The sequence below is a fragment of the Klebsiella sp. GB_Kp047 genome (assembly GCF_040065235.1).
GTDB lineage: Bacteria > Pseudomonadota > Gammaproteobacteria > Enterobacterales > Enterobacteriaceae > Klebsiella > Klebsiella quasipneumoniae.
Genome location: NZ_JBEAJG010000003.1, coordinates 1 through 112,079, shown reverse-complemented (window position 1 = coordinate 112,079; position 112,079 = coordinate 1). Strand labels below are relative to the sequence as shown.

Below are 112,079 nucleotides of genomic sequence, written 5' to 3'. Positions count from 1 at the left end.
GATCGCCTGGTTGGCGTTGTACTGCTGGATGGCCACGTCAAGCTCGGCCTGCGCGCTGGCGACGGTGTCGCGGGCGTGCTGCAGCTCTTCGCGGCCGATGAGGTTCGCCGCGCCCAGCGGGATGCGGCGGTTCAGGTCAGCCTGCGCCTGGGCGAGGGCGGTCTTTTTGACGTCAATATTCGCCTGCAGCTGCTTGCTGTTGATCATCTGCTGACGGGTTTGACGCACGCTGGCGGCCAGCTGCGTCTTGGCTTTCTCAAACGCCTGTTGGGCATCGGTCTGATCGAGGGTGACCAGCGGATCGCCTTTCTGCACGTAGTCCGTGTTGTCAGCCCAGACTTTGGTCACGCTGCCCGAGACCTGGGCCATAATTTGTACCTGGTTCCCTGCCACGTAGGCATCGTCGGTCTCTTCGTAGTGACGCAGTACCAGAAACCAGTAAATCCCATATGCCACGGCAATAATAATGAAGAGCAATGTCAGCAACAGAAGGGCGCCTTTACGCTTCCCTTTTTTGCTGCCTGGTTGCTGCGGGGTTTGGCTCTCCGCATTTGCGCTCATGTTATTCTCCACGATCTTATTATTTCACATCGGCTGAGCCGACCTGTTTATCAGAAAGGCCAGCAGAGATCTGCTGGCCTGGCTGTTTTCCTTGCAACGTAAAAATGGGCTGAGCGACGCCGCCCTTAGCGTAGAGAGTCCGCCAGCACGCCTTCTTCTTCCATCTGGTCAAGGCGGCTCAGGAGTTTGCGGGTAATATGTTCGAGCTGATCTTTTTCGCTGGTGCTGAGTGAAGACCACAGCTGATGCAGGCAGTTATGCTGCGGCGGCAGGACTTCACGCAAAAACTGATGGCCCTTTTCGGTCAGCTGCAGATGCAGACAGCGACGATCGTTATCGCTCTCGCGGCGTTCAATCCAGCCGCGTTTTTCCAGTTCATCAGCGATACGGGTGGCGTTGGTACGCGACGAGCCCAGCGCACAGCTCAGCTCGGACGGCTGAATGCTGTGGTTTTCCTGCGACTCCAGCGTAATCAGCGCCATAAATAATGTCTCGTTAATTCCCTGCGCTTTGAGCATTTTATTGCGATTTTCCAGCAGCTTACCTTGCATATGCATGCAAAGACGAGTTAACAGAATCTCCTGGAACGGGAAATCTTCATGGCGGCTGGCGCGGAACTTGAGCATTTGCTCAATGGGAGTAAACGAACTATCCATTTGGGTATGACCTCATTAATTACAGCCGATATAATAACTATTGTGACAAATAAATCAAATGAATTATTGACCAAAATTGATACGTAAAGCTTAGAGCCCGCTGGCGATTTTCCAGGCCAGACCGTAGGCCAACGCCGACAGGAGGGTCGGGATAATAATGCTGCGGGTTTTCCAGAAGGCGCCCCCCAGCACCAGGAAGCCGATCAGCGTCGGCGCCAGACGATGGGCATCGGCGAGGATCTCCGGCACGCTGGAGACCACCAGCAGCGCGCAAATCGAGGCGATGCCGATGGTATCCAGCAGCACGCTGACCGGGCCACGGCGGGCAGGCCGGGCATGGCCCGCGCGCAGACGCAGGGGAAGATAGCGAAACAGATAGTTCACGCCGCCGACAATCACCCCGAGCAGAAGGACCTCACTGTTCATCCGGCATCCCCTTCAGCATGGCCTGGACCAGCGCCGTCAGACACCCGCAAACAATCCCGGCAAGGATCGCCGCCGGAATGGAAAATAACAGAATGCCGCCCAGGGCGCCCGCCAGCGCCGCGGTGACGCACAGGGATTGCTGGCGCTGGAAAGAGGCCAGCAGGAAGCTCATAAACAGCGCCGGCAGCATAAAGCCGAGCGCGGCTTCCACCGCCGGATAATCCACCAGCAGGCCGTTCCCGGACCAGGCGCCGGCCAGCGTGCCGCACACCCACGATGCCCACGAGGTGAACGCGAGACCGAGCATCCAGTTTTCGCTCCAGCGGCGGTGGTCGCGAACCAGCCTGGCGGTGGCGGCGGCGAAAACCTCATCGGTCAGGCCGAAGGCCCAGAGGGCGGTTTTCTTTTTGTTCAGCGCGGTATGAATGCGGCTGCGCAGCGAGGGGCCATACAGCACGTGGCGTACGTCCATCGCCATCACCGTCAGGGCGGCGACCCACAGCGAACTGCCGGCGGCCAGCATGGCGGTGATCACAAACTGGCTGGCGCCGGCGTAAATGATGCAGGAGAAAAACAGGCTTTCCAGCGGGGTGAAACCCAACCGGGTGGCATTGAGTCCGAAGGCGAATGCCACCGGAAGGTAGCTGATGACGATGGGGAGACTGTCTTTAATGCCTTCGCCGACGGTGGCGACGCGTTCAGATAAGGCACAGGTTAAGGGCGCGGGGTTTTCCATATGAATAACTTATCGCTGGATCCATGTGAAGGTGGCAAATTGACCGATGTCCCCACCTTAACAGAGCGCGACGCGCCTTAACACTATGAAAATGCCCGCAATCCGCTTTTCCCTGACCCAGACGGGATGAAAGGCGGGGAAGGGGGCCCGGATAAGGCGTCGGGCCTTATCCGGGAGCGGGTTACTGCTGCGCGGCGAGGGCGGCTTTCACCCAGCTGTCGAACAGCGGCTGGTGGGCCTTGATCCAGCCATCAACATGACCGTTAATGTCGGCTTCAGAAGCATGGCCTTCGTGCATCATCGCATTCTCGGCATTGATGTCGGCGATCGGCAGCTTCATGACGCTAAACAGAGTGGCGGCGGCCGGGTTTTTCTCCGCCCAGGCTTTGTTGGCGACAATGTGCATGGTGTTGACCGGGAATCCATAGTTGGCGCCATTGGCCAGTTTGGTATCGATGTTTTTCTGCTCGCCCGGCAGGGAGGAGAACGGCACCTGCAGCCAGACGACATCTTTACCAGGCTTCAGCACGTCGCTAACCCAGTACGGCGTCCAGGTGTAGTAGAGCACCGGTTTACCCTCTTTATAACGGGCGATGGTGTCGGCCATCATCGCCGCGTAGTTGCCCTGGTTATGGGTGACGGTTTTGCTCAGGCCATAGGCGTCAATCTGGTGGTTAATCACCGCTTCGCAGCCCCAGCCAGGGGTGCAGCCGGTGAGGTCCGCTTTACCGTCGTTGTTGGTATCAAACAGTTTGGCGATCTGCGGATCTTTGAGCTGATCGATGGAGGTGATGTGGTACTGCTCGGCGGTTTTTTTGTCGATCAGATAGCCCTGGGCGGCGCCTGAGACGTATACCCCCTTGCGGTAAAATTTGTTATCACCGCCCGCCGCGGCGTACATGTCATCGTGCAGCGGCTGCCAGTTGGTGGCGATGAAGGTGGTATCCCCAGCGGCAATCGAGGTATAGGCAACGTTATAGTCCACTTCGCTCGGTTTCTCGACGGTGTAGCCAAGCTTCTCCAGCGCGCGGCTGACCAGCAGGGTCTGGAAGCTCTCTTCGGAGATGGTGCTCTGGGCCGGCTTGACGGTAATGCCTTTGCCCGGCAGGTCGGCGGCGAAGGCGCTGGTGGCGATCAGGGTGGCAAAGGCGGCGGTGGCCATCATCGTGCTATGTCGCATGGTGGTTCCTCTTATTGTTTAACGGGAAGGGCGGCCCCCCGGCATCGGCTGGTGCCGGGGAGCGGCGCTGTTATCGACTTATCGACAGAAAGGGCGAGTGAGAAGCCCCAGCGGGCCGGTGGTGTACCAGCGGCGGTTGCCGCGACTGCGGGCGTCGCGGCCGACGGCCTGGGTAAGGCGGTCAAGAATAATCGCCAGGATCACGATCCCCACGCCGCCGACGGTGGCCAGGCCCATATCCAGGCGACCAATGCCGCGCAGCACCATCTGGCCAAGACCGCCGACGGCGATCATCGAGGCGATCACCACCATCGACAGGGCCAGCATCAGCGTCTGGTTAACCCCGGCCATAATGGTGGGCATCGCCAGAGGCAGCTGAACTTTAAACAGCAGCTGTCGCGGGCTGGCGCCAAATGAGCGCGACGCTTCGATCAGATCCGCAGGCACCTGGTTTATCCCGAGGATGGTCAGACGGACGATGGGCGGCAGGGCGAAGATAATCGTCACCACCACGCCGGGCACGTTGCCGATGCCGAACAGCATTACGATCGGCACCAGGTAGACGAAGGCCGGCGTGGTCTGCATGGCATCCAGCAGTGGGCGGATAATTTTCGCCGCCCGCGGACTGCGCGCCAGCCAGATCCCCAGCGGCAGGCCGATGATCATGCAGAACAGCAGGGCGGTGAGGACCAGCGCCAGGGTGACCATCGCCTGCGACCACGCGCCGATGGCGCCAATGGCAATCAGCGATACCAGGGTGGCGACCCCCATGCCGAGGCTGGAGATCTGCCAGGCGATCAGCGCGAAGACGATAATCGCCACTGGCGCCGGCATTCCCAACAGCAGCTGCTGAAAGGCGCTGAGAATGTAGTCGATCGGCACGCGGATCCCCTGGAACAGCGGGCGGAAGTGCAGCACGATCCAGTCGATGGCGTGGGTCACCCAACTGTCGAGCGGGATCAGGGTCTTATGGAACGGATCCATGATATTGAACTGTTCCGGCTGCGGCGCCGGGGCGCTGTGCAGCCAGTCGGCGCCGCCGCCATTGGTCGGCGCGGCAGTAGAAGCGCCACCCCAGGCGTCTGCAGCCTGGGCGGCGTTGTCGGTTGCCGGGGCGCTGTCCCACGGATTGGTTTGATCAGCCATGATTCACCCCCTCGCGATCTAAAGCCTGGAGCAACATTCGTTTGGAAATGATGCCAATATATTGTTGTTCTTCATCCACCACCGGGACGGCGCACGGGGCGTGGCCGACGTGGGAGAGCAGATCGCTGAGCGGCGTTTGCGCCTCCACCGCCAGCGGGGCGTCAATCAGCGCCGCCTCGATCCCCTGGCCGGCGCTGAGCGCGGTTTTCAAAGAATCGATCGACACAATCCCGACAAAGCGATTACCACGCTCGATGACATAGCCATATTCCCGGTCTTCATCCTGTAATAATTTCAGCGCTGAGCGGGGGCCAAAACCTGGCGTTTTACGAATCAGGCCGACCGGACTACGACGGGCAATATCTTTGGCGCTGAAGACCTGGCTAATATCGACGCCGCGGAAGAAGGTGCGGACATAATCATTGGCCGGATTATTCAATATTTCATCCGGAGTACCGACCTGGACCACTTCGCCATTTTGCATAATGGCGATACGATCGCCAATTCGCATGGCTTCATCAAGGTCATGGGAAATAAAGACAATGGTACGCTGATGCTTAGCCTGTAATTTGATCAGCTCATCCTGCATTTCGGTGCGAATGAGCGGATCGAGCGCGGAGAAGGCTTCATCCATTAACAGAATATCGGGATTAATCGCCAGGGCGCGGGCTAAACCGACGCGCTGACGCATCCCGCCAGAGAGTTCATCCGGCCAGGCGTGGGCATAATTCTCCAGCCCCACCTGCCGCAGCGCTTCCCGCGCTTTTTGCTCTCGCTCAGCGGCCGGGACGCCGGCAAGCGCCATGCCAAACGCCGTGTTGTCGAGCACGCTCATGTGCGGCATCAGTGCAAAGGATTGAAAAACCATCGCAATTTTTTTACGACGCACCTCGCGCAGCTCGGCGTCCGACATTTTCGCGATATCGACCCCGTCAATCAGCACCTGGCCGCGGGTGGGTTCAATCAGGCGATTGAGAAGGCGAACCATGGTGGATTTCCCCGAACCGGAGAGCCCCATGATGACGAATATCTCGCCTTCTTCAATGGCCAGACTGGCGTCTTTGACGCCAAGCGACAGCCCCGTTTTTTCCAGTATTTGCGCTTTGTTGAGTCCTTTCTCAATATATTTGAAAGCACGGTGAGGGTGCTCGCCAAATATCTTATAAAGATTTTTAATTTCTAATTTAATTGCCATGCAATAGAGAAGTTCCTGTTATTTGTTTATTGCGATACGGTACCCAATGGTGATTATGATCTTTTTACACCCTAACATACTCAGATTCTGTGACAACCCTTAATGACAAACTCTCGGCAAAATGGAGTGAGGGACATGGCGGCGCAGCCCCCGTGATATAAGGGCTGAGCGGTAATTTGTTGTGGGTAATATTTTTTGATTATCTCTGGATAATTCGACTGAAATAGACCAGTTTTCTGCTAAATATGACGGGATGATGACGGTTAGGCCATGGAGAGAATATTTGACAGATGAACCCACTTTTCTGCGAAATAGATCACCAGGAATTCGGTCGCGATATTCCTGGTGAAAGTACGGTTAAAAGTCCCAGTCGTCGTCGGCGGTCTCTTCCATTTTTCCTATCACGTAGGAGGAGCCAGAACCGGAGAAAAAGTCGTGGTTTTCATCGGCGTTGGGCGACAGCGCCGCGAGGATCGCTGGATTAACCGCCGCCATCTCCGCCGGGAACAGCGCCTCGTAGCCGAGGTTCATCAGCGCTTTGTTGGCGTTGTAGCACAGGAAAGCGCTAACGTCGTCGAACCAGCCGCTCTCGCCGTACAGTTCCCGGCTGTAGGCCAGCTCGTTGTCGTAAAGATCCATCAGCAGATCGAGGGCGAAATTTTTCAGTTCTTCGCGCTTGCCGGGGCTGACGATCTCCAGTCCTTTCTGATATTTGTAGCCGATGTAATAGCCATGCACCGCTTCATCGCGAATGATCAGGCGGATCAGATCCGCGGTGTTGGTCAGTTTTCCCCGGCTGGAGAAGTACATCGGCAGCCAGAAGCCGGAGTAGAAGAGAAAGGATTCGAGGAACACGCTGGCGATTTTTTTCTTCAGCGGCTCGTCGGCCTGATAGTAGCCCAGCATCAGCTGCGCCTTGCGCTGCAGGGGCTCACAGCTTTCGCTCCAGGCGAAGGCGGCATCCACCTCCTTGCTGTGGCACAGCGTGGAAAAGATGGAGCTGTAAGAGCGAGCATGAACCGCTTCCATAAAGCTGATGTTCGACAGCACCGCCTCCTCATGCGGGGTCAGGGCGTCCGCCATCAGCGCCGGCGCGCCGATGGTGTTCTGAATGGTGTCGAGCAGGGTCAGCCCGGTAAAAACGCGAATGGTCAACTGCTGCTCCGCCGCGCTGAGGGTTTGCCAGGCGGGAATGTCGTTCGACAGCGGCACTTTCTCCGGCAGCCAGAAGTTGCTGGTGAGACGGTTCCACACCTCCAGATCTTTATCGTCATCGATGCGGTTCCAGTTGATCGCGCTGACGCGCGTTAAATGGGTCATCCTGATCTCCTTACAGCGCGCAGGACACGCAGCCTTCAATTTCAGTGCCTTCCAGCGCCAGCTGGCGCAGTCGGATGTAGTAGAGCGTCTTAATGCCTTTCTTCCAGGCGTAGATCTGCGCCTTGTTGATATCGCGGGTGGTGGCGGTATCGGGGAAGAACAGGGTCAGCGACAGCCCCTGATCGACGTGGCGCGTCGCCTCGGCGTAGGTGTCGATGATTTTCTGGGGCCCTATCTCGTAGGCATCCTGATAGAGGGCCAGATTGTCGTTATTCATAAACGGCGCGGGGTAGTACACCCGTCCGGTTTTCCCCTCTTTGCGGATCTCAATCTTCGAGACGATCGGGTGAATGCTGGAGGTGGCATGGTTGATGTACGAGATCGAGCCGGTGGGCGGCACCGCCTGCAGATAGCGGTTGTAAATGCCATAGCGCATGACGTCGTCGCGCAGCTGGCGCCAGCTTTCCCGGTCGGGCAGGGAGATGCCGGCGCGGGCGAACAGCGCGCGGACCCGTGCGGTTTTCGGCTGCCACTCCTCATGCAGATATTTGTCGAAGTACTCCCCGCTGGCGTAGCGCGACTGCTCGAAGCCGGCGAAGCGCTGACCGCGCTCGCGAGCCAACAGCATCGAGGTGTGCAGCGCGTGCCAGGTCACGGTGTAAAAGTAGATATTGGTGAAGTCCAGCCCCTCCGGGCTGCCGTAGGCAATGCCTTCCCGCGCCAGGTAACCGTGCAGATTCATCTGCCCCAGGCCGATGGCGTGGGAGGCCGCGTTGCCGGCCGCCACAGAAGGGACCGACTGAATGTGGCTCATGTCGGACACGGCGGTCAGGGCGCGCACCGCGGTGGCGATTGTGCGGCCGAAATCCGGCGAGTCCATGGTATGGGCGATGTTCAGCGAGCCGAGGTTGCAGGAGATATCTTCCCCGATATGGGCATAGCTGAGGTCTTCATTATAGGCGGACGGCGTACTGACCTGCAGGATCTCGGAACACAGATTGCTCATGGTGACCCGCCCGGCCACTGGACTGGCGCGGTTCACGGTGTCTTCAAACATGATGTACGGGTAGCCGGATTCAAACTGGATCTCCGCCAGGCGCTGGAACAGGTCGCGGGCGCGGATCCAGCGTTTGCCCACCCGCTCGTCGGCCACCAGCTGCGGATAGAGGTCGCCGATGGCGCAGTCGGCGAAGGGTTTGCCGTACAGCCGTTCGACATCATACGGCGAGAACAGCGCCATCTGCGCGTCTTCTTTCGCCAGCTGGAAAGTGATATCAGGGATCACCACCCCCAGCGACAAGGTTTTGATGCGGATTTTCTCATCGGCATTTTCACGCCGGGTATCAAGGAAGCGCAAAATATCCGGATGGTGCGCGTGCAGCCAGACCGCCCCCGCCCCCTGGCGGGCACCGAGCTGGTTGGCATAGGAGAAGGCATCCTCCAGCATCTTCATCACCGGCACCACGCCGGAGGACTGGTTTTCGATGCGCTTGATCGGCGCCCCGGCCTCGCGCAGGTTAGAGAGTAAAAAGGCCACGCCGCCGCCGCGCTTCGACAGCTGCAGCGCCGAGTTCACCGCCCGGCCGATGGACTCCATATTATCCTCAATGCGCAGCAGGAAGCAGGAGATCAGCTCTCCGCGCTGCTGTTTGCCGGCGTTGAGGAAGGTGGGGGTAGCCGGCTGGAAGCGGCCGCTGAGTATCTCCTCCGTCAGCTGCCGCGCCTGCTGTTCATCGCCCCGGGCCAGCGTCAGGGCCACCATTACGCTGCGTTCGGCGAAATCCTCGAGGTAATGTTTGCCATCAAAGCTCTTCAGCGCGTAGCTGGTGTAGAACTTCCAGGCCCCGAGGAAGGTCTGGAAGCGAAACGCGGCGCGCCGGGCATGGTCGAACAACGCCAACACAAACCCGCGGTCATAGCCGGCCAGCACCTGCGGATCGTAATAGCCCTCGCGGACGAGCCAGCTGAGTTTATCCTCCTGGCTGGCAAAGGCGAGGGTGTTGGGCTGAACCTGGGTCGCCATAAAGGCCTCAACCGCCTGGCGATCTTTCTCAAACGGGATGCGGCCCTCGCTGTCGTATAAGTTCAGCATCGCATTGAGGGCGTGAAAATCCACGGCGGCGGTTATACGTTCTGCGGTTGTCGTTGCCAAAATTCGCTGACTCCTTTGCGTACGTTATCGATATCGTCGGGGGTTCCCATCAGCTCGAAGCGGTAGAGATAGGGCACGGCGCACTTCTGCGCGATGACATCCCCGGCGCGCCCCCAGGCGTCGCCAAAGTTGCGATTGCCGGCGGCAATCACCCCGCGGATCAGTCGACGGTTATGTACGTCGTTTAAAAAGCGGATCGCCTGACGCGGCACGGCGCCGGCGGTGCCGCCGCCGCCATAGCTGGGAACGATGAGAATGTAGGGCTCGTCTACCTGCAGATGTTCACGCTCGTTCAGCGGGATGCGCACCGCCGGCAGCCCCAGGCGCTGCACAAAGCGATGGGTGTTCTCCGAACGGCTGGAGAAGTAGACGATGAGGCTCATGCGCTGGCCGCCGCGACGGAGGGACGCAGGCGATTGATCATATCCGGGCGGAAGCCGCTCCAGCGCAGGTCGCCGGCGATCACCACCGGCAGCTGGCGAAATCCCTGCTCGCGCAGGATGTCGGCGGCATCCGGCTGTTGGTCGACGTTGACCATTTCAAAGGCCAGTCCCCGGCTCTCCATGGCTCGCCGGGTGGCATGGCACTGCACGCAGTCATTTCGAGTGTAAATAATAATGCGCATGATTCGTATTTCCATTTAAGATAACAGCACGGCGCTAAACGTAGCGTCGAACGTTGTGGGCCATTCAATAAGGAAATACTAGATGTAGTTATTTAAAACTTCAACCACTCAATATATAGCGTTTTTAGCAAAGGATTCCCCCTCCGGGATGGCCAGGCGGAGGAGGGGGAAGGTTGCGCGAAACTACAGACGCATGGCGACGGCGAGGCGGTTAAAGGCGTTCATCAGGCTGATAGCGAAGGTGAGATCGCTTATCTGACGCGGGGTAAAATGTTCGCGCAGCGGCAGGTAAACCTCATCTTCCGCATGGCTGGCGGCGATGTCGGTGACCGACTCGGCCCACGCCAGTGCCGCGCGTTCGGCAGGGGTAAAATGGTCGCTCACCCGCCAGCCGGCCAGGGCATCCAGTTTGCTCTGCGCCATGCCGCCCTTGCGCAGCGCCTGGCTGTGCTTCTCAAGGCAGAAGGCGCAGCCGTTGATCTGCGACACGCGTAAATAGACCAGCTCCACCAGGGCGCTGCCCAGTTCGCTTTTCTCCAGCGCGAGGCTGGCCTGCACCAGCCCTTTATAGACTTCCGGGCTTAGTTCACTGAATGGCTGACGTAATTGGCTCATGGTGTTCTCCTCTCTAAGACGGCAGCCAAAATAGCACTATAATGGACTGCAAAAGATAGCCATATTGTGATGAAAAAAGCAGACCATAATGGAAGCCAGCCACCTCCCTCTCTATCAGCGTATTGCCCGCCAGCTGAAATCCGCCATTGAACGGGGCGAACTGGCTCCTGGCAGCCGTCTGCCCGCCAGCCGGGTGTTTGCCCAGGAGCAGGGCGTCTCCCGGGCAACCATCGAAAACGCCTGGGGCGAACTGGTCGCTCAGGGCTGGCTCGAGCGACGCGGGCAGGCGGGAACCTTTGTCAGCGAACGGCTCAGTACGCGCCAGCTGGCGCCGGTAATGCCAGCGCAACCTGCCGCGCCGGCGGAGCCGTTGCCGTTTCAGATGGGGCTCCCGGCGCTGGATCTCTTTCCGCGCGGGCTGTGGGCGCGGGTGATGGGGCGCCGGCTGCGCACGCAGTCGCGGTTCGATCTGGCGCCCGGCGATCCCGGCGGCGACCCGCTTCTGCGTCAGGCGATCGTCGACTATCTGCGCCTGTCGCGCAGTATCGACTGTCAGCCGGAGCAGGTGCTGATCGCCGGCAACTATGCCACCGCTATGAACCTGATCCTGCGTACTCTGGCACAGCCGGGGCAGCATATGTGGATGGAAGATCCGGGATATCCCTTTATCCGCCCGGTGGTCGAGGCCGGGCAACTGGTGGTGGATGCGATCCCGGTGGACGACGAGGGGATGGATATCGCCTGGGGCCAGCGCCATCATCCGCAGGCGCGGTTTGCCCTGCTCACCCCGGCGCATCAGAGTCCGCTGGGCGTGGCGCTGTCGCTGCCCCGGCGTCGCCAGCTGTTGGCATGGGCCGCGGAGCGTGACGCATGGATCATTGAGGACGATTACGATAGCGAGTTTCGCTATCGCGGCAAACCGCTGCCGCCGCTGAAAAGCCTTGATGCGCCACAGCGGGTCATCTACGCGGGCACCTTCAGCAAGTCGATGTTTCCGGCGTTGCGCACCGCCTGGCTGGTGGTGCCGAGCGCGCTGGCGGCGCGCTTTCAGCAGACCGTGGAGCGCCAGCCCTGTACGGTTCCCACCCTGTGGCAGCAGACGCTGGCGGATTTTATCCAGCAGGGCCATTTCTGGCGTCATCTGAAAAAAATGCGCGCCAGCTACAGCCAGCGCAGGCAGTGGCTGGAGTCTGCTCTGCAGGCGCAGGGCTTTCAGGTTACGCCGCAGCAAGGGGGGATTCAGCTGGTCATGCCGGTTAGCGGCGACGATCGCCTGTTGGCCCAACGGGCGGTGGCGGCCGGGCTGGCGGTACAGGCGTTGAGCGACTGGCGGATGCGCCATACCGGCGAGGGGGGATTACTGATGAGTTTTACCAATATTCGCTCGCCGGCAATGGCTGGCGCGCTGGCCCGGCGGCTGGGGGAGGCGATCGGCGTCGGCGGCGTCCCCCCCGATGGCGCATAAAAAACCCCTGCGGCCAGAGGCGCGCAGGGGCTGACGCGTATTTGTTATCTTCATTGCTTTCCGTGAAGCTGGCGGGCTTCCGCACGCTGATCGCGCGGCGGCAGCAAACGCTATAGCTATTATCGACGTAAATTGAGCAATACGCCAATAAATACCCCGACGGCGGCGGCGGCGCCCACGCTGTGCCACGGTTTATTGCGCACGTAGGTATCGGCGCAGCCCAGCGCATCACATGCTGCCTGGCGCGCATCCAGCGCCGCCTGCTGCACCCGGTTGTGACCATTAATGCGGGCGCGGGTCTCTTTTAACAGCGACTGCGCTTTGGCACGCGCCGCTTCCGCTTCCTCTTTCGCGTCACTGCCCCACGATTTCAGCACCTCTTCCAGCGTGTCCGCTAATTGGCTGACATCGTTATGAATATCTTCGGCGTTATCGTCAAAATTGTTGCGGTTCACATGGTTAGCCATCGTTATCTCCCTTAATTCCATCGAGTGAGTAAGTGTAGGACAAGATTTTGAATTATGCTTACTGCTGTGGTTTCTGGAATATTCCGAAAGCACTGCCCTTAATGAATAAGGTAAGGTCAATGTGCGGTAAAAGATAACGAGGAATCAGTATGTATTTAAGACCCGATGAGGTGGCGCGTGTTCTTGAAAAAGCCGGCTTCACCATGGATGTTGTGACGCAAAAAGCGTACGGCTATCGCCGCGGCGATAATTATGTTTATGTGAACCGCGAAGCGCGCATGGGGCGAACAGCGTTAGTTATTCATCCGGCGTTAAAAGAGCGCAGCAATATGCTGGCTGAACCGGCTTCAGATATCAAAACCTGCGACCATTATGAACAGTTTCCGCTGTATTTAGCCGGGGATGCGCAGCAGCATTATGGAATTCCGCACGGATTTAGCTCACGCATGGCGCTTGAGCGTTTTCTGAATGGGCTATTTGGCGAAGCTAAGCCGGCCATGTCGACGAATTAATTCGCTGGATAAAGGCCCGGGCGAAATCGGCTGGCGGGAGGAAGCGACTGGCAGAGCCAGTCGCTGTTAACGTGTCGGTCAGGCTTTTGCCTGCTGGTAGGGAGCCACGCGGAACAGGCGGCGGCAATAGTCGAGGAAGTAGCCGTAAGCGGCGCCCATCATCATCGATACCGCCAGGTTCGAGCTCACCGCAGCGACAATCTGGTGCCAGTCCGCACCCACGCTCCACAGAATGGCGACATATACCGGCGACTGAAAGGTCACGTAGGCCAGCACGTCGGCCATATTTTTCATCCAGCCGGCCGGAGTGATGCGCCGGGCCTGACGCATCGCGAAATCGCGATAAATCCCGTAAGGAACAGCAATAATAATGTTGACCGGGATCGCCACTAGGCGCGACGATAACGACTGCTCAAACGTCATACCAGAGAGAAAAATTTCGATCATCATGTTGACGACGGTGCAGTAAACCACCATCGCAAAGGTGTCTGCAACCGCGTGCCGCAAGCGGGAGTGCGCAGAGAACATCGGAGTGCTCCTCGAAAATGAAGTCAAGAACGCCGAAAAATGCGCGTTGGTATAGCGTTTTTGGGCTGTCTGTTTTGATGTGCGTAGAGTATATCTCTGCATTAAAAGTGGCAACTAGCTATAAATTTTTATTTATTGCCTTTTTGTCGATAAAATACTCTGCGACGGTTGGTTTTCTGCCCGTTACGCTACTTTTATTGCTTATTTTGTTAAATGTGTTTTATTTCATATGGTTATGTTGTTTTTTGCCGTGATGTTTGACCCACGATTCGGCGTCTGAGCACTCGCCGTGGCGCAAAATCGCGTTAGCCTGTGATGAGTGTCTCGTTTAGATGTTTTTATGCCATTATGCCGGTTTTGTGGTGGAAAATTCTAAAATGCCGAGTGGCGTTTTATTCTGAATGGCCGAGTAACTATTCATTAGGTTGGGCTGAGAGGGCCTGCGCATCCGCCGACGATAAGAGGATAAGCCGCTGACCATAAAGGTAATATCGCCTGCTGAATATATTTTCCTATCTCATCATACGCCGCTTTTATTTATTCATGGTCTCGTTGGCCCGCGCTGGCGAAAAAGAACCGGGGATTTTCCGATATAGGGCAGGCGGAAGAGATTTACTCTCTGCATAATATATTTATCTGGACAACCGCAGGCTGGAAATAAATAAACGTTTCTATTACACTTGCCGCGTTGTGTCTTTTAATTTGCTATTTGGAATTTTTTAATTTTATGTCTTCAATGTTACACAAACTGAATAATATCCGTTCACTGCGCGCGCTGTCCCGTGAATTCTCCATTGACGTGCTTGAAGAGATGCTGGAAAAGCTCAGGATCGTCACTGAAGAAATACGTACGCAACAGCAGCTGGCGGCACAGCAGCAAGCGGAATATCAGGAAAAAGTGAATACCTGGCTTGAGCTGATGCGCGCCGACGGTATTTCTCCTGACGAGCTGGTGGCCGATATTCAGCCGCCGATGGCGGGCGGTAAAAAGCGGAAACCGCGCCCGGCGAAATATCGTTATACCGATCATACCGGCGCCGAGAAAACCTGGACCGGCCAGGGAAGAATGCCGAAGCCGATTGCCCAGGCGGTCGCCGAGGGGAAATCGCTGGACAGCTTTTTAATTTAAAACCGATTCGGCCAGCGCCACGACGGCGGGGAAGACCACCGCCCGGCCTGGCCTTATGACCTGCAGCGAGGGAGCTTCAGCAGACGCCGAAGTCTCCCTCTTCCTGATATCGCGTCACCTCGTCTGACTTCAGCGTATAGCGTTCTCCCTGCTCCTGAGCGGCCTGAACCACCACCAGATCCTCGCCCTGCACTTCGATCACTTTCAGTTTTGGCCCGCCCGCACGCGGTTGCACCAGATCGCCGACAGAAAACATCATTCACTCCTCACTGTTAATACTACGTATGAACCTAAACCATAGCTCAACGCCCGTTCACTGAACACCGGGTGTGCTGTTTTTTGTTAAAACAATTTGGAGGTATATGTATTAGAGTTGTTAATGTTTTGCTGGCGCCATACCGCTGCTGAGAAGGGGGGACGGCGAGGGTAGGGTTACCACCAATCAGGTCAGGAAAGACACCATGAAGTATATCATTCTGTTGATCATTGTTATTGCTGTACTGTATGTCCATTACCGCGGACGGGTGCGCTATCGTTTCTGGCGACAGCTCTCCGACCATTCCACATTTACCGCGCCGCTGAATGGATTTATGTATTTATTTTCCCGCGTACCGAATACGCCTTATCTGCGCCCGGAGATGTTTCCCGAGCTGGCGATATTGCAGCAGAACTGGCTGGTTATTCGCGAAGAAGGGATCCGCCTCCAGCAACTGGAGCAGATTAAAGCGGCCGATAAATATAACGACGCCGGATTTAACTCATTTTTTAAAACCGGCTGGAAACGCTTTTATCTGAAATGGTATGAGGATGCCCATCCTTCCGCCAGCCAGCTTTGTCCGCAAACTACCGCGCTGCTGCGGGATATCCCGTCGGTAAAAGCGGCTATGTTTGCCACCCTGCCGGACGGCAGCCGTCTGCCGCGCCATCGCGACCCCTACGCCGGTTCCCTGCGCTTTCATCTTGGCCTGGCGACGCCGAACGATGACCGCTGCTTTATCGAGGTGGATGGTCAGCGCTACAGCTGGCGCGACGGGGAAGGCGTGCTGTTTGACGAGACCTATATCCACTATGCAGAAAATACCAGCGGTGAGAATCGACTGATTCTGTTCTGCGATATTGAACGGCCGATGCGCTACCGCTGGGCGCAGAAGGTCAACCACTGGCTGGGGCGCTATCTGATGAGCGCCGCCTCGGCGCCCAACGACGCCAGCGATCGCACCGGCGGAATTAACCGGGCATTTCGCTATATCTACCAGATCCGTATTGTCGGCAAGCGGCTGAAAAAATGGAATAAGACGGTCTATTACATCGTCAAATGGCTGCTTTTCGGCGGCATTGCCTGGCTTATCTGGAGTGCGTTTTAACTCCCCTGGCGCCGGTTCCACGGCATGATCGCCAGCAGGCGCGCCATGCCGCAAAAGCCGGTCACCCCGGCGAAAGTGAGCCCGGCGCCGACCGCGCCGCTGAGCAGGAAAAAGCCGCCGTTCACGGTATAGCCCAGCAGCACCCCCAGTAAAATCAGAACGCCAGCGGCAATTTGCACCTGGCGCATCAGCGGCAGCGGTTGCGATTTATCTTCCTCAACCGGGAGCCCCGCGGCTTTCCACGCCTGAATCCCACCCGCCAGCAGGCTGACCTGCGCCGGCGCGGCGGCGGCGGCCAGACGAATGGCGTTATTCTGCGTCCGGGAGCCGGCCTGGCAGTGAAAAATCACGCGCTCGCCGGCCCGGGCGTTTAGGGTCGCGCCGCCGTTCAGGGCGGCGAGCGGCACCAGCTCGGCATCGGGAATATGTTCGCGCGCGTATTCATCCGCATCGCGGATATCTATCAGTCTCGCGCCCTGGGCAATCTGCGCCCGGGCTTCGGCAGGGGTTAAGGTGGCGATGGTCATAGGCTCCTCACGGGCAATAGAGCGTTTTCAGCGTGTTGATCACCTGCTGTACTGCAGGATGGGTGATGAAATAGTGAATACGCTGAGCGTCGCGTTCGCTGTCGATCAGCCCCTCGTCACGCATCCGCGCGAGATGCTGCGAGGTGGCGGAAGGGCTCAGGCCGGTGGCGCGGGCGAGTTCACCGGCGCTGGCCCGCGGCGCGTCGCACAGCATGCACAGGATCAGCAATCGGTGAGGATTGCTCATCGCTTTCATTAGCGTGGCGGCTTCTCCGGCGCGGGCCTGCAGATCTTCAGGTGTGGTCATGTATTTTAGCTTTTTCTAAATTTAGATAACTCTAAAATAAAAAGACCGCCAGCGCCAGCACATTTTCCCGTGACTCAGGCCGGAACGGCGAGATCGGCTATCTGCGCACGGGCGCTGGCGATCCCGGCGTCGCGACCGTGCGGGCGGTTATCCAGCCCTTCGGCATAGATAAACTCCACCTCATGGATCCCCATCAGCCCCAGCACCGCGCGCAGATAGGGGGTGACGGCGTCGGTGCTTTCGCCCTGGTGAATACCGCCGCGGCTGCTGACGACCACCGCCCGGACGCCCTCGACCAGCCCCTGCGGCCAGCTGTCGGTGTAGCGAAAGGTTTCCCGCGCCCGCGCCACGAGGTCGAACCATTTCTTCAGATCGGTCGGGACGTTGAGGTTATACATCGGGGCGCCGATCACCAGCAGGTCGCTGGCTTTTAACTCGGCGATAAGCTGGTCGGAGAGCGCAACCGCCGCGCGGATGGCCGGCTGCGGATCCGCCGCCCCGCGCAGGGCGGCGAACAGCGCGCCATCCAGCGTCGGCAGCGCCATGGCGCTGAGATCGTGTTCGCGGATCCGATCGGGGTGACCCGCCGCCTGGCGCGCCGCGAGAAATTCGTTAATCAGCTGATTGGTCAGGGACGTTTCGCCATTAATGCTGGATTTTAATACCAGAACGTTAGCCATGATAAGTGCCTCAGGTAAAGGGTAGAGGCAGAGACTAACACTGTCTTTTTTCTCTCTGGAGTGACATTATTTTCCGCTATTGTATCCCATAAGGAACCAATCTGTGCGCGACGATCTGAACGCGATCCCGGTGTTTGTCACTGTGGTCGAGAGCGGTAACTTTGCCAGCGCGGCGACGATCCTCCACGTCACGCGATCGGCGGTGGGGAAAACCATTGCCCGGCTGGAGGCGCGTCTCGGCGTGGCGCTATTCCAGCGCACCACCCGCAGGCAACTGCTGACGGAAGAGGGAGAGCAATTTTATCACCAGTGTCGGGAGGCGCTGGGTCGCATTCGCGAGGCCGAAGAAGCGCTGCAGCGCGGCAAAGGCGAGGTGCAGGGACGGCTGCGGATTTCGCTGCCGGTGCTGTTTGGCCAGCGCTGCGTGGCGCCGCTGCTGTTCCGCCTGAGTCAGCGCTATCCACTGCTGAAGCTCGAGCTCCACTACAGCGACCGGCAGGTCAATTTGCTGGAAGAGGGGTTTGATCTCGCGGTGCGTATCGGGAGCCTGGCCGATACCGGGTCGCTACGGGCGCGGGCGCTGGGGGAGCATGGCATGGTGCTGTGCGCGGCGGCGGAGTACCTGCGCCGCCAGCCGGCGCCGCAGACCATCGCCGGGCTGAGCGAGCACCGCACCCTCGGCTATCTGCATAACGGTCAGCTGCAAAAATGGCAACTTTACGACCCGCAGCAGGGCGAAGTGCGCTTCACCCCGGAGGCGTGGCTGGTGCAGGATGACTTTGCCGCCATCGCCGCCGCGGCGCAGCAGGGGATGGGCATCGCCTGGCTGCCGGACTGGCTGGTGGCGCAGGCGCTCGCCGACGGGACGCTGCAGCAGGTTCTGGCGCCCAGCGGCCGTGTGCGTTTCGCTATCCACGCGGTGTGGCCGGAAGGGCCGTGGCTGCCGCAAAAAACGCGGGTGGCGATCGATGCCCTGCGGGAAGGACTGCGCCTTGCTAAAAGCACACCGCCCAGCGGTTAAGGGTATCTTAAGGCATCCGGGCGATAATGACAGAAAGATGACGACTGAGAGCTATCGCCATGAACGCCCTGGAAACCCTGAATCAATCTGTTTTTTTCGCGCTTAACGCGCAGCCTGGCGCCGCGGATGGCCTGCTGTCGCTGGCCAGTTTTTGCGCCAATGGCATTGTGTTTATGATGCCGACGATCGCGCTCGGCCTGTGGTTTCTCGGTGGCCGTGAGGGACATCGTCAGGCGCTGTTTATGACCCTGGCCGTGATCATTTCCCTCGGGCTGGGGATGGTGTGCGGGACGCTCTGGTTCCATCCGCGGCCGTTTATGATCCCCCTCGGCCATACCTGGATAAGCCATCCGGCGGATAACAGCTTTCCCAGCGATCACGGTACGGTAATGTTCAGTGCTGCGTTTGCGCTGCTGTCGCTGCGCCTGCGGGCGCTTGGCCTGCTGATGCTGCTGGCCGCGCTGCCGGTGGCCTGGTCGCGGATCTATCTTGGGGTGCATTTTCCGCTGGATATGGTGGGCGCGGCCCTGGTCGCCGTCGGTGGGGTCATCGTGGCGAAGCGAGTCTGGCAGGCGGTCGGCCCACGACTGGTGCTGCTGTGCGAGGCCGTCAGCCGGCGGATGTTCTCCTGGCTGCCGGCGCGCTTTACGCCATAGTCTCAGCGGCGTGGCCGTCCGGCACGGGCGGCGCGACGGTATAACGTGCTGCGGGCGATGCCCAACATCTGCGCCGCCCGGCTGACGTTGCCGTTGACTCTGGCGAGGGTATCGACAATCAACTGCTCGTCATGGGCCTGCAATCCCCCGCGCGGCAGCGGCGCAGGCGCGGTGCGATATGTCTCCGGCAGCGCATCGGGCGTTAATGTGTCGCCCTCATCGGCGAGGGCCAGCATCACCTTCAGGACGCTCTGCAGCTGGCGTACGTTTCCCGGCCACGGCAGCTGGCTGAGGTGGATCAGCAGCGCGGTGGACAGCGTCACCCGGCGCGAAGCGCCGCCCAGGTCGCGCCACAGGGTGGCGATAAAGGTTTCCAGCGCTGGCCACTCGCGCAGCGGAGGCAGCGCCAGGGCATACTCCCGCAGGCGCCACAGTAGATCTTCGCGGAATTCGCCGGCACTGACCCGCTGGGTCAGGTTGCGGTGCGTGGCGCAGATCAAGGCGAAGTTCACCGGCACGCTGCGGCTGGCGCCCAGCGGCGCCACCTCTTTCTCCTGCAGTACCCGCAGAAGGCGGGTCTGCAGCGCCAGCGGCATATCGCCGATCTCATCAAGAAACAGCACCCCGCCCTCGGCTTCGCGGATTTTGCCGATATAGCCATTTTTACTGGCGCCGGTAAACGCCCCCGGCTGGTAGCCGAAAAGCTCGGACTCGATCAGCGATTCCGGGATGGCGGCGCAGTTAATGGCGACGAATTTACCGCTGCGCCAGCGGCTGTGCTGGTGCAGCGTGCGGCTGACATACTCTTTGCCGCTGCCGGTTTCCCCCTCAATACAGAGCGCGATGCCGGCGTTAAGCAGCCGGAGCAGCTTTTCGCCTTCCCGCGGGCTGGTGAAGGGGAGCTGCATGGCCGGCGGGGCGCTCACCGCCACCCGGCGGCGGGTGGGCTCGCGCAGGCGATAGTGATAGCGACCCTGCGGGGTGGTCAGCGGCAGGGGAACGCTGACCGCCGTTTGCGTCAGCGTCGGAAAAAGCGACGCAAAGGTGAGCTGGCCAAACTGCGCCGCGCTCAGGCCGAACTCGCGCATCGCCAGCCGGTTGCCGGCGGTGAGGACGTTATCGGAAAAGACCAGCAGCAGCTCCTCGACGCTGTCGAGCTTGTCCACCTGCCGGTGCAGGCTCATCAGCCACTGCTCAGGATGCAGGCTCTGCTTCACCCACAGATACTCAATCTGCTTTGCCGCTGCTTTCACCCAGCCAAAGGTATGCTGGTGGGGAAAATCCGCCGGGCCGGAGATATCCAGCACGCCGGCGATACTTCCGTCCGGCCGCTGGAGCGGCATCGCCGCGCAGTACAGATTCTGGTTGCGGGTGAGAAAGTGCTGACGGCCATCGATTTCGCAGCCGTCGTCAATCGCCAGCGCGGTGCCGATGGCGTTGGTCCCACGCCCGCTTTCGCTCCACAGATTGCCGGGCGCCAGCGCCACGCGCTGCGCCTTTTGCATCGCCTGGGTATCGCCGACGGTGTGCAGCACCAGACCGCCGGGGTCGGAGAGGATCACCACCGACTGCAGGTCCGCCACCTGGCGCGACAGGGCTTCCACCACCGGCTGCGCCAACTGCTGCAGGCTGCGGTGGCTGGCGAGTCGATCCGCCAGCTCGCCGGCGTCGAGGCGGGGAAAATCCTCGGTAGCGGGATCCAGACCGTAGCGCTGGCAGCGAGACCATGAATCGCTCAGCAGGGGATTGGCGTTAACCTCTGGTGCGAGAAGAAAGGGATTGCCTGGCACAGGGCACCTCTGGGTCGATGTTGCTGTGTTGCAATATTGTAGCTATTTGGTTTATTTGGTGTTGCGATTTGCAACACATAAGTGGAAACCCGGGCAACAGTGGCTGACCATTCGCCCAGTTAGTGAAGGCAACCTATTAATAAATAAAAAGATTTAAAGTAAATAAAAAACTGGCATAACCCCTGCAAAGTGAGAAGCGTTCGGCGGCAAGTTTAAAAAATCAATATGCCGCTGCGTCTCAACCCTACAGAAGGAGAATTGCGATGCGTTATGCACACCCTGGCCAGCCCGGCGCCCTGGTTTCACTTAAATCCGCTTACGGCAACTTTATTGACGGTAAATTTGTCGAGCCGCTGAGCGGTGAATTCTTTATGAATACCTCCCCGGTAGACGGCAGCAACATTGCGCAGTTTCCCCGGTCGGATGCCAGAGACATTGACTTCGCCCTCGACGCCGCCCACCGTGCGGCGCCGGCGTGGGGCAAAACCTCAGTGCAGCAGCGCTCCAGGCTGCTGCTGCAGGTCGCCGATCGTATTGAACAGCATCTGGAATATCTGGCGGTGGCGGAGAGCTGGGACAACGGGAAACCGATCCGCGAAACGCTGAACGCCGACCTGCCGCTGGCGGTGGATCATTTTCGCTACTTCGCCGGCTGCCTGCGCGCCCAGGAGGGGAGTACCGCCGAGATTGATGAAACCACGGTAGCTTACCATTTCCATGAACCGCTGGGGGTTGTCGGTCAGATTATCCCGTGGAACTTCCCGCTGCTGATGGCCGCGTGGAAGCTGGCCCCGGCCCTGGCGGCGGGTAACTGCGTGGTGCTCAAGCCGGCGGAACAGACGCCGCTGAGTATTACTCTGCTGCTGGAGCTGATCGGCGATCTGTTCCCGGCCGGGGTGCTGAACGTGGTGCAGGGTTTCGGCAAAGAGGCGGGCGAGGCGCTGGCCACCAGCAAACGCATCGCCAAGCTGGCATTTACTGGCTCCACGCCGGTCGGGCGGCATATTCTCGCCTGCGCGGCGGAGAATATTATCCCCTGCACCGTCGAGCTGGGGGGCAAATCGCCCAATATCTACTTCGCCGATGTGATGGAGGGAGAAGAGGAGTTTATTGAGAAGGCGGTGGAGGGGCTGGTGCTTGGCTTCTTCAACCAGGGTGAGGTCTGTACCTGCCCGTCGCGGGCGCTGATCCATGAATCCATCTATGAGCCCTTTATGGCGCGGGTCATGGAGAAGGTGGCGCAGATCCGCCGCGGCGATCCGTTAGATACCGACACCATGATCGGCGCCCAGGCTTCCCGCCAGCAGTTCGACAAGATCCTCTCATATATTCAGATTGCCCGGGAAGAGGGCGGCCAAATCCTGACCGGCGGCGAGCGGGCGGCTATCGCGCCGGCGCTGGATAATGGTTTTTATATTCAGCCCACGCTAATTAAAGGCCGCAACGATATGCGCTCCTTCCAGGAGGAGATCTTTGGGCCGGTGATCGGGGTGACCACCTTTAAGGACGAAGCGGAAGCGCTGGCTATCGCCAATGAGACCCAGTTTGGCCTCGGCGCTGGGGTGTGGACGCGCGATACCAACCTCGCCTATCGCATGGGCCGCGGCATAAAAGCGGGTCGCGTATGGACCAACTGCTATCATGTCTATCCGGCGCATGCGGCGTTCGGCGGCTATAAACAGTCCGGCGTCGGCCGGGAAACGCACAAGATGGCGCTGGATGCCTATCAGCAAACCAAAAACCTGCTGGTGAGCTACGGCACCGCGCCGCTGGGCCTGTTCTGAAGTCCATCTCATTTCTGATTGATCCCCAGTCCGCAATCCATTCGGGTTGCGGATTTTTTTTACTTCAAAATAACCCCATGCAAACGATGGGTTTGTATCGGCGGCAACGGCAATATATTCACATCACTGATATAACCACTTTCACTTGAAAATAAAAACACTTCCAGAACAAGAAATTATCGGATGGGGGCTGACTGTCTTTTCGTCGTTTGTGTAGAAATGATGAATATTAATACCAGGAAAATTCCTAATTTTTTGGTGCTGCCCGGCAAGCGCACAATAAAACAAGACGACTTTTTGAACACTTATCTTTAAATTTGTTAATGGAATTGATCTGTTGTTGTTTAAAGGTATTTTAATTTCTTTTGTATAGATATGTAAATTAACATTGAAAAGCCATTTCAAAAATTAACTTTATGGCGAATACAGTTGTTAACCTACAATTAACATTTACTCGGGTTGCCTTTTGATACTTCGGGTAATATATTTATTTCGCACATCAAAATAACTCTTTTTTCTTCTGCTTGTCATTCATGGCCATCTGTTGGCGAAATAAAGCAGAGTGGAGAGAACGTGTGCCTACTATCCTGCGGAAGGAACGCAATGAACATTTACAGGGAGGAGCTGACGAGCCGTTTCGCGATAGCTATGGAGCTATTGGCGATGATGGAAAATATATTCGTTAACGATGAGATAAATAATGAAAAAACAACCTCGCTTTATCACCATCCTCATAGGGGCGCTGCTTTCTGGCGTCGCCTTCCAGGCTACTGCGGCCAATACCATTAATCCAAACTCGGGCACCAGTGCGCAAGGCGCCGGCGGGCAGATCACCTTCAATGGGTCGATCACCGACAGCTCTTGCAACGTCGATAGTAATTCTTCCGGCCAGCCTGTGGATCTGGGCAAATGGGCCAGCAACTATTTTACCGGCACCGGCGCCGAAACCACGAAAACTCCTTTCCATATCAAAGTGAAAGATTGCCCGGCCAGCGTGACTACCGTCGCCGTGCTGTTTGACGGCGCGCGTGAACAGACGGATACCTCCCTGCTGGCCATCAACGGCGGCGGCGCCAAAGGCGTAGCCATTAAGCTGTATGAGCACGATCAGACGACGGCGGTCAGCCTCGGTAAAACGACCGCAAAACAAACGGTCACTCCGGGTTCCAGCGGCGGTACCGGCACTGCCGACCTCGAGTTTTACGCCGACTATGTCTCCACCGCGGCGACCGTGACGGCAGGTAAAGCCGACGGTACGGCTAATTTCAATATGATTTATAACTAATCATATTGCACGTTATTCAGAGTCAGTTCATTGCGTCCTGATTAATTGCAGATAGCTAAAGAGATAATTGTCATGAAGTCATGAAATATATTCGTGACGGTATAGTTGTTTTTGCTAATTATCCCGACGGGTACTGGCTCTGTTATTTGCTGCTTTATTTTATTGTCTGTTCAACCTTTGCCTGATGGTAAGTCATGATGAAGAAAATAATTGCCGTTGCGGCCTTTCTGCTATGCTCCACGGCAGCGCAGGCCGGTATTGTCATGGGTGGAACCCGTGTGATTTATCAGGAAGGGAAGCGTGAAGCTGCTATTTCAGTCACTAATGCCGATACCCATACGCCCTATCTGGTGCAGTCATGGGTGGAAAATTACGCGGAAAACGATAAGGCCAGGGTGCCCTTCATTGTCACACCGCCCTTGTTCCGTCTCGATCCGGAGCAAAATAACGTCCTGCGCATTAACTTTATTGGCGCCTCGTTGCCCAGCGACCGTGAATCGGTCTACTGGCTGAACGTCAAAAGTATCGCCCCGACGCCCCAGGGCGAGGTGAACAAGCTGCAGGTCAATATTAAGTCGAAATTCAAAATCTTCTATCGCCCCAACGGCCTGGCGGGCGACCCGGCGAAAGCCTGGCAGCAGCTGAAGTTTAGCCAGTCCGGCGGTCATCTGACGGTGGCAAACCCCACTCCCTATTTTGTCTCTTTTTATTCCGTCGCGGTGGGCGGACAGGCAATTGACGACCCTGGCATGGTGGCCCCCTTCGGTCAGAAAACGTGGTCGGTGAGCGGGCACGGCACCGTCAAATGGCGGGCGATTAACGACTACGGCGGCGTCAGCGATTTCGCCCAGCAGTAATTCCCCTTTGTAATGAGCTTACCGGACGGCGCCAGCATGAAAAGAATAACAACAGCCAGGGTGCGGGAGTATGCCGCGTTGCCCGTCACCGCCGGACGGGCGCTGGCGCTGGCGACGCTGCCGACGATGATCTGTTGTCTCAGCCCGCTGAGCCGGGCGCTGGCTGACGACTATTTTGACCCGGCGGCGCTGGAGTTTGCCGACCCGCAGCAGCAAACCTCCGATCTGCACTACTTTGCCAAACCCGGCGGACAGCAGCCGGGGACTTACCCTGTCACCGTGGTGGTTAACGACCAGGAGCTGGGCCAGGCCGATATTACGTTTGTTGACGATGGCGGGAAGCTGCAGCCGGTGCTGACGCCCGGGCAGCTGGCGGAGTATGGGGTTAACGTTAGCGCGTTTCCGGCTTTTCAAACGCTGCATGAGGGTGAGACCTTCACCCGGATCGAGAAGTTTATTCCCGACGCCAGCAGCCGCTTCACCTTCGCTAACCAGCGCCTGACGCTGAGTATTCCCCAGGCGGCGATGAACGTGCAAAGCCGCGGCTATGTCGAACCCTCGCGTTGGGACGATGGCGTGCCGGCCGCGTTTGTCGATTACTATTTTTCCGGCGCGCAAATCAAGAACGCCGATGACGGGGAGAGCAGCCGCTCAAACTATCTCAATTTACGCAGCGGCGTGAACCTGGGCGCCTGGCGGCTGCGCAACGTCTCCTCAATGCAGTACGACCAGCAGCGCCGACACTGGGATTCACAGAGCACCTGGCTGCAGCGCGACGTCCGCTCGCTGAAGAGTCTGCTGCGGATCGGCGATACTTACACCACCGGCGACGTGTTTGACAGCATTCCGTTTCGCGGCGTACAGCTGATGTCTGACGATGAGATGCTCCCGGACAGCCAGCGTGGCTTTGCCCCCACCATTCGCGGCGTGGCGCACAGCAATGCCAAAGTGACCGTCTCCCAGCACGGATATGTGATTTACGAAACCTTTGTGTCGCCGGGGGCGTTCGCCATCAGCGATCTTTATCCCACCTCGCAGAGCGGCGATCTGGAGGTGAAGGTGACCGAGAGCAATGGTTCGGTGCGCACCTTTACCCAACCCTATTCCGCCGTGCCGTATATGCTGCGCGAAGGGCGAGGCAAATTCAGCCTCAGCGCCGGCCGCTACCACTCCGGGGCGGATTCGGTGCGCTCGCCGGAATTCCTGCAGGGCACCCTGTTCTATGGTTTGTCGGCAGGATTTACCCTCTACGGCGGCACGCAGCTGGCCCAGGACTATCAGTCATGGGCGCTGGGCCTGGGCCGCGGCTTCGGCGAATTCGGATCGCTGGGTGGCGACGTCACCCAGGCCGTCACCCGTACCCCGTCGGGTAAGCGCTATGCGGGCCATTCGCTGCGCGCTCAGTATCAGAAAAATTTTGTCAGCTCGGGCACCGCATTCAGCCTCGCCAGCTATCGCTACTCCTCCAGCGGCTATTACGATTTTGCCGAAGCCAGCGCCCTGGAAAGCGCGCAGGGGCAGGTGGACAACCGGCGCCGACGGGAAGAGATCTCGGTGTCACAAAGCCTTGGCGATCTGGGGAGTCTGGCGGTTTCCGCCTGGTCGCAGGAATACTGGCACCGGCAGAGCCGGGATGAGACGGTACATCTCGGGTTCTACAGCGCCTGGAAAGGGATCTCCTGGGGTGTGGGCTATTACTACACCCGCGCCAGCGGTCAGCAAAAAAATGATCGCTCCTGGTCTTTCAATATCAATATTCCGCTGGGTGGTCCGCTGTCCGACAGCGCGGTGAGCTACAACACCACCTCGGACAGCAATGGCTATACCTCGCAGCAGGTGTCGCTGTATGGCGCGGTGCCGTCGCGGCCGAACCTGTTCTACTCGGTTCAGCAGGGCTATGGCAATCAGGGACGAGGCAGCAATAGCAGCGCTGCTCTCGACTACCACGGCGGCTTCGGCAACGCCCAGCTTGGCTATCGCCATGACGCCGCCAGCAACCAGCTGACCTGGGGAGGCGCCGGCTCGGTGGTCGCGCATCCGCACGGGGTCACTTTCGGCCAGACGGTGGGCGAGAGCTTCGCCATCGTCCGCGCGCCGGGGGCCGCCGGGGTGGCGGTACAAAACGGCAACAATGTGCACACCGACTGGCGCGGCTATGCCGTGGTGCCGTCCCTCACCGCCTATCGGAAAAATGTCATTACCCTCGACACGGAGTCGATGGCGGATGATACCGACGTCGACCAGCAGGGGCAGACGGTGATCCCCAGCGGCGGCGCGGTGGTGATGGCCAACTACCGGACCCACATTGGCAACCGGGTGCTGTTTACCCTCCGCAATGCCCAGGGGCCGTTACCGTTTGGCGCCAGCGCGCAATTGGTCACGGCGGAGGAGAGCGGCAATGCGCCGGGCGGCATGGTGGCTGACGGCGGCCAGGTGTACCTCAGCGGTGTACCGCAGGAGGGGACCCTGGCGGTGAGCTGGGTCGTGAACAACCAGTCGCAGAGCTGCAGGCTGCATTTTCATCTTCCGGATAACCCACAGCAGAGTCTGAACACGGTGAAAACCGTCTCCGGACTGTGCCAGACACGCTGAGGCGGCTATGAAATCTGTTTTTCGTCTACTTCCTTTCCTCTTTCTGCTGACGCTGAGCGGTTATCTTCCCGGCGTGCGGGCGGAAACCTGCCGCGCGAATATCGGTCAGACCACGGTCAATATTCCCAATATCAAGTATTTACCCACGCTGCCGGTCAATACCCAGATGACCAGCGCGATGGCGGATAACGGCAGCGGGATCCCCTTTTCCTGCGACCTGCAGCTGCCGACGGCGAGCGCCAAACGCATCGTCTATAAGCAGCTGAAAACCGGCGGCGCGCCGGTGGTGATTAATGGACAGCACGTCTACCCCAGCGCCATCGACGGCATCGGGTATTCGCTCAGCTTTCAGTGCGCCGGCGGCCCGATGCGCGCTATCGACGGCAGCCATTCCGCGGGCGGCGAGTCGGTGGTGGTGTGCGACAGCGCGATGCTCCCGGCGCTGATGACGCAGCAGCAAACCACGGTCAGGATCGCGGTGACCTTCTATAAAACCGGGACGGTGCAGCTGGCGGACGGGACGCATACCAACTCGCCGTCGCTGCCGCAGGTGGGGGAGATGACCATTGAGCAGCAGGCCAGCGGCAGCGCCAGCTATGTCGCCAGCGCGCCGGTCAGTATCGATATGGCTGCCCTGAACGTGGACATCGGCAGCAGCGGTAGCTGTCAGGTGACGACGTCGTCGATCCAGGTCACTCTGGGCACGGTAAATCGGGCGGAGTTTCACGGTAAAGGGAGCACCGGCGGCCAGGCGAAGCGCTTTTCGATCCCGGTGTTCTGTCCGACGCCGACCGACGTGCGCATCGGCTTTTTCGGCGTCAGCGTGGAGAGCGATACCCTGGCGCTGAGCCAGGTCAGCAACAGCGCCAGCGGCGTCGGCGTGAAGCTGACCTACGGCAATAACCCCGGCGCGGCGGAGCCCGACGGCACCAGCGTTAAGATCAATGAGGCCAGCAATCTGCCGATCCTGAAAAGAGTAACCGGCGCCAGCGCCGGGACCGCCGAGGCTATCAATTTTAACGCGCAGTATGTGCAAACCGACGCCACCGTGGCGGCGGGCACGGCCAATAGCATGGTGACCTTTGCCCTGGAGTATAACTAGCCTGGCCCCGGGGGCAGACTGCCCTGCAGCGGGATCGGCACCACCGCGCCGTAGTCGTCGATATAGTTCAACTGGTACAGGCGAGCGCTGTCGGTGGTCATTACGGTATGGCTGCTGTAGGGCCGGAGCATCACGTTTCTCATCGGCGAGAGGTGGCCTTTATTATCGATCAGCGCTCCGTTGACCAGGGTGATATGCAGTGGGCCTGAGTTCGTCAAGCGCAGGTTATTGCCGCTCTGCTGCCACTGCAGCTTTTGCACCTCTTTGACGAGGGTGGTGGCGATGGCGGGTGGACGATAAAACAGCTTCAGACGGGTGCGGACGACAAATTGCAGCGTATGATTGCCGCCGGCGGTCGGCGGCGTCTCCTGGATATTGACCCAGAACAGGCTTTCCCGATCGTCGGGCAGCCCGCTGCCGAGATAGATAAAGCGCAGTTGGGCGGATTGCTGCGGCGATAAATAGACCAGCGGCGGCGTCGCCACCATCGGCAGGCGGACGCGCGAGGCATTGAGCCCGGCGTCCAGCCAGATCTGCACTTTATAGGGGGTGCTGCTGCGGTTATTGATATTCAGGCTGGCGACTTTGTCTTTTCCTGAATAGATCACCCGTGAGGCATTAATGGTTATCCCGGCGCAGGCCTGAAAGGCCAATGCGCTGAGCAAAACAGCCACCTGAGTTTTCATGATCGCTTCCTTTACGTCGACGTTTCATCCCTGACCGGAAAGCTATTCCTGCATAATGGTAAACCGGGCCGTCGCGTTGCCGTCGCCAGGATCCATGTGGGCTTTATCCCAAGTGTAGTAGAAAGCTTTGAGCCTGAAGGTGCCGGAGCCGCCGTCCACCGGGATCTCAATGCGGGGATCGTGTTGCGGATCGATGCGTTCATCGAGGCTGAGCGGAGTGCCTGTACGGTCGGTGAGCAGAATTCCTACGTTGCCGGCCGGCTTGCCGCGGCCGTCGAGGGCCAGTACGCGATGTTCAGGCATGCCGGTGGGGGTGGGGCCATCCACCACAATATAGTAGGTGCCTTTCTCGCAATCTTTGACGCGAATATCGACACCTACCGCCGGCCCGGTGCCAGACTGACTGTTTTTCAGCCGCGACAGCGGTATGTCGCCCATGCTGACGTTGATGACCCCGTTGTCGCCCGCTCCCTCAAGCTTGCATGCCCCGTTCACAACCTTACCGATAAAGTTCAGCGTGCCGTCTGCCGCGCCAACCGGGCCGGCAACCAGTCCGGCAACCAATGTCGCCAGACACAGCGAGATTAATTTCATTTTCTTTCCTTCTGTATTGCCGATAAAACAGATCGCCAGAGCATGAATTCTGCCGCGTCAGGGGGGGGAATTATTTGCACTGGATATGTTTTTAATTAGTTTATTTAACTTACCAATTTATTTACGTCTGGAAATAATCTGCGCGTGTTATTTATTATCGCTTTACCGGGATATTAGCGTGGGGAAATAGCGGAGTAAATAAGACGGACAATGACCAGAGTGGAAGGGGGAATATCGCGAGATAAAATGTTTTTTTATTTTAATACAATGAGTTAGATTTTTACTGCTGCTGTTTTTGAACCTAATTTCGACATCACGTCAGGCTGGAAAATACGATCGCTGGCGTAAGGCTACGCCCGGCGGATGAGAAATCATTCACCGGGCGTAGCCCTGTTTCGTTGTCAGATTTGCGATCGGCAACCGCCACGCCGGGTTGTATGTCCCGGAATTTAAAAATAGGATGAATTCCCTGTTACGCGCGGCGGAGGGTGCTGACTGAGAAGCGGCCCGCCACCCCGGCGCGCAAACCCGATAACAATAAGGATGGCGAGATGAAACTGACGGTGGGGCTGGCGCTGACGCTGGCGATAATGACCTGCGGCGCCCAGGCGCGCGATATGCAAACCATCGAGCGCAGCGGTGAACTGAAGGTCGGCGTGCCGGGCGACTACGCCCCGCTGGCGTTTCGCAATGCCGCCGGCGAGCTGCAGGGCTATGACGTCGACATGGCCCGCGATCTCGGGCGCACGCTGCGGCTGAAGGTGAGCTTCGTCTACACCAGCTGGCCCGCGCTCGCCGCCGATCTGCAGGCGGACAAATTCGATATTGCGATGGGCGGCGTGACGCAGACGCCGGCGCGGGCGAAGGACTTCGCCCTCAGCCACCCGGTGGTGGCGAACGGTAAAATCGCCTTAGCCAACTGTCAGGCTGCGCCACGGCTTGGATCGCTGGAGAAGATTGACCGTCCGGAGGTGAAGGTGGTCGTCAACCCTGGCGGCACAAACCAGAGCTTTGTCGATGAGCATATTAAGCAGGCGCAGATTATTCGCGTACAGAACAACGTCGATAATCTGGAGGCGCTGCGGCAGAAAACGGCCGATATGATGGTGACCGATCTGATCGAAGGCGACTATTACCAGAGCAAAGAACCCGGTGTGTTCTGCGTCGCCAACGAGACGCCGTTCGCCGGCACCGCCAGCGATAAGGTGTATATGATGAGTAAAGATAATCCGGCGCTGCTGGAGAAAGTGAACCAGTGGCTGGATAGCCAGGACAAAGAGGTTCTCAAACGGAAGTGGAAAATTCGCGGTTAACGCGGCGGCGCGTCACCGCCGGCGGGCGCGTCCGGCGGTGGTTATCGGCCGCAGTCAGCCCTGCGGCGACAGCGCCTGTCGCGCCAGACCGCGGAAGTAGCAGGCGTAGCCGAGGGTGGCGGTCAGGCACAGCATATAGCCAAACGACTCGCTGCCTTCCTCCACCGTATTTTTCACCACCCGGGCGAAGTTCTCATTCAGTACGGCGTACCACAGGCCGTGCATGCCGAACAGCCGCGAGAAGACCAGAATCGCCAGCAGGCCGCTGATCATCATGCCGTAATAGGGCGTGCGGGTATAAGCCGCCAGCTGCGACAGGGTCTGACGCAGATGGCGCAGCGGCGCCAGCAGCGACCCCGCGGTGGCCAGCAGGGCAAACCACACCCAGCTGCCATGGGAAAGTAAATCAAACAGGCCATCCAGCTCACGGATCAGCATGGCGAGGAAGAAGCCGCCGATGAGGATATTGCTGTAGCGTAAGTGGGGGTAGTTGCGCGCCAGCAGGAAGTGAACCAGTACGATGACGGCCAGCACGCTCTCCTGCACCACTTCAGTCAGCGACACCTCCGGGATGTCGTTGCCAAATACCCGAATATCCACCCACAGGCAGAGTACCGCGATGGCGGCCGCGACCGCCGCGCCGAGAAAGAAAAGCAAGCTTCGTAACAGAGACATTAACACCACAACTTATATTTAAAACAAATATCATAAGTTTTGGGAATACATGTTCCTGTTCACTTTGTGCGACTTTGCGGCGGTTTTTTAACGTTTTGCGCTTTTTAGCGCCGGGAAAGACGACAGGGGAGGGGGACTCCCCTGAATGAGAGGACGTCAGAGAATATCATCCACCACGCCGCCGTCGACGCGCAGCGCGGCGCCGGAGGTGGCCGACGCCTGCGGCGAGCAGACGTATACCACCATATTGGCGACCTCTTCCACCGAGGCCGCCCGCTGGATCACCGAACTCGGACGGTGGGTCATGACGAACGCTTTCGCCAGTTCCTCCAGCGACTGGCCGGTTCTCGCCACTTCGTCTTTCAGCATTTCGGCAAAGCCGTCAGAAATCGTCGGCCCCGGCAGAACGCTGTTAACGGTCACTCCACTGCCGGCGACATATTTCGCCAGGCCGCGGGCCAGCGACAGTTGGGCGGTCTTGGTGACGCCATAGTGGATCATATCCGCCGGGATATTGCGCGCCGATTCCGAGGAGATAAACACCACCCGTCCCCAGCCTTTGCTGACCATCGCCGGCAGCAGCCCCCGCGACAGGCGTACGCCGGACATGACGTTGGTCTGCCAGTAGTTGTCCCATGTCGCGTCGTCGGTGGCGTAGAAATCCTGCGGGCCATAGATCCCGGCGTTATTGACCAGGATATCGACGCCGGTCACCGCCCGCAGCAGCTGGGCTGCGCCGTCGGCACCGCTGAGGTCGGCGATGGCGGGTCGCACCTTCGCGCTCGACACCTCATTTTGCAGACGAGCGATGGCGGCGTTCACGCTCTGCTCGCTGCGCCCGTTAATGATGATCTCTGCGCCGCTCTCCGCCAGGCCTTTGGCGATAGCAAAGCCAATACCCGCCGTGGAGGCGGTGACCAGCGCGACTTTCCCCGATAAATCAATCTTCATGTTCCTGCCTTTTGGTTGTGAATCACCCATTAAGCGTAGCAGCGACGGTATCGGTGGGGATCAGTAACCGGCGTGCTTATTGACCAGGTTTTTGAGCGGCAGCCCGCGACGCTGGCGCTGAATGTTCTCCAGCAGCTGGCGGGCGATCACCTCGGCAGGGGCAGCAGAGGCCATATGCGGGGTGATCACCACCTGCGGATGGCGCCACAGCGGATCGTCAGCCGGCAGTGGCTCCTGCGGGAAGACGTCGAGCACTGCGCCGGCGAGCTGGCCGCTCTCCAGCGCCGCCAGTACATCCTCATTGACCATATGCTCTCCGCGCCCGCAGTTGATTAATACCGCTCCGGCGGGAAGCCGGCTGAACAGCGGCGCGGCGAGGATACCCCGGGTCTGCGCGGTGAGCGGCAGGAGGTTAATCAGTCCGTCAAGCGACCCGAGGAAGCTGTCGAGCGCCTCCTCGCCGCGATAGCAGGTGACGCTAGCCAGCTGCTTTTCACTGCGCGACCAGCCAGAGACCCGATAGCCAAGGCGGGCCAGCTGGTCGGCGATATAGCCGCCAATTTCGCCGAGGCCCATAATGCCGATATGGAAGTCGGCGGCGGCGCGCTGGGGATAGAGCTTCCAGGTTTGGGTCCGCTGGTGGGCCAGCGCCCGGTCGAAATGGCGCTGAAACCACAGGACGCTCCACAGAGCATATTCGAACATGCCGTGGCGAAAATCTTCATCGATCACCCGGCACAGCGGGATCTCGCTGGCGAACAGCGCGGGCGGCAGATGATCGACCCCGGCGGACGCGGCCTGGATCAGCTTCAGCCCCGGCGAGCGGCTCAGCAGCTGCGGGTCCGGGAACCAGCAGCTGGCGTACTGGGCGTCGCGTGCCGCCTGGTGATGGGGCAGAAGCGCCGTGACGTCGGGAAACTGCTGCAGGGCGGCGCAAATATCGCGGGCGAAATCCGCGTCGTTACAATCCACAACGATAGTGATATCAGACATAGGCGTTAGTCTTTGTAAGAGGTATCGAGACGGTCAAGACGGCGCAGCCACGCCTGCCAGACCTGTTGACGTTCATGCTCCACGCCCATCAGCTGCTCGCAGGCGTGCTGGCTGAGGTGCGGGGCGATGGTGTGGATCGGGCTGAGGGCCGCCAGCTGGGCGGTGGCCATCTGGATCTCGCAGGCGCGGTTCAGGTAGTACATGATGTAAAACGCATCGGCCACGGTGCGGCCCACCGACAGCAGGCCGTGGCTCTGCAGGATCATGGCGATATTATTCCCCAGCGAGCGCTGGATGCGCGCCCGTTCGTCGAGGTCAAAGGCCACCCCTTCATAGGGATGGTAGCCGACGCGCTGGTAAAACTCGGTGCTGATCTGGTTAAGCTGCAGCAGGCCGTCCTCGCAGGCGGCCACCGCCATTCCCGGCAGCGTATGGGTGTGGATCACGCAGTGGGCGTCTTCCCGGGCCATATGCACCGCGCTGTGGATGGTAAAGCCCGCCGAGTTAGCTGGCGCGTCGCCCTCGACGACCTTGCCCTGCATATCCACCACGATCAGGTTGCTGGCGGTGACTTCGTCAAACATCATGCCGAAGGGGTTAATTAAAAAACGCGGCTCGCCATCGCCGGGCAGGCGCACGGAGAAGTGGGTGTAGAGGGTATCCTCCCAGCCGAACAGCGCCGCCAGCCGGTAGGCGGCGGCCAGCTGCTGGCGCAGGTGTTGCTCAGTTGCCATTTAGCGTACTCCCATAAATTCACGGATTCGTTGCAGAGAAGGGGCCTCCAGCGGGCTGCGGATCACCTGCGGGGCGATGTCGGCCTGCACCACGCCGTTCTCCATCAGCACCACGCGGTCGGAAATCGACAGGGCAAAATCCATCTCGTGGGTGACAATCAGCATGGTCATGCCTTCGCGGGCCAGCGACTGAATGACCTTCAGCACCTCGCCCACCAGCTCGGGATCCAACGCTGAGGTCGGTTCGTCAAACAGCATGATGTCCGGCTTCAGCGCCAGCGCCCGGGCGATCGCCACGCGCTGCTGCTGGCCGCCGGAGAGCTGGCCGGGGTATTTGTGGGCGTGGGCCAGCAGACCGACGCGGTCGAGCAGCGCCAGGGCCTGCTCGCGGGCGACCGGCTGATCCAGCAGCTGGTGGTAGCGCGGAGCCAGCATCACGTTGTCGAGCACCGTGCGGTGGGGGAACAGGTTGAAGCTCTGGAAGACCATGCCGATACGCCGCACCCCGGCGCGCATCTGGCGTTTATCGACGATGGCTCCGCCTTTCAGGTAGTCCTCGCCGTAGAGAATGATCTCCCCGCCATCAATACTTTCGAGGGCGTTGATGGTGCGGATCAGGGTCGTTTTGCCTGAGCCGGACGGGCCGATGATGCAGATCACCTCCCCATTCTCCACCTGTAGGTCGATGCCTTTCAGCACCTCATGCTGACCCCAGGATTTGCGGATGCCCCGCAGATCCAGCGCCGGCGGCGCGCCGTTGACGGCCGGAGTTTTGATCTCCTCCGTCAGCGCCGGCAGGCTCTGGCGCAGCGCCTGGCATTCCGCCTCGCTGAGGGTTTGCGGACGCTTGCGCTGAATATCGAGGCTATTCTCCAGCCCCCGGAACAGCCAGGTGAAGACGGTAACCACCATGACGTAGTACACCGCCACCGCCAGCAGCGTCTCCATCACGAGGAAATTTTGCGCGTACAAGCGCTGGCCGGTGAGCAGCAGCTCGGGTAAGGAGACCACCGACAGAATCGAGCTCAGCTTAATGATGGTGATGTATTCATTGATCAGCGTCGGCAGCGAGATGCGAAACGCCTGAGGAATAATAATTAGCCGCTGGATGCCGATAAAGCTGAAGCTCAGCGCATGGCCCGCCTCGCTTTGCCCTTTGGCCACCGACAACAGCCCGCCGCGGTGGATCTCCGCCATATAGGCCGCTTCGGTGACGGTCATCGACACCAGCCCGGCGATAAACGGCACCCCGAGCAGCGGCTGGGTCACCGGAAACAGCTGCGGCAGGTTGTAGACAAACACCAGCAGCACCATCAGCGGCACGCTGCGGAAAAACCAAATATAGAGTTCGACGGGGATCTTGATCCAGCGCGGCGCCGAGAGCTTCGCGCAGGCTAGCAGAAAACCGACCACCAGGCCGATCCCCCAGGACAAGGTGCTGACCACGATCACGGTCACGCACGCCTGCCAGAATGCCCCAATGCTAAACAATGAAAAAAAGTATCCCCAATCGAACGCCATACCGACTCCTGTTGCGCAGTGCTTATTGTCTTAATCGATGCTTTCTAAGTTGTATTTTTTGATCAGCGCGGCATATTTGCCGTTGGCTTTCAGCGTAGCGAGGGTGGCCTTAATCGCCTCCGCCAGCTCCGTGTTGCCTTTGGCGACGTAGATCCCCAGCGGCAGCGGGTAGACCAGGCGCGTCGAGCTTATCGCCAGGCGACCGCGGCTCTTATCGACGATAATCTGCGCCGCCGGGGCGATCTCGAGCTGGGCGTCGATATTCTTCGACAGCAGCGCCTGGGAGGCTTCCGGCGCCGTCGGGAACTCCTGAATGGTGATGGCCGGTTTACCGTTTTTCAGGCACCACTCATCGGAGTGTTTTTTCAGGCTGGTCACCCAGGTGGTGCCTGCCTGCAGACCGACCTTCACGCCGCACAGCTCATCTTCGGTTTTCGGCTGCACCGCGCCGCCCTTCAGGGCGATGATCGACGCGCCGGAGAGGGCGTAAGGGATGGCGTCGGCCTGCTTCTGGCGTTCCGGCGTCACGTACATCCCGGAGATCACCGCGTCATATTTCTTGCCGATGCCGAGGATCAGGCTGGTGAACTTGGTGTCGATCAGCTGCGGTTTGGCCTGCAGATGCTCGGCGATCAGCGTCGCGAACTCCGGGTCGAGACCGACGATGTTGTTATTGCTGTCATAGGACTCAAACGGCGGGTAGGTAACCTCCATCCCCACCTTAAAGACGCCCTCGGTCAGCAGTTCCGCCGCCTGGGTGACAGAGGAGAAACAGGCGCTGACGGCGAGGGTAAGCGCGACGCGGCGCGAGATTTTTTTCAGGGTGCTAGTCATCATGGTTCCTCACGGGGGGTTAGGGGGTTTTTTTGCTGTGCCTGTTTTTTCAAATGGCCAAAGGTATTGGTGCCGCGCGCGCGCTCCGGCAGCTGGAGCTCGCCGCGATTGACCTTCTCGCGCAGATAGCGATAGGTTTGCAGCGCCTGGCTCCACATATGCTCTCCGATGCTCAGCTCCTGATATTCGCTGGCTTCGCCGGCGGCCAGAAAGGTCGGTAGCGGGCGGATCAGCGTGTGGTAATCGCAGGCGAAAAACAGCGGGAAGGAGTACCGCTCCTGCGGCACTTTGCGCACCCGGTGGGCTGTAGCAACAAATGTGCCAGCGCTGAGCACTTCCAGCATGTCGCCGATATTGATCACGAACGCCTCTTCTCCGGCGGCGTTCGTGACAGGAGGCGCGTCGATCCACACGCTTTCTTCATTGAGGACTTCAAGCCCGGGCTGGTCGGCGAGCAGCAGGGTGAAGCACTCATAGTCGGTGTGTGCACCAATTCCGGGAACATCTTCGACGCTGGCGTCAAACGGGTAATGGATTAGCCGCAGCTTAGCCGGCGGGCAGGTCACCATCGGTTTGAAATACCCTTCCGGCAGGCCGAGCGCGAGGGCGAAAGCGTCGAACAGGCGGTGGCCGAGGGCGAAGACCGCATCGTAGTAGGCCAGCACCCGCGCGCGGAAATCCGGCAGATCGGGCCACTCGTTGGCGCCGATCAGCGGTGTACTGGCGAGCACCAGCGGATGGTCGTCCGCCGCCTGGAAGCCGATATCGAACGCCTCTTTATGGTCCGGCTTGCCGGCGCCGTAGATCTCTTCTCCTTCCGGGACGTAGCCCTTATGGCTTTTGGAGCGGCCGATGTAGTAGTTCATCTTCTCCTCCATCGGCAGGGCGAAGATCTGCTTCGCCGCCTCGCGGACGCCGGCGATCAGCGCCGGGTCGATGCCGTGGCCGGTGATGTAGAAAAAGCCCACCTCGCGCGCCGCGCGGCCGATGGCGTCGGCCACCGCCTGGCGCCTGGCGAGATCGTCGCCGGCCAGATCGCGGATATCGATGGTCGGGAGTTCAGTAAAAGCGTGCTTCACGGCGGTCATGGCTGCGGTTCCTGTTCAGTGAGCGTTAAAAACTGCTGAAAGTGGGCCTGCTGGCGCGCGGCCATCCAGGCGTTGAGCGACCAGAGATCGGCCACCGGAACGTTGGTGAACGGCAGGTGGTGCAGATAGCCGTCGGCGCCAAACTCCGGCGTCAGGGTAGTTTGCTGATAGCCGCGCCGGCGCTGTGAATGCCAGATTTGCTCCCAGAAGCGCTCGGCAAAGGCCAGCGCCGGCTGATACTCCGGCGCCGCCGGGTGCGGCACCTGCGGCCCCTGGTCGTAGCCCACCCGGGCCTGCACGTGATGCACGCGGTCGATAAAGGCGCTGAAGTCATCGCAGGGGTCATCCAGCAAGCGCTCGCTGACCACCACCCAGTGGCTGATGTCGGCGGTAAAGCGCAACTGGGGGAGTTGCTGAACAATCTCCAGGGTGAGCCACGGGCTGTACAGCGAGGTGGCGCGATGGGTTTCAAAGCTGCAGGTCAACCCAAACCCGGCGGCCAGCTCGTGCGCCCTGCCGAGAAAATCGACCTGCTGCGCCAGCGGCCAGCGATCGTTGCCCGCCAGCAGATTGACAAAGCGCGGGTTGAGACCGCTGGCCTCGGCGAAGCGGGTCTGCAGGCGCGCCAGATGCTGTTCCGGCGTTTCATGCTGGGCGGGGAGCACCCCACCGCCGCTGAAGAGGATGGCGATATACTCCAGCCCCGACGCCTGCAGGCGGTCGGCGAGCTGCCGCCGCTCCTCCGCCGTCAACGGGACGCGGGCTTCGATACCGCAGCAGCCGACGCGCTGCAGTTCATCCAGCGTTTGCGGCCAGGGGGTCGTCACTCCCCAGAGGGTGCGAAAGCATTTCAGCTCCATGGCGGCTTCCTCAGGCGTACTTCACGCCGGGCAGGACGCAGAGCATCTCGTACAGCAGGTTGGCCGCCAGCTGGGAGGTATTACCGCTCACGTCGTAGGGGGGCGAGACCTCCACCAGATCGGCGCCAATCAGGTTCAGGCTGCGGCAGCCGCGGACGATCTCCAGCGCCTGAATGGAGGTCAGACCGCCAACTTCCGGCGTCCCGGTTCCCGGAGCCCAGATGGGATCGAGGCTGTCGATATCAAAGCTGAGATACACCGGCCCGTCGCCCATCTGCTGGCGGACTTCGGCCATCAGCGGCGCCAGCGAGATATGCCAGCACTGCTCCGCCTGCACCAGGCGAAAGCCCTGGTCAACGCCCCACTGGAAGTCGCCGGCGGCGTAGCCCTGGGCGCGCTGGCCAATCTGCACCACCCGTTTGAGGTCGAGCAGTCCCTCCTCAACGGCGCGGCGGAAGGTGGTGCCGTGGGCGATTTTCTCACCGAACATCTCATCATTGGTGTCGGTATGGGCGTCGACATGGATGAGCCCCACCGGCCCATGTTTTTTGGTCAGCGCCCGCAGGATCGGCAGGGTAATGGTATGGTCCCCGCCGAGGGTGAGGGGGATCAGCGGATAACTATTCAAACCGGTGTAGTAATCTTCGATAATTTGCACCGATTTGAGCAAACTGTAGGTATTGATCGGCACATCGCCGATATCGGCCACCGACAGCGAGTCGAACGGCGCGGCGCCGGTCGCCATATTGTACGGACGGATCATCACCGATTCGGCGCGAATATAGCGTGGTCCGTAGCGCGTACCTGAGCGCTGCGAGGTGCCGATATCCAGCGGAATGCCGACAAACGCCGCATCAAGTCCCTGTAAATCTTCGATAAACGGCAGGCGCATCATCGTGGCGCGGCCGGCGAAGCGTGGCATCTCATTGCCACCCTGCGGTTGGTGAAAGAGGTTATCCATGTCTGCTCCTGAATCTGACGGATGAAACGTAACAGGAGAGATAGTGCGCAACCCGCGCTGGACTTTACATCGTCTGGCGTAAATACTCAGTTCATTTATTGGTGAACTAAATACGATGCATAATGACGCCAGCCTCAATATTCGCCAGCTGCAGGTTTTCGAGGCGGTGGCCCGCCTGGAGAGCTACAGCCGGGCCCAGCAGGAGCTGGGCATTTCGGTCTCCGCCATCAGCAATGCGATGTCGCAACTGGAGGGACAGCTCGGCTTCACCCTCTGTCAGCGCGGGCGCGGCGGCTTTTCCCTGACCGAGAAAGGTCAGCAGTTTTTACAGCAGGCGATCCGCGTGCTGAGCGAACTCAATGAGCTGGAGCGGCAGTCGGCCCTGCTTAAAGGGGAGCACAGCGGCACCCTGTGCATCTCGACGCTCGACTCCATCGAGACCGAAACGGCGCTCTCGCTGCCGGTGGTTCTGCGCAGCTTCAGCGACAAATTTCCCCATGTGCATATCAAACTGATTATTCGCACCCCGGCGGAGCAACTGAACGGGGTGCTGAACAACCATATCGACCTGGCCATCGGCAGCTACAACTCGCAGGTGCATAACATCATCAGCGAGCCGCTGTACCGCGAGCAGCACTGGCTCTACTGCAGCGATCTGCACCCGATGTTCTTCAGCCGCCAGCTCGATAAAGAGCAGATCAGCCAGTGCCCGCTGGTGACCCGCAGCTACTGGAACACCAGCGATCTCCGCCGCCGGGGCTTCAGCAAAGGCAGCGCCACCGTTGAGACCGTCGACGCCCAGCTGCTGCTGATCCTCTCGGGAAAATATATTGGCTATCTGCCGGAGCATTACGCCTGGCCGTGGATCAAAGAGAACCGCCTGCGGGTGCTGCTGCCCAACGAGTTTGGCTTTCAGTCGCCGTTCTCGGCTATCTGTAAGCGCGGGCGCAGCAATGAACCCTATCTGAAAGCGTTCCGCGATCTGCTGAAGAAGAACACGGTGGCGCGGCCGAAGTGGAATTATTAAGCGGGGCGGGCGCTTCCCTCCGCCGTGGCGGCGGTTTTCCTGTTCAAAAAACGAACGGCAGCCGGTAGCCCGCTTGTGCTGGGGCTGCCGGACAACTGCCTCCAGGTTATCCACAGGGTTAGGCGCCGCAGGTGTGGACAGCTCGCCGGGCGGCGCGGTCGTTAGCGATTCGCTTTAATGGTTTTTTCCGCAATCGTGATGGTGGAGAGTTTGTGCAGGAAGATCAGCGCCTGGTGAAAGGGGGATGCGATGGCGATCGTGCCGGCCAATGAACCGGGGAATAATCCGCCAGCGTGGCCGGCGGAGGGCGCCGGGCAGGGCTTATATCGGCTTCGCCGTCAGGGTCATCATATCGCCCATCGCCCGCTGGCGGTCAAAATGGCGATCGCGGTGGATCTCGCTCTCGCCCACCTGCAGCGAGGCGGCCCAGATCTGCTGACAGCGCGGCCGGCGGCGGGCGTCAAAATGCGCCAGCGCGGCTGCGACGCTGTCGGTCTGCTGCAGCGCTTCGCGCAGCACGATGGCATCCTCAATCGCCATGCCCGCCCCCTGACCGAGATGCGGAGTGGTAGCGTGAACCGCGTCGCCCACCAGCACGATGCGTCCCTGATACCAGGGATCGTCGACGAACAGCTCTTCCAGCGGCTTATAGACGACCTCGTCGTTGTTAACGATATGCTCGCGCAGGCTGCCCGGCAACCCCGCACCGGGCGGCAGACGGCGGCGCATCTCCGCCGCCAGCTGATCGCGGGCGTAGCGGGGGTTATCCGCTTCGTGGGAGGTGATAAACAGATACATCAGATCGTCCCCCAGCGGCACCAGCCCGCAGTTGCAGGTCTCGCCCATAAAGCACATCAGATGGTCCACCTCCGGCGGTCGCGGAAAGTTGTAGCGCCATACGCCCTGACCGGTAAAGCGGGGGCGATAGCGCTCGCCGTACAGCATGCCGCGCACCCGGGAGTAGATCCCATCGGCGCCCACCAGCAGATCGTAGCGCCCCTGACCGCCACGGCTGAAGCTCACCTCAACCGCATCGTCAACCTGACGGAAGGCGTCAATGCTCTCGCCGGTGGTCAGTCGGACCCCCAGCTCCCGGGCGGTGGAACAGAGTACGTTGTGCAGGGCCAGGCGGGAGATGCCGACGTTGGCCGGGAACTGTTCACCGGCCAGCCGCTGGCCGGGAAAGCTGGCTAGCTGCTGGCCGCTCAGGGTGTGCACCGAGACGCTGTCAAACGGCCAGGCGGCGTCCAGATAGCGTTCCAGCACCCCAAGCCGCTGCATTTCGCGCACGACATTGTTCTGCTGAATGATACCGACGCCGTAGACCCGCCACTGCGGTTGGATCTCTACGACATCGACGGCGACGCCGGCCTGGCGGAGGGCGATGGCGGTACACAGACCGCCGATACCGCCGCCAACGATTAATGCGTTATTGATGTTCATCGTAGCTGTTTTCTCGAGGGGACAGAGAACAGGACGTTAACCAACCGAGCGGCGCGCTGACTAATCGCGATAAAGAATGATCGCTATCGCAAAAAACGATATCGCCGTGGAAATTGAAAACAAAAAGTTGCAGAAAAGTTAAATTAAGCCACAGGATAAGCACGCCATTTCTCGCCGGGGGACCCATGCGTTACCAACATCTTGATCTGAACTTACTGGTGGCACTGGATGTGTTACTTGACGAACAGAACATCACCCGCGCCGCGGGCCGGTTGCATATGACCCAGTCTGCCACCAGCGGGGTGCTCAACCGGTTACGCACCTACTTTGAGGATGATTTGCTCACCCAGGTGGGCAGAAAGATGCGGCCCACGCCGCTGGCGGAAGAGCTGCGGGAGCCGGTCCGCGACGTGCTGATGAAAATTCAGACCTCTATTGCCCGACGGCCGGTGGATGAGCCGGCAACCAGCAAGCGCCATTTCCGCATTATGGCCTCGGATTACGTGATCAACGTGATGCTGAAGGATGCGCTGCAAACGGTGCACCTGCAGGCGCCGAATATGACCTTTGAGTTTTTCTCGCCGGACGCCCAGTCCACCGGCATGCTCAACCGCGGCGAGCTGGATATCATCGTGGCGCCGGAGCGTTTTATGGCCGCCGACCATCCCGCCGAAGCGCTGTTTGACGAAGAGTTTGTCTGCCTGGCCTGGGCGGACAATCCCCACACCGGCGAGGCGCTGACCCTCGATGCCTGGCAACAGCTGGGGCACGTGTCGGTGGTCTTTGGCCGCGAGCGGCAGCCGGGGCTGGAGGGCAATCTGTTTGCCGAGTCGGGGCTCAGCCGCCGTATCGAGGTGGTGACCCACAGCTACCACTGCGTTCCGCAGCTGCTGATCGGCACCTCGCGGATCGCCACGCTGCACCGGCGGCTGGCGGAGCAGTACGCGGCGATGCTGCCGCTGCGTCTTTTCCCGGTCCCGGTGACGCTGCCGGTGATGCGCGAATTTATCGGCTGGCACCGCTCGCTGGATAACGATCCTATCTTCGGCTGGCTGAAAGCGAAAATCGTCGCCAGCGCACGCTAACCCACTGGTATTGTTCCCGTCGATACCTGACATCCTGAGACATGATTGGTCGCCCGCAGGTGCTTTATGTGACAGTGCCTGCGCTACAGCGATTGCGACTGAATGTTGAAGGATGACCCTATGTTTCGCTATTTCCCTAAAAACTATGTCTGGAACCTGTCGGTGGATCTCTCCATCGAGATGGGCGCCCGCATCGGTGAGATCGAAGAGATGTGCGCGCCGCTATTGGCCGCGTCCGAGCATCCCGACGCCGAAGGCACCCGCGCGTTCCGGGAAACCTGGTCCCGCATGGCCGATAAATTATGCGCGCTGGCGGGCGAAGATGAAGCGCGGGGACGGCGGTTGTCGGCAGGCGAGAAGTATCTTCGGGCGGCCAACTATTACCTGACCTGCGAGCGTCTGCAGGCGCATGGCGCGCCGGACCGCGATGCGCTGTACCGCCGCTTTCTCGATGTCTTTGCCGCCGGGCTGCACCATACCCATGCTAACTGTCAGCGGGTGACTATCCCCTACGAGGGCAAAACCCTGTCGGCGCTTTATGTCCGCGCCGAAGGGATGACCGGCCGCGCGCCGCTGCTGGTGCAGGTCAACGGTCTCGACTCCACCAAAGAGATGAAATATCTGGTTGGGCTGCCGCAGTGGCTGGCGCGGCGCGGCGTCTCCTCGCTGGTGGTCGACCAGCCGGGAACCGGCGAAGCGCTACGTCTTCACGACATGCAGGCCCGCTATGACAGCGAGCACTGGGCCAGCCGCATCGTTGACTGGCTGGAACAGCACCCGGAGGTGGATGCCGGGCGCATCGGCATGGAAGGGGTCTCGCTGGGCGGCTATTACTGCCCGCGGGCGGTGGCGTTTGAGCCGCGCTTCGCCTGCGGCGTGGTATGGGGCGCCAATCACGACTGGCGAGAGGTGCAGCAGCGCCGCCGCGAACGCGAAGGGGATTTTCCGGTACCGCACTACTGGCAGCACGTGCGCTGGGTGTGGGGCGGCGAGGATATCGACGCTTTTATGCGCATCGCGGAGAACGTCCATCTCGACGGCATTCTTGACCGCATACGGGTGCCTTTTCTCGTCACCCATGGTGAAAAGGACTCGCAGATCCCGGTGAAATGGGCGCAGCGCACCTACGACCAACTGGTGAACAGCCCGCGCCGCGAGCTGAAAATTTTCACTGACCGCGAGGGCGGTGTGCAGCACTCCAGCTTCGACAACTCAATTAACGCCGGGCACTACATCGCTGACTGGGTGGCGGAAGCCCTCGGCGGCCGGGTGGCCTGAACACGCATAAGGAACAACCGCGATGAATATTCTTGGTCCGGATTATCTGGTATTTGGCGTCGATGACCTGGCGGGCTGTCGACAGTTTCTTATCGACTACGGTTTACGCGAGCAGGAGAACGGTTTCTTTAGCGCGCTGGATGGCACCGGGGTGTTGCTGCGGGGACGTGACGATCCGTCGCTGCCCGCGGCGCTGCCCAGCGGCAGCCAGCTGCGGGAAACCGTCTATGGCGTGGCGGATAGCGCCACGCTTGAGGCTATTGCCGAGACGCTGCGCCGCGATCGCGAGGTGAAACTTGGCGCCGACGGCGTGCTGCGCTGCGTCGATGATGCCGGCTTTGCCCTCGGGTTTCGCGTCAGCCAGCGCCAGCCGCTGCAGCGGGAAGGTGAGAAAATCAACGCTCCGGGGGATCGCGCCGGGCGGCCGGTCAATCAGACCGGGGCCAGCGCCGACATGGCGGCGGAGCCGCGTTCGCTCTCCCATGTGGTCTATTTTGTGCCGGACGCCGCGCGCGCGGAAGCTTTTTATCAACGGCTGGGCTTTGTCTGTACCGATCGCTTCACCCACGTCGGCCCCTTCCTGCGACCCGCCGGCACCCAGGATCACCATACCCTGTTTCTGATCCAGGCCCCGCCGTTTATGACCGGCATTGAACACTTTACCTTCCACCTCGGCGGGCCCACCGAGTTGATGATGGCCGGCAGCCGCTTTCAGCAGAAGGGGTATCAGACCTTCTGGGGACCGGGGCGCCATCAGCTGGGATCGAACTGGTTCTGGTACTTCAACAGCCCGCTCGGGTGTCATATCGAATACGACGCCGATATGGATCAGCACGATGACCACTGGCAGCCGCGCGAAGCGCTGCCGGGGGCCGATAACTCGCAATATTTCCTGCTGGGGTATCGCGAGAAGTGGGCTCCCGGTCCGGATAACGCCCGCTGATGGTTCGCCTGTGCCGTGCCGACAGCCTGGCTGAGGGCCAGGCGCGGGGATTTGACCCCACGGGCAGCGGGCAGGCGACGGTGATTGCCTGCCGCTATCAGGGAACGCTCTATCTGTGGCGCAACCGCTGTCCGCATCTCGATACCCCGATGAACTGGCGGCAGGACGCTTTTCTCAACGCCCGGGGCGACCGGCTGGTCTGCTTCGCCCACGGGGCGATTTTTATGCCGGACAGCGGCCTCTGCGTGCAGGGCGCCTGCGCTGGCCAACGTCTGAGTCCGCTGGCTGGCGACGTGGACGTCGACGGCTGGCTATGTCTGCTGGAGGAGGCAGGTCATGAAACTGGCAACACGAGATAACGGTGAACGCGACGGCTGCCTGGTGGTGGTCTCAGGCGATTTGACGCTGATGGCCGATGCGGCGGACATCGCTCCGACGCTTCAGCAGGCGCTGGAGCAGGCCGCGCGGGTGTGGCCTGCGCTGCAGGCGCGCTATCAGGCGCTCAATGCGCGCCGCTATCCGGCGGCGCAGCCCTATGATCCCCGGCGCCTGATGGCGCCGCTGCCCCGGGCGTGGCAGTGGCTGGACGGTTCGGCCTTCCTGAGCCATGGCGAGCGCATGCAGCGGGCCTTTCACCTGCCGCCGATTGCCGGCGCCGACCAGACGCCGCTGATGTATCAGGGCAGCGGGGACGACTTTCTTGCCCCCCACGCCGGGATAGTCTGCCGCCGGGTCGAGGATGGCCTCGACTTTGAGGGCGAGTTCGCGGTAGTCGTCGACGAGGTGCCGCAGGGCTGCTCGCCGCAACAGGCGCTGAGCTGTATCCGCCTGATCGTCTTGCTTAACGATATCAGTCTGCGGGCGCTGGCGCCGCGCGAGATGCAGACCGGGTTTGGTTTTATTCACGCCAAACCCGCCTCGGCCTTTGCACCGGTGGCCCTTACCCCGGATGAACTGGGACAGGCCTGGCAGCACGGGCGGGCGGCGCTGACGCTGCAGGTGACCCGCAATGGCAAGCCGTTTGGCTGCCAGTCGGGTAGCGAGATGCATTTCCATTTTGGCGAACTGATTGCCCATGCGGCGCAGACCCGCCGTCTGCGCGCCGGGACGGTGGTGGGTTCCGGCACGGTGTCCGGGCCGGATGCCAGCCGCGGCGCCAGCTGTATCGCCGAGGTGCGGGCCATAGAGATGCTGGCCTTCGGCGAGCCGCGCACGCCGTTTTTATCCCCGGGGGAGCGGGTGACGATGGAAGCCCACGCCCCCGATGGCCGGCCGCTGTTTGGCGTACTGGATCAACACGTTGTGATGTTAACGGAGTAAACCATGATCAATCTTTTACAGGGGCGTCGGCTGGTCGACCTCTCCGTCACCCTGGACAACAATCCCTGGACCGATCCGCCGCCGCTGCTGCCGAGCATTGAGTATCAGGATCATCAGCAGGGATGGCCGGAAATGGCGGCGATGTTCCCGGGGCTGGAAAAAGCGCAGATGCCGGGAGAGGAGGCCTGGGCCTCGGAGCGCCTGACCGTGACGCCGCACAATGGCACCCATATGGATGCCCCCTGGCACTACAGCTCGACCACCAACGGCGGCGAACCGGCGTTTGGCATCGATGAGCTGCCGCTGGAGTGGTGCCTGCGCCCCGGCGTCCGGTTGGATTTTCGCCATGTCGCCGACGGGGCGATCCTGCAGCCGGAGGATCTGCAGCGCGAGCTGGCGCGAATAGACTATTGCCTGTCGCCGCTGGATATTGTGTTGATCAATACCGCGGCCGGCGCCCGCTACGGCCAGCCGGATTACCTGCAGCGCGGCTGCGGCATTGGCCGGGCGGCGACGCTGTGGCTGCTGGAGCAGGGGGTACGGGTGGTTGGCACCGACGCCTGGAGCTGGGATGCACCCTTCCACTTTACCCGCGAACGCTTTCAGGCCAGCGGCGACGCCGGGCTGATCTGGGAGGGGCATAAAGCCGGCAGGGAGATCGCCTATGGGCAAATGGAGAAGCTGAGTAACCTGGAGCAGCTTCCCGACCACGGCTTCTGGGTGAGCTGTTTTCCCTACAAGATCCGCCGCGGCTCGGCCGGGTTTATTCGCGCGGTGGCGATTGTCGACGCCTGAAGGCGTCGATGATTATGTTAATTTAATGTGAATGCATTGTATTAATTGTGATAGCAATCGCAGTCCATGCCACCTGCATCCGGTAGGGTAGAACGGTATATGTGCTGAGTTCGTTGATGCGTTTCCAGCCATTAAGCCGGGGCGTAAAACGCCTTTTTTTACCGATAAAAAATAGAACTGTAATTCATATTCTAAATAAAGAGCAGTGATGGAGAGCGGAAGATGGTGATGCACAAAGTTTCAGCAACCCCGCGCGAGGCGGGGGCCGTACAGGCGATGTTACTGATGTTGGCGGCACTGTTGCCGATCATGGGGACCTTGACCATGCTGCCGGTGATGCCGCTCCTGTTCAGTCATTTTGCCGCGCAGCCGCACGCCCAGCTGCTGGTGCCGATGATCATCACCATACCGGCGGCGAGCATGGCGCTGCTGGCTCCGCTGGCGGGGATGGTAGGCGATCGCCTGAGCCGTCGCCGCCTGCTGATTGCTGCCACCGCTCTGTACGCAGGGTTTGGCCTGCTGCCGGTGATGCTCGACGATCTGTATGCCATTTTGCTGGCGCGGCTGGTGATGGGTATTGCCGACGCCTTTATTCTTACCACCGCCAATGCGCTGATTGGCGACTACTTTACCGGTGAGGCGCGCAGCAAATGGCTGGCGGTGCAGAGCGGCATAGGGTCGATACTGTCGACGCTGATCGTGCTGGGGGCTGGCCTGCTGGGAACCCTGGGCTGGTATGGTCCGATCTACCTGTATGCTCTGGCGATCCCGGTCTTTATCGGCCTGTGTCTGTTCACCGCAGAGCCGGCGACGCGCCGTCGCGTGGACAGTGTCGCTGGCGAAGAGGCTGTCGCTTTTCCACGGCGCAAAATGGCGGCGATCGGCCTGATTACCCTCGCCAGCGCGATCCTCTATTTTCTCGAACCGCTGCAGATAAGCCAGGTGTTCAGTCAGCTCGGGCTGACCTCCAGCAGCCAGATTGGCATCGCTACCGCCGTTGCCGGCATTGGCGTGCCGCTGGGCGCCTGGCTGTATGGCCGCAACGCCAGGCAGCGCGTCGACAGGCAGTTTTTCCTTTTTTACGCCATTTTTGGCCTCGGGCTGCTGTTTATCGCCGTGGCCCACAATCCGCTGGCCGGCGTGGCGGCAGCGTTCGTCGCGCAGGTCGGTAACGGAATGCTGATCCCTCTGATGCTGGCCTGGATGATGAAAGCCTTGCCGGCGCCGCACCGGGCGACGGGGATCGGCATTTGGCACACCTTCTTTTTCCTCGGCATGTTCATCAGCCCGGTTCTGATGACCTTGCTGAATGGCATGACCGGCAGCATGCAGGACAGCCTGCTGCTGTTTGCGCTGCTGACGCTGGCTATCGCCGGCGCGACGGGTATCGCCAGCGCCCGGATAGGGGGCCGCCGCGCGCTGGCTCGTTAATTTCACCTGACGACATCATTACCACACGCCCGCCGGTCTTCCGGCGGGAAGGGGAGGCCATTATTTAGAAAAAGTGTACACCTTATTTAGCGTTAACTTTCAGCCTAATTAATCCCTGTTAATAAACATATTGTGACCAATTTATTTTTCACGATATGGCGCATCTTACCTGCAAAAAATAAAAATGAGGGTTTATTATGAGTCTCTGCTGTACCGACGTAAGTAAGAAAATAGTTTTTCCACTTTCGGCGCTGACGCTGGCGATATTCTCCAGCACCGCGCTGGCCGATACCTGGACCTGTGAGCAACTGGATAAACTGAATACCCGCTCAGCGCAGGTCGTCAGCCCTCCGTCGACCTGCGAATCGCTCATCGGCGATATTGGTGGCTTTCGCAGCGCGCTGGCCGACCGTGGCTGGGGTGTCCAGTTAAGCTGGAACCCGATGGTGATGTACGATCTGAAAGGCCAGTCCGCCGACCCGCAACAATATGCCGGGCAGAATTTTACCTGGTCACAAAATATGTCGCTGAACGTCACCTATGATTTAAGTCGAATTGGTTTTAGCAAAGACGCGCAATTTACTTTTTCTCCCCAGTGGGCGACCTCGAATTATCATGACAGCTATCCGGAACTGCATAATATTGCGGTGCTGGCGGTGAACCAGCCCTTATTAAACGGCCAGCTGGAGCTGCAGTATGGTTTTTATCCGTTAATTCGTCAGTTTTACGGCATGGTGCTGGGGGGCAACTCCTCCTCAGCCGCGCTGGGGCCGACCAGCGTGATACCGGTGCAGGTGGGGATCAGCCTCAATGCGCCGACGCCGACCTTCACCGCCATCGTCCGCGACAGCGATAAGAAATTCTATAACAACTTTGCCGTCAGCCGCAGTATGTCGCCTGCCGGACACCTCGACGACGTGGAGCAGAACCCCTCGGGGCTGAAATGGCACGTCGATGGCGCCAACCCGATCCTGGTGAATGAGTTTGGCTTTAAGCAGGCGGCGGGCGAGTCGCAGCGATCGCTGTGGTTCCGCGCCGGGGCTATCTATAACACCTCGCACTACCAGTATTTTGACCAGCCCGGCGACAGCAGTAGTAACTATGCGTTCTACGTCGCCAACACCATGCAGCTGACCCAGCCGAAAAAAGGGCTTCCGCTGGGGCTGTATCTCGATGTGAAAGCGGACTACGCGCCGGACGATCGCAATGCTTACACCAGCGACTTCCAGGTGACCTTCTTTGACATCGGCCTGTTTCCCGGCCGCGAGCAGGATATGACCTCGCTGGGCTACACCCGCTCCTTTATCAGTAAGAAGTTCCGCGATTATGTCGGCGAGGCGGGAATGGAGGCGCCACAGAGCATCAACGCCATCTCCCTGTCGCACGCCCTGCGCGTGACGAAAGGGATTTACTGGATCAACGGTATCACCTGGCAGGATAACCCGACGCTGGTGCCGAAGCATGAGTCGGCGGTCCTCTGGCAGTCCTCGATGTACTGGAACTTCTGACACCGATCGCCTCAGGCTTTTAACCCCGCCCGCCGGTACGCTGCCGCCGGGCGGTTTTTTTTCGCGAATCGGCTGGCGCAGGAATAAAAAAAGAGGGCCGGCACGTTGCCGACCCTCTTTGCCATCGATCCGGGCTTAGCCCCGGTGGCTGATTTTCCCGTCGGGAGTCAGCACGAAATCGAAGGTTGCCCGGATATCGTCGCTGGCGAAACCCACCGCCAGCTGCCAGGGGCCGCTGGCCAGGCGCCATTCCTGGGCGGGCACCTGCCAGCGCTGCAGCGCGTGACGCGGCAGGGCAAGGGTCAGAGAGGCTTCCTCGTGCGCCGGGACGCTGACCGCCGCAAACTCCGCCAGCGCCGACCAGGCCGTCTCCGGCCCCCGCAGGTAGAGCTGGACCACTGCTTTTCCGGCGCGGGCGGCGCGGTTTTCCAGCCGGCAGCGCAGCTGCAGAGCGTCCACCTCGTCGCCTGTCAGCGCGGCGGCGCTCAGGGTGATATCGGCATACCCCAGACCGTGACCAAAGGCCCAGGCGGCGGGGCGTTCGCGGGCGTTAAACCAGCGATAGCCCACCTGCTGGCGCTCGTGGTACCAGAGGTCCCCTGCGGCGTCCGGCGTCAGGCTGCGCACCGGATAGTCGTCCAGACGCTGGGCGAAGGTCACCGGCAGGCGACCGCCAGGCTCACGATCCCCGGCCAGCACTGAGGCCAGCGCCGGGCCAAACTCCTGGCCCGGATACCAGACGACCATGACCGCCGCCGCGTCGGCGAGACACCCGGTATCCACCGGATGGGCGACGTTCAGCACCACCACCGTCCGCGGATTCGCCGCGCAGACGGCGCGGATCAGGGCGACCTGATGCGCCGGCAGCGCGGTAGCGTCCCGGTCGATGCTCTCCAGACCGGCATCGGCCGTTTCGCCTATCACCAGCACCACGCTGTCGGCCGCCCGGGCATGGTCGACCGCCTGCTGCAGCAGGTCGATGGTTTGAGGGGGCTGGCAGCCGAACCAGATGCCGTGGGCGATACTGCTGCCCAGCGCCATCTCGGCCCGGAAGGTCAGGTTTTCCCCCGCCTGCAGCGGAAATTCAAGACGGGTATGCGGGGCTTGCATCAGCTTGCCCATGATATCCCCCTCCAGCGCCTCGCCGTTGAAGGTCGCCACGCGCTCGCCGTTCAGCTGGAGGGCGATCTCCCCGGTGCCGCCGATCCAGAAGCCGTAGCGGCCGCTCACCGGCGCGGTGAACTGGCAGCTTACCGTCACGGTGGCGCGTTCGGTCAGGCGCAGCATGTCGCCGACGCCCGGCATATCGCGGAACCAGATCAGCGAGGAGGCGTCGCGCACCTCCTGATGAACCACGCCCCCGTCAGCGGTGGCGTAGGCAACGTCCAGGCCGCGCTCGCCGGCGGCGGTGCGCAGCGGCAAATGATGCAGAGGTGGGATGCGGTAATCGCTCTCCACCCCCTGGGCATAGCTTATTTCGACCCCAGCGGCGGAAAAGCGCTGGCGAATGGCCTCCAGAGGAGAGATCAGTCCCGGCATCAGCGCCACTCTGGCAAAGGTCCCGCCCTGGAAGCAGGGCGTCGTGGCGTTGGGGCCAATCACCGCCAGCCGCTGTCCCGCCTGCGCGGCGAGGGGCAGCAGCCGCTGGCGATTGTGCAGCAGGACAAAGCCCGCCGCCGCCGCCTCTTCGAGGGTGTGACGCCGCTGCGCCTGGGCGGCGGCAGAGCCATCCCAGGGCAGAGGATGGCTGACCCGTTCGGCCAGCCGCGCCAGCCGGGCGGCGGCATCGTCAAGACGCCGGGCGTCGCTGTCGGTATCCATCAGCGCGGGCAGCAGGCGCTCGCCCATATGGCGGGCCGGGCCCGGCATCTCCAGATCCAGCCCGGCGCGGAAGCTGGCCGGGCCGTTCTGGGTGCCGAACCAGTCGGACATCACCAGCCCGTCCCAGCCGAGATCGCGCTTCAGCCACTGGCTGATGGCCTGATGCTGCTCGGCGCAATAGATCCCGTTCACCCGGTTATAGGCGGTCAGCATGCCCCAGACGCCGCGGCTGGCCGCCACTTCGAACGGCCAGAAATAGACTTCGCGCAGGGTGGCTTCATCGACGACCACGTTCATGGTCCGCCGATCGGTTTCTGAATCGTTACAGACCATATGTTTGACGATGCAGCCCACCCCCTGGCGCTGGACGCCGTCGATCCACGCTGCGCCCAGCTCGGCGATATGCCGCGGGTCTTCGCCGAAAAGCTCAAACGCGCGGCCGGCAAGGGGGCTGCGCAACAGGTTCAGGTTAGGCGCCAGCAGCGCCTGCGTTCCGGTGCGCAGCGCCTCCTCGCCGATGACGCCGCCAACCCGGCTGACCAGCTGGCGGTCCCAGCTGGCGCCAAGCGCCAGTCCGCAGGGGCTGAGCAGGGCAATATCTCGCTCGTCCACCCGGCCGCCGGTGATCCCCATCGGGCCATCGGACAGGGTGACTGAACCCAGCGTGGAGCGGGGGATAGGGTGGGTGGACCACATCCCCATCCCGGCGGTGAGTCGCGCTTTTTCGGCAACGCTAAGCGACAGACTGAGCGCAGGCATCGGCTTGTCTCCGTAAGGGGGCGGCGGGGGCGAAGGCCAGCGCCTGTTCGGCTACGGTGGCCAGCGCGCGCTGGACCGCGTCGTCAGTGCAGCGGCCCTCACTGTCGAACAGCGACACGCCGGCGGTGTTGAGAGTGACCCCCAGCGGGGTCGGCCAGCCGCGCAGGGCATGAACGATCCCGCGCATGGCGCCGAGGGTGGTGTTGCAACCCTGCCAGCCGGCGGCGGTGACGATGCAGCCCACCGCCCGGCCATCAAGATAGACCCGGCTGTCGCCGCGCAAATCTTCCAGCAGGTCGATGGCGTTCTTCACCAGACCAGACACCCCGCCGTGGTAGCCCGGCGAGGCCAGCAGAATGCCGTCGGCCTGGCGCACGGCGTCGACAAACGCCGTTTCCTGCGGCGTGCGGGTGGTGACTTCCGGGTTAAACGGCGGCAGGGCCGCCAGTTCAGCGCCGCCGAACAGCTGGGTCTGCGCGCCGAGCGTGCGGGCGTGGGCCAGCGCGGCGGCGAGGGCGCGCTCGGTGCTGGAGCCCGGGCGGGTGGTGCCGCCGATGCCGATCAGCAGCGGCGGGCGTGAGAAAGCAGGTTTATTCATAGCAGGATCTCCCGGTCGGATTAGCGAAAGCGCGGCAGGATCTGGTCCGCAAACAACGAGATCGACTGCTGGCTCAGGCGCAGGCGTTCCTCGGTCAGCGGGCCGTTGGTGAAGCCGAGCAGCACGTTGCCGATGCCCAGCCGCTGATGGCGTTCCAGCTCCTCGGCGACGGTCTCTGGGCTGCCGTACAGGCACCAGGTTTTGATCCACTCTTCGCTGAAACAGTCCGGATGGCGGTGCAGCGTAACGCCGCTGAACTCTTCCGCCCGCTTGTTGTACTCATATTCCCGGTCGATGGCCTGCTGGTACCAGCCCATGATCTGCAGCATCTCTTCGCGGGCCTGCTCGTCGGTGGGGGCAATATGGACGCACTGCCAGGTGTGGGTGGTCCACGAGAGGCAGTGGTTCACCACCTCGTCGCTATGGCCGGAGTTAAGCAGGGCATCGCGGTAGCGGGTGAAATAGTGGGTCAGCTGGCCAAACGGATCGTTGCTGGCCGGGATCGGCGGAGTAAACGCGGGAATAAAGGCCGGCCAGCCGTTATCGGCGGCGCGCTGCATGCTGGTTTCACGCAGCGCCACCGGCATAATGCGGTTGAAGGGTTTTTGCCAGGGGGCAGGAACGATGCGCTGGACTACCGCGCCCTTATAGTGGCCGGTTTCGAAAATGATCGGATCGTCTTCAATATTTTTCTCCCACAGCCGCTGGACCAGATCGAGGTTCTCCTGCAGCAGGCTGGAGGCGTCCTTGTAGTTCACGCCAAAGCCGATCATCTCTTCCGGCGTGGTGCCGCTGCCGATGCCCACCAGCAGGCGGCCTTCGGTGAGTTGATCCAGCAGGTTAACGCGCTCGGCGAAGCGCACCGGGTGGTGCAGCGGGACGGTGGTCACCGACATGCCGAAGTGGATCTTTTTCAGCTGGCCGGCCAGGTAAGCGGCGAAGACAAACGGATCGCTGGACATCGGCGCATAGCCGGTGAAGTGATGGTCTGGCATAAAGACCGCATCGAAGCCGCGATCTTCGGCCTGGCGCGCATGATCGATCAGCGACTGCATGACAAAACGATCCTGCTCGGGGGCGGTGGAACGGCCGACGAGGAAAACAGAGAAACGCATAGCAACTCCTGGGTTGTGTGGTGGTTGTTATTATTAAATAGAACTAGAATTATGATTCTAGTTGTTTATCAAAGAATGAAAATGACCGCCATCACACTTTTGCCACATCGCCGACGGGGGAGTCGGGTGGGCAATTTGCAGCGTGGTCGCTAACTGCAATACACTGCGGGGGTTTTCTATGGATAAAGAGGTGAGAACTGCGATGACCGATCTTCCCGCGATGCGCCAGCCGAAACAGGACCGGAGCCGGGTGGCGCTGGAGCGGCTGATGGCCGCCAGCCGTGAAATCCTGCATGAAGGCACCTTTGAGCTGCTGACCATTGCTGAAATCAGTAAACGCTCGGGCGTTTCTGTCGGCTCGATCTATGCCCGCTTCGGCGGCAAAGAAGATCTGTTTATCGCCGTCATGATGGAGGTGATGCAGGAGCTGGACGCCGAATGGCAGCAGCTGATCCAGCAGCTGCACGCGCGCAATCTGCCGCTGCGCCAGCGGCTTCCGGCGCTGATGGATGTCCAGGCGGAGTATCTGCGTCGCCATGCCGGGATCCTGCGGCCGTTTATGGCGCGGGCGGATGATGAGCGCGTGGCGGGAATTGGTAAAGCCGCTTACCAGAAAAATGAGCAGACCTTCATCGACCAGCTGCTCGACGCCGCGGCGGAGATCCGCCACCCGGAGCCAGAGCAGGCCGCCCGCTTCTGCTTTACGGTTTCGTATGCCGCGCTGGCGCGCTTCCTCGGCCTGGGATCGGCGGCGGAAGCCGCCGGTGAGGGCGACTGGGAACAGCTCAAACGCCATCTGGGCATGATGTGTCTGAGCTATCTGGTTACCCCCGTCGAGGCCGGCTAAGCCGCGGGATTTTACTTCGCTAACTGCCAGGCGCTGGCCTGCTTGTGCTGATGCAGGCGCTGGCTATGGCGGGAGAAAGTATAAAGAAATATCGCGGCGGCCAGCACCAGCGCCGCGATGCCGAGCGTCAGGAAGGCGCTCAGCACATCGTTCCCGGCCCGCAGGCGGATCGCGCCGACGATAATCGGGCTAACGAACATGCCCGCGAAGAAGGCCCCGGACCAGGCGCCCATCGCCCGGCCGCAGTAGGCGGGCGGAATCAACGATCCTACCCAGTAAATCATCGCATTAATCGCCATGCCGGCACCCAGCTGCTGGATGGCGGAGCCGATCCCCATGGCGATCAGCGTCCGCGATTCGCCCACCACCAGCATTCCGATCCCCATCAGGCAGAGCATGATGGCGAGCACGCGCTCCGGCGTATAGCGGCGGGAGACCAGACCGAACAGCAGCGAACCGACCGGCACGGCGAGGCTGACCAGCGACATAATCAGGCCGATACGCTGCGGGCTGGCGTTTTGCAAGGTATGAAAGGCGTTGGCGCCATTGATGGTGTACACGTAATAAATGATGGCGCAGACAAAGGTCAGCACGCTGAGGGCGATCACTCGCGGCCACGGAAACGGATTATGCTGCGCCGCTTGGGCGGCGTGCTGCGGACGGGCCGCCTGAGCCGGTTCGAACATCCAGAAGTACATCGCCAGGAACAGCAGGATGGCGACGAAGTAGATCATAAAGGCGCCGTTCCAGCGCAGGGCGGTCAGATAGCCGGAGCTGGCCAGCACCAGCACCGCCAGCGCCGGGCCAATCACTCCCTGCACCGTCAGCCAGAAGCGGCGCTGTTTGTCGTCAAAGTAATCGATCAGCATGGTGTTAGCGATGGTCAACACCACCGCCTCCGCCAGCCCGACGCCGAGGCGGCTGCAAAAGATGCCGGTCAGGGAGGTGATGTACAGCGGCATAGTGCCGCAGATGCCATACAACAGCGTGGCGCTGAGCAGCAGTTTACGGCGGCCAAATTTATCCGCCAGCCAGCCGGTGCACGGCCCGGCGATGGCGATCACCAGTCCGGGCGCGGTCAGCATCAGCGGCACCAGGGTTTCGACATAAGGCACCCCGGCAAAGTGCTGGATCAGCGTCGGGACCGCCGGCGCCAGGGAAACGATCGCCAGGATGGGCAGAAAGGCGGTCAGGGCGATGATGATGCCCTGGATCGCGCCGGCTTGTGGCGCGTGGGGCGGATTCAGGCTATGGCTCACGACGTTCTCCTTTTATCGCGCGGGTCGCCTGTCGTTGGCGGCGGCGCGGTTTTTTAGTATGCAGGTCAGGGATACAGGTGGCGGCGGGAATAGCCGCGGATTTAAGAGTAGGAGCAGGAACGGCGCGGGGAAAAATTGTGATTACGTATGTGATCCATCACAAACAAAAATACCATGAGGTTTATGTGGATTTTGCGGCAATAAAAAGGCGACCGATGTCGCCTTTCGCGAGAAGCCGGGGCCGCTTTTGCCCCGGTAAGCCAGAGGCGCTACAGCAGGCGCGCCACGATATCGTCAGCGGCGAGGATCGCCAGCGCGACGCTGGTCAGCGTCGGGTTGCAGGCGGTTGAGGTGGGGATCACGCCGTTGCCGCCGACGTACAGATTGTGAAAACCCCACACCCGCGAGCGGCGGTCGGCCACGCTGGTGCCGTCGTTCGCTTCTCCCAGGCGACAAGTTCCCTGGTAATGCAGCGAGGTGCCCGCCGGCAGGATAATGGCCTCACCGCCAGGCGCGACGCGGCCCAGCGCGGCGCCGACGCGTTCGGTCACCGCCACCGCCTGCTGTAAACGCCGGCGATCGCCGTCGGTTAACTGATAGTTAAGCTGCATTTTCGGCAGCCCTACGGCGTCGGTGTCATCACTGAAGACGATTCGATCCTCCTCGCGCAGCTCCTTGGCGAGAAACAGCCCCAGGCCCACCACCGGCTTCGTCGGAGTCCCCGGCGGCTGGGTAAAGGCGATCGGCGAAGTATCCATCTGCATCAGCTGACCGTGGAACGGGAAATCAGGCTCATGGAACGGCAGCCAGGTGACGCCGGAGACATTGTCCCGTCCGTCGCGCAGCGGGGAGGTCGGCGCGGCGGCGGCCGGCGGGGCGTCCACTTCAATCAGGGCGATCACCTGCGGCTGGTCGTTGAGCCAGCGCCCCAGCGCCCGCGGGCGGATGCCCGAGGCGTACAGCAGCTGCGGGGTACGCAGCGCATCGGCGGCGACCACTACCGCTTTGGCCGTCACTACGTACTGCTTGCCAGTACGCAGATCGCGCAGCTCCGCCCCGCAGGCGACGCCGTCCTCACTGAGGATCCGGGTGCACAGGGTGGCGGTACGGATCTCCACCCCGCGCTGGCGGCGGGTCTCTTCCTCCGCCAGCTCGCCAAGCACCGCGTCGACGCCGGACCAGAGCGGCTTGCCCTCCGGCGTCGCGGCGCAGGCCAGCGGCATAGGCTGCGCCAGCCGCGCCGGCGGACGGTCGCTGGCGAAGTGCTGATTAAGGGCATCGACGATTTGCCGGCCGATGGCGGTGGCCGGAAATCCTTCGCGGGTCACCTGCAGATAATGCTCAGCCGACTCCCAGGCGTCGGCCATCTCCCGCGGATCGAGGAAGGGAATGACTTCGCTGCCGCCCGGTCGCGGACAGGCGCAGGTCCAGTGGACGCCCATGCCGCCGAGGTTAGTGGAGAGCGCGGCGGCCGGCATGCCGCTGTGGGGCGCCGCCGGGTCGAGAAGGTGGGTGCCGGGCCGTGCCTGCAGGGCGTCTGCCGGCAGGTTCTCCGGCAGGGCGGCCAGCGGAAACGCCCGGGCGCGGTCGTAGGCCGTTTCCCGCTGCGCTGGCGCCAGGTTGCGGATATTAACCCCGGTCGCGGACGTCAGCGCTTCGCCGGCTTCCACCACCAGGATCCGCACGGCGCGGCGATCGGCAATCCGTCGCGCGAAAGTGGCGCCCACCGGGCCGCTGCCAATAATCAGTACATCGATGTTTTCATCCATATCAGTCCATGCCTTTGTTGTTCTCCGGGCGCATGCCCGTTGCAGGTGTACAGAAAATAGGTACTACAGCTTTGTGCGTCCTGATAAATGGTTCCTCATGATAGCAGCCATTGCCGGACGCGATAGGTCATGGCTTACCCGCCGGGGGAAGCACCGAGACGGGCAGCAGGCGGCTGAGGGCGGCAATCGCCAGCAGGATCAGGGCGCCAAGGGTCAGCAGAGTGATAAACGCCCCGCGCCAGGCGTCCGGCGCGGAGGCGCTTTGCGCCAGATAGAAGCCGCCGAGGGTCGCCATGCCGAGGGCGGCGCCAAACTGCTGGCCGGTGCGAAATAATCCCGACGCCGCGCCGGCGTGGGCCACCGGGATCGCCGCCATGGCAAAGGCCGGCAGCGGGGCGGAGATAAGCCCCATCCCACAGCCACACAGGCCGAACCCTAGACCCAGCGCGGTCAGCGCCAGCGTCCCCGGCGCCGTGGCGATCCCGTAGCCCATCAGCAGCAGGCCGCTCATCTGCACGGCCACCCCGACCAGCGTCACGTTACGCCCAAGACGAGGCGATAGCCGGCGGCCGGCGACGGCGATGGAAAACATCGCCCCAAGGGCGAAGGGGATGTGCAGCAGGGCGGTATGGAACGGGCTGAAGCCCAGTCCGCTCTGCAGCACCAGCGCGGTGGCCAGCAGCAGCGAGGCGGTGGTCAGCTGATAGAGCAGGGTGATGACGATCCCGGCGCGAAAGAAGCGGTCGCGCAGCACCGCGGGGGGCAACAGCAGCGTGCCGCCCCGCCGTTCACGGCCCAGCAGATGACGCCAGAGGAGTGACACCGTGATGAGCGACAGCAGCGGCGGCAGCGCCATCCATAGCGGCCAGCGCAGGGCGGGGCCTTCGATCAAGGTGAGCAGCAGCGCGCCGCCGCCCACCACCGCCAGCAGGGTTCCCAGCGGATCGATACCTTTGGCCTCCGGGCTGCGCACCGCCGGCAGCGCCCGCCAGGCGAGAGCGACGGCGATAACGATCACCGGCACGTTGATCAAAAAGATCGGCCGCCAGCTGAGGCCGAACAGATTGCTTTCGATGATGATCCCGCCGAGCACCGGGCCGAGGATCCCGGCGGCGCCGCCGAGCAGGCCGAAAATACTCATCACCCGGAAACGTTCGTGCGGGCGATACAGAACCTGCATCAGGGAGAGGATTTGCGGGCCCATCATCGCCCCGCTGGCCCCCTGCGCAATACGCATCGCCACCAGCATCTCCGGGCTGGCGGCCAGCCCGCAGCCGGCCGACGCAGCGCCAAACGCCAGCAGTCCGCTGATAAACAGCCGCCGGTAGCCATACAGATCGCCGAGCCGACCGCCGGTGAGCAGCAGAATGGAGAAAAAGAACAGGTAGCCGGTGACCACCCATTCAATTTGCCGCGGGCTGGCGAGCAGATCCCGCTGTACCACCGGGATGGCGACATTAATGATCGAGACGTCGATGATCTCCAGCACCAGCGCTATCGAAACCACCAGCGTGGCCAGCGTGCGCTGCCGCTCGCTGGTATAGGGAGGCGCCTGAACCGCGGCCGCCGAAGCGTTATTGAGCATGATGTACCTTCAGATTTGGTTAAAAGCTTGTTAAATAATGTTGACAATTTATAGCAACCAGAGATTAGAATTAGAGCACTCATTCTGGTTATGCCGCGTCAGATCCTGCTGTTGACCGCGACGCCAGAAGGGAAGGCGTCACACTGCCGCTCCGAAACAGAATAAGAATTCTTATTCTAATTTTGTTTGTTTTGATCTGGCAAGTAGAGAAGGGGGTCGGATGTATTTGTCCGCATGTATTGAATGGCTGTTTCGTGAAGAGTATCCCGATTTCAGCGATCGGGTCCGGGCGGCGAAAGCGCAGGGATTCAGCCACGTTGAGTTTCATCTCTGGCGTGATAAACCGCTGACGGCGCTGGCGCAGGCGCTGGAGGAGACCGGCGTGAGGCTGTCGAGCTTCGTGGTGGAGCCCCGGCGCAGCCTGGTGGATCCGGCGGAGCATGAGCAGTTTCTGGCGGCGGTGAGCGACAGTCTGGCGGCCTCGCGCCAGCTGGGGTCGCCGCCGCTGGTGGTGGCCTCCGGCTTCAGCCGCGAAGGGGTGGCGATCGCCGAACAGCAGGCGCAGGCGATCCACATCCTGCGCCAGGCGGCGACGCTGGCGGAAGCCGCCGGGGTCACTCTGCTGCTGGAGCCGCTCAACACCCGCATCGATCATCCGGGGATGTTCTTAAACGACACCCGGCTGGCGCTGGACATTATCGAGGCGGTCGACAGCCCGCGGCTGCAGCTGCTGTTTGACGTCTATCACTCGCTGGTGATGGAAGAGGAGATGGAGGAGGTGCTCGGCGGCAGAATGCACCGGGTGGGACACGTGCAGATAGCGCAGGCGCCGGAACGTAACGAACCGGATCCGCGCAGCGGCGAGTGGCCAGAAGTGATCGCCCGGCTGCAACGCCTGGGCTACAACGGGGCCATTGGCCTGGAGTATAAACCGTCGCTGCCCGCAGCGGCCTCGGTGGCCCGCGCCCGCGAAGCGACCGGCTTATCCTGTTAACCAACTTACCTGGTACTTTTATGACTCAGAAAATAAAACGCGGCGTCAGTCTGTACAGTTTTCAGAATGAGACCTATCTCGGCAAGATGTCCCTCGATCAGGCGATCGGTCACTGCGCGGCGTTCGGCGCCCGCGGCATTGAAGTCGTCGGCGAACAGACCTTCGCCGGCTGGCCGGAGTGCGGCATGCCGGAGGCGGCGATCGCCGACTGGCACCGTCTGATGCAGCGCCATGACACGGTGCCGGTGTGCCATGACTTTATGCTCGACTATAAGCGTTATAAAGACCGGCCGATGCCGTTTGACGAGCAGGTGCGCAGCGTGCAAAACGACATCGATTTTGCCGCCCGGCTGGGCATGCGCTTTATCCGCTCTCTGGTTTCCGTGGCGCCGGAGGTGCTGGTGGCGGCGGCGCCGTATGCGGAAGACAAAGGGATCACCATTCTGCTCGAAGTGCACGCCCCGCTGCATTTCGATCATCCGTGGATTATTCGTCATGCCGAAGCCTATGAAAAAGCCAATACCCGGGCGCTGGGCTTCCTGCCGGATATGGGAATGTTTTTAGCCCGCTTCCCGCGGGTGTGGAAAGAGCGCTTTATTCGTAACGGTTGCCCACAGGCGGCAGCGGATTTTATCGAGAAAGCCTATGAGGAGCGGACGCTCAGCGAATACGTGATCCTGGATGTGATGCAAAAATGGGGACCGGGCCCGCAGCTGGCGATGGCGGAAACGCTGCGCCACAACGCGGCGTTCGAGCCGAAGCGGATGCTCGATTTTATGCCGCGGATCCACAACATTCATGCCAAATTCTATGAGATGACCGATGAGATAAGCGAGTGGTCGATTCCCTACGATGAGATCTTCCGCGTGCTGCAGAAGGGCGGCTATGAGGGGTATGTGTGCTCCGAGTATGAAGGCAACCGCTGGGTGGAAGACGCGCAGGAGGTGGACAGCCTGGAGCAGGTCCGCCGCCAGCAGCTGATGTTCTGTTGCCTGTTAGATGAAACCCCACCCCCGGCGCTGCTGGGCCAGTAAGGAGCATTATCATGTTTGATCAGCATATTATCTGCCGCGAAGGTTTCAGTAACGTCACCCGCGACGGAGAAGTTATCGGCGTGCGCTTTTTGGCCCGTCTGCCTTACTACCGCGGTCTGGGTCTGTCGATGGTGGAAGATATCGCCGTGACCCTCAACGGCGAAGCCATCCCGCGGCAGGCGATCCGCCTGGCGCTGCGCGGCCGGGAGTGGACGCTCGACGAGCTGGAGAGCGTCTACGACGACCGGTGGAACTTCGGTGAAAAGGCGATCATCACGGTGCTCAAACCCGGTGGCCTGCCGGCCGGCTGGCATCGCCTGAAGGTGGCCGAGAGGCTGCGGATCTCCTATCTGCCGTTTGTGCCGGTGACCACCTTTGAAACCGAGCTGGAATTAACGGCATAACACCCTGCAGGATCCGCTGCCGTTATGGCAGCGGATTTCTTTAACGCAGGGGGCAGCCACTGGGAAACGGTGAGGAGATTGCCGTTCAGTAAAACCGGTACGGAAGAGCGCGGTTTCTCAGCCCGTCTTTGCGGACGAAATCAGAAAATTTACTTCGCAGGCTAACCGCAGATTGCTTCAAAAAAATTCCCGTATTTGTTATATTGTTGTTCATTGATTACTCACCTCTGCGGTGCCAAAAAGAACAAGATTCACCGCAACCCAGGACAAAACCATGTTAGATTACCGCTTCCCGACAGCTTTGCAGATGGTTCTCAGCGTAGCAATGGCGGAGCAGATGGGTGAACGTTCAACGAGTGCGATTCTGGCCTACGGCCTGGAAGCCAACCCGAGCTTTATCCGCAAATTAATGGTTCCGCTCACCCGTGACGGCATCATTGTCTCCACGCTTGGCCGCAACGGCTCTATTCATCTTGGCCGCCCGGCGGACAAAATCACTCTGCGTGATATCTACCTTTCCGTTATCGAAGATAAAAAACTGTGGGCGTCGCGTCCTGAGGTCCCGGCCCGCTGCGTGGTCAGCGCCAACGCCTGCTGGTACTTCAAATCGGTCGCTGACGAAGCGGAGCAGGCTTCGCTGAACGTCCTTGCTCGCCATACCGTGGCCAGCGCGCTGGAGGCGCTCAAAAACGCCGATACCAGCGGCTGCGACCCGGTACCGGAAATGATCGCCCGCTTTAAAAAAGCGCATTAATCATTTTCTGGTGACGAAAAAAAACCGCCTTCAAATTGTGAAGGCGGTTTTTTGTTATCTGCTGCAGGCTAGGCGCGCAGATCCTCCTGGACCGGCTTACTGCGGGTCACCAGTTTCCGTAGCGTCACGTAAAACACCGGTGTCAGGAACAGACCGAACAGCGTCACCCCCAGCATCCCGGAGAACACCGTGATCCCGGTGACGCCGCGAACTTCCGCTCCTGCGCCGTGGCCGAGGATCAGCGGAATGGTCCCGGCGATAAAGGCGATGGAGGTCATCACAATCGGGCGCAGACGCAGGCGGCACGCCTCCAGCGCGGCCTCCATGATGCCTTTGCCCTGAATCTCCAGCTCGCGGGCAAACTCGACGATCAGAATGGCGTTTTTACAGGCCAGGCCCATCAGGACCACCAGCCCCACCTGCACGAAGACGTTGTTATCGCCCCCGGTCAGCCAGACGCCAAATAGCGCGGAGAGCATCGTCATCGGCACGATAAGGATCACCGCCAGCGGCAGGGTCCAGCTTTCATACAGCGCCGCCAGCACGAGGAAAGCCAGCAGCACCGCCACCGGGAAGACGATCAGCGCCGTGTTGCCCTGGGTGGCCTGCTGGAAGCTGAGATCCGTCCATTCAATATTCATCCCATTCGGCAGCACCTGTTTAGACATGGCGTCCAGCAGCGTCATCGCCTGCGAGGAGGAGAGAACGCGCGGATCGGCATCGCCAATCAGGTCCGCCGCCGGATAACCGTTGTAGCGGATCACCGGATCCGGCCCGTAGGTGGTACTGATATTCACCATACTGCCGATCGGCACCATTTCGCCCTGATTATTGCGGGTGCGCAGATTGGCGATATCTTCCACGCTCTCGCGGTATGGTCCGTCAGCCTGGGCCATCACGCGCCAGGTACGCCCGAACTGGTTAAAGTCATTGACATAAGACGAGCCGAGATAGGTCTGCAGCGTGCCGAACAGATCGGTCAGCGATACCCCCTGCGCTTTCGCCTTATCGCGATCGACCTGCACGTCCAGCTGCGGCACGTTAGCCTGGTAGGTCGAGATCGGGAAGTGCATCCCCGGCGTCTGCATAATCGTCCCGGACATCGCATTCACCGCGCTTTGCAGCGCGCCATAGCCCAGCCCACCGCGATCCTGGATGTAAAGGGAGTAGCCGGAGCCCTGACCCAGTCCTAAAATCGGCGGCGGCAGGATGGAGAAGCCAAAGCCCTGCTGGATTTGCGCGATTTTAGCGTTGATTTCCGCATTGATTTCCGCCGCCGAGTGTTTGCGCTGGTCGAACGGTTTCAGGCCAAAAAAGACCGTCCCGGTATTCGGCGTGTTGGTGAACTGCAGCGCGTTAAGACCGGGGAAGGCGACCGCATAATCGACCCCTTCGGTATTCATCCCGATCTCGCTCATTTTGCGGATCACCGCATCGGTGCGCGCCAGCGACGACCCTTCCGGCATCTTCACGCCGCCAATCAGGTACAGTTTGTCCTGGGTGGGAATAAATCCGCCGGGAACGACTTTAAACATCACCCCTGCGGCGCAGAGCAGCAGCAGGTACACCACAAACACTGCGCCACGGCGACCGAGGGTTTTACTCACCAGCCCCTGATAGCCGTTCGAGCTGCGCAGGAAAAAGCGGTTAAACGGACGGAAAATCCAGCCAAACAGACGATCGATCAGCCGGGTAGGGAGGTCTTTCTTCGCGCCGTGCGGCTTTAACAGCAGGGCCGCCAATGCCGGGGAGAGCGTCAGCGAGTTGATGGCCGAGATCACCGTGGAGATGGCGATGGTCACCGCAAACTGCTTGTAGAACTGACCGGTAACGCCTGAGAGAAACGCCATTGGCACGAACACCGCGCACAGCACCAGCGCAATAGCGATAATCGGCCCGGAGACCTCTCGCATCGCCTGATGCGCCGCGGCAAGCGGCGCAAGCCCCTCTTCGATATTGCGCTCGACGTTTTCCACCACCACGATGGCGTCATCCACCACGATACCAATCGCCAGTACCAGCCCGAACAGGCTCAGGGTATTCAGCGAGAAGCCCAGCAGATAGAGAATGCTGAAGGTACCGACCACCGATACCGGCACCGCGATCAGCGGGATAATCGATGCGCGCCAGGTCTGCAGGAACAGGATCACCACCAGTACCACCAGCACGACCGCCTCCAGCAGCGTCTGCACCACCGCGCGGATGGAGTCACGGACGAAAACCGTCGGGTCGTACGGCGCCGCCCACTTCATATCTTCCGGGAAGCGGGTGGCCAGCTCGGCCATTTTGGCACGCACGGCGTTCGACAAATCGATGGCGTTAGCCCCCGGGGACTGGAAGATACCGATCCCGACCGCATCCTTATTGTTGAGCTGGGAGCGCAGCGCATAGCTACCGGAACCCATCTCGATGCGCGCCACGTCGCGCAGGCGGACCAGCGAGCCGTCCTGCGCCGTTTTCAGAATGATATTGCCAAACTCTTCTTCGGTATGCAGACGGCCCTGGGCGTTAATCGAGATCAGGAAGTCGCTCTCCTGCGGCAGCGGCTCGGCGCCAAGCTGACCGGCGGAGACCTGGACGTTTTGCTCCTGCATCGCCGTCACCACATCCGAGGCCGTCAGACCGCGGGCGGCCACCTTGTTGGGATCCAGCCAGACGCGCATCGCGTATTCGCCGGAGCCAAATATCTGGATCTGGCCGACGCCGGGCAGGCGCGCCAGCTCATCCTTCACCTTCAGCGTGGCGTAGTTGCGCATATACAGCGAGTCGTACTTACCGTTAGGCGAAAACAGATGTACCACCAGGGTCAGCGTCGGGGACTGTTTCTGGGTGGTGATCCCCAGACGGCGCACGTCCTCCGGCAGACGCGCCTCGGCCTGCGCGACCCGGTTCTGCACCTGAACCTGCGCCTGATCCGGGTCGGTACCCGGGCGGAAGGTCACGGTGGTCACCAGCACGCCGTCGGAGCCGGCGACCGATTTCATGTACATCATGTTTTCAACGCCGTTGATCGCTTCCTCCAGCGGCGTCGCCACGGTCTCGGCGATCACTTTCGGGTTGGCGCCGGGATACTCCGCGCGCACCTGCACGCTGGGCGGCACGACGTCAGGATATTCGCTCACCGGCAGCAGCGGGATGGCGATTAACCCGGTGATAAAAATTAAAATCGACAGCACCGCGGCGAAAATGGGCCTGTCGATAAAAAAGCGGGAAAAGTCCATGTCTTGGATTCTCTGATAAGGGATCAGTTGAGGGCGGCGCTGGGGGTCATGGCAACGGTTTTGGCGTTAACAGCCATACCTGGCATAAACACTTTTTGTAAGCCGTCGACGATGACGCTATCCCCAGGCTTCAGACCCTGCTTCACGATGCGTAAACCGTCGACCAGCCGCCCCGGCGTGATATCACGTCGCTGCGCTTTGCCATCTTTATCAACGATATAGACATATTTGCGGTCCTGATCGGTGAGCACCGCTTTGTCGTCGATAAGCGTAGCCTGGAACGCCGCGCTGCCCGGCAGACGCACGCGGGCAAACAGCCCCGGCGTGAACAGCCGCTGCGAGTTATCCAGCAGGGCGCGCATGCGGATGGTGCCGGTGCTCGGCGTTAACTGATTATCGAGAAAATCCACTTTGCCCTGATGGGGATAGCCCTCTTCGCCAACCAGGCCAATCTCCACCGGGAGCGCCTGATTATCGCTGGAGGCGCTTTGCCCGCGGCGGGCGAGATTCTGATAGTGCAGGTAGGTGGACTCGTCGACGTCAAAGTAGACGTACACCGTCTTCTGCGAGACCAGGGTGGTGAGCACGCTGGCGGTGTCGCCCGCCGTGACCAGGTTGCCGCTGGTGATCAGCGCGCGGCTGGCGCGGCCGTCGATAGGGGCAGTCACTTTGGTGAAGTCGAGGTTAAGCTGCGCGGCATCCACCGCCGCCTGCGCGGCGCGAATATCGGCCTGGGCCTGAACCGCGGCTGACCGGCGCTGCTCCCACTCTTCACGGGAGACGAGGTTGGTATGAACTAATTTATCGGTGCGGTTCGCCTCGCTTTGCGCCAGACTGGCCTGCGTTTTGGCTCTCGCCAGCGTCGCCTGCGCCTGTTCCAGCGCGGCGCGATAGGTTCTGTCGTCTATCGTGAACAGCACTTGGCCCTTTTTCACCTCCTGGCCGTCGGTATAATTCACTTTATCAATATATCCCGAGACGCGGGGGCGGAGCTGAACGCTCTCCACCGCTTCAATGCGACCGTTAAAACTATCCCACTGACTGATCGACTTCACCAACACCTTAGCGGCGCTGACGGCAGGCGCGGGCGGCGCGGCGTTTTGCGCGACGCTGTCGTCGCAGCCGACGAGCAGAAAGGAGAGCATCATCGCGCCGAGCGCGGTCAGGTGAATGTTTCCCCAGGTTTTTTGCAGGCTCATTATTTTTATTCCAGTCATTGTAGCCGCCGGGCAAGACGCAGCCTGAGAGGCTGCGCCACTTCCTTTGTCCGGGCTGGCTTAAGGCCATTTGTGTCGATCATCGCCACAAAATTGTAACAATTTCGAATACACTATCGCGGCGATTGTAGGAAGGCGCTTAACTAAGTGCAAGAATAATTGTTGCACTTTATGTGCGATCCTCGCCGGAGAAAAAAGGCGCGATCCTGGCAGGGTTTTAAATGCAACAATAAAACTTGCATTTTGTGTAAAACCAGGCCACCTTTTAATGCAACTGCTAAAGATGCTTTTAACCGGCCGCGAGGGGGAAATATGATGAACACTGGCGCCATCATTCAGGATCTGATCGACTGGATCGACAACCATCTTGATAGCCGTCTGGATATTGATACCGTTGCCCGGCGAGCTGGCTATTCGAAGTGGCACCTGCAGCGGATCTTCAAAGAACATACCGGGCACCCCCTCGGGGAGTATATCCGGGCGCAAAAGCTGCAAAAATCGGTTGAACGCTTAGCCCACAGCAACGAGCCGATCCTCAACGTGGCGATCGCCCTCGGCTTTGACTCCCAGCAGTCCTTCAACCGCAGCTTCAAGCGCCAGTATGGCCAGGCGCCCGGCGTCTGGCGCCGGAGTATCAGCCGCTCTGCTGCGCAGACATCTCGTCAGCGATCCGCATGACCGGGGAGGGTCAGTCCTGACCCGGCCCATGATCGAATTTGCTGCCTTTGCCGATGGCATAGAACTGCCCGCCTGCGACATAGTGAACGGTCCGTAGCTCGTCCGGCGCATCATCAAAAATCCAGTGTCCGTTGCGGAATACCCGGTCATCGCTCCAGGCTGCGACGATATCGCCCATAAACAGATTGTGTTGCTGCTGAATGTCCGGGTAGGGCATCACTTTGCACACCAGCCAGCCCGCACAGCCTGCCACAAGAGGAAGATCAAATTCCGGCTGATAAAAGAAGGGGATGGTGTCGTTTTTATCCGGCGCGTCGGCATAGCTGCGCCCGCCAGCGTAGAGGACGGTTGCCATCTGGCTGACTACGGGGATCTGCACCACGAAATAGCCGCTCTTTTCCACCAGCTGACGAGTGAAAGCCTGGGTGCCGATATAGGCCACCACTTTTCGCTCGCCTGCCAACCCAACCCAGGCGGCTGACATGACATTTTCGACGCCATCATATTTTGCGGAAATCATGGTGGTGGACCCGACCTGCAATAAACGATAGGCCTTACGTAATTCGACAGCCTGAACGGACATGATTTTTCCTTTATACGTGTTATTTAATTTGTTGATTGTATGGATATTTGTTGAGGTCATGGTCATTTTCAACCCCTCATTCGTCATCCACCGTGCAACGATACGCCAGGCGATTAATCGCAAAAAGGTGCGTAAATTGTTTTCATTATTCATAATCAACGAATAATCATGCCGTCTGTCGGTAAGCTGCTCGCTACAGGAGAGAAAGAAGGTGGATCGTATCCAGGCTATGCAGATGTTTATGCGCGTCGCGGAGGCAGGGAGCTTCGTGCGTGCCGCGGAAACCCTTTCCCTACCAGCCTCTACTGTCACCAGTACCATTAAAAACCTTGAGAAATACCTCAAGGTGCGGCTGCTGAACCGGACCACAAGGCGGGTGAGCCTGACTCCGGAAGGGATGCAGTATCTGGCGCAGTGCCGGGAAATTCTCGCCCTCATCGAACATAGCGAATCCAGCCTGGGCGAGTCTGTCGCGCGGCCTCAGGGGCGTCTGCGGGTTGATATGCCCGCGGGCATCGCGCATTTCATCGTCATGCCCCATCTGCAAGACTTTTACCGATGCTACCCTGACATCTACCTGATGATCGGCGTCAGCGATCGGCCGGTCGATCTGATTCAGGAAGGCGTCGACTGCGTGATACGCACGGGAGAGCTGAACAACTCCAGCCTGGTGGCCCGGCCTCTGGGCCGCTTTCGCTGGGTCACCTGCGCGTCACCGGACTATCTTCGGGAATATGGCGTGCCGCCGTCACCGGAGGCGCTCTCTCAGCACCGGGCCGTGCATTATTTTCCCGGCCAGGCGAGGCGGGCCGATGAGTTCCGCTTCCTTCGCCACGGCGAGACTTTTTCTGTACCCGTCAGCGGCACTGCCGCCGTGAATGAAACGGGGCTCTATATAAAAATGTGCCTGGCGGGCTTCGGGCTGGCGCAGCTGGCGGAGAATATCGTTGCTGACCACCTGCGGGAGGGGAGACTGGTGGAAGTGCTGGCGGACTGGCAGCCGCCCCCGGTACCCGTCACTTTGCTCTATCCGCACCAGCGTTTTCTCTCTCCCGCCGTGCGGGCGTTTGCTGAGTGGATGCGGGAGGTGGTTTGAGGGGAGTATCGTTTCGGGAGCCCCTCCAGGGAGCGTAGGGTTCCTGCAGAAATATCTGGTCTGCCGATCAATCACTCGATATTCTGTAATGCTTTGTCTTTTTTGTGAACAGGAAAAAGTATGCTGAATACGCTACCCGACTTACACAGAAGTTTCGCAGAGCAACTGAAGCTTAAATTACAGTCCGATTCGCGGATCCACGCCCTTCTCGCCGGCGGCTCGTTTATCCATGGCGGGTTTGATCAATACTCCGATCTGGATTTTGTGGTGGTGGTCGACCCTCTCTATTATGACGAAATCATGGCTCAGCGTATGGCGTTCGCCGGAACCCTCGGCCATCTGCTACATGCTTTCACCGGGGAACACGTCGGTGAGCCTCGCCTGCTGATCTGCCTGTTTGGCCCGCAACTTCTGCATGTCGATCTCAAATTTATCACCCTGGACATGCTCACTCAGCGCGTTGAAGAGCCTGCCGTGCTATTTACCCGTGATAACGATGCGCTCGAGCGACAGCTGGCAAAATTTAGCGCGCACTGGCCGAACATGACGCCGGAGTGGTTTGAGTCCCGAGCCTGGATCTGGCTGCATTATGCCGTGGTTAAACTGGGCAGGGGCGAACTCTTCGAAGCGCTGGGGATGCTGTCTTTCTTCCGGGAACAAGTGCTGGGGCCGATGCTGTTCCGTCGTGCCAATCTACCGCAACGCGGCGTTCGCCGAATAGAAGCCCTCGGCATTGATCCCGATGGCCTGCTGACTTCCACCCTGGCAACGCACGATCGTCACTCTGTCGGGATTGCCATCCGAAGGGCTGCTGACGCTTATGTCAATCTGCGGGCTGATGCGCTGCCTGACAATATCGCAGACGATGCGGCGCGTCGGGCGGTCCTTGCCATGCTGGACGCGTATTCTGACAAGGGGTAAACCTATCCCTCCGGCCGCGGACGCGGCCGGAGTGTGCAAGGGTTGTGCGAGATGTCGCGAGTGGTCTTATCCTGAGAGGGGGGGCGGGTAATTGGTAACGCTAAAACGACCCCTGGCCCGGTTTGTTCCGCACAGCCAGACGATCAGAGTTTATCCAGTTCATGCACCGTACCTTTTGGGACTTAATCTATGATGAGTTATCCAGCAGCCTAATTGCAGGAACCATACTGGCAGCTATAGTGGCGATGACTACCACCATCGCTGAAACTAAGAGTACATTGCTGCCCCCAAAATATATTGCTAGCGGTCCGGCGACCGTCTCACCGAAGGAAATAGCCACAAACGAACCCACTGCATCACAGGCCTATACGCGAGCCAATTTCTTCTATGGAATATGCGTATCTAGCGAATGAGCCCAGGACACGCCGAACAGGCCAAAAGCGACATCGGCAATAAAAAAGCGGCTGTAAGCCTCAATGCCGATGCAAGCTGGCTGAACAAAAAAATCGGCACTGCGCAAAGTGATATCAGCATGACGCCTAAAAGCGATCTCGCCGTGACGCCATCGCAGGGCAAGGAACGTTCTGCAATCAGGCCAGCACTTAACGTGGCAACGATAATCCCCCGATGAGTTAGTCCAAAAAGCTATCAGCAATTACTGACCCTGGTGTCTTTTCCACACTCTGTCTGGAAAAAACGCTATGACTGGCACCTGGTCGCCGGATACCGGGTAAGCAGCCATTACCAACCAGGGCCTGACTGTCTCTAAGCCCACGGCGATTTACCAGAACGACTTCATATTCAAAACACCCCTGGATATGCCCCACCATCAATCAAAATATTTTGCCCGGTTATATAGCCAGCATTCATGCTACAAAGAAAAGCACAGCAGGCTCCAAATTCATCTGGTATACCAAAACGTCCGGCAGGAATAAGTTTTTTGCGCTCAATCTCCATGCTCTCTGATGATTTTCCCCAGCGTTGTGCATCAGTTGCCAGGGTTTGCATTAATCGCGGTGTGGAAAATGCGCCAGGGAGGAGATTATTGATAGTCACATTTTGACTGGCAAGCTCACTACTTCTGGCAAGACCGGCAATATAAGTCGTTAAACCCCCACGTGACCCATTCGATAAACTTAATGTACCCCGCGGTGCTTTAACACTCCCGGACGTAATATTAACAATACGTCCAAAGCGACGGTTTCTCATTTCGCCGAGTACAGCCTGAATTAATGCAATGGGGGTGAGCATATTCGTTTCAATCGCCTGCAACCATATTTCACGGGGCCAGTCGTGACTGCCGCCGACTGGCGGCCCCCCCGCATTGGTTACTAAAATATCCACGGTGGGTGTCGCTGTCAGTACGGCATTTTGTACCTCGGGACACGTGATATCGCCTGCAATGCCTTGTATTCGTACTGCTGAGTTGATGGTCCTCAGCAAGTGCACGGCTTCATTAAGTCTATCGCTTTGCCTTGCGTTAATCGTTACATTGACGCCTTCTGACACCAACGCAGCGGCACAGGCAAAGCCTAACCCGCTGCTTGCGGCACACACCACCGCTTGTCGTCCTGTAATGCCAAGGTCCATGTTTTGCTCCTGCTAATCTCTGTCGGGGGATGATTGCTGATGGACTGACTGTGCAGTCCAGAATTGTGCGAATGCGATCAGAACAAGGCAAATCAGAGAGAGTAAGAATAAGCCCGATAAGAGACCTGAGGCTGTGCCCGTCCGCCCGCTAGCAAAAAACCACAGCACCAATGCGGCGCCAGCCATTTTGAGAGCCCCTTGCAACGCGCTTCCTGTACCGGCCAATTCGGCATGGCCGTGTAAACTGATACCCAGCAGTAAAGGTGAGGAGAGACCACATCCCAGACCTACCGCAAAGCTGTAAATCACAATGAATCCGATGGATAGCACGTTGGTAAAGTGAACAGATAAAGAAGCCAGCAGCGTGAAAGCTACTAACAAGGGAAGCGAGACCATCAAAATTTTCTCCGGCGTTGCTCGTGACAAACATCGCTTAGTCAGCCAGGAGCCAATAACAATTCCGGCAGAATAAATCATGAATAAATAGCCATTTTGTGAAGAAGTGAGGTGAAATTGTGTCTGAAAAACAAAGGGACTAGCAGTAAAATACCCAATCGTAATGGAGAATAATACGGCTGAAACCACGCTATATATCATGAAGTTTAAATCACTGAATAAGATCCTAAATCCAGCAATACGCCCGCCAGGTAATGCTTTTCTGGGGGAGGTTTCAGGCAGTGTTATTTTGACGAATATAAACCCGGCAAGCATCATCAACGCTAAGGCAATGAAGTTATATTTCCATGGAAAATATTCCGTAATGTATCCGCCAATCACTGGAGCAAAAGCGGGAGAGACTTGTGAGGCCATAGAGAAAACAGCCAGGGATTTTGACAGCTCTGATTTATCCCGAAATGTATCACTGAGAATGGCCCGACTGATTACCGGGCAGCCTCCGGCACCAATCCCGGTAAATAACCGGAAGAGAGATAACATCTGGTAGCTATCAGCCGTTGAGGTCAAATAGTTACCTACGGCAGAAAAGAGCAGTGATAATAATATTACCGGGACCCGGCCGTATTTATCGGAAAGAGGGCCATAAACCAGTTGTGATACTGCAAAACCGCCCAGATACCAGACGACCAGACTCTGGGCCTGTGCGTTACTGATATTGAGAGCCGCCTTAATCGTAGGCAATGCTGGGTTATACAGGTCAATAGAGAATAAACCCAGAATTAGTATAATACAGGAGTTGGTTATAATTAATCGAGAAGCCATTTCCTCATACCTTCTAAATAAGTGGATGCGCTTTAACACGACGGTTATATTCAGTATTAGGTGTTGCATGATAATTATCGCATTTTACTTCAATCAAAAAAGGGGTCTGCTTGCGCATAATGTCCGCAATCATTCCTTCTAACTCTTCTGGAGATTGAACAGAAATTGCCTCGATACCAAAACTTTTGGCTAAAAGACACCAATCATAATCAGGAATATCGGTAAGATCTGCCTGGTTTTCTTTGTTATTAAAATAACTGGCGGCATAGGAGGCGTTATTGAAGACGACAAAAAGTACATTTCGCTGATACTTCGCGGCCGTCGCTAGCTCCATTCCTTGCATTAACATGCACCCGTCCCCGGTAATAACCATGCATTTTCGGTCGGGAGCGGCAAAACTGGCCCCGATGCCTGCTGGAATACTCCATCCCATTGGTCCCAGCGTTGTGGCAGAAAGGTAAGCATCAGGAGTACGAGAAACCCAGTAATGTCCAAAAAAAGAACGATGTGCGCCAGAGTCAACGCTGACGATGCCATTGTCAGGAAAATGAGTCTGCAGAAGGCCAACATAAGAAGCTGGGTGGCGGCTTTCGTCACCGATCGGCATGCAGCGTGAGGTCGTCATAAGCCGTTGCACCCAAGGTTCACGGACGTTGCGACCCTCTGCCAAAATAGGATGGTAATATTCGCTCAGCGCATCAAGAAATGCGCTACTGTCAGCGACAACGCCGCAAGTCACATCCATGAATTTGCCAAGGTAGTCTGCGTTGATATCAACTTGAATCACTCCCCCTGGGGGCTGGAGGTCGGGTGACCAGATCATCGTGCTCCACTGTGTCATATCCATACCGAGTAAAATAACGCCATCGAGTTCACCATCTTTTAAGGCTTCAATGGCGCGAGGATGCCCCGAATAACCATATACCCCCAGTGCAAGCGGATGATCTTCAGGAAAAAGCCCTTTTGCGCTCAGCGTAGTCGCGACGGGAAAACCGTAAGCTTCGGCAAAATCTATCAGCGCTCTGCTGGTTTCAGGTGTCTTGCCTCTCAGGCCCGCGAGAATGATGCAGCGTTGATTATTGGCGAGAAAAGTTTCAAATGCCGAACTGCGCATTTTAATCAGATCCACTGGCTTTCTTTGCCAGCTATCACTGACGCTATCGGTAATCTCGCCGCGGCAGGCGTCAACGCTGGTGAGGACTTCTTTACTCACTCCAAGATAGACAGGGCCACGTTCCGCACCTTTCAACGCCCGTAACGACTCCCGAAGAAAGAGACTCAGCGGTTGCCCTTCTTTAACTTCGTAAGCAGCCCGGGTGACTGGCGCAAAAATATCACGTTGATTAATACCGGATTGTGTACTGTCCTGAAGAACGTTACGCATTTCCATCCCGGACGCAATTTGCCCGGCTAGCAGTAAAACTGGAAAATTATCCGTATAAGCTGAAGCGATACCGGTGAGGGTATTCGTGACCCCGGGACCACCGATGACCAGACAAACACCAAAAGCACTGGAGACGCGAGCATAGCCTTCAGCCATATATGCGGCTCCTGTTTCACAGGCAGTCACGATAGGGACAGGGAATTCGTCAGACCCGGCCTGGACATCCCGTGGGTAACACCGCATAAAGGCGTTGATCAATTTACCCGGCACCATAAAAAGGTGTGAGGCATCGAGCTGTTTCAATTGACGTAAAATCCATGCCGCTCCTGTTTCGTTCCTTTTAGAAATATGATTTGCCATACGTTATAAACCTATAAAGTGAATGTTTTGCCGCGTCATGCGAGACAGAGAATCCTGATGAAATGAGGTAGGGAATACCACGTTGGGCATATCCGCAAAATAGGGTTTAGGGCTTTTGGGAAGGTAATCGGAAACATGCATACTTCGTTCTGCACGCGCTCGAAGGTAGTCAAGATAAGGGCCGTTATGATCTTGAGAAGCGCTGACAGTCCATTGTAAAGCGAGTTTAGTGCTGTCCGGTGCCTTATCCGGATAGGTGCTTCTATGGGTAATACGATTATCCCAAAGCACTAAGTCTCCGGCTTTGCTCATAACAATTTTTTCGTATTCCTGCGAAGCTCTCAGCATATTTTCAATGACATTTTTATCAAGTCGATGGCTGGATGGTATTAACGTTATGCCACCTCCCAATTCAGGATCATTATCTTGTAAGTAAATGGCACATTGCATGAATTGTAAGGGAGATTCTGCGTTAATCACTTCCTGAGGAAGAAAGTAGGCGTCATTATGCCAGGGAATATACACGCTCTCGCGAATAGTAAAATTAGGGAAAAGCGAGAAGTTACGCCCAAAGAGTTCGCGAATTGCTGAAGTTATGTTTTCTTTCAATAACACATTGAAAATAGCAGGTTGATTTAAAATGTCCGTAGGCAACAACGTCGATAACCCTGAGCTTTCGGAGAGATGTTTATAACAGTCACGAATTGTTTGGATTTCATCGCTTCCAATTACCTGCGGAATGACAACATAGCCGTGCTGATGCATTTGCTCAATCATATTCATATTTTCCTCTCGACTAAAGGGGATCCCTCCCCGAACTAAATTAAATGGCTTCTTCTTTTTGCGGGATTTTTTCTTCAAATCTGACGCCCAATTGCTGGAATTCTTTAAAGAAGTCAGGGAAGGAGCAATGAACGTCTTCATACCCGTCCAGGCGATTAGCCTGCTTACAACGCAATGAGGCGACAAACAGTGACATGAATATGCGATGATCTCCCCAGCTGGAGAGTGAGCAATCACCGTTATAGTTGGCTGCACCCTGAATATCAAACCCATCATAAATGTCATTTTTATACAGAGGAGTGATATTTACTCCCAGCTTACTTAATTCACTCACCATCGCCTTAATACGTGGAGACTTATGCAGGCGAGTAATTGAACCACCTGTAATGCGGAAATTCCCATCGACAAAACTCCCGAGTGCAGCCAATGTCGGCACAATATTTGGGCAGTCACTCACATCGAACGCGAAGTTACCGCGTAAACGACCTGTCTTATTAATAAGACGTAATTCGTTTTGTTCATCGTTTCGGATAACTTGCAGCCCCATTTTTTCGACAAAATTAAGGATTGCCTGCTCACCTTGTAAGCTGTGACTGTTGATATTTTTAAGTGTTAGGTCACACGGGAACAAGGTTGAAGCAGCCACTAAATAGGAACAAGAGGTATAGTCCCCGGTGATCGTATATTCAGCAGGACGATATTCACCAGGGAATACTGTTATCTCGGAAAGGTCCGCATTATGTGAGAAGTGAATTCCAGCAGCTTTTAGCGTTGCGAGTGTCTGACGGATATAAGACAGAGAAAGAATCTCGCCTGTGATACGTAGCGTGGTACTGTGTTGAGCCAGCGGAGCGGCGAACAGGATTGCAGTGATAAATTGTGAGCTGATATTGCCCGCGATTTCACATTCACCTCCTGCATAACCTCCCCAATTAACAAAGGGGGCTTTACCATTCATATTGATACTGGAAACATTTCCTCCCAGTATGTTAATGGCATCCAGCAATGGTTCCATCACACGCGTTCTAAGAATGGTGTCACCCGTAATAACAGCCGGTTTATTGCTAAAGCATGTCAGAGCAGTCAACACGCGGAATACTAACCCTGAGCCCAGTGCATCAATGACTTTTTCTTCAGGAGATATTTTACCACCGGTTCCATAAATAATAAGACGACCAGGCTCTTCGATAATTTTTGCACCGATACTTCGGCATGCATCTTTCATGGTACTGGTCTCCAGACAACGAAGATCGTTGTAGATAACAGACTTACCATTAGCCAATGTTGCAGCAAGTATTGCTCTCTGAGTCTCAGGTTTTGACGATGGTATCCAGGCTGAATGCAGAATATGGTTTGTCGGTTCCACCACCAGATAGTTAACTGACGACATGATATCTCCTTGCATAATAATATTGCTGACAAGCAAAATGCTCGCCAGATTTTGTAAGATTAAGATAAGGACTGCGTCGATAGTGAATAGGGCTGTTTTCTTACACCTCTCTCCTTTTTCAATGTCTATAGCATGCAGGCTTGTTGTTTAACCAGAGATTCGGCTGTAAGCCTGCCCCAATGCATGTTTTTACCTGCCATTGATACTGGTAAGAAAACATAACATCACTTTTTATTTACTGTTTGGTATATCTGTGTAAATTTACATTTATTTAGCAATGTGGTAATTAACTTATTGATTTAAATTGATAAATAATATGTGTAATTTTGTGTAAATTGTAAGATAAATGTTAACAATGATAAAAGTATACTGTATAGTAAATGTATGGATGATCAGTTCGTTGAGTATGATTTCATGGCTGCAGAAGAAGCCGAGACGGGGAGTCATCGCCATTCTTATTCTGTCTGCACCCTGCAGGCGGGGTAGGCGTTGTGCTATATATGTGTCCTCCCCGTGAAAATGTCAGCAGTACCGGAACATATGTTTACTATTGAAATGATGACGTTGAAAACAGGAGGAAAAGTGTCAGTCCAGTTTGAAGAGTGGCATCACTGTACGGGCCTGGCCCTTGTTTTGCTTGTAAATTGGCACAGGTAACCTGTTTTCCTATATACTAAAAATATCGCAATAATCACAGTAACCGTGCGGATATGCAGTAATGAAACCAAAATATCATGAAATTATTAATTTATCGTCTCAATTTTTTAATCGAGAAGGTTTCCTTAATCCTAGTATCGATCGTATTGCAGAAGCGGCTGGCATCTCAAAAATGACTTTTTATCGTTATTTTGAAGATAAAGAAGCACTGATTAAGGCTGTTCTCGAAGAGAAACATAATACGTTCATACTGGAGCTGAAATCTTTAATTGCGGAAAACGAAACAGCCAAAGATAAGCTATTCACAATATTTGATTTTTATCAAAATTGGTTTGCCAGAGAAAGTTTTCATGGTTGTATGTTCACTCGGGCAGTTGTTGAACTCGGAAATACAATGCCAGCCTTGAAGAGCATTACCTTTGATTTTAAGAGCGGTCTATATCGGCTAATACAGGAGATTTTACTGGATTATTTTAGCCCAATAAAATCTGAGAGAGTCGCTTTTGTCATTCTGATGTTGATCGATGGTGCGATATCCGTTAGTCAGACAATGGATAAAGAGATTCGCGAGTTCCCTCCGGCCATGTCTGCATGGGCAGCAGCCAAAACTATAATTGCTGCTGAAAAAGGGGATTAATAACAAAATGCTCCAGGTGGTATGCATACTTAAACGATGACTTACGGGCACGGCACAAGGATCCGTAGCGTAAAATTATCCAAAAATTAACAATAATGATACTATCACGTAACATTTGTGTTGCGTGATGGAGGTAATGGCGATAGAGTGAAAATCCCATCACAACGAAGGTTTTGAAACGATGAGCCTGGATGAATATTTACCGACGATTAACAGCAAAGATGCCGGACGAGAGGACAATGGTTGCCTCGATGAGCTTTTCTTCAGTCTGATTGAATCGACAGCGTTGCATCTGGATGTAGCAGGCAAAGAAGGACCATTTGAGCAGTTAGTTGCCTTAGCAAAAAAACGGTGCGATGAGGCGTTTATCTTCCGGTCTACTGAGGCATTACGTCAAATTCATCAGACACTTTTTTACTCTTATCGGGCAAATTTGGCCGAGCCCCTCTCTAATTTTAGCCTGAATCAATACCATCCAGTATTGCTGCATGTACGTCACTTACTTGAATCACGCTGGCTTGATTCAGAAACAAAACGCTGCCCTCCATGTTTAAATACTTTAACGCCTGATAATATCGGCGCTGAAATAAAAAACTTATGGAGCTGTCATAAGGTATCTGAACATCCTCTTTTTGATTTTCTTGAAAGTGAAGCGAATAATCAGCAGTTGTATTATTTTTTTAAAAGTGACAGTGCATTAAATCTTCTTTTTTTTGATTTAGTAGCGATGACTCTGGTTGGATCTGTTCCCGAAACGCGTGGTGAAATAAGTCAAAATTTGTGGGATGAAATTGGCCAGGGCAGTAATGACTTTACGCACGTCAATCTATATAAAGACCTCCTTAAAAGACGAGACATCGATTTACCTGAAGACCACTTCAGCCATCTCTATGACTGGCAAGGTTTGGCCGGACATAACCTCTTTATGATGGGAGGCGTCACTCGTCGTCATTATTATAAATTGGTTGGTATGATGGCTATGACAGAACTTCTCGACCCGTCACAATATAAAAAATTGGTCAATGGAAGTCACCGCCTGGGACTTTCTGAACGTGATGTCTATTATTACGCGGAACATATTAGAGTCGATATTGGTCATGCAGATGGCTGGCTTAATAAGGTCATCGAGCCTGTCGCTCGTCGTAACCCAGAGTCGCTCGAAGAAATCTACTTTGGCGCGCAGCTCCGTCTGCAAACGTGCCAGGATTACTACGATAATTTGCTGGATACGTTGCGCAGAATTTAAGTGCGTCTCTCCGGCAAGCTGCAGTATGCCGGAGTTAAATTTTCATACTCGTGATCTCCTCCGCCTTTAGCCTGTCGCGTAATGTGTTGATCTGCAATAGGTCGATGCTGCCAGGGGTTTCCATAGATCCAATTTCCTCAATTTGATACTGATGACGGTCATACATGTTACTGGTGAGTCCCTGATCTCTTTGCCATGTACACAGAAACGTCTGCCCAACGGGGGAATTGAAAGAACCGAAAACTGTACTTAGTGGTAAGATTTATGCTTTGTGATAGCGTGGATTGGCAGTTCATTTGGCATTAATTTTATCAGCAGTAACGATATTGCGTAAGGGTATTTGTTTATCCTATTGATTTTATTTGATATATTAATGTGTATTTTTGGTTAAAAAATTGTTGGCCATTTGTTTTTGGTGGTGTAGGTTTTGTTACTAGTTGGTAACTTTTAGCTGTCGGATATACTGGTATTTTCCAATTGTTGGCTGAAGAGTAAAAGCTCAGTAATAGAAGTTGAGCGTTTACAAAAGAATTTATCTGCAATCAGCCTGGTTCAATGAAGGTTTAAACAAACAAATTTTAGCAAGGGGGAGTAGAATGATAGACGCTGCTGATATTAAATTTTACCATGACAATGGTTATATGCTGGTAAAAAAACTTTTTGGTCAAGATAAAATCACGAAGGGACTTATAGCAATTGATGAAATATTATTACGTAATGATGCCGATAAAAATTCTGAGAAAGAGCCAAAAGATAGCACCGTTGTGAGACGTATCTGGTCTCCGACACAAAAACATGAAACATTTGTGGAATTGGCAGAGGATAAACAGTTACTTGATGTCGTGCAGAGCTTAATTGGTGAAAATATCTTATTTCACTACAGCAAGCTGAATATGAAAGGCCCACGGGTTGGGAGTATAGTGGAATGGCACCAGGATTTTTCATATTACCCACACACCAATACTGACTTATTGACGGCCTTGATTTTTCTGGATGATGCAAATAAAGAGAACGGTTGCTTGCGGGTTATTCCTGGCTCTCATAGAAAAGGCCTTTTATCGCATAATATTGACGGGTTCTTTCGGGGAAAACTCTCTGATGTTGATGAAGAGGATGCAGTTTTTATAGAGGCGGAAGCGGGTGATGTGCTATTTCTTCACTGCCTCTGCATGCATGCCTCTGCGGTGAATAGCTCACCTGTTCCGCGGCGTACCTTTCTACCTGCATATCGTAGTGCTGATGCTTTTCCAATCTATTTCGGCCCCCACGCAGCACATAACGAGGCAGGAATAAAACTACTTCGTGGACAGGTATCGAGACAAGCTAGAGTTGATAGTGGCATTCACTACTTACCTATTGCCAAATCCGAATTTGGTTCTATTTACGAGGTGCAAGAAGGATCTCACGAAAGTAAATCTGTTGATGCAATGAAAAAATCAGGTTACGCCGTCTAACATGCAAAAAAACGCTGAGGTTACTTATAAATGGCGATTGTCATTAGTCGCCATTTCTATTGTTATCTGTATGGCGACAATAGATACCGCTATAGTCAATACGGCGCTTCCGGTTATTTCGCGGGAACTAGGTTCAAATCCTTCCAGCGCAGTATGGATTATTAATGCATATCAAATGATTATGATATCTATGCTACTGCCCTTAGCTTCGCTTGGCGAAGTTATTGGATATCGTAGAGTATATATAACTGGACTTAGCGTCTTTCTTGTCTCATCATTAATGTGTGGCCTGTCAAATAGTCTGTTTTTTTTGATACTTTCACGTTCATTGCAAGGATTCGGCGCGGCAGCGATTATGAGTGTTAATACCGCACTTATTAAATTCATCTACCCCCAAAATAAACTGGGTCAAGGGTTAGGTTTTAATGCACTAATTGTTGCTGTTTCGTTCACTATCGCGCCATTGGTTTCTGCTGCGATTTTATCCATTGCTCGCTGGGAATGGCTGTTTTTTATTAATATCCCTGTTGGTTGTATGGCTCTGATACTCTCAGTCATTTATTTGCCTAAGGAGCAACACAACGACCATTTGCCAGTAACGAAATTTGATTGGTTCGCAGCAATGCTTTGCTTTCTGTTATTTTTATTCTTTATTCTGGGGTTTGGAGAGCTAACTCATCAAGGGTATTGGCCGGTGGTATTACTTGAGTGGTCAGTCACCCTTGTTTTTTCCATCCTACTCGCATACAAACAATCAACGCATCCCTCACCCATATTAGCTATCGACCTGCTGAAGTCTGCTAACCTTCTACTCTCTTCTCTTACTTCAATATGTGCTTTTACCGTCCAGGGATTAGCATTTGTTTCATTGCCATTTCTGTTTCTAACGGTATTACATAAAAATCAAATTGAGACAGGGTTACTTATCACCCCCTGGTCTGCGATGGTCGCGGTTATGGCACCAATTGCAGGGCGACTTTCTGACCGTTATAAAAGTGAAATTCTCAGCGGTGCCGGTCTACTTATTCTAATGGGAGGAATGGTCTCTCTCGCAATGGTATCAGACTCCTCCTTTATGTTTGGCACAGGAGTCAAAATGGCGATTTGTGGCATTGGATTCGGCTTGTTTCAGTCACCGAACCTGCGGGCTATAATGGGCTCCGTACCAGCCGCCAGAAGTGGAAGCGCAAGCGGTATTGTCGCTATATCCCGATTGCTTGGTCAAACGTTTGGCGCTGGGCTTGTCGCACTGTGCCTAAGTATATTTCCAGGCGAAAACATAACAATTGTACTCTGGATAGGCGGTGGTGTTGCAATGGGTGGGTTTATTATTTGTACTCTCCGCTGGGTGCTTAGCCTAAATCGTGAGGTGATAAAATAAAGCCAACAACTTTGATACTAAGCATGAAATTTTGGGGGGGCGGCATGAATTTTGTATTAATACCCGGGTTTATGACTGACCGGGCCTTATGGCGCGATATGGAAGAGAGTATTCGTTCTCTGGGAGAAATTATCTATGGTGATTTATCCTATGGACAGAGCCTACAAGAGATGGCGCTGAGTAATATTGCTGTATTACCAGATCGGTTTATTTTGGTTGGATTTTCTTTAGGCGGCTATGTTGCGCGCTGGATAGCATCGCTGGTCCCGGAAAGGATTGATGCAATGATATTGATTGCCTCTTCAAATAAACCCGATGACGTTAATCTCATGACTGCGAAACACCTAACAGCAAAAATGGTCAATACCGTATCTTTTGGCGGTCTGAGTACGGCGACGATACGCTCATCGCTGCATGATTCAAATAAAAAGAATACAACGCTAATTGAGTTTATTCGTGCGATGAGCCTGAGATTAGGTCCGGATGTTTTTGTTCGACAATTGCAGTTACAGCGTAACAGCCCAGTCAGTTTGACAGGAACTGTTAATTTTCCCGTATTGATAGTGGCTTCTGCCAGTGACGAGCTCAGAACACTCTCTGAGGCTGAGGCGCTGCATTCTGACTATCCTGCATCAGTATTACATGTTATTGAGAATGCTGGCCATATGCTGCCTCTTGAGCAACCTGACAAACTAATGCAGGTAATAAAAGAGTGGCTTCACGATACGGGGATAATCTAACTGAGGCGTGCTTTGGATTTGCAGGAAAAATGCTGGACAAGTGGGGATATGAAAGGGGGGCCGTATAGACTTTCCCGGCCGGGATCTCCGACGGACAATGCCATAGTGGGGTCGTTCAATGGCAGGCTGCGACAGGAATGTCTGAACGAGAACGGGTTCATGTCTCTGGAGGAAGCACGGTGCAAAATCAAGGACTGGCGCATACACTATTATAACCAGAGGCGTCCCCATTCTGCACTGGGCTGGATGACGTCATCCGAATTCACTGAGAAGACTGCCGGTTAGCAGAATATACAGCCAACATGAAGCCGGTAATTCCTGATTACGACTGGATCATATTCGGGGTCAGGCTCATATGAAGACATAACTAATATCGATGTGCATTAATCAACGGGGTGCAGGTCAAAAAGGGTAAGCAGCGATACTTTGTTTAGTTCTCTGCTTTGTTAAAGGCCGATGATAACAAAACTGCCAGAGTTTGCTTCCACCGGACTTGATAAGCAACGTCAACCCTGCATCATCGTATATCTGGTAATCGGTATCTTTAGGTTTGGCGGCTTTGAACTCCGTATCGGTTAACGGCTTGGTTTATCTTGCCATGGGGAGTCTCCATGCGTTTAGGCCTAAAAGGTTCGGATTTAATGAGTTTTCTTCGGACTTCGCGGGACAAATTGCAGACACAAAAAAGCCCGCAGGGCTTACGCCGTGCGGGCTCTCAGGACTTCATCGGATGACTCTGGTAATCACCGATGGAGAATTTTGGTGGAGCTGGCGGGAGTTGAACCCGCGTCCGAAATTCCTACATCCTCGGCACTACATGCTTAGTCAGTCTTTACATTCGCTTGCCAGCTGCGGACAGACACGCCACTAACAAACTAGCCTGATTAGATTTAACGCTTCAACCCCAGGCAGGGCATCCACGCGATCTCTTTTGGGTTTGACCTCTCTTTGATCCCCGTCTTAAGAGCGGAAGCTAGGGAGAGAGGGCTCAGAGCAGGTTATTAAGCTGCTAAAGCGTAGTTTTCGTCGTTTGCGACTATTTTTTGCGGCTTTTTACGAGGCCAACCGCCCCTCGGCATGCACCTTGGGTTTCGCAAATCCCGTCGAATCCAGAATCAGCCCCAATGTGTAGGTCAAGTATAACAGATTTGTGAATGTCGTTACCAGCCCCATCACGCAGGATTCTTTCAGCAGGGGTGGACGAAAAAGCAGCATCAACAAGGATATAGCGTAAGGGCCAGCGAAAGCTGGCCCTCAGGGGAGGGGAAATTAACGTCCGGCGTGCTTCATAATACGCGCCTTATCCAGCGCCCATTCACGATCCTTCAGGTCGGTACGCTTGTCGTGCTGTTTCTTACCTTTGGCGACGCCGATTTTCACTTTGCACCAGGCGTTCTTCCAGTACAGCGACAGGGCGACAACGGTATAACCTTCGCGGTTAATACGGCCGTACAGCGTGTCGAGTTCGCGCTGGTTGAGCAGCAGCTTACGGGTGCGCGTCGGGTCGCAGACATAGTGGGTGGAAGCCACGGCCATGGGCGTAAAGTTGGCGCCGAACAGGAAGGCTTCGCCATCCTTCAGGATGACATAGCTATCGCCGATGTTGGCTTTGCCTGCACGCAGGGATTTGACTTCCCAGCCCTGCAGGGCGAGACCAGCCTCGTATTCATCCTCGATAAAGTATTCGTGACGGGCGCGTTTATTCAGCGCAATGGTGGCTGATCCAGGTTTGTGGGCTTTTTTCTTAGTCATAATGTCCTGAAGTCATCGTCTTATACACAGTTACCTCGATCGCATCCTGCGAGGTGTACTGCGCATCTTAGCACGAGTTGCGGCACAGCGTTTTTTTTAGCAGCAGATAAATGATATTATTTGCACTGTGTTTAAATGTGGAACCTGCTATGCCTCAGATTAGCCGTACTGCGCTGGTGCCTTTCAGCGCGGAACAGATGTATCAACTGGTAAACGATGTGAAGTCCTATCCTGATTTTCTGCCAGGCTGCACCGGTAGCCGCGTGCTGGAAATGGGGCCGACGCAAATGACGGCGGCGGTTGATGTGTCCAAAGCCGGCATCAGTAAGACCTTCACCACACGCAATACACTGACCAGCAACCAGAGCATTTTGATGAGCCTGGTGGATGGCCCGTTCAAGAAGCTGATTGGCGGCTGGAAGTTTATTCCGCTGAGCCCGGAGGCGTGCAAAATCGAATTCCATCTCGATTTCGAGTTTACCAATAAACTGATTGAGATGGCTTTTGGTCGGATCTTCAAAGAGCTGGCCGCTAACATGGTGCAGGCGTTCACTTCGCGCGCCAAAGAGGTTTACAGTGCCGGCTAATATTCGTGTTGAAGTCGCCTACGCACTGCCTGAAAAGCAGTATCTGCAGCGGGTCACCCTGGACGAGGGGGCGACGGTCGAGCAGGCGATTATCGCCAGCGGTCTGCTGGCGCTGCGTGATGACATCGATCTGGCGAAAAACAAGCTGGGTATCCACAGTCGTCCGGTTAAGCTGCACGACGAAGTCCATGACGGCGACCGGGTGGAAATCTATCGTCCGCTGATCGCAGATCCAAAAGAGCTGCGTCGCCAGCGGGCGGAGAAAAACGCCGCGAAGTAACCCGCAGCAACAGACCGGCTATCGGCCATAAAAAAAGCGCTCACTGAGCGCTTTTTGCTTTTCCGGGCCTTACTGACTGGTCAGCGCGGGCTTGTTATCAATGTTGGTTAACACGCCGCCATTGTTGAAGGTCAGGGTCAGGGTCTGCTGAGTCACTTTCTCGTGGCCCGGCTCCTGACGGAATACATAGAACCAGGTGTTGGTGCCGAACGGATCCGACATCATTGGCGTTCCGAGAGCATAAGCAACCTGCTGTTGCGTCATACCGACACGAATTTTTGCTACATCGTTAGGTGCCAGATAGTTACCCTGGTTGATGTCAGGACGGTAAACCACTCGTTCCAGAGTGGAACAGCCTGCGGTCAACATAAGAAGAACCGCTGCGGCAGCAGTCAGCGTTTTACAGCGCATAGTGATTTGATTCCTTTTTGGGCCCGAGCAGTACGTGGCTCATCTGTAATATGCCGATAATAATAGACCTTCGCGCCGATGGAAACCTCCGGCTGCGGTCAGCAGGCAATTTGCTGTTCACTATGACCCTGTGAAAATCAAAAAGTTTACGCCGCAAGCAACTCTTTCGCGTTTGCCAGGGTGTTGCGCGTGACCTCGCTGCCGCCCAGCAGGCGAGCCAACTCCTGCAGACGAGCACGCTTATCCAGCGGCTGCATATGGGTTTCGGTCATCTCGCCATCGGTCTCTTTGCAGACAAAGAAATGATGGTGGCCGCAGCCTGCGACCTGCGGCAGGTGGGTCACGCACATCACCTGCGTGGACTCGCCCAGCTGGCGCAGCAGCTTGCCGACCACGGCAGCGGTCGGGCCACTGATGCCGACGTCCACTTCGTCGAAGATGAGCGCCGGGGTTTCCATTTTACGCGCGGTGATCACCTGAATCGCCAGCGCAATACGCGACAACTCGCCGCCAGAGGCCACTTTCGCGATCGGCTGCAGCGGCTGACCCGGGTTAGTGGTGACGCGGAACTCAATATGATCGGCGCCGTCGGCGGTGAGATGGCGTTCATCAAAAGCGACCTCAATCGCGAAGACCCCATGCGGCATCGAAAGTGAGTGCATACTCTCGGTGATAAGCTGGGTCAGCTCGTCGGCGCTGGCCTGGCGCAGGGCGTGCAGCTGGCGCGCGGTCTCCAGCGCCAGCTGATGATGTTCGACCACCTGCTGGCTGAGGGATTCCAGCGAGCCGGCGCTGTCGTCCAGCAGGCGCTGCTCTTCGAGCATCGCCTGATAAACCGCCGGCAGCTCTTCCGGCATCACCTGGTGTTTACGCGCCAGCGCGATTTGCCGGGAAATCCGCTGCTCAAGTTCGAACAGACGGTTCGGATCAAGGTCCAGACGGTCATGGTAGTGGCGCAGCTCGTCGCTGGCCTCGCTGAGCTGAATAGCCGCCTCTTCCAGCATATCCAGCACGCCGGAAAGCTTGCTGTCCATACCCACCAGCTCGCTGACCAGCTGCTTCGCGGTATAAAGCTGGCTCTGCAGATTGGCCTCTTCGCCGTCCGCCAGTACCGTAAGGGCGTGCTGGCAGGTGCTGAGCAGCTGGCCGCTGTTGGCCAGGCGCTTGTACTCTTCGTCAATCTGCTCAAACTCTCCCGCCAGCGGGTTAAATTCGTTCAGTTCTTTAAGCTGGTACTGCAGCAGATCGGCGCGGGCGGCGCGCTCCTGGCTCTGCTGCTGATGCTGGGCCAGCTCGCGGCAGCTCTGGTGCCACTGGCGATAGTGCTCGGCCATACGCTGAGTGAGCGCATACTCACCGGTATAGCCGTCGAGCAGCGTTTTCTGGTGTTCGGGTTTGGTCAACAGCTGGTGCGCATGCTGGCCATGGATCTGGATCAGCAGCTGGCCCAGCTCGCGCAGCTGCGAGAGCGGGACGGCGGTGCCGTTGATGAAGCCGCGCGAGCGGCCGTCGGCGCTGATCACCCGGCGAAGTAAACACTCACGCCCGCTTTCCAGCTGGTTCTCTTCCAGCCAGCGCTGGGCGGCCGGGGTATCTTTCAGCGCGAAGCGCGCGCACAGGTCGGCACGGGTAGCGCCGCGACGCACCATGTCGGCTTCCGCTCTGCCGCCGAGGCACAGCCCCAGCGCGTCGATGGCAATGGATTTCCCGGCGCCGGTTTCCCCGGTGATGGCGGTCATACCGCTGTGGAAATCAATTTCCAGTTCACGAACGATAGCAAAATTACTGATGGTGAGTTGCGCCAACATAGCTGCCTTCCTGTATGAAAAACCAATACTGTGTTTTCGTACAGTATAGACTGGTTTTTTATCCAGTAAAGAGGCAGCGATGTAAATCAGAACAATTTTTTCGACCAGCCGAGCTTGGTGCTTAATGTATTGAAATAGCTGTAGTCTTTGGGATGAATCAGATTGAGGTGGTAATCGCAGCGGCGGATGAGGACATCTTCGCCATCCTGGATCGGCAGGGCAATCTGACTGTCGCAGCTGATCTCCAGATCGCTGCAGCGGTGAGAGAAGCGCAGGCGGATGGTGCTGTCGCCGTTGATCACCAGCGGTCGCGCCGAGAGGGTGTGCGGGAACATCGGCACCAGGGTGATGGCGTCCAGCGACGGGGTGAGGATCGGGCCGCCGGCCGACAGCGAATAGGCTGTGGAGCCGGTCGGGGTGGATATTATCAGGCCATCGGAGCGCTGGGAGAAGGCGAAGACTTCATCGATATAGACTTCGAACTCAATCATATGCGCCACTTTGCCGGGGTGCAGCACCACTTCGTTGATGGCGGTGCTGATGCGTTTCTGGCAATCCTGCTGGCACACCTGGGCCTCCAGCAGAAAGCGTTTCTCGGCGATGTAGTGGCCTTCCAGCACGTCGGCGAGCTGCTGCAGGGCGTTGTCCGGGTCCAGGTCGGTGAGAAAGCCGAGGTTGCCGCGGTTAATGCCGATGACGTTAATGTCATAACGGGCCAGAGTCCGCGCCGCGCCGAGCATATTGCCGTCGCCGCCCACGACCACCGCGAGGTCGGCCTGTTGGCCAATCTCCGCCAGCGTGCCGGTTTTCACGTTGCTGAGCTGGAGTTCATGGGCGATCTGCTGTTCAACCAGCACTTCATACCCTTTGCTGCACAGCCAGCGCCAGAGCATTTCATGTGTGGTCAGGGCGGTGGGGTGACGAGGATGTCCCACAATGCCGATACACTTGAAATGGTTCTTCATGATCTGGATGTCCTTGCGTTAAATGAAATAGTGACAATCTGTCCGCTTCCCTTGAAACCCGGAAACTGATCCCCATAATAAGCGAAGTTAGCGAGATGAATGCGAAAAAAACGCGGAGAAATTCATGAGTAGTAAAGAACAGAAAACGCCTGAGGGGCAAGCCCCGGAAGAAATTATCACGGAGCAGCACGACGACGTTGAGGCGGTAGAGCCTGAAGTTTCGGCTGAGCAGGTGGATCCGCGCGATGAAAAAATTGCGAATCTGGAAGCCCAGCTGGCTGAAGCGCAGAAACGTGAACGTGAAGTGATGCTGCGTGCCAAAGCCGACGAAGATAACCTGCGTCGTCGTACCGAGCAGGATATCGAGAAAGCGCACAAATTCGCGCTGGAAAAATTCGTCAATGAACTGCTGCCGGTAATCGACAGCCTGGACCGCGCGCTGGAAGTGGCTGACAAGGCTAACCCGGAGCTGGCGCCGATGGTGGAAGGGATCGAACTGACCCTGAAATCTATGCTGGACGTAGTGCGTAAGTTCGGCGTGGAAGTGATCGCCGACACCAACGTTCCGCTGGATCCGAACGTCCACCAGGCCATTGCGATGGTCGAGTCTGAAGATGTGGCGGCGGGCAACGTGCTGGCCGTGATGCAGAAAGGTTATACCCTGAACGGCCGTACTATTCGCGCCGCGATGGTGACGGTAGCGAAAGCGAAATAACGCTTGCTGCCTTGCTCAACGGCTGCCTGCGGGCGGCCGTTTTTTGTGTCATCGCTCCCGGCGCGAGATAAAAAAACGGCGGGCCGCAGCCCACCGTGATATTACTTCCTTCGCTCGCGCTACTCCGCGACGCTCTCGCGTAATGATTTCACCGGCATCACTTTCACCTGTTTGATCATGTTGTCCTGCACGTCGAGGATATCTATATCGTACTGCTCAATGCGCACGCGGGTGCCCGGGACCGGGATCTCTTCCAGCGCTTCGAGGATAATACCGTTGACGGTGCGTGCTTCATCTTCCGGCAGGTGCCAGTTAAACGCTTTGTTGATTTCGCGAACGTTGGCGCTGCCGTCGATAATCACCGTGCCGTCGTTAAGCGGGGTCACTTCCTCCGCCAGGGTGGGTGACATGGAGGTGGTGAAGTCGCCGACAATCTCTTCAAGAATATCTTCTACGGTGACAAGCCCCTGAATATCGCCGTATTCATCGACCACCAGACCGACTTTCTTTTTATTGCGCTGAAATTTCACCAGCTGGGTGCTGAGCGGCGTGCCTTCCGGCACAAAGTAGATCTCATCTGCCGCCCGCAGCATGATCTCTTTTGTGAACTCTTTCTTCTCCGTCATCAGACGGTAGGCTTCGCGAACGCGCAGCATGCTGATGGCATCGTCCAGCGAATCGCGGTAGAGCACGATGCGGCCATGCGGGGAGTGGGTCAGCTGGCGGACGATAGATTTCCAGTCGTCATTGATGTCGATGCCGACAATCTCATTGCGCGGCACCATGATGTCGTTAACGCTGACCTTCTCCAGGTCCAGCACCGACAGCAGCATGTCCTGATTGCGTCGTGAGATTTGTGAACGGGATTCATTCACAATCGTGCGCAGTTCATCTTTGCTCAGGGCGCTGCTGATGACGGTATCGGTGCGGATGCCCATCATGCGCATCAGTATGCGGGTGATGGTATTCAGCAGCCACACCAGCGGCATCATCAGCACTTGCAGGGGCGCCAACAGGAAGCTGCTGGGGTAGGCAACTTTTTCCGGATAGAGGGCGGCGATGGTTTTCGGCAGGACTTCGGCAAATACCAGCACCACAAAGGTGAGTACGCCAGTGGCGATCGCGACGCCGGCATCGCCGTACAGGCGCATGCCGACGATGGTGCCCAGCGCCGAGGCGAGAATGTTGACAAGGTTATTACCGATGAGCACGAGACTAATCAGGCGGTCCGGCTTGCGCAGCAGCTTCTCCACGCGCTTGGCGGGGCGGTTGCCTTGTTTCGCCATATGACGCAGCCGGTAGCGGTTCAGCGTCATCATGCCGGTTTCGGAGCCGGAGAAATAGGCAGAGATAATCACCATGACGATCAGCGTTATGATCAGCGTGGTGGTGGAGATATGTTCCACGTAGGATTCCTTAAAAGACTTAGCTCACGAACTGTTGCAGCACGCGGCTACCAAAATAGGCCAGCGTCAGCAGACCGGCGCCAGCGACGCTGAACCAGACCACGCGACGTCCTCGCCACCCTTCATGATAGTGGCCCCACAGCAGGACGATATAGACGAACCACGCAATAATCGACAGCACCGCTTTATCAATGTTTTCGCTGCTGAACAGATTGTGCATATAGAACAGGCCGCTGCACAGCGTCAGAGTCAGCAGCACTACGCCGACCTGAGTAATGTGGAACATTTTGCGCTCAATGCTCATCAGCGGTGGCATTTCGCTGCTGAAGGCCAGCTTTTTGTTCTTTAACTGGTAGTCGATCCACGCCAGCTGTAGCGCATACAGCGCGGCAATGATCAGCGTGGCGTACGAGAAGAGCGACAGGCCGATATGCACCAGCATCCCCGGAGTGGTTTCCAGGTGGGTGATATATTCGTTAGGCACGAAGGTGGCGAAGGCCAGGTTGATCAGCGCGAAGGCATAGACGATAGGCAGCAGCAGCCAGCCGCGATTGCGCGAGGCCACGATAGTCATCACCGTACAGATCATCAGGCTCACCAGCGACCCGACGTTCAGTAAGCTGAGGTTTTGCCCGCTCTCGCCGCCGGGGAATATCCGTGCTTCCAGCGCAAAAGCATGGCAGATCAACGCGATAGTCGCAGATAAAATCGCCATTCGCCGCCAGCTGCTGTTTTTTTGCAGCAGGCCGGGGATAATCAGCGCGAGGCTGACGGAGTAGGCGACAAGGGCGAGTAGAGCAAAAACAGGCATAGGTGTCGGCTGTTGGCTAAATAAGAAAGAGAAGCAGTATAACGTCAGCAGGCCTCTGCTCCAACCGTTGCAGCACATTCAGATTGATGTCGTGTTATACTCCGCCACATTCGTTTTGTGTGTCGCTGCGGCGACCGACCGTTTCCACCTCAGGCGAGAGACAATGTTTGATAATTTAACCGATCGTTTGTCGCGTACGCTGCGCAACATTAGCGGCCGCGGACGCCTTACAGAAGACAATATTAAAGACACCCTGCGCGAAGTGCGCATGGCGCTGCTGGAAGCGGACGTTGCGCTTCCGGTGGTACGTGATTTCATCAGCCGCGTCAAAGAGAGCGCGGTCGGCCATGAAGTCAATAAAAGCCTGACCCCGGGTCAGGAGTTCGTCAAAATCGTCCGCAACGAGCTGGTGGCGGCGATGGGCGAAGAGAACCAGACCCTCGACCTGGCGGCGCAGCCGCCGGCGGTGGTGCTGATGGCGGGCCTGCAGGGTGCCGGTAAAACCACCAGCGTCGGTAAGCTGGGGAAATTCCTGCGCGAGAAGCATAAGAAGAAAGTGCTGGTGGTCTCCGCGGACGTTTACCGCCCGGCGGCGATCAAACAGCTGGAGACCCTGGCCGAGCAGGTCGGCGTCGACTTCTTCCCGTCCGACGTCGGGCAGAAGCCGGTTGATATCGTCAACGCGGCGCTGAAAGAAGCGAAGCTCAAATTCTACGACGTGCTGCTTGTGGATACCGCCGGTCGTCTGCACGTTGACGAAGCGATGATGGACGAAATTAAGCACGTCCACGCCGCCATTAATCCGGTTGAAACCCTGTTCGTCGTCGATGCGATGACCGGCCAGGATGCGGCGAATACCGCTAAAGCCTTTAACGAAGCGCTGCCGCTGACCGGCGTGGTGCTAACCAAAGTGGACGGCGACGCCCGCGGCGGCGCGGCGCTGTCGATTCGCCATATTACCGGTAAGCCGATTAAATTCCTCGGCGTCGGCGAGAAAACCGAAGCGCTGGAACCGTTCCATCCGGACCGCGTCGCCTCCCGCATCCTCGGCATGGGCGACGTGCTGTCGCTGATCGAAGATATCGAGAGTAAAGTCGACCGCGCGCAGGCCGAGAAGCTGGCCTCCAAGCTGAAGAAAGGCGACGGCTTCGACCTCACCGACTTCCTGGAGCAGCTGCGCCAGATGAAAAACATGGGCGGCATGGCCAGCCTGATGGGCAAGCTGCCGGGTATGGGCCAGATCCCGGACAACGTCAAAGCGCAGATGGACGACAAAGTGCTGGTGCGTATGGAAGCGATCATCAACTCGATGACCCTGAAAGAGCGCGCTAAGCCGGAAATCATCAAAGGTTCACGTAAGCGCCGTATCGCCGCCGGCTGCGGGATGCAGGTGCAGGATGTGAACCGTCTGCTCAAGCAGTTCGACGACATGCAGCGCATGATGAAGAAGATGAAGTCGAAAGGCGGCATGATGAAGATGATGCGCGGGATGAAAGGGATGATGCCTCCAGGTTTCCCGGGCCGTTAAAAACAAGGGCATAAGGCTATCTTGTTTGTCATTTTAGCGCAGAGGTGTGCGCGCCATCCTCACGTACGACGTGTACGTTCCGGTGGCTGCGCGCACGCCGGCAGCGAACTGACTGCACCGCCGACTGCCTTTTACAGCAGACTTATCAACTGCTGATTGCATTTTCCCCAGAAATCAGTAAAATTTTCGGGCTTTTAATATGACACCGGGCTCCGTTCCTCGATGGGGCCCGGTTGTTTTATTCACACAAGAGGATGTTATGGTAACTATTCGTTTAGCACGTCACGGCGCTAAAAAGCGTCCGTTCTACCAGGTTGTTGTCACCGACAGCCGTAATGCACGCAACGGTCGCTTCATCGAGCGCGTTGGTTTCTTCAACCCGATCGCTAACGGTGCGGAAGAAGAAACTCGCCTGGATCTGGATCGTATCGCTCACTGGGTTGGCCAGGGCGCTACTGTTTCCGATCGCGTTGCCGCGCTGATCAAAGCCGCTAACAAAGCAGCTTAATCTGTCACGGTGGTCATGATGAGCAAGCAACACACCGCACAAGCACCTGTTGATCCGATCGTATTGGGGAAAATGGGTTCTTCCTACGGTATCCGTGGTTGGCTCAGAGTGTTTTCCTCCACCGAAGACGCCGAAAGCATTTTTGACTATCAGCCCTGGTTAATCCAGAAGGCGGGTCAGTGGCAGGTTGTTGAGCTGGAAAGCTGGCGCCACCACAATCAGGACATCATCATCAAGCTGAAAGGCGTTGACGATCGTGATGCCGCGAATCTACTGACTAATTGCGAAATTATCGTGGATTCATCGCAGTTGCCGGAGCTGGAAGAGGGTGACTACTACTGGAAAGACCTGATGGGCTGCCAGGTAGTGACGACGGAAGGCTATAGCCTCGGTAAAGTCATCGATATGATGGAAACCGGGTCTAATGACGTGCTCGTCATCAAGGCAAACCTGAAAGATGCATTTGGTATCAAGGAGCGGTTGGTTCCGTTCCTCGATGGGCAGGTTATCAAGAAAGTCGATCTCACTACGCGTACTATCGAAGTAGATTGGGATCCTGGTTTTTAAATTCTCCGGATAAACGGTAAAAGACGGCGCTATGTGGATTGGCATAATTAGCCTGTTTCCTGAAATGTTCCGCGCAATTACCGATTACGGGGTAACTGGCCGGGCAGTAAAAAATGGCCTGCTGAGCATCGAAAGCTGGAGTCCTCGCGACTTCACGCATGACCGGCACCGTACCGTGGACGATCGTCCTTACGGCGGCGGACCGGGGATGCTAATGATGGTGCAACCCTTACGGGATGCCATTCATGCAGCAAAAGCCGCGGCAGGTGAAGGCGCGAAGGTGATTTATCTGTCACCTCAGGGACGCAAGCTTGATCAAGCGGGCGTCAGCGAACTGGCAACGAATCAGAAACTGATTCTGGTGTGCGGTCGTTACGAAGGGATAGACGAGCGCGTAATCCAAACCGAAATTGACGAAGAATGGTCAATCGGCGATTACGTTCTCAGCGGTGGTGAGTTACCGGCAATGACGCTGATTGACTCCGTTTCCCGGTTCATTCCGGGAGTACTGGGCCATGAAGCATCGGCAACGGAAGATTCCTTTGCTGATGGGTTGCTGGATTGCCCCCACTATACCCGTCCTGAAGTGTTAGAAGAGATGGAAGTACCGCCAGTATTGCTGTCGGGAAACCATGCTGAGATACGTCGCTGGCGTCTGAAGCAGTCGCTGGGCCGCACCTGGCTTAGAAGACCTGAACTTCTGGAAAACCTGGCTCTGACTGAAGAGCAAGCAAAGCTGCTGGCGGAGTTCAAAACTGAACACGCGCAACAGCAGCATAAACATGATGGGCAGGCGTGAGCCCCCAATATCAGTTTACCCAGGATAAGAGATTAAATTATGAGCAACATTATTAAGCAACTTGAACAAGAACAGATGAAGCAGGACGTACCTTCCTTCCGTCCGGGTGATACCGTGGAAGTGAAAGTATGGGTTGTTGAAGGTTCCAAAAAACGTCTGCAGGCATTCGAGGGCGTGGTTATCGCTATTCGTAACCGCGGTCTGCACTCTGCATTCACTGTTCGCAAAATTTCCAACGGCGAAGGCGTTGAGCGTGTCTTCCAGACTCACTCTCCGGTAGTTGACAGCATTGCTGTTAAACGTCGTGGTGCTGTACGTAAAGCTAAACTGTACTACCTGCGTGAGCGCACTGGTAAGTCTGCTCGTATCAAAGAGCGTCTTAACTAAGATTCGCTTTCGCGACATCCTGACAAAAAGGGCTGGCCTCAGGGCCGGCCCTTTTTTTATCTTTGTTGTAACCATCGTGATGTAAATCATTTACAATACGCCCTCTATTCGGAGGGGCGGTGGTCAGTAACAGTTTTCAGCAAACGACACCTAAACGGCGAGCCGCCTGGCTGGCGCTGTTGGCGATCCTGCTGATCGTGGTGGCCCCCCTGATCTCCGTCTCCCTGCAAAAAGACCCTATGAGCGCCATGCCCGGCATGCACCACGCCATGATGGTGGACAGCTCGCCAGCGAGTATGGCGCAGATGCCCGGCCACGATATGGCGATGATGCACAGCACAGACGGTGCTACGCCTACCGGACACGAACTGCCGCTGGACCATGCCGAAGCCTGTGGCTATTGCGTGCTGTTAGCCCATGTCCCAGGGCTGATTTTCGCGCTGGCGCTGTTCGTCGCCATGCTCCTGCGGCGCATTCGCCTGCCGGCTTCTCGCCCGGTATTAAAACACTGGCGCTACTTTCCCTGGCTCTACCCCGAAACCCGCGCCCCGCCGCGGCTGTCTGCTTTTTCCCTTTCATAAAAATCAATCTGCGCACCGCGCAACGACCTCTTTTGCTTTAAAAAAGGAAAAGTATGACAACCTGCACCTCGCGCGCGGCATGGCTGAACCTGCTGCGTCGCCTCCATTTCTATATCGGGCTGTTTATCGGACCGTTTATCTTTGTCGCAGCCCTGACCGGTACGCTTTATGTGGCGACGCCGCAACTGGAAAACTGGCTCTATCACGATGCGCTGTATGGCCTTCCCGAAGGCACCCCGCAACCGCTCAGCGCCCAGATTGCGCTGGCCGAGGAAGCGACCCAGGGTAATCTGCGGCTGCTGGCGGTGCGTCCGGCCCCCGCGGTGGGCGAGACCACCCGCATTATGTTTGCCGATCCGCGTCTCGGGGAGTCGGAATCCCGGGCCATTTTTGTCGATCCGATCGCGCTGCGGGTGAAGGGCGATATGACGGTCTACGGCACCAGCGGCATCCTGCCGCTGCGTCAGTGGATTGACTATGCGCATCGTTCGCTGCTGTTGGGCGACAGCGGGCGGCTCTACAGCGAACTGGCTGCCTCATGGATGTGGGTGGCCGCGCTGGGGGGCATTGCCCTGTGGGCGATGACGCGTCCAAAACGGCGGATCAGTAACGCCCTGCAGAATCATCGTCGGCTGCACGTGACGCTGGGCTGGAGTTTACTGCTGGGCATGCTGCTCTTCTCCGCCACCGGCCTGACCTGGTCGCAATGGGCCGGCGGCAATGTTGATAAAATGCGGGCGGCTTTCGGCTGGTGGACGCCGCAGGTCAATACCCTGCTGCACGGTGAGGCACCGATGGCACACGATCCCCATGCCGGGCATCACAGGGAGGCGATGGCCATGACCCAGCATCAGCCCGCGCAGTTTGACCGGGCACTGGCGGTGGCCCGTCAGGCGGGGCTGAACGCCAGCCGGCTGGAGATCCGTCCCCCGGTATCAGACGGACGCGCCTGGACGGTGAATGAGATCGACCGCCGCTGGCCGACGCAGGTGGATGCGGTAGCGATCGATGGCGCCACGATGGAGGTGGTGGATCGCACCCATTTTGCCGACTTTCCTCTGATGGCGAAACTTACCCGCTGGGGCGTCGATTTCCATATGGGGATCCTCTTCGGTCTGGCGAATCAACTGCTGCTGGTGGGGTTTGGCTGTACGCTGTGCGTAACCATCGCCGTGGGGTACCGGCTGTGGTGGATGCGCCGTCCGCCTCAGGCCGTCTGGGATCCGGCGCATTCGCTGCTGCGGGCGTGGCTGTCGCTCGCCTGGCCTGCCCGTGGGCTGGTGCTGGGGATAGCGTTAGCCCTGGGTCTGGCCATGCCATTGATGGGCATCAGCCTGGTGTTGTTCATTGCCGTTGACTACCTGCGCTGGCGCGCGGCAACGGCAATGAGGATGGCGAAGTCCAGCGATTAAGCGGACGTTTACGGCGTGCTGATGACCACCGTAACCCGGCGGTTTTCAGCGCGCCCGGCCGCGGTGTCGTTGCTGGCGATCGGGTATTTTTTGCCAAGGCCGCGGGTGACTAAATTACTGCGCGGGATATGGGCGCCTTCCGCCCAGGCATCGGCTACGCTGTTGGCCCGCTTAAGCGACAGGGCTTCGTTATAGCTATCCTCACCATAATTATCGGTGTGGCCTTCAAGGCGGCTATGCGTTATCCCGGTTGTCGCCAGCCGCGAGGCCATTTGGGTGATCTGCTGGCGGCTGTCGGGACGTAGTCGGTAGTCATTCTTGTCAAACAGGATGCTATCGGATAAGCCCAGGGACCAATCGCCGTTGCTTTCAGTGAAGCCGTAAGATTTCATCGCCGCCACCTGCTCGGGGGTAAATTTTCCCTGAGGAGCCTGGCAACCTGTCAAAAGCGCCGCCGCCATCAGGGCGGGGGCGAAATATTTCGTGATCATAATGCGTCCTTTATTATTTCAGCGTCTGCTGGATACGTTGGTTTTTCATCCGATACATATTCTGATCGGCAAGTTCTTGCAGTGATTCCGCAGTGGCGTGCTCCCACGCCAGGGCATAACCGACACTCAGCGAGAGCGTGGCGCTATGGCCATTGTGCAGATTGAATGGCGGAAGAAATTGTTCCGACAGCGCCTGGCACAGGGCCTGGACTTCTGCTTCCGAGCGCACCTCGCGCAGCAGAACGGCAAACTCATCGCCGCCGAGACGCCACGCCAGATGGCGTTTACCGGCGAAAGTCATCAGGCGGCTGGCGACTTCCATCAGCACTTTATCGCCCGCCGCATGTCCCCAGTTGTCATTGATCAATTTGAAGTTATCGCCATCGAGAAACAGTAACGCTGAGGTCTGGTGATCCACTTCATTTTTCATCAGCTCGGCAAGCGCGTTGCGAAAGGCGGCGCGGTTAGCCAGGCCGGTCAACGGATCGTGTAACGAGCTGCGCAACAGCTGAGCATTTTTGGCCTGCAGCTGGCGCTGCCAGTCCTCCATCTCCCCCAGCAGACTGTTAAAGTCCTGGGCAAACAGATGGAACTCCTCGATACGCTCCTCCGGCACCCGCCGGGAGAAGTGGCGGTTTTCGCGAATATCATGCACGACCTCGGTGATGCTCTGCAGGGCGGCGACGATCCCCCGGTGCAGGGAGTGGGTCAGCAGCAGGCCGATAAACGAGGCGAGCAGAATGCTGCCTGTCAGTACCAGAATCGAGATGCCCAGAAAGTGGCTAATTAGTTCATCAAGCGCGGTTAGTCGCAGCTCGCCGATTTGTTTGCCCTGGTGCCAGATGGGCTGCACCGTGGGCTCCGGAAACAGCCATTTACTGATAAGGCCGCTCACTTGTTCTTTGTTGGCCAGCGGTTCGTGGCGCCATGCGGCGAAGGGCTGCTTCTGGCCGTTGAGCACGATTGCCTGGGAAATCTGCCCTTGCTTCCCCAGCGAAGCGAGGGTCTCCTCTGCTGCCGCGCTGTCGCCAAACACCAGGGCGGCTTCGAGACTGCGGCCCATGGTCGCGGCAGTGAGCTCAAGGTTTTTCTGCGCGTACTGCTTGAGCGTGAAAATAGAGGCCGTGCTCAGCAGCAGCCAGACCAGCGTCATGGAAATCACCACGCTTATCACGCTAATGCGACGCAACGCGCGTTTGAACGTCGGGCGCGATGTCTGTGAAAAGTCCTTATTCATGTGGTTTCTTCCGGGCAAGCATCAGGACGTCCGGGTTAACCCGAACCCCGCTGTGCGTCAGAACGTCCAGATTAACGGAGAAGCGGACCCTGTCGTCGTTGATGATCAGGCAAAACGCGCTACCAATTGAGCAATCCGTATTTTGTTCTGCGATGAGTAACAGCGGCCTCGAGCCATAGCGGCGAGTTAATTCCGACTGTTGGGTCGGCGATTCGCTGCCAAAATAAAAACCATCGCAGGTTGTTTTTAACGCTTCTTCACTATTACGTACTATCACCGGTTGATAGGGCAATGCATCCGGATCTTCATGAGCCAGGCTATGGGTGAAGCGTGATGAGGCAAAAATGCACAGCTTCGGCGCCCCTGTTAATGACGGCCAACGGGTATAGGTCACGATCCCGGAAACAATCGCGCGAACATGTTCTGAAGGTCCGGCAGCAAAAACAGGAGATACCGCGATGAGAAAAAATACAGTCAATAAAAGACGGTGTAATACTGTCATTAACGCTTCCGTCAAATTCGCCCTGGCGCGGGAAAAGCCGCTGCCGATGCCCGGCGAAGAATATCACTGATAGCAAAACCCGTCATTAGATGCGCCCTTTGCTTTGGGACAAATCTCACCAGGATTTTTCGTAATGCCGATGGCTCTGATGAGCCATTTTGGCGCGATTTCGCTATGTGTAAATATTTTTGTACGTTTAATGCCGTGGTAAGTGCCAATTAATTTATTGGTGTAAAGTAAAATTTACGGAATATGGATTGAATTCTTTACTTTGTATGGTATCGTTACGTCATGCCCGCTGAGGCAACCCCTATCGCAAACGAGCTACACAGGATCGCAATCATGCAAAAAGACGCGCTGAATAACGTACATATTACCGACGAACATGTGTTAATGACCCCGGAGCAACTGAAGGCGGAATTCCCCCTGAGCGTTGAACAGGAAGCGCAGATCGCGCACGCCCGTGAAACCATCTCCGATATCATCGCCGGCCGCGATCCGCGCCTGCTGGTGGTCTGCGGTCCTTGCTCCATTCACGATCCGGAAGCTGCGATCGAATATGCTCGTCGGTTTAAAGCCCTTGCCGAAGAGGTCAGCGATAGCCTCTACCTGGTGATGCGCGTCTATTTTGAAAAACCCCGTACTACCGTCGGCTGGAAGGGGCTGATTAACGATCCGCATATGGATGGTTCGTTTGATGTTGAAGGCGGCCTGAAGATTGCGCGTCGTCTGCTGGTCGAGCTCGTGAATATGGGACTGCCGCTGGCGACGGAAGCGCTGGATCCCAACAGCCCGCAGTACCTTGGGGATCTGTTCAGCTGGTCCGCCATCGGCGCGCGAACCACGGAATCTCAGACGCACCGCGAAATGGCCTCTGGTCTTTCCATGCCGGTAGGCTTTAAAAATGGCACCGACGGCAGCCTGGCCACGGCCATCAACGCCATGCGCGCCGCGGCGATGCCGCACCGTTTCGTCGGTATCAACCAGGCCGGGCAGGTCTGCCTGCTGCAAACGCAGGGTAACCCGAACGGCCATGTGATCCTCCGCGGCGGTAAGGCGCCAAACTACGGTCCGGACGATGTGGCGAAATGCGAAAAAGAGATGGCGCAGGCGGGACTGAAGCCGTCGCTGATGGTAGATTGCAGTCATGGGAACTCCAATAAAGATTTCCGCCGCCAGCCGGCCGTGGCTGAATCCGTTGTCGCGCAGATTAAAGATGGCAATCGCTCCATTATCGGCCTGATGATCGAGAGTAATATCCACGAGGGCAATCAGTCCTCTGAACAGCCGCGTGAGGCGATGAAATACGGCGTTTCGGTAACGGATGCCTGCATCAGCTGGGAAACCACCGATGCGCTACTGCGTGAACTGGATAAGGATCTCCGCGGCCACCTGGCGGCCCGTTTGGTGTAAGAGGAAAGTATGGTTGCTGAACTGACCGCGTTACGCGATCAAATTGATGAAGTAGATAAAGCGTTGCTTAGCCTGCTGGCTAAGCGCCTGGAACTGGTGGCCGAAGTCGGCGAGGTGAAGAGCCAGTATGGCCTGCCGATTTACGTCCCGGAACGCGAGGCGGCGATGCTCGCCTCCCGGCGTGAAGAGGCGGCTGCGCTCGGCGTTCCACCGGATCTGATCGAGGACATTCTGCGTCGCGTGATGCGCGAATCCTATTCCAGCGAAAACGACAAAGGCTTCAAAACCCTTTACCCGAATCTGCGGCCGGTAGTGATCGTCGGCGGCGGCGGGCAGATGGGGCGTCTGTTTGAGAAGATGTTAACGCTGTCCGGCTACCAGGTGCGCATTCTGGAAAAAGAGGACTGGGCGCGGGCGACGGATATCGTCGCCGATGCCGGCATGGTCATTGTCAGCGTGCCGATTCACACCACCGTGGAGACGATCGCCAGGCTGCCGCCGCTGCCGGCGGATTGCATTCTGGTCGACCTTGCCTCGGTTAAAGCAGAGCCGCTGCAGGCGATGCTGGCGGCGCATCAGGGCCCGGTACTCGGCCTGCACCCGATGTTTGGTCCGGACAGCGGCAGCCTTGCCAAGCAGGTGGTGGTCTACTGCGATGGCCGCCAGCCAGAGGCCTATCAGTGGTTCCTCGAGCAAATTCAGGTCTGGGGCGCGCGCCTGCATCGCATCAGCGCGGTGGAGCACGATCAGAACATGGCCTTTATTCAGGCGTTGCGCCACTTTGCCACCTTCGCCTATGGGCTGCATCTGGCGGAAGAGAATGTGCGCCTTGAGCAGTTGCTGGCGCTCTCGTCACCCATTTACCGGCTGGAGCTGGCGATGGTGGGCCGTCTGTTTGCCCAGGATCCGCAGCTCTACGCCGACATTATTATGTCTTCGGAAAACAACCTGGCGCTGATTAAGCGCTACTACCAGCGGTTTGGCGAGGCGATCGGTCTGCTGGAGCAGGGCGATAAGCAGGCGTTTATCGATAGCTTCCGTAAAGTCGAACACTGGTTTGGCGATTACGCGCAGCGTTTCCAGAGCGAGAGCCGCACGCTGCTGCGTCAGGCGAACGATAATCGGCAGTAAAGCGAAAAAGGTGTATACAATAAAGCCAGCGACCGCTGGCTTTTTTTATAGGGATGACAACGATGGCTGAACCACAACCGCTGTTTGACTACACCGGATACCTGCCGGAATGCCCGACCTGGAGCGAGGCAGAGCAGGCCCTCTACTGGGCTGATATTATGGAATGTGAAATTCACCGCTACGATACCCGCAGCGGCGAACACCAGGTGCTGCAATTTCCGGAGGAGGTCGGCTGTTTTTCCTTGCGCGAGAAGGGTGGGTTTATCGTTGCATTGCGCAGCGGTATCTGGCTGACCGACGCCCACGGTCTGCTACGGCGTAAAGTCTGCGATAACCCGAGCAATCCGGAACTGGCGCGGTTTAACGATGGTGGGACCGATCGCGATGGGCGCTTTTATGCCGGCACCTTCTGGGGCCCGGGGGATTATAACGGCGCGCTGCTGATGCGGGTCGATAACGACCTGAAGCCGACGGTGATCCAGTGTAACATCCATGGCGCCAACGGTCTGGCGTTTAGCGCCGACCGGCGCTGGATGTATACCTCCGATACGCCGAACGCCGTGATCTACCGTACGCCGCTGGATGAGCAGGGTGAGCCTGGCCGGCGCGAAGTCTTTCGCCGTTTTCAGCCTGGCGAAGGGATACCGGACGGGGCGGCGATTGACGTGGAGGGGTGTTACTGGAGCGCAATGTTTGACGGCTGGCGGATCGCCCGTTTCTCTCCGCAGGGTGAGGAGCTGGAGTCCTACCCGATGCCGGTACGTTGCCCGACGATGGTCTGCTTTGGCGGGGCGGATATGCAAACGCTCTATATCACCACCAGCCGGGAAAACATGGAGGACGATGAGCTGGCGCAGTATCCGCTGTCCGGCGCCATCTTCACCCTGCCGGTGGCGGTGGCAGGGATGAAGAAATTACCGTTCCGCGAACGTTAAACCGGATCCACCGGCACGACGTTTTCGCTGGGGTAGCAACCGAGAACCTTCATGGAGCGGGTGATCTCCGCCAGCTCCTTCAGCGCCTTGCGCATGGGCAGCGAGTCCAGGTTTGCCTGAATATCGAGATAAAACATCTCTTCCCACGGATTGCCATGGATGGGGCGAGATTCCAGTTTGGTCATGATCAGATTGTGATTGCGCAGCACCAGTAAGGCTTCCACCAGGGCACCCGCCTGCTGACCGGTCGCCATTAACAGCGTGGTCTTCGCCGGAACCTGATCGGAGACGTTTACCGATTTGCGCGCCAGAACGAGGAAGCGCGTAATATTCTGCGTCTGGTTGGCCTGGCAGTGCTCCAGCACCTGCAGGCCGTACAGAGCGCCGCCCGCTTCGCTGCCCAGCGCCGCGACGGTCGGGGCGTTCGCCTGCGCGACTTTTTCCATCGCCGCTGAGGTGCTCTCGGTATATTCAATCTTCCAGTGCGGGTAGCGACTCAGATACTGGCTACACTGCTGGAACGGTTGCGGATGGCTGTAGACGGTCTGAATTTTATCGGCATCCGTCGAGGTGCTGACCAGTACGCAATGATCGATAGGGATCGTCAGCTCGCCTACGATCGACAGGCTGGTGTGCTGCAGCAGATCGTAGACATCGTTGATCCCGCCGGAGCTGGTGTTTTCAATCGGCACTACGGCGTAATCGGCCTGGCCGGTTTCCACCTGATTAAAAATATCGGCGAACTTCGCGCAGCCGCTTTCAATAAACTGCTCAAAGTGGCGAGCGGCGTACTGACGCGCCGCCAGATGCGAATAAGAGCCTTTGGGACCGAGGAACGCCACGCGAGCCGAATGCGGGTTAATTTTATTCAAATGCTGCTGCAGCAGGGTTTGCTGGGTCAGTACAGAGTCTTCGATAATCAGCTGGAACAGGCGGGTGATGTAATGAGCGTCCAGATTATGGCGCTTGCCGAGGGTCATCAGACGCTCCAGCAGATCGCGTTCGCGGTCAATATCACGCACCGGGCGATGGGAGGCCAGTTTGGCTTTACCAACCTCAACAGCCAGCCCGCGACGCTCCGCCAGCAGAGCAAGCAGTTTCTCATCCAGCGCGCTTATCTTGTCGCGCAGCGCCAGTAATGGGTTTTCCTCGGTCATAGATGTTGCCTTTGTTGTTATCCAATAAAAAAGGCCTCCCGGGTGGGAGGCCTTATTGTTCGTCTTCGCATTCTTTCTTATACGACGAATTGCCTCCCGGTCAGGGGAAGGTAAAAAAGAATGCGAAGAAGAACGGGACGAGTTTCATGATGAATTCCTTTAAGTAGTGGGGATTACAGTACCTGTACTGTTTTCACTCTGTCAATAAAAAACGCGCCCGAAGGCGCGTGGCATGACACAACTTAAGTTAAGGATTACTCTTCTTCTTCCACAAAGCCTGCCTCTTTCACCGACGTCGCGGCGCGGCGGGCTTCCCCTTTGTGTTGCACTTTATTGAGCTGCCGTTCCAGCTTGTTGATCAATTCGTTAATGGCGGCGTACATATCTTCATGACGCGCACTGGCAACCAGATGGCCGTTTGGCGTGTTGATGGTTGCATCGGCGATAAAACCCTGCGGCTCCTTAGACAGAATGATGTGCGGGTTAATTAAATGAGTTTGCCACTTATCCAGTTTGGCGAGACGGTCTGCGACATGCTGGCGGATTGCCGGAGTAATTTCCATTTGTTTACTGGTAATGTTCATTGTCATAAATTTTACCTCTTGTCTTTCCCGTCTTGGTGAATCCAGCATACCTTTCCTAATGTCAAAATGTGTGATCTAAATCACGTTTTATTGTCACTTTTTGTCAACGAATTCATTTTGTGAGACAGGGCAGGAAGAAGTGAGATTTTACTTGTCGAACCTGCCAAAGCAGGCCATATTTGATGAGTTAACTCGACGCTAAACCGCTTCAGCTAACCAGGATAACGAATAAAAAAACGGCAGCCAGTGGCTGCCGTTTGCGATCCATGAGTCAGGCTCAGGTGTTCTTACTGTTCGCGGCGATAATCTTCGCGACTTTGTCCGCCTGAGCATTCATCTGCATTTGACGATAGGCATTTTCCATCTTCGGCAGGGCATCGCGGGTGGCCTGGGTATCCGGATAGTTACGCATCATACCTTCCACGCGGTTAACGACGGCAACCCATGCGCCGCGGTCGGTGTAGTAATCCACCACCGACAGCTCATACTTCGCCAGGCGATCTTTCAGGAATACCATGCGCTTATAGGCGTCCGTGGCATACTGGCTGTTCGGGTAGCCACGTACCAGTTTGGAGAAGTCATTGAAGGCATCGCGCGCGTGCTGCGGATCGCGGTCGGAACGATCGACGCCGAAGAAGCCCTGCAGGGCGCTGTCATCCAGAGCCATGTTGGTCAGGCCGCGCATATAGATGACGTAGTCGATGTTCGGATGGGTGGGATTCAAGCGCATGAAGCGATCGATGGCCGCTTGAGCCAGCGGCAGATCGGCGTTTTTGTAATACGCATAAATCAGATCCAGCTGTACCTGTTGGGAATAAGGGCCGAATGGATAACGGTTATCCAACGCTTCCAGTTGCGTTATCGCCTGTTTCCAGTTACCGTCCTGCAGTTTTTGCTGGGCGGTCGCGTAGATTTCATTCGGCGGATTATCAGGCACCTCTTCCTTAGAGCCGGAGCAACCCACCAAAGCCAGGCTCAGTGTGGCGGCTGCCACCAGGTATTTCATGCGCGTCATGACGTTTTGACTTCCTCAAAATGTTTATGCGGGAGAATCTCTGTTCCTGCTCCCGATTAAGACCAGCTACAATAGCACACTATATTAAACGGCAAAGCCGTAAAACCCAACGTTAAACGAAGAAGCTGTATATGGCACAACGAGTACAACTCACCGCAACGGTGACCGAAAATCAACTCGGTCAACGCTTAGATCAGGCTTTGGCCGAATTGTTCCCTGATTATTCGCGATCGCGGATAAAAGAATGGATCCTCGACCAACGCGTATTAGTCAATGGCACCATTGGCGATAAACCGAAAGAAAAAGTGCTGGGGGGAGAACGCATCGCTATCGATGTGGAAATCGAAGAAGAGGCGCGCTTCCAGCCGCAGGATATTCCGCTCAATATCGTTTACGAAGATGATGACATCATCGTGATCAACAAACCGCGCGATCTGGTTGTACATCCTGGCGCGGGCAACCCTGACGGTACTGTGCTGAATGCGCTGCTGCACTACTATCCGCCTATTGCCGATGTGCCGCGTGCGGGTATCGTCCACCGTCTGGATAAAGACACCACCGGTCTGATGGTGGTGGCGAAAACCATTCCAGCGCAAACCCGGCTGGTGGAGTCGCTGCAGTTGCGCGAGATCACCCGTGAATACGAAGCGGTGGCGATCGGTCATATGACCGCCGGCGGTACGGTTGAAGAACCGATCAGCCGTCATCCGACCAAGCGTACCCATATGGCGGTGCACCCGATGGGCAAACCGGCGGTGACCCACTACCGCATTATGGAACATTTCCGCATCCATACCCGCCTGCGCCTGCGTCTGGAAACCGGTCGTACGCATCAGATCCGCGTGCATATGTCGCATATCACCCATCCGCTGGTAGGCGACCAGGTGTATGGCGGCCGCCCGCGTCCGCCGAAGGGCGCGTCGGAGGAGTTCATCACCGCGCTGCGTAAATTCGACCGCCAGGCGCTGCACGCCACCATGCTACGTCTGTACCACCCGATTACCGGCATTGAAATGGAGTGGCACGCGCCCATCCCACAAGATATGGTCGAGCTCATCGAGGCGATGCGCGCCGATTTTGAAGCCCATAAGGACGATATTGACTGGTTATGACTAAACTGATTGTACCGCAGTGGCCAATGCCCGGCAGCGTGGCGGCCTGTAGTTCTACCCGCATCGGCGGCGTGAGTCTGCCGCCCTATGACTCGCTCAACCTGGGCGCCCATTGCGGCGACAATCTGCAGCATGTCGAAGAAAACCGGCGGAGGATGTTTGCCGCCGGCGGCTTACCGTCTTACCCGGTTTGGCTGGAGCAGGTTCATGGTACCGATGTGCTCACGCTGGACGGCGGACCCTATCCGTCGAAACGCGCGGATGCCTCTTATAGCCGTACGCCAGGGACTGTCTGCGCGGTGATGACCGCTGACTGCCTGCCGGTCCTGTTCTGTAACCGCGCCGGTACCGAAGTCGCCGCGGCGCATGCGGGATGGCGCGGCTTATGTGAAGGGGTTCTGGAAGAGACGGTCGCCCGTTTCGCCGATAAAGCCGAAAACATTATGGCGTGGCTGGGACCCGCCATCGGTCCGCAGGCGTTTGAGGTGGGCCCAGAAGTTCGCGACGCTTTTATGGCTAAGGATGAGAATGCGCATCAGGCTTTTCGTCCGGCAGGCGAAAAATATTTTGCTGATATCTACCAGCTGGCTCGGCAGCGCCTGGCAAACGTCGGCGTTGAGCAGATTTTCGGCGGCGATCGCTGCACGCTAAGCGAAAAGGATGATTTTTTCTCTTACCGGCGCGACAAGACCACCGGTCGTATGGCAAGTTTCATTTGGCTGATATAACCTAGAGAATCAAGACGATCCAGAAGGCAAACTTATTTTTCGCATAGTTCAGGTCTTTAACCTTGAATAATTGAGGGATGACCTCATTTAATCTCCAGTAGCAAATTTGACCTGTTATGGGAGGAGTTATGCGTCTGGATCGTCTTACCAATAAATTCCAGCTTGCTCTTGCCGATGCCCAGTCGCTTGCACTCGGGCACGACAACCAATTCATCGAACCTCTTCATTTAATGAGCGCCTTGCTGAATCAGGAAGGGGGATCGGTACGTCCTTTATTAACCTCGGCGGGCGTGAATGCCGGGAAACTGCGCACTGACATCGAACAGGCTCTGAGCCGTTTACCGCAGGTGGAAGGCACCGGCGGCGATGTGCAACCTTCTCAGGATTTAGTGCGGATCCTGAACCTTTGCGACAAGCTGGCGCAAAAGAAAAAGGACAACTTTATATCGTCAGAACTGTTTGTTCTGGCGGCGCTTGAATCACGCGGTACGCTGACCGACCTTTTAAAATCCGCCGGAGCAACAACCGCCAACGTGACTCAGGCGATTGAACAAATGCGCGGAGGTGAAAGCGTGAACGATCAGGGTGCCGAAGACCAACGTCAGGCATTGAAGAAATTTACCGTCGATCTCACCGAGCGTGCCGAACAGGGCAAGCTGGACCCGGTTATCGGCCGTGATGAAGAGATCCGCCGTACCATTCAGGTATTGCAGCGCCGTACCAAAAACAATCCGGTGCTGATTGGTGAACCCGGGGTGGGTAAAACCGCTATCGTCGAAGGCCTGGCGCAGCGTATCGTCAACGGCGAAGTGCCGGAAGGGCTGAAAGGCCGCCGGGTGCTGGCGCTGGATATGGGCGCGCTGGTGGCCGGGGCGAAATACCGCGGTGAGTTTGAAGAGCGTCTGAAAGGCGTGCTGACCGACCTGTCGAAACAGGAAGGCAACGTCATTCTGTTTATCGACGAACTGCATACCATGGTTGGCGCTGGTAAAGCCGACGGCGCGATGGACGCGGGCAACATGCTGAAGCCGGCGCTGGCGCGTGGTGAACTGCACTGCGTCGGGGCGACGACGCTTGACGAATACCGTCAGTACATTGAAAAAGACGCTGCGCTGGAGCGCCGCTTCCAGAAGGTGTTCGTCGCCGAGCCGTCGGTAGAAGATACCATCGCTATTCTGCGCGGTCTGAAAGAACGTTATGAACTGCACCACCATGTGCAGATCACCGACCCGGCTATCGTGGCGGCGGCGACCTTGTCGCATCGCTACATTGCCGACCGGCAGCTGCCGGATAAAGCCATCGACCTTATCGATGAGGCGGCGTCCAGCATCCGTATGCAGATCGACTCGAAGCCGGAAGAGCTGGACCGTCTCGATCGCCGCATCATCCAGTTGAAACTGGAGCAGCAGGCGCTGAAGAAAGAGTCTGATGAGGCGAGTCTGAAGCGTCTTGATATGCTCAACGAGGAGCTGGCGGATAAAGAACGGCAGTACTCGGTGCTGGAAGAAGAGTGGAAAGCGGAAAAAGCGTCCCTCTCCGGCACCCAGACCATCAAAGCCGAGCTGGAGCAGGCGAAAATCGCCATCGAACAGGCGCGTCGCGTCGGTGACCTGGCGCGGATGTCCGAGCTGCAGTACGGCAAAATTCCGGAACTGGAGAAACAGCTGGCGGCAGCCACTCAGTCCGAAGGAAAAACCATGCGTCTGCTGCGTAATAAAGTGACGGATGCTGAAATCGCCGAAGTGCTGGCCCGCTGGACCGGTATCCCGGTCTCCCGCATGATGGAAAGCGAGCGTGACAAACTGCTGCGTATGGAGCAGGAACTGCATCATCGGGTGATTGGTCAGGATGAGGCGGTTGAAGCAGTATCTAACGCTATTCGCCGTAGCCGTGCCGGGCTGTCCGATCCGAACCGGCCGATTGGTTCATTCCTGTTCCTCGGTCCGACCGGGGTCGGTAAAACCGAGCTGTGTAAAACGCTGGCTAACTTTATGTTCGACAGCGACGACGCAATGGTGCGTATCGATATGTCCGAGTTTATGGAGAAACACTCCGTCTCGCGTCTGGTCGGTGCGCCTCCGGGATACGTCGGTTATGAAGAGGGCGGTTACCTGACCGAGGCGGTGCGCCGTCGTCCTTATTCCGTCATCCTGCTGGATGAAGTGGAAAAAGCGCACCCGGATGTGTTCAACATTCTGCTGCAGGTACTCGACGACGGGCGCCTCACCGATGGCCAGGGGAGAACGGTCGACTTCCGTAACACGGTGGTCATCATGACCTCGAACCTCGGTTCCGATTTGATTCAGGAACGGTTCGGCGAGCTGGATTACGGACATATGAAGGACCTGGTGCTGGGGGTTGTCAGCCAGAACTTCCGTCCGGAGTTCATCAACCGTATCGATGAAGTGGTGGTCTTCCATCCGCTGGGTGAGAAACACATTGCTTCTATTGCCCAGATCCAGCTGCAGCGTCTGTATAAACGTCTGGAAGAGCGCGGATATGAAGTGCGGATGTCCGATGAGGCGTTGAAGTTACTAAGCGCCAACGGATACGATCCGGTATACGGCGCGCGGCCACTGAAACGCGCTATTCAGCAGCAGATTGAGAACCCGTTGGCTCAGCAGATCCTTTCCGGTGAGCTGATTCCGGGTAAAACCGTCGAGCTGGTAGTGAAAGACGACCGCATCGTGGCAGTGCAGTAAGTCACAAAACGACAAAAACGGGCCCAGCGGGCTCGTTTTTGTTTAAAAACCAGGCAAGAATTAAAGCTCAACACCTGATTTGGTTGAAAAGTGAGCGATTGAATTCTTTTTTTGAATTTATCCTTGTCACTTCAGAATTACCCCCTATAATGCGCCTCCACTGACACGGAACAACGGCAAGCAAGCCGCCGGGGCAGCAGGATTCAACGGCGAAAGATAACGTTGAAGCCGACAGAGAAAAGCAAAATAAGCGCTTGACTCTGAATGAGGAAAACGTATTATACGGGACCTCGCGACAGAGCGCTAAAGCGCGTCGCAACTGCTCTTTAACAATTTATCAGA

General features: G+C 57.5%; 107 protein-coding genes, 1 other RNA gene, 4 pseudogenes and 1 other annotated feature (1 of these 113 running past the window's edge). Of the genes and pseudogenes, 52 read left to right on the top strand and 60 right to left on the bottom strand.

The window, feature by feature from the left end; genetic code table 11:
* From emrA to ABLV76_RS03275, 12 genes are all read right to left on the bottom strand, one after another.
* Positions 1-561, bottom strand: the beginning of a protein-coding gene (emrA, locus tag ABLV76_RS03330) for a multidrug efflux MFS transporter periplasmic adaptor subunit EmrA (RefSeq protein WP_004205697.1). The gene continues 612 nt to the left of window position 1, outside the view; only the first 561 of its 1,173 coding nucleotides appear in the window; its start codon is at positions 559-561; the stop codon falls past the left edge of the window.
* A 125-nt stretch (positions 562-686) separates the two neighbouring features.
* On the bottom strand, positions 687-1,217 hold the full coding sequence (mprA, locus tag ABLV76_RS03325) for a transcriptional repressor MprA (protein ID WP_002914337.1): 531 nt from the start codon (positions 1,215-1,217) through the stop codon (positions 687-689).
* 90 nt (positions 1,218-1,307) lie between these two features.
* Positions 1,308-1,643: an L-valine transporter subunit YgaH gene (ygaH, locus tag ABLV76_RS03320; RefSeq protein ID WP_004205699.1), complete on the bottom strand. Its 336-nt coding sequence runs from the start codon at positions 1,641-1,643 to the stop codon at positions 1,308-1,310.
* Positions 1,633-2,379: an AzlC family ABC transporter permease gene (locus ABLV76_RS03315; protein WP_017900616.1), complete on the bottom strand. Its 747-nt coding sequence runs from the start codon at positions 2,377-2,379 to the stop codon at positions 1,633-1,635. The genes ygaH and ABLV76_RS03315 overlap by 11 nt, the downstream gene beginning before the upstream one ends.
* Before the next feature lie 181 nt (positions 2,380-2,560).
* Entirely contained in the window at positions 2,561-3,559 is a 999-nt protein-coding gene (gene proX / locus ABLV76_RS03310; RefSeq protein WP_023290755.1) for a glycine betaine/L-proline ABC transporter substrate-binding protein ProX, read from the bottom strand.
* A gap of 78 nt (positions 3,560-3,637) precedes the next feature.
* Positions 3,638-4,705, bottom strand: coding sequence for a glycine betaine/L-proline ABC transporter permease ProW (gene proW, locus ABLV76_RS03305; RefSeq protein WP_004205702.1), 1,068 nt, complete (start codon positions 4,703-4,705; stop codon positions 3,638-3,640).
* Positions 4,698-5,900 carry a glycine betaine/L-proline ABC transporter ATP-binding protein ProV gene (proV, locus tag ABLV76_RS03300; protein ID WP_002914328.1) on the bottom strand — a complete coding sequence of 401 codons (1,203 nt, stop codon included), beginning with the start codon at positions 5,898-5,900 and terminating at the stop codon, positions 4,698-4,700. The genes proW and proV overlap by 8 nt, the downstream gene beginning before the upstream one ends.
* 357 nt (positions 5,901-6,257) lie before the next feature.
* On the bottom strand, positions 6,258-7,220 hold the full coding sequence (nrdF, locus tag ABLV76_RS03295) for a class 1b ribonucleoside-diphosphate reductase subunit beta (RefSeq protein WP_004205704.1): 963 nt from the start codon (positions 7,218-7,220) through the stop codon (positions 6,258-6,260).
* Between the two features lie 10 nt (positions 7,221-7,230).
* Positions 7,231-9,372, bottom strand: a complete 2,142-nt coding sequence (nrdE, locus tag ABLV76_RS03290; protein ID WP_017900618.1) for a class 1b ribonucleoside-diphosphate reductase subunit alpha — start codon at positions 9,370-9,372, stop codon at positions 7,231-7,233.
* Entirely contained in the window at positions 9,345-9,755 is a 411-nt protein-coding gene (gene nrdI / locus ABLV76_RS03285; RefSeq protein WP_004205706.1) for a class Ib ribonucleoside-diphosphate reductase assembly flavoprotein NrdI, read from the bottom strand. The genes nrdE and nrdI overlap by 28 nt, the downstream gene beginning before the upstream one ends.
* Positions 9,752-9,997, bottom strand: coding sequence for a glutaredoxin-like protein NrdH (nrdH, locus tag ABLV76_RS03280; RefSeq protein WP_004205709.1), 246 nt, complete (start codon positions 9,995-9,997; stop codon positions 9,752-9,754). Before nrdH ends, nrdI begins: the two co-directional genes overlap by 4 nt.
* Before the next feature lie 183 nt (positions 9,998-10,180).
* Entirely contained in the window at positions 10,181-10,612 is a 432-nt protein-coding gene (locus ABLV76_RS03275; RefSeq protein WP_004205714.1) for a carboxymuconolactone decarboxylase family protein, read from the bottom strand.
* A gap of 88 nt (positions 10,613-10,700) precedes the next feature.
* Between ABLV76_RS03275 and ABLV76_RS03270 the strand changes: the two genes are divergently transcribed.
* Entirely contained in the window at positions 10,701-12,077 is a 1,377-nt protein-coding gene (locus ABLV76_RS03270; RefSeq protein WP_348878184.1) for a PLP-dependent aminotransferase family protein, read from the top strand.
* A 119-nt stretch (positions 12,078-12,196) separates the two neighbouring features.
* Here ABLV76_RS03270 and ABLV76_RS03265 read toward each other — a convergent pair whose 3' ends face one another.
* On the bottom strand, positions 12,197-12,544 hold the full coding sequence (locus ABLV76_RS03265) for a DUF883 family protein (protein ID WP_004205716.1): 348 nt from the start codon (positions 12,542-12,544) through the stop codon (positions 12,197-12,199).
* A 149-nt stretch (positions 12,545-12,693) separates the two neighbouring features.
* Between ABLV76_RS03265 and ABLV76_RS03260 the strand changes: the two genes are divergently transcribed.
* On the top strand, positions 12,694-13,056 hold the full coding sequence (locus tag ABLV76_RS03260) for a DUF2002 family protein (protein WP_004205718.1): 363 nt from the start codon (positions 12,694-12,696) through the stop codon (positions 13,054-13,056).
* Positions 13,057-13,134: 78 nt separating this feature from the next.
* Here the strand turns inward: ABLV76_RS03260 and alaE are convergent, their stop codons facing one another.
* The gene (gene alaE / locus ABLV76_RS03255) at positions 13,135-13,584 is read right to left on the bottom strand and encodes an L-alanine exporter AlaE (RefSeq protein WP_004205719.1); all 450 of its coding nucleotides are present in this window, start codon (positions 13,582-13,584) and stop codon (positions 13,135-13,137) included.
* A 727-nt stretch (positions 13,585-14,311) separates the two neighbouring features.
* Here alaE and stpA point away from each other — a divergent pair.
* Positions 14,312-14,713, top strand: a complete 402-nt coding sequence (gene stpA, locus ABLV76_RS03250) for a DNA-binding protein StpA (protein WP_023290746.1) — start codon at positions 14,312-14,314, stop codon at positions 14,711-14,713.
* Between the two features lie 76 nt (positions 14,714-14,789).
* Here the strand turns inward: stpA and ABLV76_RS03245 are convergent, their stop codons facing one another.
* The gene (locus ABLV76_RS03245) at positions 14,790-14,969 is read right to left on the bottom strand and encodes a hypothetical protein (RefSeq protein WP_004205721.1); all 180 of its coding nucleotides are present in this window, start codon (positions 14,967-14,969) and stop codon (positions 14,790-14,792) included.
* Positions 14,970-15,174: 205 nt separating this feature from the next.
* Between ABLV76_RS03245 and lpxO the strand changes: the two genes are divergently transcribed.
* Positions 15,175-16,077 carry a lipid A hydroxylase LpxO gene (gene lpxO, locus ABLV76_RS03240; protein ID WP_004205722.1) on the top strand — a complete coding sequence of 301 codons (903 nt, stop codon included), beginning with the start codon at positions 15,175-15,177 and terminating at the stop codon, positions 16,075-16,077.
* On the opposite strand, the pseudogene ABLV76_RS03235 reads toward lpxO, so the two are convergent.
* The 3 genes and pseudogenes from ABLV76_RS03235 to ABLV76_RS03225 all read right to left on the bottom strand — a co-directional run bounded on the left by ABLV76_RS03235 (position 16,058) and on the right by ABLV76_RS03225 (position 17,591).
* Positions 16,058-16,604: pseudogene (locus ABLV76_RS03235) on the bottom strand (rhodanese family protein). The gene lpxO and the pseudogene ABLV76_RS03235 sit on opposite strands and share 20 nt — an antisense overlap.
* A gap of 7 nt (positions 16,605-16,611) precedes the next feature.
* Positions 16,612-16,911, bottom strand: coding sequence for a metalloregulator ArsR/SmtB family transcription factor (locus ABLV76_RS03230; RefSeq protein WP_049115872.1), 300 nt, complete (start codon positions 16,909-16,911; stop codon positions 16,612-16,614).
* A 74-nt stretch (positions 16,912-16,985) separates the two neighbouring features.
* A complete protein-coding gene (locus tag ABLV76_RS03225; RefSeq protein ID WP_004205724.1) occupies positions 16,986-17,591 on the bottom strand; it encodes an NAD(P)H-dependent oxidoreductase in 606 nt (201 codons plus the stop codon).
* Positions 17,592-17,694: 103 nt separating this feature from the next.
* On the opposite strand from ABLV76_RS03225, the gene ABLV76_RS03220 reads away from it, so the two are divergent.
* Positions 17,695-18,612 (top strand): LysR family transcriptional regulator, encoded by a 918-nt coding sequence (locus tag ABLV76_RS03220; protein WP_032456493.1) that lies wholly within the window; start codon positions 17,695-17,697, stop codon positions 18,610-18,612.
* A 59-nt stretch (positions 18,613-18,671) separates the two neighbouring features.
* On the top strand, positions 18,672-19,268 hold the full coding sequence (locus tag ABLV76_RS03215) for an undecaprenyl-diphosphatase (RefSeq protein ID WP_004205726.1): 597 nt from the start codon (positions 18,672-18,674) through the stop codon (positions 19,266-19,268).
* Positions 19,269-19,270: 2 nt separating this feature from the next.
* Here the strand turns inward: ABLV76_RS03215 and ABLV76_RS03210 are convergent, their stop codons facing one another.
* Positions 19,271-21,058 (bottom strand): sigma-54-dependent Fis family transcriptional regulator, encoded by a 1,788-nt coding sequence (locus tag ABLV76_RS03210; RefSeq protein ID WP_017900623.1) that lies wholly within the window; start codon positions 21,056-21,058, stop codon positions 19,271-19,273.
* 263 nt (positions 21,059-21,321) lie between these two features.
* On the opposite strand from ABLV76_RS03210, the gene ABLV76_RS03205 reads away from it, so the two are divergent.
* The 5 genes from ABLV76_RS03205 to ABLV76_RS03185 all read left to right on the top strand — a co-directional run bounded on the left by ABLV76_RS03205 (position 21,322) and on the right by ABLV76_RS03185 (position 28,678).
* Positions 21,322-22,842 carry an aldehyde dehydrogenase family protein gene (locus ABLV76_RS03205; RefSeq protein WP_108433581.1) on the top strand — a complete coding sequence of 507 codons (1,521 nt, stop codon included), beginning with the start codon at positions 21,322-21,324 and terminating at the stop codon, positions 22,840-22,842.
* A gap of 700 nt (positions 22,843-23,542) precedes the next feature.
* Entirely contained in the window at positions 23,543-24,127 is a 585-nt protein-coding gene (locus ABLV76_RS03200) for a fimbrial protein (protein WP_004205729.1), read from the top strand.
* A 194-nt stretch (positions 24,128-24,321) separates the two neighbouring features.
* A complete protein-coding gene (locus tag ABLV76_RS03195) occupies positions 24,322-24,984 on the top strand; it encodes a molecular chaperone (RefSeq protein ID WP_032426129.1) in 663 nt (220 codons plus the stop codon).
* Between the two features lie 36 nt (positions 24,985-25,020).
* Positions 25,021-27,576, top strand: coding sequence for a fimbria/pilus outer membrane usher protein (locus ABLV76_RS03190; RefSeq protein WP_264923703.1), 2,556 nt, complete (start codon positions 25,021-25,023; stop codon positions 27,574-27,576).
* 7 nt (positions 27,577-27,583) lie between these two features.
* Entirely contained in the window at positions 27,584-28,678 is a 1,095-nt protein-coding gene (locus ABLV76_RS03185; protein ID WP_348878183.1) for a fimbrial protein, read from the top strand.
* Here the strand turns inward: ABLV76_RS03185 and ABLV76_RS03180 are convergent.
* Positions 28,675-29,364: a molecular chaperone gene (locus tag ABLV76_RS03180; RefSeq protein WP_348878182.1), complete on the bottom strand. Its 690-nt coding sequence runs from the start codon at positions 29,362-29,364 to the stop codon at positions 28,675-28,677. The genes ABLV76_RS03185 and ABLV76_RS03180 overlap by 4 nt on opposite strands.
* Positions 29,365-29,406: 42 nt before the next feature.
* Positions 29,407-29,958 (bottom strand): fimbrial protein, encoded by a 552-nt coding sequence (locus ABLV76_RS03175; protein ID WP_048295413.1) that lies wholly within the window; start codon positions 29,956-29,958, stop codon positions 29,407-29,409.
* A gap of 460 nt (positions 29,959-30,418) precedes the next feature.
* Between ABLV76_RS03175 and ABLV76_RS03170 the strand changes: the two are divergent.
* A pseudogene (locus tag ABLV76_RS03170) lies at positions 30,419-31,271 on the top strand (transporter substrate-binding domain-containing protein).
* A gap of 54 nt (positions 31,272-31,325) precedes the next feature.
* Here ABLV76_RS03170 and ABLV76_RS03165 read toward each other — a convergent pair.
* The 9 genes from ABLV76_RS03165 to speB form a co-directional block, all read right to left on the bottom strand.
* The gene (locus ABLV76_RS03165; RefSeq protein WP_048295408.1) at positions 31,326-31,946 is read right to left on the bottom strand and encodes a hypothetical protein; all 621 of its coding nucleotides are present in this window, start codon (positions 31,944-31,946) and stop codon (positions 31,326-31,328) included.
* Between the two features lie 156 nt (positions 31,947-32,102).
* Entirely contained in the window at positions 32,103-32,897 is a 795-nt protein-coding gene (locus ABLV76_RS03160) for an SDR family NAD(P)-dependent oxidoreductase (protein WP_348878181.1), read from the bottom strand.
* Positions 32,898-32,957: 60 nt separating this feature from the next.
* A complete protein-coding gene (locus tag ABLV76_RS03155) occupies positions 32,958-33,890 on the bottom strand; it encodes a glyoxylate/hydroxypyruvate reductase A (protein WP_048295407.1) in 933 nt (310 codons plus the stop codon).
* 5 nt (positions 33,891-33,895) lie between these two features.
* A complete protein-coding gene (locus tag ABLV76_RS03150; RefSeq protein WP_004899997.1) occupies positions 33,896-34,624 on the bottom strand; it encodes a class II aldolase/adducin family protein in 729 nt (242 codons plus the stop codon).
* Entirely contained in the window at positions 34,625-36,145 is a 1,521-nt protein-coding gene (locus ABLV76_RS03145) for an amino acid ABC transporter permease/ATP-binding protein (RefSeq protein WP_064183151.1), read from the bottom strand.
* A gap of 30 nt (positions 36,146-36,175) precedes the next feature.
* Positions 36,176-36,979 (bottom strand): ABC transporter substrate-binding protein, encoded by an 804-nt coding sequence (locus ABLV76_RS03140; protein ID WP_023318954.1) that lies wholly within the window; start codon positions 36,977-36,979, stop codon positions 36,176-36,178.
* Positions 36,979-38,067 carry a 2-oxoglutarate and iron-dependent oxygenase domain-containing protein gene (locus tag ABLV76_RS03135; RefSeq protein WP_116397468.1) on the bottom strand — a complete coding sequence of 363 codons (1,089 nt, stop codon included), beginning with the start codon at positions 38,065-38,067 and terminating at the stop codon, positions 36,979-36,981. Before ABLV76_RS03135 ends, ABLV76_RS03140 begins: the two co-directional genes overlap by 1 nt.
* Positions 38,064-38,927 carry a TIM barrel protein gene (locus ABLV76_RS03130; protein ID WP_048325427.1) on the bottom strand — a complete coding sequence of 288 codons (864 nt, stop codon included), beginning with the start codon at positions 38,925-38,927 and terminating at the stop codon, positions 38,064-38,066. Before ABLV76_RS03130 ends, ABLV76_RS03135 begins: the two co-directional genes overlap by 4 nt.
* Positions 38,928-38,937: 10 nt before the next feature.
* The gene (gene speB / locus ABLV76_RS03125) at positions 38,938-39,888 is read right to left on the bottom strand and encodes an agmatinase (protein WP_348878180.1); all 951 of its coding nucleotides are present in this window, start codon (positions 39,886-39,888) and stop codon (positions 38,938-38,940) included.
* Positions 39,889-40,003: 115 nt separating this feature from the next.
* Here speB and ABLV76_RS03120 point away from each other — a divergent pair, with 115 nt between their 5' ends.
* The gene (locus ABLV76_RS03120) at positions 40,004-40,915 is read left to right on the top strand and encodes a LysR family transcriptional regulator (RefSeq protein ID WP_004205760.1); all 912 of its coding nucleotides are present in this window, start codon (positions 40,004-40,006) and stop codon (positions 40,913-40,915) included.
* A gap of 321 nt (positions 40,916-41,236) precedes the next feature.
* Here ABLV76_RS03120 and ABLV76_RS03115 read toward each other — a convergent pair whose 3' ends face one another.
* Positions 41,237-42,358 (bottom strand): FAD-dependent oxidoreductase, encoded by a 1,122-nt coding sequence (locus ABLV76_RS03115; protein ID WP_319830502.1) that lies wholly within the window; start codon positions 42,356-42,358, stop codon positions 41,237-41,239.
* Positions 42,359-42,543: 185 nt separating this feature from the next.
* On the opposite strand from ABLV76_RS03115, the gene ABLV76_RS03110 reads away from it, so the two are divergent.
* The 8 genes from ABLV76_RS03110 (at position 42,544) to ABLV76_RS03075 (ending at position 50,718) form a co-directional block, all read left to right on the top strand.
* The gene (locus ABLV76_RS03110) at positions 42,544-43,443 is read left to right on the top strand and encodes a LysR family transcriptional regulator (protein WP_043521365.1); all 900 of its coding nucleotides are present in this window, start codon (positions 42,544-42,546) and stop codon (positions 43,441-43,443) included.
* Positions 43,444-43,563: 120 nt separating this feature from the next.
* A complete protein-coding gene (locus tag ABLV76_RS03105) occupies positions 43,564-44,721 on the top strand; it encodes a prolyl oligopeptidase family serine peptidase (protein ID WP_053810045.1) in 1,158 nt (385 codons plus the stop codon).
* A gap of 22 nt (positions 44,722-44,743) precedes the next feature.
* Positions 44,744-45,664 carry a VOC family protein gene (locus ABLV76_RS03100; RefSeq protein WP_043521370.1) on the top strand — a complete coding sequence of 307 codons (921 nt, stop codon included), beginning with the start codon at positions 44,744-44,746 and terminating at the stop codon, positions 45,662-45,664.
* Positions 45,664-46,023, top strand: coding sequence for a Rieske 2Fe-2S domain-containing protein (locus ABLV76_RS03095; RefSeq protein WP_048295391.1), 360 nt, complete (start codon positions 45,664-45,666; stop codon positions 46,021-46,023). The genes ABLV76_RS03100 and ABLV76_RS03095 overlap by 1 nt, the downstream gene beginning before the upstream one ends.
* Entirely contained in the window at positions 46,001-46,984 is a 984-nt protein-coding gene (locus ABLV76_RS03090; RefSeq protein WP_048295389.1) for a fumarylacetoacetate hydrolase family protein, read from the top strand. Before ABLV76_RS03095 ends, ABLV76_RS03090 begins: the two co-directional genes overlap by 23 nt.
* Positions 46,985-46,987: 3 nt before the next feature.
* On the top strand, positions 46,988-47,779 hold the full coding sequence (locus ABLV76_RS03085; protein ID WP_043521374.1) for a cyclase family protein: 792 nt from the start codon (positions 46,988-46,990) through the stop codon (positions 47,777-47,779).
* Positions 47,780-48,007: 228 nt separating this feature from the next.
* Positions 48,008-49,210: an MFS transporter gene (locus ABLV76_RS03080; protein ID WP_348878179.1), complete on the top strand. Its 1,203-nt coding sequence runs from the start codon at positions 48,008-48,010 to the stop codon at positions 49,208-49,210.
* 197 nt (positions 49,211-49,407) lie between these two features.
* A complete protein-coding gene (locus ABLV76_RS03075; RefSeq protein WP_043521376.1) occupies positions 49,408-50,718 on the top strand; it encodes a carbohydrate porin in 1,311 nt (436 codons plus the stop codon).
* 135 nt (positions 50,719-50,853) lie between these two features.
* Here the strand turns inward: ABLV76_RS03075 and ABLV76_RS03070 are convergent, their stop codons facing one another.
* The 3 genes from ABLV76_RS03070 to ABLV76_RS03060 are packed head-to-tail and all read right to left on the bottom strand — an operon-like array spanning position 50,854 to position 55,011.
* Positions 50,854-53,298: a glycoside hydrolase family 3 protein gene (locus ABLV76_RS03070; RefSeq protein WP_065878669.1), complete on the bottom strand. Its 2,445-nt coding sequence runs from the start codon at positions 53,296-53,298 to the stop codon at positions 50,854-50,856.
* On the bottom strand, positions 53,273-53,896 hold the full coding sequence (locus ABLV76_RS03065; RefSeq protein ID WP_053810049.1) for an NADPH-dependent FMN reductase: 624 nt from the start codon (positions 53,894-53,896) through the stop codon (positions 53,273-53,275). Before ABLV76_RS03065 ends, ABLV76_RS03070 begins: the two co-directional genes overlap by 26 nt.
* Positions 53,897-53,916: 20 nt before the next feature.
* On the bottom strand, positions 53,917-55,011 hold the full coding sequence (locus tag ABLV76_RS03060) for an LLM class flavin-dependent oxidoreductase (RefSeq protein ID WP_053810050.1): 1,095 nt from the start codon (positions 55,009-55,011) through the stop codon (positions 53,917-53,919).
* 202 nt (positions 55,012-55,213) lie between these two features.
* Here ABLV76_RS03060 and ABLV76_RS03055 point away from each other — a divergent pair, with 202 nt between their 5' ends.
* Complete coding sequence (locus tag ABLV76_RS03055; RefSeq protein WP_012967405.1) at positions 55,214-55,858, top strand: TetR/AcrR family transcriptional regulator; 645 nt, start codon at positions 55,214-55,216, stop codon at positions 55,856-55,858.
* An 11-nt stretch (positions 55,859-55,869) separates the two neighbouring features.
* Here the strand turns inward: ABLV76_RS03055 and ABLV76_RS03050 are convergent, their stop codons facing one another.
* The 3 genes from ABLV76_RS03050 to ABLV76_RS03040 all read right to left on the bottom strand — a co-directional run bounded on the left by ABLV76_RS03050 (position 55,870) and on the right by ABLV76_RS03040 (position 60,471).
* Complete coding sequence (locus tag ABLV76_RS03050) at positions 55,870-57,117, bottom strand: MFS transporter (protein ID WP_136023405.1); 1,248 nt, start codon at positions 57,115-57,117, stop codon at positions 55,870-55,872.
* 269 nt (positions 57,118-57,386) lie between these two features.
* Complete coding sequence (locus ABLV76_RS03045) at positions 57,387-58,886, bottom strand: GMC oxidoreductase (protein ID WP_131076679.1); 1,500 nt, start codon at positions 58,884-58,886, stop codon at positions 57,387-57,389.
* A gap of 127 nt (positions 58,887-59,013) precedes the next feature.
* Positions 59,014-60,471 carry an MFS transporter gene (locus ABLV76_RS03040; protein WP_135730334.1) on the bottom strand — a complete coding sequence of 486 codons (1,458 nt, stop codon included), beginning with the start codon at positions 60,469-60,471 and terminating at the stop codon, positions 59,014-59,016.
* 220 nt (positions 60,472-60,691) lie between these two features.
* Between ABLV76_RS03040 and ABLV76_RS03035 the strand changes: the two genes are divergently transcribed.
* The 4 genes from ABLV76_RS03035 to ABLV76_RS03020 all read left to right on the top strand — a co-directional run bounded on the left by ABLV76_RS03035 (position 60,692) and on the right by ABLV76_RS03020 (position 63,657).
* The gene (locus ABLV76_RS03035; RefSeq protein ID WP_049013850.1) at positions 60,692-61,465 is read left to right on the top strand and encodes a TIM barrel protein; all 774 of its coding nucleotides are present in this window, start codon (positions 60,692-60,694) and stop codon (positions 61,463-61,465) included.
* A 20-nt stretch (positions 61,466-61,485) separates the two neighbouring features.
* Positions 61,486-62,499, top strand: a complete 1,014-nt coding sequence (locus tag ABLV76_RS03030; RefSeq protein WP_348878178.1) for a TIM barrel protein — start codon at positions 61,486-61,488, stop codon at positions 62,497-62,499.
* An 11-nt stretch (positions 62,500-62,510) separates the two neighbouring features.
* Positions 62,511-62,903, top strand: coding sequence for a DUF6379 domain-containing protein (locus tag ABLV76_RS03025; protein WP_043521384.1), 393 nt, complete (start codon positions 62,511-62,513; stop codon positions 62,901-62,903).
* A 274-nt stretch (positions 62,904-63,177) separates the two neighbouring features.
* Complete coding sequence (locus ABLV76_RS03020; protein ID WP_004205761.1) at positions 63,178-63,657, top strand: Rrf2 family transcriptional regulator; 480 nt, start codon at positions 63,178-63,180, stop codon at positions 63,655-63,657.
* Between the two features lie 68 nt (positions 63,658-63,725).
* On the opposite strand, the gene oqxB is transcribed toward ABLV76_RS03020, so the two are convergent.
* Together oqxB and oqxA are read right to left on the bottom strand one after the other, a co-directional pair.
* On the bottom strand, positions 63,726-66,878 hold the full coding sequence (gene oqxB, locus ABLV76_RS03015; protein WP_135683264.1) for a multidrug efflux RND transporter permease subunit OqxB: 3,153 nt from the start codon (positions 66,876-66,878) through the stop codon (positions 63,726-63,728).
* 23 nt (positions 66,879-66,901) lie between these two features.
* Positions 66,902-68,077, bottom strand: a complete 1,176-nt coding sequence (oqxA, locus tag ABLV76_RS03010) for a multidrug efflux RND transporter periplasmic adaptor subunit OqxA (protein ID WP_053810055.1) — start codon at positions 68,075-68,077, stop codon at positions 66,902-66,904.
* A 333-nt stretch (positions 68,078-68,410) separates the two neighbouring features.
* On the opposite strand from oqxA, the gene ABLV76_RS03005 reads away from it, so the two are divergent.
* Positions 68,411-68,773 (top strand): helix-turn-helix domain-containing protein, encoded by a 363-nt coding sequence (locus tag ABLV76_RS03005; protein ID WP_049093592.1) that lies wholly within the window; start codon positions 68,411-68,413, stop codon positions 68,771-68,773.
* 10 nt (positions 68,774-68,783) lie between these two features.
* On the opposite strand, the gene ABLV76_RS03000 is transcribed toward ABLV76_RS03005, so the two are convergent.
* Positions 68,784-69,356 (bottom strand): flavin reductase, encoded by a 573-nt coding sequence (locus ABLV76_RS03000; RefSeq protein ID WP_243813451.1) that lies wholly within the window; start codon positions 69,354-69,356, stop codon positions 68,784-68,786.
* Between the two features lie 211 nt (positions 69,357-69,567).
* Between ABLV76_RS03000 and ABLV76_RS02995 the strand changes: the two genes are divergently transcribed.
* The 3 genes from ABLV76_RS02995 (at position 69,568) to ABLV76_RS02985 (ending at position 72,004) form a co-directional block, all read left to right on the top strand.
* A complete protein-coding gene (locus ABLV76_RS02995; protein ID WP_348878177.1) occupies positions 69,568-70,452 on the top strand; it encodes a LysR family transcriptional regulator in 885 nt (294 codons plus the stop codon).
* A gap of 120 nt (positions 70,453-70,572) precedes the next feature.
* Complete coding sequence (locus ABLV76_RS02990) at positions 70,573-71,373, top strand: hypothetical protein (RefSeq protein WP_065696888.1); 801 nt, start codon at positions 70,573-70,575, stop codon at positions 71,371-71,373.
* A gap of 409 nt (positions 71,374-71,782) precedes the next feature.
* Entirely contained in the window at positions 71,783-72,004 is a 222-nt protein-coding gene (locus tag ABLV76_RS02985; RefSeq protein ID WP_135683266.1) for a hypothetical protein, read from the top strand.
* 170 nt (positions 72,005-72,174) lie between these two features.
* On the opposite strand, the gene ABLV76_RS02980 is transcribed toward ABLV76_RS02985, so the two are convergent.
* Genes ABLV76_RS02980 through aroA form a run of 5 tightly spaced genes read right to left on the bottom strand, consistent with a single transcriptional unit; the run spans position 72,175 to position 78,098 of the window.
* Positions 72,175-72,963 carry an SDR family oxidoreductase gene (locus tag ABLV76_RS02980; protein ID WP_065800066.1) on the bottom strand — a complete coding sequence of 263 codons (789 nt, stop codon included), beginning with the start codon at positions 72,961-72,963 and terminating at the stop codon, positions 72,175-72,177.
* Positions 72,964-72,975: 12 nt separating this feature from the next.
* Positions 72,976-74,181: a multidrug effflux MFS transporter gene (locus ABLV76_RS02975; protein ID WP_004205773.1), complete on the bottom strand. Its 1,206-nt coding sequence runs from the start codon at positions 74,179-74,181 to the stop codon at positions 72,976-72,978.
* Positions 74,182-74,194: 13 nt separating this feature from the next.
* On the bottom strand, positions 74,195-75,925 hold the full coding sequence (locus tag ABLV76_RS02970) for a thiamine pyrophosphate-binding protein (RefSeq protein WP_064178284.1): 1,731 nt from the start codon (positions 75,923-75,925) through the stop codon (positions 74,195-74,197).
* Between the two features lie 3 nt (positions 75,926-75,928).
* Complete coding sequence (locus ABLV76_RS02965) at positions 75,929-76,708, bottom strand: phytanoyl-CoA dioxygenase family protein (RefSeq protein WP_227514865.1); 780 nt, start codon at positions 76,706-76,708, stop codon at positions 75,929-75,931.
* Positions 76,709-76,748: 40 nt separating this feature from the next.
* Entirely contained in the window at positions 76,749-78,098 is a 1,350-nt protein-coding gene (gene aroA / locus ABLV76_RS02960) for a 3-phosphoshikimate 1-carboxyvinyltransferase (protein WP_032426136.1), read from the bottom strand.
* Between the two features lie 718 nt (positions 78,099-78,816).
* Between aroA and ABLV76_RS02955 the strand changes: the two genes are divergently transcribed.
* From ABLV76_RS02955 to ABLV76_RS02930, 6 genes and pseudogenes are all read left to right on the top strand, one after another.
* Positions 78,817-79,392 carry a TetR/AcrR family transcriptional regulator gene (locus ABLV76_RS02955; protein ID WP_043521391.1) on the top strand — a complete coding sequence of 192 codons (576 nt, stop codon included), beginning with the start codon at positions 78,817-78,819 and terminating at the stop codon, positions 79,390-79,392.
* A 181-nt stretch (positions 79,393-79,573) separates the two neighbouring features.
* Positions 79,574-80,638, top strand: coding sequence for an iron-containing redox enzyme family protein (locus ABLV76_RS02950; RefSeq protein ID WP_348878176.1), 1,065 nt, complete (start codon positions 79,574-79,576; stop codon positions 80,636-80,638).
* A 596-nt stretch (positions 80,639-81,234) separates the two neighbouring features.
* Positions 81,235-82,092 carry a phytanoyl-CoA dioxygenase family protein gene (locus ABLV76_RS02945; protein ID WP_043521393.1) on the top strand — a complete coding sequence of 286 codons (858 nt, stop codon included), beginning with the start codon at positions 81,235-81,237 and terminating at the stop codon, positions 82,090-82,092.
* A 1-nt stretch (position 82,093) separates the two neighbouring features.
* A complete protein-coding gene (locus ABLV76_RS02940) occupies positions 82,094-83,473 on the top strand; it encodes an MFS transporter (RefSeq protein ID WP_348878175.1) in 1,380 nt (459 codons plus the stop codon).
* Between the two features lie 44 nt (positions 83,474-83,517).
* On the top strand, positions 83,518-84,213 hold the full coding sequence (locus ABLV76_RS02935; RefSeq protein WP_004205784.1) for an alpha/beta hydrolase: 696 nt from the start codon (positions 83,518-83,520) through the stop codon (positions 84,211-84,213).
* Positions 84,214-84,239: 26 nt separating this feature from the next.
* Positions 84,240-84,498, top strand: a pseudogene (locus ABLV76_RS02930) (transposase); the annotation flags it as partial.
* Between the two features lie 123 nt (positions 84,499-84,621).
* Here the strand turns inward: ABLV76_RS02930 and ABLV76_RS02925 are convergent.
* From ABLV76_RS02925 to smpB, 3 genes and pseudogenes are all read right to left on the bottom strand, one after another.
* A pseudogene (locus ABLV76_RS02925) lies at positions 84,622-84,813 on the bottom strand (integrase arm-type DNA-binding domain-containing protein); the annotation flags it as partial.
* A gap of 160 nt (positions 84,814-84,973) precedes the next feature.
* Positions 84,974-85,336: a transfer-messenger RNA gene (gene ssrA / locus ABLV76_RS02920) on the bottom strand.
* Between the two features lie 146 nt (positions 85,337-85,482).
* Complete coding sequence (gene smpB, locus ABLV76_RS02915; RefSeq protein ID WP_002914164.1) at positions 85,483-85,965, bottom strand: SsrA-binding protein SmpB; 483 nt, start codon at positions 85,963-85,965, stop codon at positions 85,483-85,485.
* 149 nt (positions 85,966-86,114) lie between these two features.
* Here smpB and ABLV76_RS02910 point away from each other — a divergent pair, with 149 nt between their 5' ends.
* Together ABLV76_RS02910 and ABLV76_RS02905 are read left to right on the top strand one after the other, a co-directional pair.
* Positions 86,115-86,552, top strand: a complete 438-nt coding sequence (locus ABLV76_RS02910; protein ID WP_348878174.1) for a type II toxin-antitoxin system RatA family toxin — start codon at positions 86,115-86,117, stop codon at positions 86,550-86,552.
* Positions 86,542-86,832: an RnfH family protein gene (locus ABLV76_RS02905; protein WP_194417828.1), complete on the top strand. Its 291-nt coding sequence runs from the start codon at positions 86,542-86,544 to the stop codon at positions 86,830-86,832. Before ABLV76_RS02910 ends, ABLV76_RS02905 begins: the two co-directional genes overlap by 11 nt.
* Positions 86,833-86,901: 69 nt before the next feature.
* Here ABLV76_RS02905 and bamE read toward each other — a convergent pair whose 3' ends face one another.
* The 3 genes from bamE to nadK form a co-directional block, all read right to left on the bottom strand.
* A complete protein-coding gene (bamE, locus tag ABLV76_RS02900) occupies positions 86,902-87,243 on the bottom strand; it encodes an outer membrane protein assembly factor BamE (protein ID WP_004206850.1) in 342 nt (113 codons plus the stop codon).
* A gap of 146 nt (positions 87,244-87,389) precedes the next feature.
* A complete protein-coding gene (gene recN, locus ABLV76_RS02895) occupies positions 87,390-89,051 on the bottom strand; it encodes a DNA repair protein RecN (protein WP_004206849.1) in 1,662 nt (553 codons plus the stop codon).
* Between the two features lie 86 nt (positions 89,052-89,137).
* Positions 89,138-90,016: an NAD(+) kinase gene (gene nadK / locus ABLV76_RS02890; protein WP_002914158.1), complete on the bottom strand. Its 879-nt coding sequence runs from the start codon at positions 90,014-90,016 to the stop codon at positions 89,138-89,140.
* Positions 90,017-90,140: 124 nt separating this feature from the next.
* On the opposite strand from nadK, the gene grpE reads away from it, so the two are divergent.
* Positions 90,141-90,731: a nucleotide exchange factor GrpE gene (gene grpE, locus ABLV76_RS02885; protein ID WP_004174800.1), complete on the top strand. Its 591-nt coding sequence runs from the start codon at positions 90,141-90,143 to the stop codon at positions 90,729-90,731.
* A 119-nt stretch (positions 90,732-90,850) separates the two neighbouring features.
* Here grpE and ABLV76_RS02880 read toward each other — a convergent pair whose 3' ends face one another.
* Together ABLV76_RS02880 and ABLV76_RS02875 are read right to left on the bottom strand one after the other, a co-directional pair.
* The gene (locus ABLV76_RS02880; RefSeq protein WP_004149392.1) at positions 90,851-92,137 is read right to left on the bottom strand and encodes an HlyC/CorC family transporter; all 1,287 of its coding nucleotides are present in this window, start codon (positions 92,135-92,137) and stop codon (positions 90,851-90,853) included.
* A gap of 19 nt (positions 92,138-92,156) precedes the next feature.
* Positions 92,157-92,948: an inner membrane protein YpjD gene (locus ABLV76_RS02875; protein ID WP_002914153.1), complete on the bottom strand. Its 792-nt coding sequence runs from the start codon at positions 92,946-92,948 to the stop codon at positions 92,157-92,159.
* 163 nt (positions 92,949-93,111) lie between these two features.
* On the opposite strand from ABLV76_RS02875, the gene ffh reads away from it, so the two are divergent.
* From ffh to ABLV76_RS02840, 7 genes are all read left to right on the top strand, one after another.
* Positions 93,112-94,476 (top strand): signal recognition particle protein, encoded by a 1,365-nt coding sequence (gene ffh / locus ABLV76_RS02870; RefSeq protein WP_002914152.1) that lies wholly within the window; start codon positions 93,112-93,114, stop codon positions 94,474-94,476.
* 259 nt (positions 94,477-94,735) lie between these two features.
* Positions 94,736-94,984 (top strand): 30S ribosomal protein S16, encoded by a 249-nt coding sequence (gene rpsP, locus ABLV76_RS02865; protein ID WP_002914149.1) that lies wholly within the window; start codon positions 94,736-94,738, stop codon positions 94,982-94,984.
* 18 nt (positions 94,985-95,002) lie between these two features.
* On the top strand, positions 95,003-95,551 hold the full coding sequence (gene rimM / locus ABLV76_RS02860; protein WP_004150977.1) for a ribosome maturation factor RimM: 549 nt from the start codon (positions 95,003-95,005) through the stop codon (positions 95,549-95,551).
* Between the two features lie 31 nt (positions 95,552-95,582).
* Positions 95,583-96,350 carry a tRNA (guanosine(37)-N1)-methyltransferase TrmD gene (gene trmD / locus ABLV76_RS02855; RefSeq protein ID WP_002914147.1) on the top strand — a complete coding sequence of 256 codons (768 nt, stop codon included), beginning with the start codon at positions 95,583-95,585 and terminating at the stop codon, positions 96,348-96,350.
* A 39-nt stretch (positions 96,351-96,389) separates the two neighbouring features.
* Positions 96,390-96,737 (top strand): 50S ribosomal protein L19, encoded by a 348-nt coding sequence (rplS, locus tag ABLV76_RS02850; protein ID WP_002914145.1) that lies wholly within the window; start codon positions 96,390-96,392, stop codon positions 96,735-96,737.
* Positions 96,738-96,856: 119 nt separating this feature from the next.
* A complete protein-coding gene (locus ABLV76_RS02845) occupies positions 96,857-97,318 on the top strand; it encodes a DUF2946 domain-containing protein (protein WP_264924773.1) in 462 nt (153 codons plus the stop codon).
* A 53-nt stretch (positions 97,319-97,371) separates the two neighbouring features.
* On the top strand, positions 97,372-98,730 hold the full coding sequence (locus ABLV76_RS02840) for a PepSY-associated TM helix domain-containing protein (RefSeq protein ID WP_264924774.1): 1,359 nt from the start codon (positions 97,372-97,374) through the stop codon (positions 98,728-98,730).
* A gap of 8 nt (positions 98,731-98,738) precedes the next feature.
* On the opposite strand, the gene ABLV76_RS02835 is transcribed toward ABLV76_RS02840, so the two are convergent.
* Genes ABLV76_RS02835 through ABLV76_RS02825 form a run of 3 tightly spaced genes read right to left on the bottom strand, consistent with a single transcriptional unit; the run spans position 98,739 to position 100,960 of the window.
* Positions 98,739-99,221 (bottom strand): OmpA family protein, encoded by a 483-nt coding sequence (locus ABLV76_RS02835; protein ID WP_017900643.1) that lies wholly within the window; start codon positions 99,219-99,221, stop codon positions 98,739-98,741.
* 13 nt (positions 99,222-99,234) lie between these two features.
* The gene (gene dgcN, locus ABLV76_RS02830; protein WP_004206845.1) at positions 99,235-100,458 is read right to left on the bottom strand and encodes a diguanylate cyclase DgcN; all 1,224 of its coding nucleotides are present in this window, start codon (positions 100,456-100,458) and stop codon (positions 99,235-99,237) included.
* Positions 100,451-100,960 (bottom strand): YfiR family protein, encoded by a 510-nt coding sequence (locus tag ABLV76_RS02825; RefSeq protein WP_017900644.1) that lies wholly within the window; start codon positions 100,958-100,960, stop codon positions 100,451-100,453. The genes dgcN and ABLV76_RS02825 overlap by 8 nt, the downstream gene beginning before the upstream one ends.
* Before the next feature lie 342 nt (positions 100,961-101,302).
* Here ABLV76_RS02825 and aroF point away from each other — a divergent pair, with 342 nt between their 5' ends.
* The 3 genes from aroF to ABLV76_RS02810 all read left to right on the top strand — a co-directional run bounded on the left by aroF (position 101,303) and on the right by ABLV76_RS02810 (position 104,439).
* Positions 101,303-102,373 (top strand): 3-deoxy-7-phosphoheptulonate synthase AroF, encoded by a 1,071-nt coding sequence (gene aroF / locus ABLV76_RS02820; protein ID WP_060656637.1) that lies wholly within the window; start codon positions 101,303-101,305, stop codon positions 102,371-102,373.
* A 9-nt stretch (positions 102,374-102,382) separates the two neighbouring features.
* Entirely contained in the window at positions 102,383-103,504 is a 1,122-nt protein-coding gene (gene tyrA / locus ABLV76_RS02815; RefSeq protein ID WP_049003974.1) for a bifunctional chorismate mutase/prephenate dehydrogenase, read from the top strand.
* 62 nt (positions 103,505-103,566) lie between these two features.
* On the top strand, positions 103,567-104,439 hold the full coding sequence (locus tag ABLV76_RS02810) for an SMP-30/gluconolactonase/LRE family protein (protein ID WP_348878173.1): 873 nt from the start codon (positions 103,567-103,569) through the stop codon (positions 104,437-104,439).
* Here the strand turns inward: ABLV76_RS02810 and pheA are convergent.
* From pheA to bamD, 4 genes are all read right to left on the bottom strand, one after another.
* Positions 104,436-105,596 (bottom strand): bifunctional chorismate mutase/prephenate dehydratase, encoded by a 1,161-nt coding sequence (gene pheA / locus ABLV76_RS02805; protein ID WP_049092790.1) that lies wholly within the window; start codon positions 105,594-105,596, stop codon positions 104,436-104,438. The two genes, ABLV76_RS02810 and pheA, sit on opposite strands and share 4 nt — an antisense overlap.
* A 24-nt stretch (positions 105,597-105,620) precedes the next feature.
* Positions 105,621-105,745 (bottom strand) — a sequence feature (Phe leader region).
* Entirely contained in the window at positions 105,697-105,744 is a 48-nt protein-coding gene (gene pheL / locus ABLV76_RS02800; RefSeq protein ID WP_100250063.1) for a pheA operon leader peptide PheL, read from the bottom strand. (Overlaps the previous feature by 48 nt.)
* Before the next feature lie 105 nt (positions 105,746-105,850).
* Positions 105,851-106,186, bottom strand: coding sequence for a ribosome-associated translation inhibitor RaiA (raiA, locus tag ABLV76_RS02795; RefSeq protein ID WP_002914111.1), 336 nt, complete (start codon positions 106,184-106,186; stop codon positions 105,851-105,853).
* A 271-nt stretch (positions 106,187-106,457) separates the two neighbouring features.
* Positions 106,458-107,195: an outer membrane protein assembly factor BamD gene (gene bamD / locus ABLV76_RS02790; RefSeq protein WP_004145664.1), complete on the bottom strand. Its 738-nt coding sequence runs from the start codon at positions 107,193-107,195 to the stop codon at positions 106,458-106,460.
* 131 nt (positions 107,196-107,326) lie between these two features.
* Between bamD and rluD the strand changes: the two genes are divergently transcribed.
* The 3 genes from rluD (at position 107,327) to clpB (ending at position 111,737) form a co-directional block, all read left to right on the top strand.
* Positions 107,327-108,307: a 23S rRNA pseudouridine(1911/1915/1917) synthase RluD gene (rluD, locus tag ABLV76_RS02785; protein ID WP_004206840.1), complete on the top strand. Its 981-nt coding sequence runs from the start codon at positions 107,327-107,329 to the stop codon at positions 108,305-108,307.
* Positions 108,304-109,035, top strand: coding sequence for a purine nucleoside phosphorylase YfiH (gene yfiH, locus ABLV76_RS02780; RefSeq protein WP_023318894.1), 732 nt, complete (start codon positions 108,304-108,306; stop codon positions 109,033-109,035). Before rluD ends, yfiH begins: the two co-directional genes overlap by 4 nt.
* A gap of 128 nt (positions 109,036-109,163) precedes the next feature.
* Entirely contained in the window at positions 109,164-111,737 is a 2,574-nt protein-coding gene (gene clpB / locus ABLV76_RS02775) for an ATP-dependent chaperone ClpB (RefSeq protein WP_004206837.1), read from the top strand.
* Positions 111,738-112,079: the final 342 nt, after the last annotated feature.

What these genes read in the sequence shown, in the direction of transcription:
- mprA (WP_002914337.1), bottom strand. Translation starts at nt 1,217, where the DNA reads ATGGATAGTTCGTTTACTCCCATTGAGCAAATGCTCAAGTTCCGCGCC.
- ygaH (WP_004205699.1), bottom strand. Translation starts at nt 1,643, where the DNA reads ATGAACAGTGAGGTCCTTCTGCTCGGGGTGATTGTCGGCGGCGTGAAC.
- ABLV76_RS03315 (WP_017900616.1), bottom strand. Translation starts at nt 2,379, where the DNA reads ATGGAAAACCCCGCGCCCTTAACCTGTGCCTTATCTGAACGCGTCGCC.
- proX (WP_023290755.1), bottom strand. Translation starts at nt 3,559, where the DNA reads ATGCGACATAGCACGATGATGGCCACCGCCGCCTTTGCCACCCTGATC.
- proW (WP_004205702.1), bottom strand. Translation starts at nt 4,705, where the DNA reads ATGGCTGATCAAACCAATCCGTGGGACAGCGCCCCGGCAACCGACAAC.
- proV (WP_002914328.1), bottom strand. Translation starts at nt 5,900, where the DNA reads ATGGCAATTAAATTAGAAATTAAAAATCTTTATAAGATATTTGGCGAG.
- nrdF (WP_004205704.1), bottom strand. Translation starts at nt 7,220, where the DNA reads ATGACCCATTTAACGCGCGTCAGCGCGATCAACTGGAACCGCATCGAT.
- nrdI (WP_004205706.1), bottom strand. Translation starts at nt 9,755, where the DNA reads ATGAGCCTCATCGTCTACTTCTCCAGCCGTTCGGAGAACACCCATCGC.
- nrdH (WP_004205709.1), bottom strand. Translation starts at nt 9,997, where the DNA reads ATGCGCATTATTATTTACACTCGAAATGACTGCGTGCAGTGCCATGCC.
- ABLV76_RS03275 (WP_004205714.1), bottom strand. Translation starts at nt 10,612, where the DNA reads ATGAGCCAATTACGTCAGCCATTCAGTGAACTAAGCCCGGAAGTCTAT.
- ABLV76_RS03270 (WP_348878184.1), top strand. Translation starts at nt 10,701, where the DNA reads ATGGAAGCCAGCCACCTCCCTCTCTATCAGCGTATTGCCCGCCAGCTG.
- ABLV76_RS03265 (WP_004205716.1), bottom strand. Translation starts at nt 12,544, where the DNA reads ATGGCTAACCATGTGAACCGCAACAATTTTGACGATAACGCCGAAGAT.
- ABLV76_RS03260 (WP_004205718.1), top strand. Translation starts at nt 12,694, where the DNA reads ATGTATTTAAGACCCGATGAGGTGGCGCGTGTTCTTGAAAAAGCCGGC.
- alaE (WP_004205719.1), bottom strand. Translation starts at nt 13,584, where the DNA reads ATGTTCTCTGCGCACTCCCGCTTGCGGCACGCGGTTGCAGACACCTTT.
- stpA (WP_023290746.1), top strand. Translation starts at nt 14,312, where the DNA reads ATGTCTTCAATGTTACACAAACTGAATAATATCCGTTCACTGCGCGCG.
- ABLV76_RS03245 (WP_004205721.1), bottom strand. Translation starts at nt 14,969, where the DNA reads ATGTTTTCTGTCGGCGATCTGGTGCAACCGCGTGCGGGCGGGCCAAAA.
- lpxO (WP_004205722.1), top strand. Translation starts at nt 15,175, where the DNA reads ATGAAGTATATCATTCTGTTGATCATTGTTATTGCTGTACTGTATGTC.
- ABLV76_RS03230 (WP_049115872.1), bottom strand. Translation starts at nt 16,911, where the DNA reads ATGACCACACCTGAAGATCTGCAGGCCCGCGCCGGAGAAGCCGCCACG.
- ABLV76_RS03225 (WP_004205724.1), bottom strand. Translation starts at nt 17,591, where the DNA reads ATGGCTAACGTTCTGGTATTAAAATCCAGCATTAATGGCGAAACGTCC.
- ABLV76_RS03215 (WP_004205726.1), top strand. Translation starts at nt 18,672, where the DNA reads ATGAACGCCCTGGAAACCCTGAATCAATCTGTTTTTTTCGCGCTTAAC.
- ABLV76_RS03205 (WP_108433581.1), top strand. Translation starts at nt 21,322, where the DNA reads ATGCGTTATGCACACCCTGGCCAGCCCGGCGCCCTGGTTTCACTTAAA.
- ABLV76_RS03200 (WP_004205729.1), top strand. Translation starts at nt 23,543, where the DNA reads ATGAAAAAACAACCTCGCTTTATCACCATCCTCATAGGGGCGCTGCTT.
- ABLV76_RS03195 (WP_032426129.1), top strand. Translation starts at nt 24,322, where the DNA reads ATGATGAAGAAAATAATTGCCGTTGCGGCCTTTCTGCTATGCTCCACG.
- ABLV76_RS03190 (WP_264923703.1), top strand. Translation starts at nt 25,021, where the DNA reads ATGAAAAGAATAACAACAGCCAGGGTGCGGGAGTATGCCGCGTTGCCC.
- ABLV76_RS03185 (WP_348878183.1), top strand. Translation starts at nt 27,584, where the DNA reads ATGAAATCTGTTTTTCGTCTACTTCCTTTCCTCTTTCTGCTGACGCTG.
- ABLV76_RS03180 (WP_348878182.1), bottom strand. Translation starts at nt 29,364, where the DNA reads ATGAAAACTCAGGTGGCTGTTTTGCTCAGCGCATTGGCCTTTCAGGCC.
- ABLV76_RS03175 (WP_048295413.1), bottom strand. Translation starts at nt 29,958, where the DNA reads ATGAAATTAATCTCGCTGTGTCTGGCGACATTGGTTGCCGGACTGGTT.
- ABLV76_RS03165 (WP_048295408.1), bottom strand. Translation starts at nt 31,946, where the DNA reads ATGTCTCTGTTACGAAGCTTGCTTTTCTTTCTCGGCGCGGCGGTCGCG.
- ABLV76_RS03160 (WP_348878181.1), bottom strand. Translation starts at nt 32,897, where the DNA reads ATGAAGATTGATTTATCGGGGAAAGTCGCGCTGGTCACCGCCTCCACG.
- ABLV76_RS03155 (WP_048295407.1), bottom strand. Translation starts at nt 33,890, where the DNA reads ATGTCTGATATCACTATCGTTGTGGATTGTAACGACGCGGATTTCGCC.
- ABLV76_RS03150 (WP_004899997.1), bottom strand. Translation starts at nt 34,624, where the DNA reads ATGGCAACTGAGCAACACCTGCGCCAGCAGCTGGCCGCCGCCTACCGG.
- ABLV76_RS03145 (WP_064183151.1), bottom strand. Translation starts at nt 36,145, where the DNA reads ATGGCGTTCGATTGGGGATACTTTTTTTCATTGTTTAGCATTGGGGCA.
- ABLV76_RS03140 (WP_023318954.1), bottom strand. Translation starts at nt 36,979, where the DNA reads ATGACTAGCACCCTGAAAAAAATCTCGCGCCGCGTCGCGCTTACCCTC.
- ABLV76_RS03135 (WP_116397468.1), bottom strand. Translation starts at nt 38,067, where the DNA reads ATGACCGCCGTGAAGCACGCTTTTACTGAACTCCCGACCATCGATATC.
- ABLV76_RS03130 (WP_048325427.1), bottom strand. Translation starts at nt 38,927, where the DNA reads ATGGAGCTGAAATGCTTTCGCACCCTCTGGGGAGTGACGACCCCCTGG.
- speB (WP_348878180.1), bottom strand. Translation starts at nt 39,888, where the DNA reads ATGGATAACCTCTTTCACCAACCGCAGGGTGGCAATGAGATGCCACGC.
- ABLV76_RS03120 (WP_004205760.1), top strand. Translation starts at nt 40,004, where the DNA reads ATGCATAATGACGCCAGCCTCAATATTCGCCAGCTGCAGGTTTTCGAG.
- ABLV76_RS03115 (WP_319830502.1), bottom strand. Translation starts at nt 42,358, where the DNA reads ATGAACATCAATAACGCATTAATCGTTGGCGGCGGTATCGGCGGTCTG.
- ABLV76_RS03110 (WP_043521365.1), top strand. Translation starts at nt 42,544, where the DNA reads ATGCGTTACCAACATCTTGATCTGAACTTACTGGTGGCACTGGATGTG.
- ABLV76_RS03105 (WP_053810045.1), top strand. Translation starts at nt 43,564, where the DNA reads ATGTTTCGCTATTTCCCTAAAAACTATGTCTGGAACCTGTCGGTGGAT.
- ABLV76_RS03100 (WP_043521370.1), top strand. Translation starts at nt 44,744, where the DNA reads ATGAATATTCTTGGTCCGGATTATCTGGTATTTGGCGTCGATGACCTG.
- ABLV76_RS03095 (WP_048295391.1), top strand. Translation starts at nt 45,664, where the DNA reads ATGGTTCGCCTGTGCCGTGCCGACAGCCTGGCTGAGGGCCAGGCGCGG.
- ABLV76_RS03090 (WP_048295389.1), top strand. Translation starts at nt 46,001, where the DNA reads ATGAAACTGGCAACACGAGATAACGGTGAACGCGACGGCTGCCTGGTG.
- ABLV76_RS03085 (WP_043521374.1), top strand. Translation starts at nt 46,988, where the DNA reads ATGATCAATCTTTTACAGGGGCGTCGGCTGGTCGACCTCTCCGTCACC.
- ABLV76_RS03080 (WP_348878179.1), top strand. Translation starts at nt 48,008, where the DNA reads ATGCACAAAGTTTCAGCAACCCCGCGCGAGGCGGGGGCCGTACAGGCG.
- ABLV76_RS03075 (WP_043521376.1), top strand. Translation starts at nt 49,408, where the DNA reads ATGAGTCTCTGCTGTACCGACGTAAGTAAGAAAATAGTTTTTCCACTT.
- ABLV76_RS03070 (WP_065878669.1), bottom strand. Translation starts at nt 53,298, where the DNA reads ATGCCTGCGCTCAGTCTGTCGCTTAGCGTTGCCGAAAAAGCGCGACTC.
- ABLV76_RS03065 (WP_053810049.1), bottom strand. Translation starts at nt 53,896, where the DNA reads ATGAATAAACCTGCTTTCTCACGCCCGCCGCTGCTGATCGGCATCGGC.
- ABLV76_RS03060 (WP_053810050.1), bottom strand. Translation starts at nt 55,011, where the DNA reads ATGCGTTTCTCTGTTTTCCTCGTCGGCCGTTCCACCGCCCCCGAGCAG.
- ABLV76_RS03055 (WP_012967405.1), top strand. Translation starts at nt 55,214, where the DNA reads ATGACCGATCTTCCCGCGATGCGCCAGCCGAAACAGGACCGGAGCCGG.
- ABLV76_RS03045 (WP_131076679.1), bottom strand. Translation starts at nt 58,886, where the DNA reads ATGGATGAAAACATCGATGTACTGATTATTGGCAGCGGCCCGGTGGGC.
- ABLV76_RS03040 (WP_135730334.1), bottom strand. Translation starts at nt 60,471, where the DNA reads ATGCTCAATAACGCTTCGGCGGCCGCGGTTCAGGCGCCTCCCTATACC.
- ABLV76_RS03035 (WP_049013850.1), top strand. Translation starts at nt 60,692, where the DNA reads ATGTATTTGTCCGCATGTATTGAATGGCTGTTTCGTGAAGAGTATCCC.
- ABLV76_RS03030 (WP_348878178.1), top strand. Translation starts at nt 61,486, where the DNA reads ATGACTCAGAAAATAAAACGCGGCGTCAGTCTGTACAGTTTTCAGAAT.
- ABLV76_RS03025 (WP_043521384.1), top strand. Translation starts at nt 62,511, where the DNA reads ATGTTTGATCAGCATATTATCTGCCGCGAAGGTTTCAGTAACGTCACC.
- ABLV76_RS03020 (WP_004205761.1), top strand. Translation starts at nt 63,178, where the DNA reads ATGTTAGATTACCGCTTCCCGACAGCTTTGCAGATGGTTCTCAGCGTA.
- oqxB (WP_135683264.1), bottom strand. Translation starts at nt 66,878, where the DNA reads ATGGACTTTTCCCGCTTTTTTATCGACAGGCCCATTTTCGCCGCGGTG.
- oqxA (WP_053810055.1), bottom strand. Translation starts at nt 68,077, where the DNA reads ATGAGCCTGCAAAAAACCTGGGGAAACATTCACCTGACCGCGCTCGGC.
- ABLV76_RS03005 (WP_049093592.1), top strand. Translation starts at nt 68,411, where the DNA reads ATGAACACTGGCGCCATCATTCAGGATCTGATCGACTGGATCGACAAC.
- ABLV76_RS03000 (WP_243813451.1), bottom strand. Translation starts at nt 69,356, where the DNA reads ATGTCCGTTCAGGCTGTCGAATTACGTAAGGCCTATCGTTTATTGCAG.
- ABLV76_RS02990 (WP_065696888.1), top strand. Translation starts at nt 70,573, where the DNA reads ATGCTGAATACGCTACCCGACTTACACAGAAGTTTCGCAGAGCAACTG.
- ABLV76_RS02985 (WP_135683266.1), top strand. Translation starts at nt 71,783, where the DNA reads ATGAGCCCAGGACACGCCGAACAGGCCAAAAGCGACATCGGCAATAAA.
- ABLV76_RS02980 (WP_065800066.1), bottom strand. Translation starts at nt 72,963, where the DNA reads ATGGACCTTGGCATTACAGGACGACAAGCGGTGGTGTGTGCCGCAAGC.
- ABLV76_RS02975 (WP_004205773.1), bottom strand. Translation starts at nt 74,181, where the DNA reads ATGGCTTCTCGATTAATTATAACCAACTCCTGTATTATACTAATTCTG.
- ABLV76_RS02970 (WP_064178284.1), bottom strand. Translation starts at nt 75,925, where the DNA reads ATGGCAAATCATATTTCTAAAAGGAACGAAACAGGAGCGGCATGGATT.
- ABLV76_RS02965 (WP_227514865.1), bottom strand. Translation starts at nt 76,708, where the DNA reads ATGAATATGATTGAGCAAATGCATCAGCACGGCTATGTTGTCATTCCG.
- aroA (WP_032426136.1), bottom strand. Translation starts at nt 78,098, where the DNA reads ATGTCGTCAGTTAACTATCTGGTGGTGGAACCGACAAACCATATTCTG.
- ABLV76_RS02955 (WP_043521391.1), top strand. Translation starts at nt 78,817, where the DNA reads ATGAAACCAAAATATCATGAAATTATTAATTTATCGTCTCAATTTTTT.
- ABLV76_RS02950 (WP_348878176.1), top strand. Translation starts at nt 79,574, where the DNA reads ATGAGCCTGGATGAATATTTACCGACGATTAACAGCAAAGATGCCGGA.
- ABLV76_RS02945 (WP_043521393.1), top strand. Translation starts at nt 81,235, where the DNA reads ATGATAGACGCTGCTGATATTAAATTTTACCATGACAATGGTTATATG.
- ABLV76_RS02940 (WP_348878175.1), top strand. Translation starts at nt 82,094, where the DNA reads ATGCAAAAAAACGCTGAGGTTACTTATAAATGGCGATTGTCATTAGTC.
- ABLV76_RS02935 (WP_004205784.1), top strand. Translation starts at nt 83,518, where the DNA reads ATGAATTTTGTATTAATACCCGGGTTTATGACTGACCGGGCCTTATGG.
- smpB (WP_002914164.1), bottom strand. Translation starts at nt 85,965, where the DNA reads ATGACTAAGAAAAAAGCCCACAAACCTGGATCAGCCACCATTGCGCTG.
- ABLV76_RS02910 (WP_348878174.1), top strand. Translation starts at nt 86,115, where the DNA reads ATGCCTCAGATTAGCCGTACTGCGCTGGTGCCTTTCAGCGCGGAACAG.
- bamE (WP_004206850.1), bottom strand. Translation starts at nt 87,243, where the DNA reads ATGCGCTGTAAAACGCTGACTGCTGCCGCAGCGGTTCTTCTTATGTTG.
- recN (WP_004206849.1), bottom strand. Translation starts at nt 89,051, where the DNA reads ATGTTGGCGCAACTCACCATCAGTAATTTTGCTATCGTTCGTGAACTG.
- nadK (WP_002914158.1), bottom strand. Translation starts at nt 90,016, where the DNA reads ATGAAGAACCATTTCAAGTGTATCGGCATTGTGGGACATCCTCGTCAC.
- grpE (WP_004174800.1), top strand. Translation starts at nt 90,141, where the DNA reads ATGAGTAGTAAAGAACAGAAAACGCCTGAGGGGCAAGCCCCGGAAGAA.
- ABLV76_RS02875 (WP_002914153.1), bottom strand. Translation starts at nt 92,948, where the DNA reads ATGCCTGTTTTTGCTCTACTCGCCCTTGTCGCCTACTCCGTCAGCCTC.
- ffh (WP_002914152.1), top strand. Translation starts at nt 93,112, where the DNA reads ATGTTTGATAATTTAACCGATCGTTTGTCGCGTACGCTGCGCAACATT.
- rpsP (WP_002914149.1), top strand. Translation starts at nt 94,736, where the DNA reads ATGGTAACTATTCGTTTAGCACGTCACGGCGCTAAAAAGCGTCCGTTC.
- rimM (WP_004150977.1), top strand. Translation starts at nt 95,003, where the DNA reads ATGAGCAAGCAACACACCGCACAAGCACCTGTTGATCCGATCGTATTG.
- trmD (WP_002914147.1), top strand. Translation starts at nt 95,583, where the DNA reads ATGTGGATTGGCATAATTAGCCTGTTTCCTGAAATGTTCCGCGCAATT.
- rplS (WP_002914145.1), top strand. Translation starts at nt 96,390, where the DNA reads ATGAGCAACATTATTAAGCAACTTGAACAAGAACAGATGAAGCAGGAC.
- ABLV76_RS02840 (WP_264924774.1), top strand. Translation starts at nt 97,372, where the DNA reads ATGACAACCTGCACCTCGCGCGCGGCATGGCTGAACCTGCTGCGTCGC.
- ABLV76_RS02835 (WP_017900643.1), bottom strand. Translation starts at nt 99,221, where the DNA reads ATGATCACGAAATATTTCGCCCCCGCCCTGATGGCGGCGGCGCTTTTG.
- dgcN (WP_004206845.1), bottom strand. Translation starts at nt 100,458, where the DNA reads ATGAATAAGGACTTTTCACAGACATCGCGCCCGACGTTCAAACGCGCG.
- ABLV76_RS02825 (WP_017900644.1), bottom strand. Translation starts at nt 100,960, where the DNA reads ATGACAGTATTACACCGTCTTTTATTGACTGTATTTTTTCTCATCGCG.
- aroF (WP_060656637.1), top strand. Translation starts at nt 101,303, where the DNA reads ATGCAAAAAGACGCGCTGAATAACGTACATATTACCGACGAACATGTG.
- tyrA (WP_049003974.1), top strand. Translation starts at nt 102,383, where the DNA reads ATGGTTGCTGAACTGACCGCGTTACGCGATCAAATTGATGAAGTAGAT.
- ABLV76_RS02810 (WP_348878173.1), top strand. Translation starts at nt 103,567, where the DNA reads ATGGCTGAACCACAACCGCTGTTTGACTACACCGGATACCTGCCGGAA.
- pheA (WP_049092790.1), bottom strand. Translation starts at nt 105,596, where the DNA reads ATGACCGAGGAAAACCCATTACTGGCGCTGCGCGACAAGATAAGCGCG.
- raiA (WP_002914111.1), bottom strand. Translation starts at nt 106,186, where the DNA reads ATGACAATGAACATTACCAGTAAACAAATGGAAATTACTCCGGCAATC.
- bamD (WP_004145664.1), bottom strand. Translation starts at nt 107,195, where the DNA reads ATGACGCGCATGAAATACCTGGTGGCAGCCGCCACACTGAGCCTGGCT.
- rluD (WP_004206840.1), top strand. Translation starts at nt 107,327, where the DNA reads ATGGCACAACGAGTACAACTCACCGCAACGGTGACCGAAAATCAACTC.
- yfiH (WP_023318894.1), top strand. Translation starts at nt 108,304, where the DNA reads ATGACTAAACTGATTGTACCGCAGTGGCCAATGCCCGGCAGCGTGGCG.
- clpB (WP_004206837.1), top strand. Translation starts at nt 109,164, where the DNA reads ATGCGTCTGGATCGTCTTACCAATAAATTCCAGCTTGCTCTTGCCGAT.